The following is a 107,646-nucleotide window of genomic DNA, read 5'->3' as shown; positions in this document are numbered from 1 at the left end:
TGCGCCTTGATATGCGCGCGGGCCTCGGCATCGGTCATCCCGATCAGCGCCTTCAGGATCGGGGCCGCACGCCGCACCGTCCCGTCAGTCTCGAACGCGGCCACGAAGCCGGGGCCGACGACGCGGACTAATTCGAGCCTTTCGGCCATCAGTGCTGTCGTTTGCTCGCCACTTCGAGCGGGCGGTGGCCGAGACGGTAAAAGGTCTGGCTGGCTGGGTCCCATGTATCGGGTTCGAGGATGTTGCTCAGCGCCTGTGCAGCGCCGAACAGCGCGAAGCGATCTTCATCCTTGAGGCGGTTGTCCGCGAGCAGCGCCTCGATCTCGGCCAGCTCGGCGGTTATAGCATCGCGGTCGATCATTGGCTCACCAGTCGCAGTGTTAGTTGACGATCCGGCCCGACATGGCGGTCGATAAAGTCCTCCAGGGCTCGCGGCACCGTGCGACCCTCAAGCCCGAGGCGGCGCAGCAGCTCTTGAGCCACGGCATGGGAGACGTCCTCGGAGCGGTTGGTGTCGGGGTTGAACATGATCACCCGCAGCGGATCAGAGTGCTGCCCGCTCATCAAATCGCTGACGGTACTTTCGTAGTCGGCGCGATAGAGATCGGTCTCGGCGAAGGCTGGACCGTACACGCCGTAGTCGTTCAAAACGATGTAATAATCTTCAGGTGTATTCGGAACAATTGATGGCTCTATACGCATACTCAACTCCCGCATCCCGGTCGAAACCTACACGACGCGGGTCGGTTTTGGACTCGCATTTTTGGCATGGACGCCTATCTGCAACCTATGCGCAGGGACAAGACTATTCGCTCTGCCAGTCAAGGCGGCCACGGTTCAAGAACGGGGTTGTCAGGTGCGCCCCGTTCCCTTGTTCAGCCCTTTGAACGAACTCGCCCGCAGCAAGCCTTCCGACGTGATGTCCCGGTATTCAACATCGGCATAGAACTTTGGTTCTACCCATGTTGCTTTCGGCTTTCTGATAGGTCTGGTTAGCCTTGACTTCGGGCTGACCACTGTATCGAGCTGCTTTCTGATCTGGCTTGAGACGGTACGAGACCAGCCCGTCCCAACCTTGCCCATGTAGACAAGGTCTTTGCCTTCCTGCTTTCCGAGATACAGGGCGGCGACGCCGGTCGGGTCTTTGACAAAGCCGACGACAGGGAATTTGCCCTTCTGCACGGCCTTGATCTTCAACCAGTTCTCATTTCGCTCCGACCGATACGGGGCGTCCGCCCGCTTGGAAATGATGCCCTCCCAATTCAGCTTGGCGGCATGCTCAAACATCTTCTGACCGTCGCCGACTAGATGCTCGGAAATTAACACCGGCAATTCAATATCGTTCTCGCCGAGGAGGTCCAGCAGCAATTGTTTGCGCTCAATTTGCGGCAGCTTGCGTAGGTCGCCATTCCGCCAGAGTAGGTCGAAGGCGTAGTAGACGAGCCAGCCCTGCCTCCCTGCAGCCAGCTCTGCCTGCAGCTCCGAGAAGTTTGTGCGTCCTTCGTGGACAACCACTACCTCCCCATCGATGATGGCTTCGCCTGGAATGGCCAGCGCGCCGGCGATCTCCGTGAACCGCTTGGTCCAGTCCAGCCCGTTGCGGGTAAAGACTTTCTTCCGTCCCCGGTTCAGATGGACCTGAATGCGGTAGCCGTCGTACTTGATCTCATGGAGCCAATGGTCGCTTTGGGGCGCTTTGGTCTTCAGGGTGGCGAGCTGGGGTTTTATGAACCCCGGCATCTCGATACGCTTTGGCACTCGGGAAACTCACAAAAAGCCCGCCGCTTGGGGCAATGGCGAGCATTTTACTTACTTCCCGGACATCTCGAACAATCAGGGGACGTGACCGCTCTCACCACCACCAATGGTTTGCAGATTTTTCCCGATCAGGATTCCGGCCTCGAAACACCGTGATTCTACGGAATCCTCAATCCCGTTGAACGCTATAAACTTGCTCGTGCCAGCGTGGTGTTTTCATCCCGAACAAATTTGGGCTGGCGGAGGGCCGCAGGAATGCGGCCCTTTTGCTATCCTGTAGCTGAGCCATTCGCTCATGCCACAATTCGGCGGGGTTTCGGCAATCGACTACTACCAGCCCTAGTGCATTTGCGTTGCGCTCCGCGACCCGCTTTGATGGGTGATGGGCACCAAGTCACGGGAATCCATCTACGGCGCGTCAGTGCGGGCCGCCGCAGAACAAGCAGCGGAGGCGCGCAGGACCGCCGACCGCTTAGCCTGCGAGGCCTGGAACAAGCGCATGCTCGGCTTTCAGGGACCGGCGCAGCCTTCTCCTGCGCTGGGCGATGCACTGAATGCCGGCTACCTTTATCTCGAAGTAAAATGCTTGGGCTGCAGCACGCATCAAACCGTGCCGCTGAACATAGTCCGCCGACCGAAGGCTACGCCAATCCATGAGCTGGAGCGCTACATGCGGTGCAAGGATTGCTCAGAGCTTCAAGGGCGACCGTATAAGCGCAGCCATCTGATCGCGCTGCGGGCGACGAAGATCTCCGCCAATGATCCGGCGTCCACGTGGTGGCCGGGGGAGCGATGATTTCACGATTAAAGGTGTGCCGCCGAATTGTTTTCTCGACCGCTATGATCGCGACAACGATCGGTTCAAGCAGCGCCCAGAAACTTCAAGTGCCGGGGATCGACATGGATTGCTCGGCGTACCAGCGGCAAGACGACGGAAAGTGGACCGTTCTTTATCGGAACAAGGTTTTGCTTGGTAGCAATGTCAAAAAAGACGTTATGCCGGGAGACGATCCGCAGGCGGTGGATTTGACCCCAGGCTCGTACCTCCACGGCGTCCTCAACGCGACGTGCGGTCGATTAAAGAAATAGCCATGTGCAACCTCTATTCGATCACCACAAATCAAGAAGCGATCCGGGCGCTGTTCCGCGTCTTCAACCGCTATGTCGGCAACCTACCTCCGATGCCAGGTGTGTTTCCAGACTATCCCGCGCCGGTGATCCGCAGTGTCGGCGACGAGCGCGAGCTGACGATGATGCGCTGGGGTATGCCGCCGCCACCGCGCACTGGCGGTCCGCCGGTGACCAATATCCGCAACACCAGCTCCCCGCACTGGCGGATGTGGCTGAAGACGGAGAACCGCTGCTTGGTCCCCGCCAACAGCTTCGCCGAGTACGCTCCGGAGCCGAACCCGGAGACGAAGAAAAAGGACGTGGTCTGGTTCGGGCTCAACGATGATCGCCCGCTATTCGCCTTTGCCGGCATCTGGACGACGTTCAATGGGGATCGCGGCACCAAGTCAAAGCCGGTGCCAGGACCGCATCAGGTCTATGGTTTTCTCACGACATCGCCGAACGCAGTGGTCGAGTCGATTCATCCGAAGGCGATGCCGGTGATCTTGACCACCGACGAGGAGCGGGACATCTGGATGCGCGCGCCATGGGATGAGGCCAAGGCGCTGCAGCGACCGCTGCCGGACGATGCGCTCAGGATCGTCATGCGCGGGGCCGACAAAGAGGATCGTGCGGTGGCAGCATGAATGCCGCGCGCAAGGAGGCATGTCATGACGGTCTGGGTCTATGTCGATAGCTCGCGTGACGTTGGTGATGTCGAGCACCTTCGAGTGTTTGCAACGGCCGAAGCCGCCTATGACTGGTTCAAAGAGAATGATCCGGAGGGCGTCGCATTTGAATACCCGATTATAGCCTTGTGACGACCGGCCCAACGCCGAGCGATGAGCTGTCCGACTTGCGTGCTGGGCGCGGCTTATGACTTCTGTTTCACGCAGTGTTTGGCGAGGGCTTCAGTGAACGATGTTGTATGAACCGTATCACGATCCAGTTTTGCGCCCGCGACTGTATCCATCGCTTCGCAGACGTATGTAAAAATATCTTCAGCTTTCGCTTGATCCCAAAGGTGCTCACATATTTTCTGACAATAAGAATCCATCTTATGCGCGTTGAGCTGCGGCAGCGGATCAGTGTTGGCTAACAGCCGTAGCGCAAACAAGATTTGGAAGCGGGCGATCTTGTACTTTGGATCAATTTTCTGGTTTCGGAACAGGAATTCGAGCGCGTACAAAGCATATGCGGATGTGTAATACGGAAATAGCCTGTGATCTTTGATGAAGATATCTTGCCCGACTCGCTCCGAGAGCGCTTTACCTCTTCTTACTGTGTTGTGCGGTTCACCTAGGAACATCCCCGCGAAAGCTCGCACGGCGTTTGCTTGCACAACAACCCGGGTTTTTTCGATTGGCAAACCGTCGTACTGACGCGACCGGCGTTCGTAGTAAAGCTTTTTCGCGTCCGGGAAGGTCTTGAAGAACTCCTCTAGCTCCCTCGCAAAGTCAGTTAATGCGAAGAATTGCTCGCTTGTTACTTCCGTCTGCTTGTTAGTGGCGTGAATTATGTCTTCGATCACATCCTCTTCCTGCGTCCAAATCAGGCGCAAAGGAACCAAAACGCTGTCATCTAGATCATCCTGACGGTCAAAAAGCACGTGGCTCGTTTGGCAGCCGTTCACAACTTGAAAATCTTCGATCACAAATTTGCTGCTGGTGTGCGTCATGTTCCTTGCGATGATCGTTACGCCGTTGTTCATCAGCACGAAACGGCGCTTCCGATCAGACTTTAGGGTCTCGCTAATCTCCTTGTTTACGTCGTTGTATCCCTGCCAATCGCGAACGTTGTCGTAGAAAATGCTGCGGATTATTTTGCCGCTCTCGCAAATCAGCGGCAGATATTGTTTTGCAGGGATGAAGCCTACGAAGGCTTCTTTGACACCCGGAATTTCGGGGATGTCCTGCCGACTCGAGAACATGAACTCTCTTGAGATTGAATTCTTCGACAGGCTGTAGAGCTTCCGAAGCTCGGACGCGCCAATCAGCGAAACTTCAACGTCGTCGAAGTACTCCAAAGATTCCAATTCAGCCGTCACCTTGTCAATTCGGTTTCCGAGTGACGCGTCACCCTGAACCTTTCCGGTCGTGACGTAATAGAGGCGACAAAGAGGGTTGCCTCGCTTGAACTTGCCGCTGCTGCTGTAGATGCGCTGCATAACATGCACGGCTTCGAGAATGCGCTCGTTGCGCGGTTCTTTCGTATTGGGATTGAAAAATTCGCCAACACCATACCCAAAGCTACCGAGTGCTGCGCCGTCAAAAGAGGAACTTCGTTTAGCCTGCACAAACACAAAAGTTACTTCGAGATAGTCTGGATTGCTGTCGAGCAGCTCGTCCAGTGCGTCTTCGTCGTTGATGAGAACGCCGTTAACGAGGATGCCGATCGCGTCGATCGTCAGGTCCCGCCTGCGCCCGCTACGATATTCCCCGGATCGAAGGTCTCGGAGTAGTGGCGTTTTAGGACGACGAAACCCGCAAAATGTTCGAAACGTTTGTCTTCCGATAGGTTCTCTATCTGAAATTCTTTTGTGAATTCCGCAAGCAGCCCCGCCGTAATCATATCCATGCGCGAATCCTCCCGAAACCTGCGAACATGCACATTTGCGCGTTCCGGCAAGAGCATGGCAACGAGAGGGTGAGGTTTATCCCCGCAAAATCGGAGGTTAGGACGGATTTTGGGTGGGCGGGAATGGCGCGCCGCATTGGGACTATTACCTTAGGCCGGCAATGGGGTGGCGTTCGCAAGAAGACCACTGGCCGGCGCCGTCGGAGGTCGCACCTTTGATGAGATGCCGCACGGCGCGCGGCGCGTAGGCCGGGCAGGTACGGAGTCAGGGCTTAATTAACCAATATCTCGGCGATCTCGATATCGCCTTCGGCGGGCTGCACGATCCAAATCTATCGGAAGCGATTCTTTTATCCCGAGTTCAAGCGCTGCCGCACCTCAAGTTGGCGCTTTTTTAAATGAGAATGTTTTCTAACTTTCCGTCGATAGATGTCCTGTTCGCGCCATTTGGGAATATGAGCAGTCATCAGGGCCTTGAATAATCTGCCGTGATTGGGGACCTTCAGGTGAAGCAATTCGTGAGCGATGACGAAATCCTGAAACGCGTCGGATTCTTCATCTAGGTCAATTGCAAGGGTGACCGTTCCAGCCGTGGAGCAAGACCCCCATTTTCTGGTCATTCGCTGAACTCGAATGACTCCTGGCATCACCCGTAGTTTGACGACCCACACGTCCACACGCCGCCTCAATCGTGCAGCCGGCGTGAGTGATCCGTTAGTTGACCACCTCATTGCGTGACGATCTCGACCACCTGTTCGACCATCTTAGTTCGCTCCTCACGCCCCAACGCTAAGAGCGGCCGATAGAGCGCGGCGCGTAGCTGCCTTTGCTCGTCGGGATTGACCTTCGCATTTGGGAACTTCGCGAGAAGCTTCTCAATTTCCTTTGCCAATTCGAGCGGATCTATCCCGCCGCCTCTCAACGCGGTACTATCGCGCAAGGCCCAAAATGCGGCGAACGCCTTCGGCGTGAGGCCGGTGTCCTTTGCAGCTCTAGTTGCTGCGTCTTTCTCGGCGGCCAGCGATGCGAGAAGGTCCATCGCGGCCAAGCCGGTGGTATTGCGGTTTTCGAGGTCTTTCAGAATCCGCTCCGCACGGTCCTTCAGCGGCTGGAGCACCGGCGCGGCCTCCGCGTTATCGTCGATCTCTTTCTGCAAACCCCGCACTAGGTTGAACACCTTTCCCTCATCGGAGCCCTTGTCCGACCGAAGGGCTTCGAGCGTCTTCACATCGAATGTTACGCTCTTGGTCAGACGGCCGAGTCCGCTCTGCGCAGCGTTCTGTTCGACCAGTTGCCGTGTCTTGTAGGCGAGGTCGGCAACGAACCCGATCTTGTCGGCGTAAGCATTGCGAACCGCGGCATAGAGCTGGGCCAGGCGCTTGTACGTTCCGATGTGATCGACCAACTCTTTCGATGGCGACAGGATTTCCCAAAGGTTTTCGATGTCCTTGTAGGCTTCGAAGAACGCCTTGCGTGGCTCCGGCTCAAGGAAGCGCCCATAGACAAGGCGCTCTAGCCGCTCATCGGCATCACCGCCTTCGCCGGCATCGAGATAGTCCACTTTTGCTTTCGCGATCTTGTCGAGGAAATCGAGCATCAACAAATCAAGATCTTCGATGACGCCGTCAACGTCCGACGAATCGAACTGCAGCGCCTTCTTCAATTCGCGGAGCACGCCGACGAAATCGACGACGAGACCGATCTTCTTCTGGACACCTTCCTTGTCAACATAAGGCCGGTTCACACGCGCCACGGCCTGGAGCAGAACGTGATCCCGCATGGGCTTGTCAAGATAGAGGCAGTAGAGCAGCGGCGCGTCGTAACCGGTCAGCAGCTTGTCGGTGACGACCAAGATTTTCGGGTTCTTATCGGCCTTCTTAAACAGCAGCCGGACGTCCTCCTCACGTTCCTCGCTGAGCTGAAGCGCAGCGACAAGCGGCCGGTCAACCACATCGGCGGAGTTCTCCGTGTAAACGGCTTCCGTCCACTCGGGCGGCAGCAGCTTGTCGAGCGCCTGCTTGTATTTCGCGCACGCCTCGCGATCGACGGCTACCACGAACGCTTTGTAGCCAAGCGGCAGCACGTTTTCCTTGAAATGCTCGGCGACAAACGCCGCCACCTTCGCCACGCGATCATCGGCCTTCAAGAAGGTACGGAGACCTACGGCCCGGTCGAGAACCTTGTTCAGTTCCTCTATGTCGGTCACGCCTTCGGCGGCAGCGAGTTCGAAGAATTCCTTGTCCAACCGATCGACGGGCACGGTCATCTCGCTTGGCGCGAGGACGTGCTTGATCGGCAGGGTGGTTTCGTCGGCGATAGATTCTTTGATCGAATACTTGTCGAGATAGCCGGTCTCGTCCTCAGCGCCGAAAATCTTGAACGTGCCGGTGCCCTGCTCGGTGTTCGCAATCGGGGTGCCGGTGAAACCGATGATCGTCGCGTTCGGCACCGAGGCCATGAGATACGTGCCGAGGTCCTTTGCGACTGACCGGTGTGCCTCATCAATGAAGACGAAGATGTTGTGGCGGGTAGAGGAATCCTTCCGGATCGCCTCGAACTTGTGGATCATCGCAATGATTAGGCCGCGAAAATCCGCGTCCAGAAGCTGCTGAAGCTCGGCCTTTGTGTTTGCCCGCTTGATAGCAATGTCTTGGTTCTGCATTTCGCCGAGCACGCGTTCAACCCAGCCTTTCAACTGCCCTTCAAGCTCAGTGCGATCGACGACAAGAATGACCGTTCCGTTCTGGAAGCGCTCCTTCTGTTCGAGGATCAGCTTCGCGGCTGTCAAAAGCGTGAAGGTCTTGCCTGAGCCCTGCGTGTGCCAGACGAGGCCGCGCGTCTTGGTCGGGTCGGCGCAGCGGGCCACGATCGAATCGATGGCGCGCCGCTGATGCTGACGCAGGATCGATTTGCGCGTTTCGCTATCCTGGACGTAGAACAAAATCCAGTGCTGGAGCGTGCGCAGAAAGTCCGTGCGCTCGAAGAAAGCTTGCACCGCGAAGCGATAAGCCTCGTCTGGCGTTTGCTTCCAGCGCGCCATGTCACGGCGGGTCGCGTTCCAGGTGACGCCATACCAATAGTCGAGCAAATGCGTGACATTGAAGATTTGCGGCGCGCCGATCAGTTCTGGCGTCTCAATCTCATAACGGCGAAGCTGCTTGATACCGCGTTCGATGGCGTCACCATCCTTGGGGTTCTTGTGCTCGACGATACAGACCGGCACGCCATTGACGCAGAACATCACGTCCGCCCGGTTCCCCTTACGTGCGGGCGGCTTTAGCGCCCATTCCCATGAGACGTGGAAGACGTTGGCGTCGGTGGTCTCGAAGTCGACGAGCTGGACGCGGCGATGGCGCTTTTCGCCCTCGTCATACCAGCCGCGTTCGCCGCGCAGCCACATCAGCATCTCGCGGTTGCCGTCAACTGTCGCCGGGATTGCGTCGAGCGTTTCGACGATCGAGCGAACGGCATCAGCAGAAAGCCACGGATTGAATGTGGAAAGCTTTTCCTCGAGCTCGTCGCGCAGCAGCATGCCAGCTTCGCCGCCGCGCTTTTGCTTGGCGACTTCGGGGGCGAGTGGCGTCCAGCCGATTTCGGCCGCGTGTCTCACCATCGGAAACTGGACGGTGCCGGCTTCGCTGATCTTGAGGTCGCTCATGCAGCAACTCCCTCAAGGACGGTTTGGCCGAGGGCGGAAAGATCGAGATCGGCCACACTGATTTCACCGGTCATCAGCTTGTGAAGCAGCGCTTTGAACAAATCTTCGAGTACCGCGCGTTTGCGCTTGTGAAGGTCGATCTTTCGGTCGATTGCGTCGAGAATTTCGACGATTTCGCGCTGTTCGTCGAGGGGTGGAAATGGGATCGGCATGCCACGAAGGAACGCGCAAGTGAGCGCGCCTTTTGTGCTGCCGCCACCCGAACCAACCTGGCGGAGGTAATCGTACTGCGTTTCCAGATACCCCCGGACGAACGAAGGATCGGCCCGCTTAGTGTCTGTTGCGACGTAAGCAATATGCTGATTGATGGTGGCCTGTATTCCCAGCACCGCGCAGTGGCCAAGCGTTTTTCCTTGACCGGTAATGGCGATCAAGATCGCGCCAGGCTCAACGCGTGGTAGGTGGCATTCGCGAAGCGCGACATCCGTTACGAATTGATCCGCGGAAACGATCTCTCGATCATAGACCTTGGCGCTCGTGAGCCACGGATAGGTTCCACCAATCCAGTATTTGGGTAACGTCTTCTTTGGCGTGGAGCCGTTGCCGATGCGACCGAGCGACCCCAGCGGTACAACATCCCAACTGTCTGGAACTTGTCCGATTTCGGTTTCTTTTTGCGGCGCGCCGCGAAGGCCTCGCGTGAAAATGTCCCGCGTGACAGCGCGCTTCAGTTCTTGAGCAATAGCAGTCGCACGATCATGACTCTTCATTGCGGAGCGCACCCAAGCCAACGCCTGTGTGATCGCCCTTTGTTCGCCAATTGGAGGCTGCGGCACCTCTAGGTCAGCGAGGCGGTTTCGCGAAAGATTGGGGATCGTCGTCTTATTCCCTGCGCCTTCGAATATGCCTAGCTGGGTAAATGCACACTGAAGGAAGTAGACAAAGAACCGCGGCTCAACACCATCTGCTTTTGGTCGCAGACGGTGAAGGTGATTCTGAAAGGACATCGTTTCGACTTCGCCATTCCAGATGGCTGCGCGGCCGATGTCGCCCCCTTCACACACCAGCAAGTCGCCCGGACGGACCAATTTTCCAGGGAGTTCATGCGGAGGAATTGCCATCTCATCGACCACGGAGAGATCGATTTCATCCCAAAGAACGTTTGACGTCCGAAGGAATGGCGTCTTGTCTATTCCATCTCGCGCGACGGCGGACATCGTCTTGCCCGCGCCGATATCGAACAGATCGCCCAAAGGACGCCATTCCCAGCGCTCGTTTTTCATAGACGCACCAACATACGTGCAAGAATGCCATCTATCTCTCGTGTTTGATCGTCAAGCCTCAACAGCTCGCTGACGATTTCCTTGATTGGTCGATGGATTGATTCGTCGGCTTGGCCGACCCACCGGCTGGGGCTCAAGTTGTAGTCCGCTTCCTCGGCTTGCAGGCGCGTAATGACTGCGATTTCGCCATCGACCGGCTCGCCTCTGAGATACGCCGCTGCAAGGGGACGAATGGCTTCCTCGGGAATGTAGTTCTTCGGTTTGCCCTTTTTCAGCCGCTTGCTGGCATTCAGAAGGACGATCTTGTCCTTGCGCGTCGCGTGCTTACGATTGTTCAGCACCACGATCACGCCGGCGGCGCTGGTGTTGTAGAACAGGTTTTCGGGCAGCAGAATCACGCCATCGATCAGATCATGATCGACAAACCATTTGCGGATATTGCGTTCCTTATCGTCGTTCTTAGAGCCTGAGCCGCGCGTGACAGCGCCGGTATCGAGGACAACGGCAGCACGGCCATTGTCGTTGAGGCAGGCGAGCGTGTGCTGAAGCCACGCCCAATCGCCCTTGCCGGTAGTGACGCCGCCGGCGGTGCGGAAGCGATCGAACGGGTCATTAGCGAACACGTCCGGCGCAAAGGGCTGATTCCACATCGGATTGGCGGCGACGATATCGAAAGACCGCACCTTGCCTTCGTTGGTGCGAAATTTCGGATTGATCATCGTATCGCCGCGGGCGAGTTCGATTTCCATGTCGTGGATGATGCCGTTCATCTGCGCAACGGCGTAGCTTTCGGCCTGGAGTTCCTGGCCGGTGAGTTTTAGGGGCACCTTAGCCGTGGGATCGAGTTCTCGAGCGACGAGTTGCAGCTTCACCAGCAGACCTGCCGACCCGCAGGCGAAGTCGTGGCATTCCTCACCAGGGCGAGGGCGCATGATATGCGCCATCAAGAGGCCGACCTCGGTCGGGGTAAAGAACTCACCCGCGCTCTGGCCCGAGCCTTCCGCGAACTTGCGCAGGAGATATTCATAAGCGCGGCCGAGGAAATCGGGCTGCACATCGGCAAGCCCCAAGCGATAGCGCGGATCTGAGAACGTCTCGACGACGAGGCGCAGCTTCGCTGGGTTAATATCGCGCTCGCCGTTCCTCTCGGCGGCGAAGTCGACGACATCAATCACGCCGGAAAGCTGGGGGTTCTGTTTGACGACGGCGCGCGCGGCCTTGGTCAAGTGTTCGCCGATGTCCTTCGGCTTGGTGCTTTGCCCCTTTTCGTCCAGTGGCCAATCGATCGTTTCGCGCCCGCTAATTGCTCCCCAACGGGCTTCGGGGGGCAGATAGAAGCGCAGGAGTGAATGGTCACCCTCGGCAATTTCAAGCGCTGTGGCGCGCTCGCCATAGTCTTCGGCAAGCCGAGCGATTTCGTCGTCGAACACATCCGAAAGCCGCTTCAGAAAGAGCAACGGCAACAAGTAATCTTTGAACTTAGGTGCATCCTTTTCGCCACGGATCGAGCAGGCCGCATCCCAGAGCATTTGCTCCATCGGCTTGGTCGAGGGCGACAACGGAGCCGCACCTCGCCTACGACGTGTAACTCCCGCCGCCGGCTCAATTGATGAAACCTCGCCCTCAGCGCTGACACCAGCCTCCGCAGCCAACGCCAGGATGACCTCTTGAGCAGCCTTCTGTGGCTTGGTCCCGCCCTCCCACCGGTTCACCGTTGCGAATGACACACCAAGCCGCTCGGCGACCAGCTCCTGCGTGAGGTTGAGTTTTGCCCGGGTGGCACGAAGGAGAGCCGCAAAGTCGTTATTTTTTGTCATATTTGCGATATATGTTATAAGAACGGCCGATGTCAATCCCAAAGGCGGTCCTGTAGACACTTTGAAGTTCCGAAGGTGCCCAAGAGGGCATACTTTACTTTTAGTGAGGAAATGTGCATCATACTTAAATCGATTGTCAAACTAGAGATTCGGCATGACTGACGCAGAGATTGTGGCGGCGTTCTGGTCCACGATGGTCCGGGACACGAAGCTGACGTTCTGGAAGCGGCTCCAGAACGCCATGGAATGGGCATACGAGGATTCCTATCAGTCCGTTATCAACGATCCGCGCGTTTTGGAGGATCAAAGGGCGGCAAATCTCCTCGATCAGCGCTTCTATGTAGCTGAAACTGCATTGCAGCGGGCCGCGAGCGAAACCGGCCTGGTATCGAATGGTCAAAAGATCAGCATCAACGGCTGGAATTACACGCTCGTCCGCGGCGGCGGCGTTTCGATGGTGCAAGCTTATGTCCAAACGCCGTCAGATTTTGCTCGTCCCGCGAAATTCAGGGAAGCGCATTCTGCGGTCAATACTTTCTTGAGTGCCCCTCAATTCGACTTTGGCGATGTCGATGCCAAGGTATTTTCAGTTGCGTCGATCAACGGAATTATCATTCACGGTCCTGCCGGAAAGAATTTCGATGAGAATGGTCAGCGACTTGGCTTTTTGAACTTTGCCGTTCCAGACGAAACCTACCGAACATGGGGCCTGAACTATTCTGTTTTGGAAATCATTGCTCGTTTTGAACAAGCCGAAATGGGAGTTGAGGCTCCGCAACGCGATATTGCGCGCCCACTCATCAAGCGCCCCGCAAAAAAGAAGGGCGAAACGGAGGAATAAATGACGGTAGGAACCCTTGGATTCGTTGGCGCGCGGCTTACAGAAGCGCGCCAAGCCTTTGGTCTGACCAAAGTCGCCCTGGCAGAAATGGTCAACGTTTCGCCGGTTGCTATCACTCAATACGAGAACGGCCCTCAGTCGCCGCGCGCCGACGTGATGGACCGACTCTGCGATAAACTGGGTTTCCCCAGAACGTTCTTTCTAAACAGTCCCGCTCAAGACGAAGACAGTCCGTTGTTTTGGAGGTCGAACGCAAGCGCGACCAAGATGGCGCGGGAACGATGCTATCCTCGGCTCCGCTGGTTGAAAGAGATTGCAACGTATCAAAAGCAATTCTTGGAATTTCCCAAGTTGGATCTTCCGCGCTTTCATATTCCCGACGACTTTAAGTCGCTGACCTTCTCTCAGATTGACCATCTCGCCCAGGAATGCCGCGAATGGTGGAATTTTGGTGCTGGGCCGATTCCAGACCTTTTGTTGGAAATGGAGAATAGCGGCATCATCACTGCCCGCATCAACGTTGCGGCAGATTCCCTTGATGCATTCTCTCAATGGTCATCGACCTATTCAACGCCGTTTGTCGTTTTGGGGAAGGACAAGGCGAGTGCCGTTAGATCGAGATTTGATGCGGCGCATGAGCTTTTTCATTTGCTGCTTCATAGGAAGGTTGATCGCCGCCGCGTCAAGAATACTTCGGACTGGAAGCTACTTGAAGGACAGGCTCATCGCTTCGCGGCGGCCTTTTTGCTACCAGAAAAGAGCTTTGTGGATGAGCTATGGGCTCCGACTCTAGACGGAATGCTGGCGCGCAAGGAGCGATGGAAAGTGTCCGTTGCCATGATGATCGTTAGATGTGAGCACATAGGAATTGTAAGTCCGGATCAGGTTAAGCGACTATGGATCAATTACAATCGTCGCGGCTGGCGCGGTGAGGAACCGCTAGACAACATTCTGAAATTTGAAGAACCGCGATTGTTGCGTCGCGGCTTTGAAGCACTCCTAGATGAGAAAGTTAGAACGAAGGAACAGGTCATCGACGATCTATGCTTGCCAGCCCGAGAGATTGAACAGCTAAGCGCATTGCCTGCCGGATACCTTTCCGGCAGCAAAGCCGAGGTGAAAGCATTTCCAAAATTAAGGACAGCTGAAACAGAACAAAGGTCCGTATCTGCTGAGGTCGTCTCGCTGTGGGATAGGAAGAAGACTACTTAGCCTTCTTCCAGCGAGCATCGGCGGCCTTTGCGGCAATCTCTTTCCTCCGCTTGGCCGTCATCCCCTCAGCCCGCGCCTTACCGCCCATGCGCCCGAGCGCCACGGCAGCGGCGTTCTTGCCGTCCTCTGTGGTGACGTCCTCGATCTCACCGGCGGCGATCTTGGCGATCATGATGGCGTTGCCGATGGCGTCGGCTGGGCGCTTCTCGCCTTTAGGACCACCTCTAGGCATCGTCAGCCTCATGAAAGCCTAGCGTGCTATCCTGCACCTTCTCATATTGATTTTTTAGGTAGTCCTCGGCATCGCCGCCGACAGCCTGGTTCAGCTCATCTTCATCGATACCCTTTGCCTCGGCGTCGGCGATCAACTGTTCCGCCAACTCAACGACATGATCGCTGTAATCCTCGAGTCCCGGTATGGTGTGGACGTTAGCCGACACCCATTTGGCCACGAATAAATCGCTGCTTTCGCTCATAGGTTTCCTCCCGGCTTTCCGCGAACATCGCCATATGCTAATGCTTAGCGGTAAGCTTCGCAAGCGATGGCAGAAAATGTGGACTATCATTGTTGTGTTTTTGGCGACCCAAACGTCGCTCACGGTTCCGGGATATACGAGCATCGAGAAGTGCAGCGCGGCGCGCAAGGATCTGGTCAATTCACTCAAGATCGCCGTCAACAATCAACCACTTTACTCGGACTGCCTGCATGTTCAGTAGGATATAAATTTCAAACTGAGACACTACCCAATCGAGCATCGAGCGTCATGCCGCCCGCGCGCAGCGACCCGGGGGGCTTTCTTCCAATCGAGACTCAGAGAGTACCGCCAGCGGATAGGCCTCGGCCCACTGCGCAGTGCGCAGCATCGTTTCTTCCAGCTGATCGGCCGGCATAATCCTCGCTCATCGCCTGCACCTCCACGACAGATGCCGCCCGACACGGAAATAGCGGCGGCTTTGCTGCCGCATACGCGATCCGCATGTCGCTTGGCGCGCTGTGGCTTGATCTGGGCAGCAGTGCCGCGCTTCGGCGCGGGCTGGATTACTTCAGCCATGACCGCCTGATGCATAGCTGGCGCTGCGGACTGCCAGCGATCATCAAAGGCCAGTACCGGGCCGATCCGATCGGCCCGAATGATCCGCGAAATGGTCTTTTGCGGCGGCCCAGGCGGCGGCGTAGGTGCGGAATTTTCGCCGCCCCGGCCCAATACAGCCCCGATCGCCAGCGCGCACCACAGGGCCGCGCAAGCGATGGCCAGCCCGAGGGGGAACCTCGGCTGCAGCAATGGAAGCATTTTAGCCGCCTTGGCTGCGCCCCAGCCTTGGCGGGATCGATGGCAACAAAAAAGCCGCCCCGGTTCAAGCGGGGCGGCTAACTTTTTTTCAGGTCAGGCGGCTTGTCGCATTCCCTCCTGCGCTTCCATCGGCGCGCTGATGATGCGCCTGATCTCATCAGCCAGCTTTTGCAGGGCCTCGCGCTTTTCGCCGATGCGCGGGTCCTGATCGTAATGCTTGCCGGTCACCGCCGAGACCGCGCCATGCTCGTCGCTCTTCACGGTATGGTCGAGGCAGAGCGAGATGATCGAGCGCGGCACCTTCAGGCCACCCAGCAGGCTGGCGGCGGTGCGGCGCAGATCATGCGGCGTGAAAGGCTTCATGCCGAGCAGCCGACAGATGCCGATGCTTTCGATCACCACCTTTCCCTTCACCCGCTTGGTCTTGCCGCGGAGCGCGCAGGCCATCGCCTTGCGGTTCAGCGACTCGGTGCCGTAGCGCCCCGCGAACATCCACGGGTAATTGCCCATCGCTTCCTGCGCGATCTCGACAGCCAGATCAGAGAGCGGCTGATGAATCTCGCGGCCCGCCTTGACGCGCTCCTCGGGGATCACGACCAGCGGCAGCTCGCTGCGCAGGCCATTGCGCCCCAGCTCATCGCGATGGATCGGCAGCAGCTCGATCGAGCGCAGCATGGTCACCAGCGTGAACTTGATCGCCAGACATATCTTGCGATCGATAGGCATGTTGGGCTGATCGAGGCCGTGCCAGAGAACCCTGACCTCGTCAGGGCTTAGCTTGCGGGTGCGCGGCGGCTCCTTGTCCAGCGGCGGCAGGTTCACGCAGGGCGAGGTATCGACATAGTCGCGGCCTGCTTCAGCCGCCCAGTTGAACAGACCCGAAACCGCCTTGCGCATGTGGCGGGCGCTGCTGATCGATCCCTTCTTCGTGGTCTTGCCCTCGCTGATGATCAGCGTGCCCGCAAGGATGTCGCGCTGCAGATCGGCGATGTCATGCTTAGTGACTTCGCGGGCAATCTTCTTGCCGAGGCGCGGGCGCACGAACCGCTCCAGATGGCTGGCCATGTTCGCCCAGTCCTTTTTGCGCGGCCCCATCTTCAGCTTGATGCCATCCTTGTCGCGGCCCTTCGGCACCAGCTCGCTGACCCACGCGATCCGCTCGTCAATGATCCGATCGACGGTGACGCCTGCCTGCTTGGCCTGCAGCTGATGCTCGCGCCGCGTGGTCGCCGCGATGTCCTCGCGGTCGCCGATCCTGACCTTCAGCTTATCGGCCTCCCTGCGCCAATAGGTCACGTCGCGCGCCTCGATGCCTGCTTCGGCTTCGCGATAGATGCCCAGCCGATGGGTGCCGCGCTTCTTGGTGATCAGGCAGGTGTACTTCAGGAAGAACGTCGGCGGCGCTGTGGGGCTCAGGCTGACGTAGAGGCCCGAGCATTCGGCATCATAAATTTTGGAGCGCGTTTTGACTTCCTTGCGGCAGCTCCGGTTGGTGATGTTCTGCTTCGCTTTCTTGGACATGGTGATGCTGGTCCTTACTTGATCTTTGTCACGTTGGTGATGCCGGTGATGGTGCTGCTCGATCTTTTGCTGAACGCTGCATCGATCTGGCACTGCGAACCATCTGGGCAGACCGCGATGATGCGGCGGCCCAGCTTCGATGCAGTTTGAAACCTGCAGCCATCTGGCGCGAAGTCGCCGGTCGGGCCTTTGACGGTCGTCCATTCCTTGCCGACTGTCAGAGCGCCCTCGCAGATAGCTGATCCTGCGTGCGCGGCGGTGAGCGAGGCGAGCAGCGCAGCGGCTGCGATCATGGTGGTGCGCATTAGCGTATCTCCTTGGTTGGGTGGTCCGGGTGCGGCTCCAGCTGCATCAGGTCGAGGTTCAGAACGAGGTAGTGGCCATTGTCATGGAGGCCCGAGTACCAGCCGCGCGAAGCCAGCTCGTGCCGCATGTCTTCCTCATTGCAGCGATGCTGCCAGCCGCCGTGTGCATCGAAGTTGGCGACCAGCTGGTTCAGCAGCATGATCGCAGGGCCTTCATTGTCGGCCCGGTATAGCACGCGCACATCGGCGGGCCGCGCCATGGTGAAGGCCAGCTCGCTGATCTTGCGCGCCCTCGGATGGACGAGGCAGTCGCCCTCCATTCTGATCAAGCCGCGCTTCAGCATCACCGCGAACTTCTTGTCATCGACCTGCCACTGCAGGATCGCGCCGTCGGCTTTCTCCAGCTGTGCGAGGCAGCCCGCGATCTCGGCGCGCTCCTCTTCGACGGCCTCAAGGATCACCGCCCAGTCATCGGTGCAGATCGGATCGGTGATGTTGTCCTCGTTATCGGCGGGCTCCAGCACGAAGCGCGAGCCTTCAGCTATCTCGCGCTGGTGCTTGTCGGCGAAGTCAACCCAGATGCGCAGGCCCAGCTCCTCGCTGATGAAGTTGGGGCAGCTGTCGTTGTGCCAAGAATTGTCCTCGAAGCCTTGCGGGATCGCTGGCATGTCGGAGGCGTGGAAGTCGGGAAATTCAGTGCAATATTTCATGGATGATGATCCTGTTTACTTGCTGGTGGATTCTGCGGGGATGAAGAGCAGCGACTCGCGCGGCGACCAGAGGCAATCGGCTACGCCTTGCCAGCGAACGCAGATGCTGCGCTTGCCGTAGGTCTTGATCGCCTTGCCAGTGGCGGCCATTGGGATGGCGATGCAGCTGGCGGCTGCTTTGTCTGCAGCCTCTTCAGTATCGCAGCCGACCGTCGCTACATTGGCGGCGATGGTGTCGCCGTATTGCGCGTCGGGCTTCTTGGGCTGCGATGGCTCGAAAGCGCCGCCATACCAAAGCAGGCCCGCGCCGATGATGGCGGTGATGATGATCCCGTTTCTGATACTCATTGTGGGTTTTCCTTTCGTGGGTCTGAAGCAATGAAGGGCGGCCCGAAGGCCGCCCCGTGATCCGAACCTAATGCTCACACGGCAGGAGAATGACTCGCCCGCCATCGCCTGCCTCGACCCATAGATTGATCTCGTCGAGTGGGAAGTCGGTGAAGTCGATGGGCTTGGAGAAAACGATATTCCCGTTGCCGTCATCGCAAGTCAGCGTCGCGGTCGAGCCGGTGACTTTCAGCTTCCAAGACTGAAACTCCTCGGCCTTGACGTGCGGCTCGCCGATCTGCGCGAAGGCGATCTCATCAATCAGCCAATACGCACCGGCTCGCTCGGCCATGTACTTGACGCCATCGGTATAGGTGACCGTGCGCGCCAGATTGTGCCGATACCAATGGCCGGTGCCGCCCTTGAATTGCTGCAGATCGGCTTGGGTGAGTTTGTCGCTCATCTTCGCTCTCCTGCCGCTTACTTCGGAGCCGAAGCGGAGAGCGTGCCATCGCTGGCCTGCTTCAGCTTCATCTTCTTGCGCTCGCAGATCGCCTTGATGTTGATCGAAGGCCAATCAACCGCTTCGGCGATATCCTTGCGCGTTACAGGCTTCTTGCCGGTCAGCAGCTTGATCACCGCATCAACCTTTGAGCCGCCTTCCTTCTTGGCGGACTTCGCCTTCTTGGCTGGCTTGGCCTTGGCGGGCTTCGCGGCCTTCTCGGGCTTCGCCTTCTTCTCTGGCTTCGCCTTCAGCGCGGCGCGTTCGGCGGCTTCGGCTTTCGCCGCCGCCAGATCGGCCTCGGATGGCGAGGAGGTCTTCGGCGCTTTCGCGAGCGCGGGCTTCGCATCGCGCGCCTTGTCATCGGCCTTCGCCGCTTCGCTGCCTGCATCGGCGGGCGTGCGGCCATGCAATGCCGGAACAAGGATGGCGCGGCCTTCGTCGGTGATGGCGTACACCAGCGCCTTGCGGGCATTGTTCGCGGTGGCGTTCAGTTTCACCGCTTCGATCCGCGCAGCATCGAGCGAGTCGAACTCGGTGGTCTGCGGCTTGTTATTCTTCAGGATGGTCGCGGTGAACTTCTTGCAAGCCGGGATCAGCGCGAGATCGGCGACATCGGCGGGGTGGGTTTTCTTGGTAGTCATGAGTTTATGCTTCCTTTTTCAGAAGGCCGCGCGGAATTGCGAGGCGTTCTGACCGCCTAACCCCGGCACCTTTTGGTGAGCCGGGGCGGCTGGAAGTTTTCGATGGATCAGTTGAGCTGTGTGCCCCCTTCGGTTTCGCGATGCAAACCGGCCATCGCTTTTTCAATTTCCAGATTGCGAAGCGATGCCTGCAGATCAGCGAGCTTTTTCTTCAGCTCGGCGATGCGGGCGCGGATGGTCTCGGCCTCGGTCATTGATGCACCACGATGCCGCGTGAGTAGCAGGTGTCGATGTCGCGCCCGGCAGGCACGTCACCGGGGCGCAGGATGAATAGCGCCGAGCCGCGCGGATCGCCCTGCACGTGGAAGGCGAAGCCCGGATAGGCCTTCATGATCTTCGTCAGTTGCTTCAGCGCGGCGGTCTCGCGATCGGGAATTTGCGTGCGCCCGCGCTTGCCGTTCATGCCGGTGTCGTAGGTGAGATAAGGCAGGTTGGTCTCTTCATCGCGCTCGATCGCTTCGCCGCGCTCGTTGCCGCACTCCAGGTCATGCCAGCGATGCAGCGTCATCGAGATGCGCCGCAGCGCGCGTGCATCCACCGCGCTGATCCCCGCGCTCATCAGCGTGGCGATGCAGTCGGTCTTGGTCTTGCTCGACATTGTCGATAGTCTTTCTGGGCCGCGCCCATTGTGGGTTTTGGGTGCTGCCGCTGGTGGCTGGGCTCTTTCCTCGTCGGCCTGTGGAAGGGTTCGAGGTTGGGGCCTAGCCCCAGTTGCAGCGGTTCGCGGTGATCCGGCTGCGGCCTTGCTGGATAATGATAATTCCGAAAAGGCCTATTTTTGAAGGCCTTAAGATCGGGCCAGATCGGCTAAGTTCAGGTCACCTAAGCCCAGAATAGGGCCGTGTGGTCCTGGCGCCGCGGTGCTGGCGCTAAGCCATTGCGCAGGGAAGGCCGGAATGCTCCCGCTGCCCTGTATGCTCGTGGGCATTTTTGTTTGCGCAAATCGCACGCGAGACCGCGGGTGCAGCAAGCACCCGGTCTTCCCTGCGCCCCCTGAACAAGAGGGCGGGAAGTTCTCTAGCAAACCTCGGGCGCAACATGCCGCGAGATCGCGAAACTGAATCCTCGTCATTGCGAGCGCAGCGAAGCAATCCATCTATCCCCTTGTCGAGGCATGGATTGCTTCGCTGCGCTCGCAATGACGAGTGTGGCCTCAATCCCGCGCGACGATCTCGCGCTCGTCCCGATGAACGGTGTCGGTATTGATCAGGTTGCCGGCGCGGCGGCGCACCAGAAATTTCGGTCGGCGGGCGCGGATCGCGTTGTGGCGGCGGCGTCGGGCGGCCGGTTCGCTGTGGTCATCTTCCGCCAATAGCGGCAGCGCGAGGATGTCGCTCCACATCTGCCACGCGGAGGCGATTTCCTCGTGGTCGGAGCTCACGCACAAAGGAATGTTCAGCGAGGGATCGCGATGCGCCAGCACCAGCATCTGTGCGTCGTCGTCGAGACCGCGCAATGCAACGCCGAGAAAGTCGCTGACGCGGACGTTGATCGCCATCCGCATGCCCTTGACGGCACGGTGCAGCACGACGCGTTCGCGATGGAGTTCTATCCTCCGCACGCCGCCGTCTGCGCGGGTATCGTGCGCATGGAAGCTGAGCGGCAGAGAAAGAGGGTCGAGCCGCATGACACGGCTCGACCCGGCGGGATTGATCCCGCTTGTTGCTGTTTGATGCCTCACGGCTCTCATCTCCCCGCCGGGATTATGTTCCCGGTCGATACGCGAGACCTTAGCCGAGCGATTTCCGTTTCGCCTTAAAAAGCCTGGTTAAGGAGAGGTCACCTGCCATGGATCTGACCGCATGATTGACAAGACCTTGGCACGCATGATTGACGAGACCTTGCGCAAATGCCGAAAATGTTTGGCATTTGATGGCGCAAAATGCTTGAAATCCCTGTGAATCAGGCACATCTGGTGGGTCTGCCGATTTGCGCCCGAGCCCCTTCAATTGTCAGGGATTTTGTTTGTGAACTCTTCACCATCCACCGCTTCGCCGCTTTCGCAGGCTCCCGCAACTTCCCTGTTCGATCAATCGGCGCTCTCGACGCTGGCGCAGCGGCTGGTCGAGGCCGCCAAGCGCGCGGGCGCGGACGCCGCAGACGCGGTTGCGGTGCGCGGCGTCTCGCAGGGCGTCAAAGTGCGTGATGGCCGGGTCGAGGAATCCGAGCGCTCCGAAGGCGACGATGTCGGATTGCGCGTATTGGTCGGGCAACGCCAGGCCGTGGTCTCGACCAACGATGTTTCCGGCGATGGGGTTGCAAAACTCGCCGAGCGGGCGGTCGCGATGGCCCGCGTTGCGCCTGACGACAAATATGTCGGTCTCGCCGATCCCTCGCTGCTGGCGCGCGAGTTCGCCGATCTCGACCTGCTCGACCGCGAAGTTCCCTCGACGTCCGAACTCGAACGCCGCGCCTGCGAAGCGGAAGCCGCGGGCCTTGCGGTCAAGGGCGTGACCAAATCGGGCGGCGCGTCCGCCTCGAGCGGCATCGGCGGCATGGTGCTGGTGACCTCGACGGGCTTCCACGGCTCCTATTTGCGCTCCAGCCAGGGAATCTCGATGACCGCGATCTCCGGCGAGGGCACGGGCATGGAGCGCGACTACGATTTCACCTCGGCCCCGTATGCGTCCGATCTCGCTTCGCCCGAAAGCGTCGGCCGCAAGGCGGGCGAGCGCACCGTGGCGCGGTCCAATCCGCGCAAGGTCGAAACCTGCAAGGTGCCGGTCGTGTACGATCCCCGGGTGTCGGCATCGCTGGTTGGTCATCTCGTCGGCGCCATCAACGGCGCCTCGATCGCGCGCAAGACCAGCTTTTTGAAAGACCGGATGGGCGAGCAGCTGTTCGCGAACAACATCCGCATCATCGACGATCCCTTGCGGGTGCGCGGCCTGCGGTCGCAGACCTTCGACGCCGAGGGTGTAAGAGTGAAGAAGCTCGCGCTCATCGACGAGGGGGTGTTGACCACGTGGCTGCTCGATTGCGCGACCGCGCGCGAACTCGGGTTGGTCACCACCGGACATGCCCATCGCGGCGTCTCGTCCTCGCCGTCGCCGGGATCGTATAATCTGCATCTCGAACCCGGCGAGATGACGCCGAAGCAACTGATCTCCGATATCAAGCAGGGATTTTACGTCACCGACCTGATCGGCTCCGGCGTCAACGGCGTGACCGGCGATTACAGCCGCGGCGCCTCCGGATTCTGGATCGAGAACGGCGAGATCACTTACCCCGTCAGCGAGGTGACGATCGCGGGCCATCTGCTGCCGATGTTCAAATCGCTGGTTCCCGCCAACGATCTGGAATTCCGCTACGGCGTCAACGCGCCGACGCTGCGCATCGAGGGCCTGACGCTTGGCGGACGCTGATACCGCCGACAGGATCTCGGCGCGCGATGCCGCGCTGTTGAGGGACACCGTGGGCGAGGCCGGCGCGCTGGCGTTGTCGCTGTTTCGCACCGAACTGAAGAACTGGACCAAGGGCGCCTCGTCGCCGGTCTCCGAAGCCGACATCGCCGTCAACGACCTCGTCGAACGGCGGTTGCGCGCGGCGACGCCGGATTATGGCTGGCTGTCGGAAGAGAGCGTCGACGACGATTCCCGTCTCGGCAAGGAACTGGTCTGGATCGTCGACCCGATCGACGGCACCCGCGCCTATCTCGCCGGCCGTGAAGACTGGTGCGTGAGCGTGGCGTTGGTTAAGGGCTCGTCGCCGGTGCTGGCGGCGGTGTTCGCTCCCGTCAGCGACGAATTCTTCTTCGCAACCCGTGGCCAGGGCACCACGCGCAACGAAAGGCCTGTGCGTGCGGCGGCCGGCACGGAGCTCGATTTCTCCTGCATGGCCGGCCCGAAGCCGCTGGTGCAGCGGCTGAGTTCGTCACCGGATGAGATCACGCTGCATCCGCGAATCGGATCGCTGGCGCTTCGGCTGTGTCGGGTAGCTGACGGCAGCCTCGATGCCGCTTTTGCAGGCGGCCAAAGCCGCGACTGGGATCTTGCCGCAGCGAATTTGATCGTGCAGGAAGCGAATGGTAGAATGACTGCGCTCTCGGGGGATGCGATTGAGTATAATCGCCGGGAGGTGGTGCACGGGGTGCTGGTGGCGGCGGGACAGGATCGACATGCGCGCATTGTCGAGCATTTCCGAAATCGTCCGCTGCCCTGAATCGGTCGAAATCCGTGCCACAAATCATCCCGTCCACCCCGCGATATCAGCTCTCACTTGTGCTTGCCGGGCATCTCGTTAGGAAAGACCATCATGCCAGATAGTGCCCCGCAGCAATTGCTTCATCTCGTCATCGGCGGCGAGCTGACCGATCTCGAACACATCACGTTCAAGGACCTCGACCAGGTCGATATCGTCGGCGTGTATCCCAATTACGCATCCGCACACGCGGCCTGGAAGGCGAAGGCGCAGCAGACCGTGGACAACGCCCACATGCGCTACTTCGTGGTTCACCTCCACCGGCTGCTCGATCCAGGTCAAGATACGAAGTCCTCCAGTTAAGAAGTCCTGCAGTTGAAACGATTCCTCCGCGATTTGCTGCGCAGCAGCTGGGTTCAGCGCGCGCTGGGTGTGCTCGCGGCCGAATATCTGCGGCTGGTCTGGCTGACCAACCGCTTCAGCTACGATCCGGCCGACATCTATGAGCGGGTCGAGCCGGAGATGCCGGCGATCTTCGCGTTCTGGCACGGCCAGCATTTCATGACGCCGTTCATCAAGACCAAGAAGAGCCACCGCGCCAAGGTGCTGATCTCGCGCCATCGCGACGGCGAATTCAACGCCATCGCCGCCGAGCGGCTCGGCATCGGAACTATCAGAGGTTCCGGCGATCATGGCGGCGCCTTTCACCGCAAGGGCGGCGTCGGCGCGTTCCGGGAGATGCTGCAGGCGCTGGAGGACAAGTGGAACGTCGCAACGACCGCTGATGTGCCGAAGCGCGCGCGGGTGGTGGGGCTTGGCATCATCATGCTGGCGCGGGAGTCCGGCCGGCCGATCATGCCCTTTGCGATGGTGACCTCCAGGTTCATCCGGTTGAAGAACTGGGATTCTTCAACCATTAATTTGCCGTTCGGCCGCGGTGCGGTGGTCGGCATCGAAGCGGTGTACGTTCCGCCGGATGCCGATGCCGAGACTATGGAAAAGCTGCGTCTTCAGGTAGAAGTCTATCTGAACGAAGCGACCCGTCGCGCCTATGCGGCCGTCGGGCGTCCGGAGGCCGCTCTTGGCTAATTCGCTGCCGATGACGCTGCGCGTCTACCGGAAACTGTCGTCCGCGATGGTGCCGCTGTCACCGGCGTTGATCAGCCGGCGGCTGAAGCTCGGCAAGGAAGACCCGGCGCGGGTCGGCGAGCGCCGCGGCCTGAGCGCCGATATCCGGCCCACCGGGCCGCTGGTGTGGATTCACGGCGCCAGCGTCGGCGAAGTGCTGGCGGCGGCGGCGCTGATCGAGCGGTTGCGGGCCTTGAACCTGCGCATCCTCCTGACCTCGGGCACGGTGACCTCGGCTGCGATCGTCGCCAAGCGGTTCCCCTCTGACGTCATCCATCAATATGTGCCCTATGATTCGCCGCGCTATGTCGCGCGGTTTCTCGATCACTGGCGGCCCTCGCTGGCGCTGTTCATCGAATCCGACCTGTGGCCGAACCTGATCCTGTCGAGCGCCGCGCGGCGGCTGCCGATGGTGCTGATCAACGGACGGATGTCGCAGCGCTCGTTTCCGCGCTGGCAGCGGGTCCAAGGGACCATTTCGGCGCTGCTTGGCAAGTTCGACGTCTGCCTGGCGCAATCGCAGACCGATGCCGATCGCTTTGCGACGCTGGGCAGCCGCAATGTCGTGGTCACGGGAAACCTCAAGCTCGACGTTCCCGCGCCACCGGCCGATGCGAACAAGCTGGATATGCTGATGGCAATGACACGCGGCCGCCCTGTCGTGGTCGCGGCCTCCACGCATCCCGGCGAGGAAGAGATCCTGACGGAAACGCACCGGACGCTCGCCGGCTATTTTCCAAAGCTGCTGACCGTGATCGTGCCGCGGCATCCCGATCGCGGCGAGGCCATCGCGAGCATGATCGCAGCTTCCGGCCTCAATCCGACCCTGCGCTCGCGCGAGGACTTGCCCACCGCCACGACCGATATCTATGTCGCCGACACCATGGGCGAACTGGGGTTGTTCTACCGGCTGGCGCCGATCGTGTTCATGGGCGGATCGCTGGTCGAGCATGGCGGGCAGAATCCGATCGAGGCGATCAAGCTCGGCGCGTCGGTCATTCACGGCCCCCACGTCTTCAATTTCACCGACGTCTATGAAGCCCTCGATGCCGCCGGCGGCGCGCGGCGGGCCGATACACAGGAAGCGCTGGTCAAGCAGTTCGGGCAGCTGCTCGCCGATTCCAAGGCGCGCGAAGCCGTGCTGACTGCGTCCGAGCGTGTGGTCGGGCAACTCGGCGGCGCGCTGGAGCGCACGCTCAGCGCGCTCGAGCCGTATTTACTGCAGTTGCGGATCGAGATGGGAGCCGCCAATGCGTGAGCCGGGCTTCTGGCACGGACCGGCCTCGCTCAATTCGCATCTATTGAAACCGCTCGCCGCGCTCTATGGCGCCGTCGCCGCACAACGTCTGCGACACAAGGGATTGAATGCCGGCATTCCGGTGCTCTGCGTCGGCAATTATCACGTCGGCGGCGCCGGCAAGACGCCGACCGTGCTGGCGCTGGCGAAGCTGTTGCGCGAGCTCGGCGAGACGCCGGTCGTGCTCAGCCGCGGCTATGGCGGCGAATTGCGCGGGCCGATCCGGGTCGACCCGGAGCGGCACGCAGCTTCCGATGTCGGCGACGAGCCGCTGATGCTGGCAGGCCATCTGCCCGTCGTGGTGTCGCGCAAACGCGCCGAGGGCGTGCCGCTGGCGCGCTCGCAAGGCGCGACCGTTATCCTGATGGACGACGGCTTCCAGAATCCGTCGATCATCAAGGACGCGTCCCTGATCGTGATCGATAGCGAACGCGGGCTCGGCAACGGGAAGGTATTTCCCGCCGGCCCGCTGCGTGCGCCGCTGCGGCCGCAACTGGCGCGCACCGACGCGCTGATCGTCGTCGGGGACGGCTCGGCTGCTGCGCCGGTGGCCGTAGAGATCGCAGCACAGGGCAAACCGGTGCTATCGGCGCATCTGAAGCCGGATGAGGCCGTGGTGGCGCAGCTTCGCGGCAAGCGCGTGCTGGCATTTGCCGGCATCGGCGATCCCGCGCGATTCTTCAACACGCTGCGCGCCAGCGGCATCGAAGTCGTCGAGCAGCGGGCCTTCGCCGACCATCATCCGTATTCGCTAGTCGAGATCGAAGGCCTGATCACCGAGGGCAAACGCGATGGCCTGACACTGGTGACGACGGAAAAGGATCTGGCGCGCTTAAGGGATTGGTCGCAGCAAATCGTGCCGTTCCCTGTGACGCTCGAATTCGGCGAACCAACGCTGCTGCGGAAATTCATCGCCGATCGGTTGTTCAAAGCGCGAGAGAAACCGTAGGGTGGGCAAAGCGAAGCGTGCCCACCATTCAAGACAATGCTCGACGATAGATGGTGGGCACGGCGCGATGCGCCATTGCCCACCCTACGAAACCGCGATCAGCCCTGCGTCTTCAGCGCGCCGGGAAAATGCCGCTGCAGCACGGCGGTCGGGACCGAATAGGCCTCCTGCAGATCGACGCTCCAGTATTTCAATTCGTCGAGCGGGATCCGCACGTCGGTGATGGCGCAGCGCACATAGGTTCCAGGCGAGATCACGCGGAAATCGCCGTCCAGATATTGCACCTGCGCTTCGCCATGGCCCGAGGGACCGAATTTATTGAGCACCGTCAAACTCTCCGATTGGCCGCGCACGGGCTGGCCTTAAGTATATTTTCCGGATCGATCTATCATAAATAGGTCGTACTGTCCGCCCCGGAAACTGACCTACTTGTGATGATTTTGTGCCGAGGCGCATGATAGCGTGAAATTTATTGTGCCCGCAGCGTCATACCGATCCGACAGAGACCGATGCGCCTGTTGTCAGCAACGCTATTCCTGACGCTCCTTGCGCCGACCTGCACGGCCGGTGCCGCGCCGTTGCCGGCCCCGCGCCAGGTCGATATCCCGGCGAGCGGTCTGACCCTGCATGCCCAGCTCTACAAGCCCGATGGTGACGGCCCGTTTCCCACCGTGATCGCGCTGCATGGCTGCGGCGGATTGGGCGGGCAGTCCGAGCCGGTGCAGTCGCGCTATCGCGACTGGGCGGAGCAGCTGTTGAAGACCGGCCACGCCGTGCTGCTGCCGGACAGTTACGGCTCGCGCGAGCTCGGTCCGCAATGCCGCGTCAAGGAGCGCCGCGTGCTCGCCCGCCGCGAGCGGGTGGCCGACGTCAATGCATCGCGACAATGGCTGTTGCAGCAACCCTGGGCCGCGCGTGACCGGATCAGCCTGATGGGATGGGCGAACGGCGCCAGCGCGGTGTTGTGGGCGGTACGCCCGCAACTGGCGTCGCGCCGAGCTGAACCGGATTTCCGCTCGGCCATCGCGTTCTATCCGGATTGTCGCATCTCCTCCGGCCTCGGCTGGAGCGCACGCGTGCCGACGCTGCTGCTGATCGGCGCGCAGGACGACATCAGTTCGCCCTCAGCCTGCCGCCAGGTGGTGGAGGGTGCCCGCGGCCGCAGCGCGCTGGCGCAGATCGTGGTCTATCCCGGCGCATCCCACGATTTCGACCGCGCCAACCTTCCGCTGCGGGCGATCGCAGGCTCCGACGCCGCGTTGCCCGAACGCGGTCATATCGGCACGGATGCGGACGCGCGCAAGGACGCGCAACGGCGCGTCGCGGAGTGGCTGGCGCGCTAGAACAGGCTTCCCTGATCAACCGGCTTGGCCACGCGCTTCGGCGCCGCCGGCTTCTCCTCGCGCGCCGCCGCTTTCGGCGTACCCGCGGCGGGCGCCGTCGCCACCGGCCGATCGGCATCCGCGGTGGCGCCCACGCGGCCGTCGGCGAATTCGATCGACAGATGTGCACCCGGTCCGACCGCGGCGGCGGCATGGACGGCGTGGCCGTGCTCGTCGCGCACCAGGGCAAAGCCGCGCGCGAGCACACCGCGGTAGGACAGCGCCGACAACAATTGGCCGCTATGGGCGACGCGCGCGTCAAGACGCTGCAGAGCGGTCAGAAGCGCGCGGCGGGCGCGCTCGGCCAGCCGTTGCGTGCGCTCGCGGTCGCGCGCGATCGCGTTGCGCTGCGCCTGGGCGTTGGAGAGTTTTGAGGCCTTCAGCCTGACCTCGAGCCCGGCAAAGCGGTCGCGCCGGTTGCGCAGCAGCGCGCGGGCGGACAGGCGGATGCGTTCGCCCGACACCGTGAGGCGGTGATTGGCTTGGGCAACCTGTCCGCGCAGAACCTTCAGCGTCAGGCCGGCGCTGAGATGCGAAAAGCGGCGGTGATGGGCGTGCGTATTGGCCTTCAATCCGCGGGGAAGAGCAGCGCCGAGATGATCCAGCCGCTGCCTGGGGATCGCCAGCAGTTCGCTTAAACCCGGCAGCGCGCGGGCGGCGGCGCGCAATTCATTGCGGCGGCTCTCCTGGCCGCGCTGCCAGCACACCATCGTGCGCCGCGCCAGGCTCTCGACCTCGACGAACAATTCGCTGCGCACGGGAACGGCCATTTCGGCCGCCGCAGTCGGCGTCGGCGCGCGCTTGTCGGCGACGAAATCGATCAGCGTGATATCGGTCTCGTGGCCGACGGCCGAGATCAGCGGGATCATGCTCTCGGCGGCCGCGCGAACCACGATCTCCTCGTTGAACGACCACAGATCCTCCAGCGAGCCGCCGCCGCGCGCGACGATCAAGAGATCCGGCCGTGGAATCTTTCCCGCTTCGGGCAGCGCATTGAAGCCGCGGATGGCCGCGGCCACCTGTTCGGCCGAGCCTTCGCCCTGCACCTTCACCGGCCACACCAGCACCCGGCGGGGAAAGCGGTCCTGCAGCCGGTGCAGGATGTCTCTGATGACCGCACCGGTCGGCGAAGTGACGACGCCGATCACCTCCGGCAGCCAGGGCAGCAATTGCTTGCGCCCCTCGTCGAACAGGCCCTCGGCGCCGAGCTTCCGCTTGCGCTCCTCCATCAGCGCCATCAGCGCGCCGATCCCGGCGGGCTCCAGCGCCTCGATGACGATCTGGTATTTTGACGAGCCCGGATAGGTCGTGAGCTTGCCGGTGGCGATGACCTCGAGCCCCTCCTGCGGCTTGAAGCGCATCCGGGCGTGGGCGAACTTCCAGATCACCGCCTCGATCTTGGCGCTCTCGTCCTTCAGCGCGAAATAGCAGTGGCCGGAGGAGTGCGGCCCGCGGAAGCCGGAGATTTCACCGCGGACGCGGACATGGCCGTAGGCGTCCTCCACCGTCCGTTTCAGGGCGGAGGACAGCTCGGAAACGGTGAATTCGGGTGCGTTGATCAGGTTTTCGGCAGCAGGCATCGGCAACTGATTCGGGCGTTGGAGGTGTTGGGGCAACGTAGGGATTTTTAACCATCCCCGCCAATCCGGCTCTTGTGGAACTCATATACTCTGTAGTACAGAGTTCTCTGTATTATGTTCCGGCGAGGCAAGGTCAATGCTTAAAGTCATGATCCGCGGCTCCGTGAGCGTCCTGAAATGGGGCCTGTGTGGCGTCGGCGTGCTGGCGCTGGTGGTGCTGGCCCTGCTGGCAACCCCCCTGCAGCCGCTGCCGGAGCTGCAAGCGATCTCGCGGGCGCGAGCCAGTGTCGATCTTTCCAGCCTGCCTGCGATTGAGCGGTTCCAGGCCCGCGACGGCACATGGCTCGGCTTCCGCCATTATGGCGCGGGTGCCGCGCCGACGGGGCGCGTGGCGATCGTGATCCACGGCTCGTCCGGCTCGAGCGGCGGCACCATCCACGCGCTGTCGCAGGCGCTGGCGGCGCACGGCGTGGAAACCCTTGCGGTCGACATGCGCGGCCACGGCACGTCAGGCACGCGCGGCGATATCGGCTATGTCGGCCAACTCGAGGACGATCTCGCCGATTTCGTCGCGGAGTTGCGCAAGACCGTGCCGTCAGCACCGCTGACCTTGATCGGCCATTCGTCCGGCGGCGCTTTTGCGCTGCGCGTGGCCGGCTCGCCGATCCAGAACCTGTTCGAGCGCTTCGTGCTGCTCGCGCCTTATCTCGGCTACGACGCTCCCTCCACCCGGCCAGGTTCCGGCGGCTGGGCCAGGGCCGATATCCCGCGTATCATCGGCTTGCTGGCGCTGCGCAACCTCGGGATCACCTGCTGTGAGGCGCTGCCGGTGCTGGCGCTCGCGGTGCCACCGAACTCCGAGAAGACGCTGGTGTCGACCTATACCGACCGGTTGATGCGCAACTTTGCGGTGCGGGGCGATTTCCGCCACGATCTCGCCGCCGCGACAAAACCGCTCACAATCATCTCCGGCGCCGACGACGAATTGATGTTTACGGACAAATACGCAGAAGCCGTGCGCGGCGCGAAGGTCGCTGTCGACGTCAGGGTGCTCGACGGCATCAACCACATGGGTATCGTCGCCGCGCCGAAGGCGGTATCCATCATCGCCGAAGATGTTGCCACGCGCGCCATGGCAGGGTCATAGCGGCGATATCGCGGGGATGGGCAACATGATCGACAGCCGCGAGGCCACCGAGGCGCTCGCCGAAATCAACGAGATGACGCACCGCGTCCGGCAATCGCGGATCTACAATCTCGCCAGCCTGATGCTGATCATGTGGGGCGCGCTGGTATTTGCCGGCTATCTCGGCTCGTTTCTGCTGCCGCGCCAGGCCGGCTATTTCTGGGTCGCGCTGAACGTCGCGGGCGTCGCGGGATCGTTTGCGATCAGCGCCTTCGGATATCGCAAGACAGGCATTCGCACCTTCGATTTCAGGATGCTGATCGCGTTCGTGCTGTTCTTCGCCTTTGGGTTCCTCTGCACGAGCGTGCTCGGCCACTTCACGCCGCGCCAAATGGGCACGTTCTGGCCAATTTATTTCATGCTGCTCTACATCATCGCCGGACTCTGGTTCGGACAAGCCTTTGTCGTGATCGGTCTTTGCATCAGCGCACTGGCGCTGGTCGGATACTTCCTGGTCGGCGACTGGTTCGACCTGTGGATGGCCTTTGTCGATGGCGGCGGGCTGATGCTCGGCGGCTGGTGGATGCGCCGGAGCTAGCGCCATGGCCGAGATCGACGATATCATCCATCAACCGCTGCGCTTGCGGATCATGGCGGGGCTGAACACGCTGCCCGCGGGCACCGGGCTGGAATTCGCAAAACTGAAGCAACTCACCGGTGCCACCGACGGCAATCTTGGCGCCCATATCGAGACGCTGGCCAAGGCCGGCTATGTCGCGGTGGAAAAGGCCTTTGTCGGCAAGAAGCCGCAGACCACGGTAACCGCGACCCCCGCCGGCCGCGGCGCCTTCGCCCGCCATGTCGCCACGCTGCAGGAGATCATCGCCGCGTCAGGGGGGAAAGTGTAGCGAAACTCTTCTGCACAAACGTGATGCTCCCCTTGCGGGGGGAGGGAGTTTTATGCGACCGACTTGGCCTTGAACTCCCGTATCTGGCCAGATTCATGAACATCCTCCTGCTCGGTTCCGGCGGCCGCGAACACGCTCTCGCATGGAAGATCGCCGCTTCCCCACTGCTGACCAAGCTGTGGTGCGCACCGGGCAATGCCGGAATCGCGCGCGAGGCCGAATGCGTCGCGCTCGACGTTGCCAATCATCCTGCGGTGATCGAGTTCTGCCAACGCAATGCTGTCGATCTGGTCGTGGTCGGCCCGGAGACGCCGCTAGTGGCCGGCATCGTCGACGATCTCGCGAAAGCCGGCATCAAGGCGTTCGGACCGGGCAAACAGGCCGCCCAGCTCGAAGGCTCCAAGGGATTTACCAAGGCGCTCTGCACCGAATTCAACATTCCGACCGGCGCCTATGGCCGCTTCACGACGGCTGACGATGCGCTGGCTTATGTGCGCGCGCAGGGCGCGCCGATCGTGGTCAAGGCGGATGGCCTGGCCGCCGGCAAGGGCGTCGTCGTCGCCGAGACGCTTGATGAAGCCGAGGCGGCCATCGCCATGATGTTCGACGGCGCGTTCGGTTCGGCCGGCACTGAAGTCGTGATCGAGGAATTTCTCGCAGGCCGCGAGATCAGCTTCTTTGCGCTGTGCGACGGCGAAACCGCGATCCCGCTGGCCTCCGCCCAGGACCACAAGCGCGTGTTCGATCACGACGAGGGGCCGAACACCGGCGGCATGGGCGCCTATTCGCCGACACCGTTCGTGACGCCGGAAATTCACGACCAGATCATGGCGCGGATCATCTTGCCGACCGTTGCGGGCATGAAGAAACGCGGCACGCCGTTCCGCGGTGTGCTTTATGCGGGCGTAATGCTGACGGAGCAGGGGCCGAAGCTGTTCGAATACAACGTCCGCTTCGGCGATCCCGAATGCCAGGTGCTGATGCTGCGGATGATGTCCGATATCGTGCCGGCGTTTCTGGCGGCCTGCGATGGTGAACTGAAGCATTTCGACCTGCGTTGGTATCCGGAGCCTGCGCTGACGGTGGTAATGGCGGCGAAGGGTTATCCCGGCGATTACAGGAAAGGCACGCGTATCGACGGCCTCGAGGACGCTGCCGAAATCGAGGGCGTCGAAATCTTCCATGCCGGCACGGTGGCGAAGGATGGCGCCATTCTCGCCAATGGCGGGCGCGTGCTGAACGTGTGTGCGATGGGAAAGACGGTGCTGGAGGCGCAACAGCGTGCCTATCAGGCGGTCGATCGCATCAACTGGCTTGACGGCTTCTGCCGCCGCGACATTGCCTGGCAGGCGGTGGAGCAGGAGAGAGCGAAGGGCTAGATCGGTCGCGTAGGGTGGGCAAAGCGACTTGTCCGCCGTAGCTCGAAGAGCGAAGGTGGAAGCGTGCCCACCACGGCGATCTCCGTCCGCAATGGTGGGCACGGCGCTTCGCGCCTTTGCCCACCCTACGCCGTCGTCAGAGCAAATCGCCACCCACGGCGCTCGCCGTCGTGCCATGCTCGCGGAACGCCTTGATGACGTTCTTGCCGATCTTCCACTTGTGCACTTCGTCCGGACCGTCGACCAGCCGCTGCGCGCGCACCTGGGTGTACCATTTGGCGAGCGGTGTATCCTGGCTGAAGCCGAGCGCGCCGTGGAGCTGGATCGCGGTGTCGATCACCTTGTGCACCATGTGCGCATGGAAGATTTTTGCGATCGAGTTTTCCTGCCTGATATCGAGGCCCTTTTCCGCCTTGTAGGCGATGTGCAGCAGCATCAGGCGGCCGATGTAGAGTTGCTCGGCACAGTCCGCGAGCATGAACTGGACGGCTTGCCGGTCGGAGAGCAACTTGCCGAAGGTCGAGCGCTTGGTGATGTGGCCGACCGCCATGTCGAGCGCGCGCTGCGCCTTGGCGACGTTGTGCATGCCGTGGCGCAGCCGGCCATAGGCGAGGCGGTGCTGGCCCATCGCAAAACCATTGCCTTCGCCGCCGACCAGATTGTCGGCCGGCACTTTCAGATCCCTGATCTCGATCTCGGAGTGGCCGCCGTGGATCACATCGTCATGCGGTCCCTCGATCGCCATGTTGGCGACATTGCGCTTGATCTTGTAGCCGGGGTTCGGCAGCTCGACGAGGAAGGTCGAGTACTGCTTGTGGCGCGGCGCGTTCGGATCGGTCTTGGCCATCACAAGCGCCATGTCGGCGACGCTGGCGGAGGAGGAGAACCACTTCTCGCCGTTGAGGATGTAGTTCTCGTTGCCGTCCTTCACTGCGGTGGTCTGCATGCCGGTGGCGTCGGCGCCGGCCGCTTTTTCCGTCATCGAGAAGCAGATGCGCTTGTCGCCGTTGAGCAGGGGCTTAAGGAACTTCTCTTTCTGATATTCCGTGCCGTGGGCGAGGATCGTCATCATCGAGGCGTCGTCGGGGCCCTGCGTGTTCATCGACAACGCGCCGAGCATGCTCTCGCCGAGCTCCATCTGCACCAGCGCGTTGGCCAGCGGACCGAGGCCCATGCCGCCATATTCCTTCGGCACCCATGGGCACCACAGGCCGCGCGTGCGGGCCTTGGCCCGCAGCGGGCCGAGCACTTCGGCGAGCGGCTTGGTGTCGAGTTCCTTCTCGGCGGGGATGCACTCGTCATGCACCCATTGGCGGACTTTCTCGCGGATCGCCTTGGCTTCGGCCGGGATTTCGAAATCGATCGACATCTGACGGTTTCCTCGGTTCTTGTTCCTGTTGGTCGGGCTTGAGGAATGGCATAAACCTGCGATCTGTCAGCGGCAACGGCAAACAAAGTTTGAAGCAGCAAGGAGCGCCCCATGTCCGATCTTGCCGATCTGTTTCCCGGATACGCCTCCGAATGGATCAACACCTCGTCGGGCCGCATCTTTGCCCGCGTCGGCGGCAAGGGTCCGCCGCTGTTGCTGCTGCACGGATTTTCGTCGACGCACGTGATGTGGCATCCGGTTGCGCCGCAACTGGCTGACAAGTTCACGCTGATCATCGCCGACCTGCCGGGCTATGGCTGGTCGGACATGCCCCGCAGCGACGACAACCACACGCCCTACACCAAGCGCGCGATGGCGAAAGTGATGGTGGAGGCGATGGAGCAGCTTGGCCATGTGCATTTCGCGCTCGCCGGTCACGACCGCGGCGGGCGCGTATCATACCGGCTGGCGCTCGATCACCCCGGCCGGCTGTCGAGGCTCGCGGTGCTCGATATCGCGCCGACCTATGATTACTGGGAGCGGCTGAATCGGTTATCGGCGCTGAAGATTTACCATTGGGCGTTTCTGGCGCAGCCCTATCCGCTGCCGGAGACGCTGATCGACGGCCATGGAGAGTATTTCCTCGAGGAAAAAATGGCGAGCCAGACCAAGAACAAGACGCTCGACGCCATTGATCCACGCGCGCTGGCGCACTATCTGGCGCCATTCCGCGATCCGGCCCGCGTGCACGCGATGTGCGAGGATTATCGCGCCGGCGCCTATGCCGACTACGAGATCGACAAGGCGGATTTCGATGCTGGCAAGAAGATCACGATCCCGATGCTGGCGCTGTGGGGCGATGCCGGGGTTGCGAGTGCCGCAACGACGCCGCTCGATACGTGGAAGAAATGGGCGACGAATGTATCGGGTGCGCCGGTGGATTCCGGGCATTTTCTGACGGAGGAAAACCCGGAGGTGACGGCGAAGTTGTTGCGGGAGTTTTTCACCGCAGCGTGATTTCGTAGCCCGGATGGAGCGAAGCGCAATCCGGGACAGCGTCCACGATACTCCCCGGATTGCGCTACGCTCCATCCGGGCTACAGGACTGCTACCGCCGCACCTTGAAAAACTCCTTGAGCAGCGTCGCCGCTTCGGTCTCCCCGACCGCCGAATAAACCTCCGGCACGTGGTGGCAGGTCGGCTGGGCAAAGAACCGCACGCCGGAATCCACCGCGCCGCCCTTGGGGTCGGCGGCGCCGTAATAGAGCCGCCGGATCCGGGCGAACGAGATCGCGCCGGCGCACATCGTGCAGGGCTCCAGCGTAACGTAGAGGTCGCAGTCGACCAGCCGCTCGGTCCCGATGGCTTCGGCCGCCTGCCGGATCGCGAGAATCTCGGCGTGCGCGGTCGGATCGCGGTCGGTCAGGGTCCGGTTGCCGGCGGTGGCGATGACCTCGTACCCCCTGACGATAACGCACCCGATCGGAACTTCGCCGCCTTTTCCGGCGCTTTCAGCCGTTTTCAGCGCCAAATCCATGAAAGAAGGGGCAGTCATGCCTCGTATCATCGGAAGAAACCTGCTACTAGCTGCGCCTTCAGCAAACGTGGATGCCGGTTTTGCGTGAGAATGCGCCTTGAGCGAAGCGCGCGCGCGTTTCCGCTTTGGCAGCCCATCCACATCCGCCTGATAGCCATTTTACCTGTACCGAGAGACCATTCATGCCCCGCGATAGCGACAAAAACAACGATTCCCGCGGCCGGCGTGACCGGCCTGGCGGTGGCAAGGGGGGTGGCAAGGGCCGCTCGGGGGCGGCGAGGGGGCCTGAGAAGAAGTTCGCCAAGCGCGGGTTTGCCGGAAAGGGTGAAGGCGAAGGCGAGCGGCGTCCCTATGCCGGGAAGTCCGACGGTGCGAAATCGTTCGGCAAGAAGCCTTATTCCGGCGGTGGAAAACCTTACGCCGGCAAGCGGGACAGTGATGATCGTCCGCCGCGCCGGGACTTTGGCGATGCGCCGCGCCCGCGCGGCGACCGGCCATTTGCAGGCCGTCCGTCACGCGGTGACGATGGTGAAAAGCGTTCGTTCAAGCCGCGTGAAGATCGTGGCGGTGGCGACAAGCGCCCGTACACGCCGCGCGGCGACCGTCCGAACTTCAATCGCGACGACCGACCGCCGCGCCGTGATCGCGACGATGCGCGTCCGGCTGGACGTTTCTCCGATCGGAAATTTGGCGACAAGAAGCCCTATGCCCCGCGAGAAGGCGGCGGCGAGAAGCGGCCCTATACGCCACGTGGCGAGGGTTTTCGTAAAGACAGCGACCGTCCGCGTGGCGATCGGCCCTTTAGTGCCCGGCCGTCGCGCGATGGCGATCGCCCCCGTGGCGATCGCCCTGAGAGAAAATTTGGCGGCGATCGAAAGTTCTCCCGAGGCGCGCCCGACCGGGGCCCGCGCAAGGATTTTGGTGACCGCCCCGATCGTGGTCGGGATCGCGGCGATTCAAAGCCGTGGCAGAAGCGTGAGGATCGCGGCGAGCGCGATTCCCGTCCCGCCCGTGATGGCGCGCGCAATTTCGACAAGCCGCGCTTTGATCGCTCGCGCGATGATCGAGGCGGCGATGAGCGTCCCCGGTTTTCGCGTGCGCGCGAGGATCGACCGAAATTTGACCGTCCACGCCAAAGACCGGAAGGCCGCACCGACTGGCAGGAGCATCCGCGCAGCGAAGCGGGTGACGATCGGCCGCGTCGTGAGAACGAGGACGACAGCAAGATCTTTGCGAAACGCCCCGCGTTTGGCGGCCGTGGTGCTTACCGTGAGCGCAAAACCGAATTCGAAAAGCGCGGGCCGCAACCGCCCAAGGTCAAGAAATCCGGCGAACGCATCGCCAAGGTAGTGTCGCGGGCAGGGCTGGCCTCGCGCCGCGACGCCGAGGAATGGATCACGCAGGGCCGCGTCACCGTCAACGGCCGCGTGATCAATTCGCCGGCGCTGGACGTCACTGCCAACGACACCATCGCCGTCGACGGCAAGGTGCTGCCGCCGCGCGAGCGGACGCGGCTGTTCATGTATCACAAGCCGCGCGGGCTGATGACCACGCATGCCGACCCCGAGGGCCGGCCGACGGTGTTCGACAATCTGCCGGAAGGCCTGCCGCGGCTGATCTCGATCGGCCGGCTCGATTTCAACACCGAGGGCCTGCTGCTGCTGACCAACGATGGTGGCCTCGCACGCGCGCTCGAACTGCCCGACACCGGCTGGCTGCGGCGCTATCGCGTCCGCGCCCATGGCGAGGTCACGCAGGCGCAGCTCGACGAACTGAAAAAGGGCGTCGAGGTCGACGGTGTCAAATACGGCTCGATCGATGCTGTGCTGGAGCGCGACCAGGGCGCCAATGTCTGGCTGGTGTTTGCGATCCGCGAAGGCAAGAACCGCGAAGTCCGCAACGTCATGGCCCATCTCGGCCTCGAGGTGAACCGGCTGATCCGTGTTTCCTACGGGCCGTTCCAACTCGGCGAAATCGCCGAGGGCCAGGTCGAGGAGGTCAAGACCCGCGTGCTGCGCGAGCAGCTCGGCGAGAAGATCGCAACGCTCGCCGGCGCCGATTTCAACCGGCCGATGCAAGGTGAAAAATCTGGCGAAAAGTCCGACGACGAAGAGACTGACGCGCCGCGCGGCAAGAAGCCGTTCAAGCCGGCGGGAAAAAGCGCGCTGATCGCCGACCGCAAGGGCCGCCGCGTGCTGGTGCAGCGTACCGGCAGCGAGGAGGCCCGCGCCCGCAACGAGGAAGAGGCCAACGGCTACGGTCCGCCGCGCCGCCCCAAGCGCGGCTATCACGGCAAGCGCGATCTGACGCCGCGGGACGAGTAGTTGGGCTATGCGTGTCGTCGGTGGACGATTGAAGGGCCGTAATTTGGCTTCGCCTTCCTCGCAGGCCATCCGTCCGACGGCGGATCGGTTGCGGGAATCCGTGTTCAATATCCTGATCCACGCCTATGACGATCCGATCGAAGGCGCGCGTGTGCTGGATCTGTTTGCCGGCACCGGCGCGCTCGGCATCGAAGCAGTCTCGCGTGGCGCGGCGTTCACGCTGTTCGTCGACAACGGCGCCGAAGCGCGCGCGCTGTTGCGCAACAATGTTGAGGCGCTGGGCTTGGGCGGCGTGACAAAAGTCTATCGCCGCGATGCGACCAATCTGGGACCTGCGCATCCGGTCGAGCCGTTCTCGCTGGCCTTTCTCGATCCGCCCTACGGCAAGGGATTTGCGGAAAAAGCGTTGGCCTCGCTGCGCGATGGCGGCTGGCTGACGCCGGGCGCGTTGCTGGTGGTTGAGGAGGCGAAGGCGGCGGCGTTCGCAGCGCCCGACGGCTTCGAGGAGTTGGAGCGGCGGGCGTATGACGATACGGAGTTTGTGTTTTTGCGCGGTCCGTAGGGTGGGCAAAGCGAAGCGTGCCCACCATTGAGTGCGGAGTGTTGATGGTGGGCACGGCGCAAGTGCGCCTTTGCCCACCCTACGAATCCGGCGTCACCGTCTCCCGAACAGCTTCTCGATATCGCTCAGCTTCAATTCCACATAGGTCGGCCGGCCGTGGTTGCACTGGCCGGAATTCGGCGTGTCTTCCATCTCGCGCAGCAGCGCGTTCATTTCTTCCGGCTTGAGGCGTCTCCCGGCGCGGACCGAGCCGTGGCAGGCCATGGTGGCGGCGACATGCATCAAACGCCGCTCCAGCGGCAGCGCCTCGTCCCATTCGGCCATGTGCTCGGCGAGATCGCGGAGCAATCCTGCCGCGTTGGCCTTGCCGAGCAGCGACGGCGTTTCGCGCACCGCGACTGCGCCGGGGCCGAAAGAATCGATCGCGAGCCCGAAGGAGCAGAGTTCTTCGGCGCGGTCCAGCAGCTTCTCGACGGTGGCCTCGTCGAGCTCGACGATCTCGGGGATCAGCAGTATCTGCCGCTGCACGCCGTTCTTCGCCAGCGATGCCTTCAGCTTCTCATAGACGATGCGCTCATGCGCGGCGTGCTGGTCCACCACGACCAGCCCGTCGCGGGTCTGCGAGACGATATAGGTCTCGTGGATCTGCGTCCGCGCCGCGCCCAACGGGCGGTCGAGCAGATCGGCAGAGGGCTGCGCCTCGAAGCGCACGTCGGCGGTTGGCGCGCCGACATCGAAGGCGGCCTGTCCCGCTTCGGCGAGCGCAGACGCCGCACCACCAAATGAAGGCGCGCCGCTGACCGGATAGGCCGGCGAACTCCGCCAGTCCCAATTGGTCGGGCGCGGCGTAAAGGATGGGCGAAATGCCGACAGCGCCGCGCCGTCGGTATTGGCGGCGGTGCGCCTGCCTTCGCGGGCGAGACCGTCCTTCAGCGCATGCACGATGAGCGCGCGAACGAGGCCGGCGTTGCGGAAGCGCACCTCGGTCTTGGCCGGATGTACGTTGGCATCCACCTCCTGCGGCTCCGTTGTCACGAACAGCGCCACCACGGGGTGGCGGTCGCGCGGCAGGTAGTCCGAATAGGCCGCGCGCACCGCGCCGAGAATGAGCTTGTCGCGCACCGGACGCCCGTTGACGAACAGATATTGTCCGAGCGCGTTGGCGCGCGTCAGCGAGGGGGCGGCGGCAAAGCCTTCGACCGCGACACCCTCGCGCTCGGCGCGCACTTCGATGGCGCTCGAGCGGAAATCGCTGCCCAGGATATCGCCGAGCCGCGTCAGCCGGCCCGCCGCGCCGGGCAGCGCTGCAGCCCAGGTCACCGGCGCGCGTTCCTCGCCGGCCAAGGTGAAGGCGATATCGGGCCGCGCCATCGCCAGCCGCCGCACCACTTCGCGAATTGCTTCGGCCTCGGTGCGGTCGGTCTTGAGGAATTTCAACCGGGCCGGCGTCGCGTAAAAGAGATCGCTGACCTCGACGCGGGTGCCTTGCGACAGCGCCGCCGGCATGATCGCCGATTTCTCGCCGCCTTCGACCGACAGCGACCAGGCGTGCGGTTCGCCGGCATGCCGCGTGGTGATGCCGAGCTTCGCCACCGCGCCGATCGAGGGCAGGGCCTCGCCGCGAAACCCGAGCGTGCGAATGCGCAGCAAATCCTCGTCGTCGAGCTTGGAGGTGGCGTGGCGGTCGACGGCGAGCGCAAGGTCGCCATGGGTCATGCCGCTGCCGTCGTCGGTGATGCCGATCCGTCGCCGGCCGCCGCCATCGGTGAAAATGTCGACCCGGCTGGCGCCGGCATCGATCGCGTTCTCGACCAGTTCCTTGACCACGCTCGCAGGACGTTCGACCACCTCGCCGGCGGCGATGCGGTTGACGACCTGTTCGGGAAGCTGGCGGACGGGCATGAGGCGGGGGCTTGAGCGTCGATTCGGGGCTGAACCGCGATTGTAGGCGCTCAGGGTGGCAAATGCATGGGAAGAAGCCGAATCAATGCCCGGCTGGGGATGAAAGTAGACTATCGCCTTGAAGATGCTGGGGTTCGTTCGCGGCGGGTCGCAGCGACGTGGGTTGGACTTGAGATTGGGCTTGGGAGGCCGCCTGCGTCGGTATATCGTTTAGAAAAGTTATAAACTGACGGGGAGGAACGCCATGTGCCATCTGTTCGCGCACCAGGCCCAACGCGACTACGAATCGCAGACCCGATCGCTGCGGATGGGCGGCCATTGCACCTCGATCCGGCTGGAAATGTCGTTCTGGGACACGCTGGAGGAGATCGCGGCCAAGGAGGGGATGAGCCTCGCAAAGTTCCTTACCACGCTGCACGACGAGGTCCTCGACCACCACGGCGAGGTCAAGAATTTTGCCTCGCTGCTGCGCTGTTCCTGCCTGATCTATCGCGCCAAGAGCGCAGTCGTCGTGCCGGAATTTCGTGTCAGCGCCCCCGCCATTCTCGACGCGGCCGAATAGTTTTCGTCCGATCGACAAGGAAAAGCGGCTCGGTCCATTCCGGACCGAGCCGCTTCCGTTTGCGGGAACTAGAGCCCGGTTCTGACTAAATCAGAACCGGGCTCCAGCTTTTTTGTTGACGCGTTTTCTACCGCAGATAAGTCTACGCAATCTGCGCAGGCTTGATTGCTTTGCGAACCGGTGCCCACTTCGCTCGAAAACGCTCTAGATCTCCTTTCGCTGCATCGCGCCGGCGATGTGGTCCGCCTGCCGGATCGCGAGCGAGACAATCGTCAGCGTCGGATTGCAGGCTGCGCCGCTGGTGAACTGGCTGCCGTCGGAGATGAACAGGTTCTTGACGTCGTGGGCCTGGCCGAATTTGTTGACGGCGCCATCCCGCGGCTTCTCGCTCATCCTGACGGTGCCGAGATTGTGGGTGCTCGGGTAGGGCGGCGTCGGATAGGTCACGGTGGCCCCGACGGCCTCGTAGACGGCGGCGCCCTGCTTGTAGGCATGATTGCGCATCGCGATGTCGTTCGGATGATCGTCGAAATGCACGCTCGCCACCGGCATGCCGAACTTGTCCTTGGCCTTCGGATCCAGCGTGATGCGGTTGGTTTCCTGCGGCATGTCCTCGCCGACCAGCCACATGCCGGCCATCCGCGGATAGGATTCCATCGCTGACGTGAAGGAGCGTCCCCACGCGCCGGGGTTCAGGAATGCCGCCATGAACGGCACGCCGATCGACAGCGTCTCCATCTCATAGCCGCCGACGAAGCCGCGTTTGGGGTCGTTCTTCGCTTCGTCTTTGATAATGCCGGCCATGGTGGTGCCGCGATACATGTGCACCGACTTCTCGAACGCCGCGTACACGCTGCCGGTCATGTGCCGCATATAGTTGCGGCCGACCTGCCCGGACGAGTTGGCAAGGCCGTCCGGGAACATGGTCGAGGCGCTGTTGAGCAACAGCCGCGGGCTCTCGATCGAGTTGCCTGCGACCGCCACCACCCGCGCCTTCTGGCGCTGCATCGCGCCGCTCTGGTCGGCATAGACCACGCCCGTCACCTTGCCGGATGCATCGTGCTCGATCTTGATCACCATGCTGTTGGGGCGCACTTCGAGATTTCCGGTCGCCTCGCCCCTGGGGATCTCGGTATAGAGCGTCGACCATTTCGCACCCGTCTTGCAGCCCTGGAAGCAGAAGCCGATCTGCTGGCAGGCTCCGCGCCCGTCGCGTGGCGCACTGTTGATCGCCATATTGCCGGTGTGCACGGACTTGTAGCCGAGCTTCTTGGCGCCGGCTTCCATCACCTTGAAATTGTTGTTGCCGGGCAGTCCTGGAATGCCGTTGGTGCGGGTGACGCCCATCTTGTCCTCGGCCTTGGCGTACCACGGCTCCATCTCGGCAAGTGTGATCGGCCAGTCCAGCAGGTTGGCACCGGCGATGTTGCCATAGGTGGTCTTGGCCTTGAACTCGTGCTCGTCGAAGCGCAGCGACGCGCCGGCCCAGTGCGTCGTGGAGCCGCCGACCGCCTTGACGATCCAGGCCGGCAGGTTGGCGAAGTCCTTGGCGACACGCCAGCTTCCGGATGTGGTGCGCATGTCGGACCAGGCGAGCTGGGTAAAGCTCTCCCATTCATCGTTGACGAAATCCTGCATCTCGATGCGCGATCCGGCTTCAAGGATCACGACCTTGACGCCTTTTTGCGCAAGCTCATTGCCGAGCGTTCCGCCGCCTGCGCCGGAGCCGACGATCACGACCACGCCGCTGTCATTCAGATCGAATTTTGCCATGTTGAATTCCTCCCTGATTGTTCGTTGCCGGTGGCCTCAAGCCTTCGGGAGCCAGTCGATGTCGGCGAAGCCGCGCTTGATATAGCCGCCGTGCTCGGCGGAGGAGCCCTCGTAGCCGAACTTCGGCCAGAGTTCTTTCTGGTTGTAGAGGGAGACGACGAGGTCACCGCGAACCTTCTGGAAGAAGGCGGTCTGCTCGATGCGCTGCAACAGCGCCACGCGGTCGGTCTCCCACTGTACCTGCACATAGGGAACCTTGTGGCGATCGTTGGCTTCCTGATCCAGGCGCGCGACGCCGTCATTGATCAGCGACTTTGTGGCCGGATCTTTCGCCGACTTGCCGTCCCACGGCTTGATTGCGGCGATGTAGTAGCTGTCGCCCAGGAAGTCGTGCGGATAGATGTCGCGCGCGACCTTCACCAGCGTCTTGAGCGTCGCCGGCGTCAGCGTGGTGGCGTCGTCGGCCCAGGCGTCGCTGACACTCAGGCCCGCGCTGGTCGCGATCGCGACGGCCGGCACCGCCGTGGCCGCGCCCTTCAGGAAGACGCGACGATCATATTTGCTTCGACGATCGACTTCTCTCATGGGTGTCCTCCATTGAACGTTTGTTGATTGCGATTAACCGAAGCGGCCGCCGCGCTGGATCACTTCGATCTTGTAACCATCGGGGTCGGCGACGAAGAAGAAGCGCGCCAGCGTCATGCCGTCATGCTTGAAGTCGCGCAGCGGCCCGGGCGCGAGATCTTCGCGTGCGAATCTCGCGTGCTCGGCGTCGACATCATCGACGACGACGGCAAGATGGCCGTAGCCGTCGCCCAGCGCGTAGGGCTCCTTGCGATCGAAATTGACGGTCAGTTCGACCTCGAACGGCGAGGACGGATGGCGCAGATAGATCAAGGCGAAATCCGCAAACTTGAGATGGTCGGCGACCTCAAGCCCGAAGGCGCGTGCGTAGAAGTCCAGCGATTTCGCCTCGTCGAACACGCGGATCATCGAATGAACGGGCTTTGCCATTCAGTTCAGCTCCTTCAGATAGGCGATGATGGCGGTGCGGGTCTCCGCCTTGGGCTGGCGGTAGGCCATGTTGGAGCCCGGGACCATCGCCTGCGGATTGGCGAGATAGGCATCAAGCCCGGCGTCGTCCCAGACGAAGTTGGCCTCGGCGAAGCCGGCGGAATAGCGAAAGCCGTCCGTCTTGCCCGCCGGCTTGCCGACGATCCCAAACAGCGACGGCCCCTGGCGGGTCGGGTCGGACAGGTTGGTGGTATGGCAAGTCGCGCATTGCTGCTTGAACAGCGTCGTCCCATCCGGCGGCCTGGCGGCGGGCAGCGGCATCTGTGCGCCGGCCATCGTCACGACAAGCAGCGCGGCGCAAAATCCCGGCCCGATTGCCCGTGTCGTACGCAGCTTCGTCATGTGCTTCACCATTGGCGTGCACAGACTGTAGGTCGCGGAAAATAAGCGGTGGTAGTAGCGGGCTGTTTCACGACAGAACAAAAGCGGCTGGGCTCCAGGCCGGACTCCCAATCTTCAGGCGGCTGCCGCTTCAAATGCATGTGTTCAAAATATTTTTACGGAACTTTCCGGAAGCTGCAGAGGCGCCGAATATGCGGTCTGCGTGTGGCCAAGGATTCGCAAAATGACCCAGAAATCCCTGCACGATCACCACATCGCGCGGCTTGCATGGCGGGCGCGCCGTTCGCGGATAACGACTGATCCGGCGATGAACATGTTCGCGTTGTGAACGGTGCCTGAAGAAGTCGAACTGTTCTTCGTCAACCAAACCTTGGAGAAATGGATGAAGCTAGTGAAAACCTCGGCGATCGCAGTTGCAATCTCGGCTCTGCTTGCCGGTCCGGTACTGGCGCAAGGCGCCTCATCCGGCACGCAGACCCGCGGCGGCGCACAGGGCAAAACCCAGATGCAGGGAGGCGCTTCGGGCAGCATCGACGAGGACACCGATGCGCCGGCGGGCGCCGCCAGCCAGAGGGCCGGTGCGAAGAGCGGCATGAAGGGCACCGTCGGAGCCGGCAGCGGCGCGCCCACCGGAGCGGCCAAGGCCACGGGCGGGGCGGCTACCCCTCCAGCGACCAGCCGATAGGCTCCCCCAGGAAGAAACCCGCCTCCTCCGTCGGGTTGCTCTCCAACAGAACTCCGGTCGCGATGGGCGGCCGGAGTTTTTTTTGTGTTTTGGCCTGAACTCCGCGAACCGAAAAACCGGCTGGATGGCTCTATGGGATGAGAACGCTGAGGTTCTCTCGCGAAATCAAAGGGAGCTGTTATGTTTTATCGCAAGAATTTGCCGGGCTGGGAGCGGGCGATGCGGACGATCGGGGGCGTTGCGATGATCGTCTACGGGCTTTTCGGCATGCCCGGGCTGCTTAGCATGCCCGGCACGACGGCCGGCTATCTGATCGCAGGTGCCGGCGCGATCGCGATTCTGACCGGCTTTTTCGGCTTTTGCCCGATGTGCGCCATGGTCGGCCGGAGGCTTCCTTCGCCATGACCGCGCTGGCCGGGGCAGGGCGCTGCGATCCCTCGCTGGTCGAGGCCGCCCGTCGCGGCGACGCCGATGCGCTGGTATCGCTGATCGCGATAGCCCAGCCGGACATCCGCCGCTATGCCGCGCGCAATTGCCGCGCGGCCGATATCGATGACGCGGTTCAGGAAACGCTGTTGCTGCTGTACCGACGGGTCGGAACGCTGCGCGCGGTGACGTCGTTCTCGGCGTGGCTGTTTGCGGTGGCCCGCCGCGCCTGCCTTCGCCTGCTGCGTCGGGCGACGGGAATGGCGGACGCTTCGGCCGATGATGCGGAAATGCGTCTGGCGCATCTTCCGCCCGAAGACATTCGCATCGATCTTTCCCGCGCGATCCAGTCCTTGCCCGATCATTATCGCGAGGTGATCCTGCTGCGCGATATCGAGGAATTGTCGATCGATGAGATCGCTGAAATTCTCGCCCTGACGCGCGAGAGCGTCAAGGCGCGCATTCACCGCGCGCGATTGATGATCCGGGAATATCTGATCCGGGACTGAGGGAGAGCGTTTTCAAGCGGAGTAGATACCGGTTCGCGTCAAGAAAACGCGTCAATCAAAAGATCGGCGGCAGCCCTCAATCGTCGAAGCGCGCGGTGGTGCGCTTCGCCTTGACGTCGCTGCGGCGCTTCTTGCCTTCCAGCCTTCGCTGCTTCGAGCCGAAGGTCGGCTTGGTGGCGCGCCGTGGTATCGGCCTCACCATGGCTTCGCGCAGCATTTCGAGCAGGCGGTCGATGGCATCGGCGCGGTTGCGCTCCTGGGTGCGGAAGCGCTGGGCGTGGATCACGATCACGCCATCCTTGGTCATGCGCTGGCCGGCAATCCGGTTCAGCCGCAGGGCGGCGTCCTCCGGCAGCGTGATCTTCCGCGTGTCGAAACGCAGTTGCGCTGCCGTGGAGAGCTTGTTGACATTCTGCCCGCCCGGACCGGAGGCGCGGACGAAGCCGATCTCGATGTCGTTCTCGTCAATCGTAAGGTCGCGGGAAACTCGCAGCATGGTGTTTTGTCGGTGCCCAAAGTATCCGAAAATTAACTCGCGGTATCCTGCGCCCCGGATCTGCGCGGGCTCAACAACAAATTGTGCCAGATCACTGGGCCTTCTGCATCGCGATCCACCACTACGGCATGATCCTTTGAACTGAATGCCCAAAGACCAATATTCCGATCGCAAAAGACGGCGGTTGATACTGAAAGCCATGCGAACATTTTCGGGCCGAAAGGAACCACGAGGAGTCGAAAATCGCTTTCCAGAGCGTTCAACAATGCTTCCAGCCGGCCCCTAGTGTGGGTGGGCTTTGAGATTTCATAGTTGAACTCTGTTACGTCGAATATGTCGTCGATGTGCTCATTCGCCTGACGCATTGCTTCGTCGTAAGCTGGATCGTTTCCTTGAGGAGCAAAAGTCCAAGCCTTATTGGGCTCCAAGTATTGAAGCGCCCCTAGCGCGAGTCCAGGCTCGCATCCTAGACCGAAGATAATTCCGAGCGGTCGCTCTGCACGAGAACTCCACCCGGCTAACGCTGGAACGATGGGATTTGCAACCCTTATGGGTGCCGCTTGATAGGGGCCGACAAACTTGGATGGTGCATATGCGGTTGCGAGACGAATCGTGCGAAACTTCGCGGCCAACTGCATTCCGAGCGCTACATTTGCTATCATCTCCCGAGACATCGAAGATATGTCGACAAAGATGCGGCACTCTTCGTCAGCAGGCGTTTCCAAAACGGCATTTGAAATAGCGGTCGTTGCGCTCGCGTCCACACCAGAGAGGAGCGTGTATGATTTGTTCAGAAAGAACGTCTTGTTATCCTGATATGAGCCAGCTTTCAAAAATCCGAACTCCAGGCCAAGCCCACGCGAGGCGGAAATCGCGTGCTGTTCCACGACCCACCGACATCGACGTTCGTAGCCAACGGCAACGATTGCTAAGGCGAACGTTTCTCCCGTTGGAGGGCGATCGTTCTCAGCTATCACCATTTTGACCACCCGTGTCGAAGAGAGTTTGTTGGGCGTTTCGAATGTCTACGCCTCGCATCTCCAACAACAGTCTTGATAGGCTGACTCGATCCCCAAGTGTAAGTAGTAATCGATACCGAGAAGCGAGCGCATAAGAAAGCCGAAAGCGTTGGCCCCTTAGTCCGCGGAGCAATGTATCAGGGCCGCTCTCTGGATGAGGGACATGAATTATCGCCCCCGCGTTCAAGGCTTTCCCGACTGCACTGATCACGTCATTGGTGACGTTACTATCGAGAACGAATGTGCCGACATAGTCCGTCGAGAAGGGGCCCTTCAGCAATCGGTCCTCGAACGATCTCCCGATCTGGTCTACAAAGTCCAGCAATCCTTTGCCGGGCTCGAAGCCCCCAAGGTCTAACGGAATCACTTGCAGAAGGGAAGTCAAGAGGAGCTCAACGCGACGAATCGCTTGGGTTTGCATTCCAAGCGATATTGAGCCGCCGCCATCCGATCGTTGATCCAGGAATTGACGTGCCATCGGCCCAACGCACGTAAGGATTGCTCTTGGATTCCCCTCTGTTATTTCCACGATCGCCGGATAACCAGCATACAAAGAATGTGACTTTCTGGAACGTTCAGCAACTACCCGTCCAGCTTCGAAACGACGCAAGAAGAAGTTCCGCGCAATAACTATAGGCAGCACCTTTCTCACATCCTGCGCAATGTTATTCTCGTTGAACACGTATGTGGGGGACAGCAAACCGCGATCACTTACGTATTTTGCAAAGGAGTCATCCTTAGCTGCAAGCTCGTTGAATTCTTCGGGAATTCCACGACGCGTCTGGAGTTTGTTCGGAGCTCGTCCAAAGCTGCGGCCGAAATTTGGAGATTCGAACATTCGAGGTAGCGAACGGACTTGAATGCCGACCCGCTCAAACGTTGTTCGAAACAGCTCTGCGCTGAACTGGGTTGCGTCATCCTTGTTTGGATAAGTTAGTTGGACGGTCTGATAATCGTGGAGTGGTTGCGGTGAGGTTGGGGTTCGATGCAATCCGGCATCGTCCATGAAAGGTGCCAAAGCTAATTTCACGATTATTCTCTCGTCAAAACTCCGAATGCCGGACAAGAGGAACGACTTAATTCTAGTGGGGGCGATTTCCATCTCATCAAACAGTAGAGCCCACCTGCGGTCATCTCTCCTCGACATGCCGTTAAAGGCCGATACGAGCATGCTGATTTTGCTGGGAAATGAATCAACGCTGAACGAATGATCAGCAGTGTTTCCTACATTTATGGCATCAAGGCGAGACTCGAGCGCCAGTTCTAGCCCCAAGAGCGTTTCAAGCTTCGGCTTAACTTCCAAATCATCCGCTACTAGCTTAACAAGCTGGCGTTCTTGATCGGCGTCAATCTCAATTGCCAAATGCCTTGCGTGTTCGGAAACCTTCGAACGACCTAATTCTACTGCCTCGCGCATTGCGAAAACGAGACTACGGAGCGTATGCAGAACAAACGCAGCCTCCTTTCTTTCTGTCTTGTGGGTGAGCCGATCGAAAGCCTCAATCTGACGTCCCCATGCGATATCTGCCGGGATGAACGCGGCGTTGAATGTGACTTCTCTTGCGAAGGTCCTGGCCTGAGGATGTTCCCAATTGTCTAGTGCTCGGGCTGTGAGCATCTTGAGTAGTGTCGTCTTGCCACTGCCTCTTGGGCCAAGAAGTAACGTATGGTTTCTTGCCAACAATCGCGCGAAATGCGGTTCTGGGGGGATAAAGGAGCGGGCGATATCGACCGCCGGAATTGATCTAGCATTGTATTCTAATTCCAGTCTCATGGGCGTCGCCCTAATTGTGCGTAACTTCCGTCCCGATCCGTGAGGATCACAAAGCCCCGTTGCTCGAGTTCTCGTTCAAGTGCCCGGAAGTCGGACGGAACTAGTCTCATGAGCGATGGAAATGTCGCGATTGCCGTAGTCCAAGCCAACGAATTGACGCTCTGAGTTGTGTAGTAGGCATCGATCTGATCAACAAGGGAAGCTGCGCTGGCTCGATGTCCGAAGCCGCACACGTGTCGTAAGCCGTGCGGCCCGAATGATTTCTTCCAACCCACACCCGGCTGCCATGTCCAACTAAGAATAGTCCCGGCGGAGTTCCAACCGCTTTGGCGCGCTCCACTTGGGTCAGATGTCAGCAAGTGAACTTGATTGGGATTCTTGTTTTGTGCGTCAAAGTTAATTTGCGCACTGAAGCTTGCGCAACTCACTATCACCGGAGAATTTGCGCCACCGTGACCATAAAAGAGGTCTGGAACGTGTTTGTGTCCGTGAATGAGAATCCACGATGTCGGTGCGTCGTTTAGCACGCGTATCAGTTCAGATCCTCCCCGAGTAAGTCCGGCCAAATTCTCATCTGATTGTTCCGGTTGAAGTGGATGATGATGGCACAGTAGTATATTGGTTGATGCGCTAGGGAGCGTGCTCAACTTGGTCTTTATGGCTTCGATCGTTCTCGGGCTAATTCGGCCATGTTCTATTTCCGCAGCCGTGTCGCGTCCGGCGCCGTGATAAGCTGCCGTGTTGAGAGCAAGGATATTGCAATCATCAAGTGAAATCGATGTGAAATCCTCAGCCCAGAATTCAAGGTAATTCTGCCGATCGCCAAAAGGTATCGGGGGCACTATTGCTTTTGCAAAGTCTCTTGGGTCGAACGTGCTGGTCTTGTAACGAGAGTCGACGTCGTGGTTACCTACAGTGGATACGAGAGGTATGCCGAGTTCGTTGGCTAGATCGTGCAGTCGTGGCCATACGTAATTGAAAGCGTTGGAGTTGGCTTTGTTCGTGATGTCACCCGGGCACAGTATGCAATCAAGTTGCAACTGCTCTTCGTCAATCAGCCGACGCAAGTCTGAAAGGGGGTCCACCGTAGGCCGAGTGCCTCCACCAAAGCTACTCACGTAAGAGGGTGAAAGCGACGACGAGGGATCATCTTCGCACGCATGCACGTCACTGATCAGCAGGAATCGCTTCAAGTAGCCTCGACCAATATGGGAGAGTTCGAATAGAGGACTTCGACTTGCTTCTTGCGCGACCCGCTGAACCCCCCAACGTTTCGCGTTACCTCGAATCGAGTGCGATGCCAGCTTTTAGGGATGCCTTTGATGGGCATGCTTTCATTGTAAGTTAGCGCAACGGTGGCCCCCCGGCGCACGGCTTCTCGTAGGGCAAAAATTAAGTCATCCAAATCTTGCGGACCAAAAGACTTCTTGCCGTATTCTATGAACGTACGATCGATAGAAGAAAAGTACGGTGGATCCGCGTAGATGAATGAATGGCGCCCAGCTTCAGCTATCGTCTTTCGAAAATCTTGGTGGCGAAGTCTCACACGTTTAAGAGCAACCGAACAATCTTGGAGCAACGATAGGGGTGGATTTCCTCCCATCTCATGGCCACCAAAGGGAACATTGAACAGGCCTTTGCTGTTCGTCCTCCATAATCCATTGAAGCAATTGCGGTTCAAATAGACAAAAAAGACTGCGGCCTCCAAGCCATTCGGTCGCATCGTATTAAAGGTGTCTCTTACTTCGTAATAAACTTTTGGGCTTCGCTTCAGGGCCACCAACTGTTTGTGCAATTCCCTCGGGCGATCGCGAACATGTCGCATCGCGTTTACGAGATGTCCGTTCAGGTCGCCAAGAAGGCCGCTATCCGGCTGGAGAGAGAAAAAAAGCGCGGCTGAGCCAGCAAACGGCTCGACATATTGTCGACTGGGGTCTGAAAAAGCGGACGACAATACACCTAGCGATTTTCGTTTACTTCCAGCCCAGCGCAAAAAGCTCGGGCCATGATTGCTGGAGCGTGTTGCGCTCGGCACGTCAACCTCATCTTTTCGCCAGAATGCGAAGTAGCTCTCGATTGCAATCTAAAATCGAAGAACATTTTAGCTCAACATTTGGCGGCCTAAATGGAAAAACAGCCCCAAAACCTAGGGATACACACTATTCGCACAACTTCCCTCCAATCAGCGAGGCAGATATGCGATATAACCTATTGAATACACGAAATATTTTGAATTTTTAAAAAAATGGCTGCTCTACCCCGTGGCTAGGGGTAAAGCACAGCGTTCCGCGTTGCGAAGGCCTAATCGAACCTCGGAAGTGGCTAGTAGAGCAGGATGAGATTAGGTTGGGCGGCGACGACGGACCATCTCGTGCCCCGGACGCAAGCGGCCTAAGTGCTGCGGGCCGGGGCCCATTCTACTTTGCATGGGGTTGTTTTCGCCATTTTGTGTCCGGGCCCTGCGGTGTACCGATGAAGAGTATCTGCACTGCGTCGGGGACACGAGATCGTGCTTCGCACTAACGGCGAATCGATTCGACTCCAACCCATTCCGATCTAGTTCGCCTTTGGCGGCGCCACCACCGGCTGGGCGGCGGCTTGCGGGGCGCGGCCGACGATGACGGTCAGCAGGCCCTGGCCCCACAGCTTCTGCGCGGCCTTCTTGGCGTCGTCGAGCGTGACGGCGTCGACGAGCGCGTTGCGCTTTTCGATGTAGTCGATCGGCAGCTTGTCGAGCTGGTATTGCAGCAGCGCCTGCGCGAGCTTGGAGGAGGTATCCAGCGCCAGCATCTGCGAGCCCTTGAGGTAGGACTTGGCCTCGTCCAGCTCCCTCTGGGTCGGGCCTTCCTCGGCTATGCGACGGATTTCCCTCTCGATCGCGTCGACGGTCTCGCCGGCGCGGTCGGCGCGGGTGCCGGTATTGCCGATGAACAGCGCGGATCGATCCATCCAGAGCAGCGATTCATAGACCGAATAGGCGAGGCCGCGTTTTTCGCGCACCTCCTTGTAGAGCCGCGACGACGATCCCCCGCCGAGGATGTGGTTCACGACATAGGCGGCCATGAAATTCGGATCGTGCCGGCGAATGCCGGGACCGCCGAACGTCACCACCGTCTGCGGCACGTCGAGCGGCACGAACGCGCGCTGCGGCGGCTTGGTGGCCTCGACCTCGGCGACAGGCGTCAAGCTGGCCTTGGCCGGCAGTCCACCGAACGTCTTGTCCAGCAGCTTGCCGAGCGTGTCGGCATCGACATCGCCGACCACGGCAATGCGCAAGCTATCCTTGGCGACGACGCGGCGGACGTAATCCTTCATGTCGGCGACGTCGATCTTCGGCACGCTGTCGAGCGTGCCGTTGCCATTCCTGCCATAGGGATGATCGCCGAAGGCCACTTCGAGGAATTTGCGGCTCGCCAGCGAGGTCGGGTTGGTGGTGTCGCGACGCAGCCCGGAGAGCACCTGTGCGCGAATGCGCTCGACGTCGGTGGTGTCGAAATGCGGCGAGGTCAGCGCCAGATGCAGAAGGCCGAAGGCCTCGTCCTTGTTGTCCTTGAGCATGCGGAGCGAGCCGCGGAAATAATCCCGGGTCGAAGAGAAGCTCAGCTCGATGGCGCGGCGCTCGAGGCGCTCGTGAAAGGTCTTGGAATCGAGATCGCCGGAGCCCTCGTCGAGCAGGCCGGCGACCAAATTGCCGACGCCCGATTTGCCTGACGGGTCCTGGGCGGCGCCGCCGCTGAAGGCATACTCCATCGCAATCAGGGGCACGGTGGCGTCCTGCACGAACCAGGCCTCGATGCCGCCAGGCGAGACCAGCCGCTGGATCTTTGCCGCGGCATGCGACGGCGTTGCCGCCAGCAACACCAGCACGGTGCAGGCGATCAGGCTGGATGCGAGGCGCTGCGCGCCAATCGAAAAACGGATCACGAGCGCTTCTCCTCGCGTTTCGGCGCGGCATCCTTGATCAGATAGCCGGTCACCGAGCGGTTCTTCTCGAGCCATTTCTGGGCGGCGTCGCGGACCTGCTCGGCAGTGACGGCGCGAATCCGCTCCGGCCAGCTCCTGATGTCGTCGATGGAAAGCCCCGTCGTCAGCGCACCGCCATACCAGCGCGCCAGCGTGGCCTGATTGTCCTGGGCGTAGATCGCCTCCGCAATCAACTGGGTCTTGACCCGCTCGAGATCCTCGGCGCGGGCGGGATTCTGGATCACCTCCGCAATCACGCCGTCGATCGCCTGCTCGATCTGCGAGAACTCCACGCCCGGCTTTGGCGAAACCGAGATCGAGAACTGCGACGGATCCAGCGAAGTGCCCTGGTATCCGGCGCCGGCGCTGATCGCGAGCGGAAGGTCGATCACCAGCGCGCGGTAGAGATAGGAGTTGGAGCCGCCGCCCATCAGTTGCGCGAGCACGTCGAGCGCGGGGCCTTCGCCGGCCGCAGCCGTCGCGGAGGAGGGGACGAGATAATAGCGCCGCAGGCTGGTCTGTTCGACGCGCGGATCGGACAGCGTCACCGTGCGCGGCGCGGCGGGCACCGGCTCCTGCGGACGGATGCGATGCGCTGATATCGCCGGCTGCGCCGGGATGCCGCCATAGGCTTTTTCCACCATCGGGCGGACTTCCTTGGCATCGACGTCGCCCGCGATCACCAGGATCGCGTTGTTCGGCGCGTAGAAACGCTTGTAGAACGCCAATGCATCCTCGCGGTCGAGCTTCTCGATCTCCTGGCGCCAACCGATGATCGGCCGGCCATAGGGATGGTTGAGATACAGCGCCGCCATGATCTGCTCGGTCAGCCGCGCGTCCGGATTGTTGGCGACGCGCATGTTGAACTCTTCCAGCACGACGTCGCGCTCGGGCAGCACGTTCTCATCCTTGAGGATGAGGCCGGTCATGCGGTCGGCCTCGAACTCCATCATTTTCGCCAGCTGCTCGCGCGGCACGCGCTGGAAATAGCCGGTGTAGTCGAGCGAGGTGAAGGCGTTTTCGTTGCCGCCGATCCGCAGCACGGTCTGGGAGAATTCACCGGCGGGATGTTTGGCCGTCCCCTTGAACATCAGATGTTCGAGGAAGTGCGCCAGTCCCGATTTGCCCGGCGTCTCGTCGGCGGAGCCGACCTTGTACCAGATCATCTGCGTGACGACGGGCGTGCGGTGATCCGGGATCACGACCACTTGCAGGCCGTTGTCGAGGGTGAAGCTGGCGGGACGTTCCGACGTGACCGTGGTCTGGGCGAATGTGCTGCCGGCGGAAAATGCAAACGTCGAGATGAGGGCTGCTACGAGAGAGGCGGCAAAACGGTGTGAATACATCATGACCTATCTGGCGCTTGTTCCGCAAAACGGGTTACCGGTCCTGCGGCGGGTATTCGCGCAAATGTTAGAAGTAACCCGATAAAGCCGTTCGGGATCAAGCCGCGGCATCGTACACCGCGCTGGCACCGGCAATCGTCACGAAGGCGAGAGATCAGCTTAACTAATCGCCATACTTAACTATTCGCCATACTTGCCCTTGGCCGGGTTGTATTCCTTGTTGAGCGATTCCTTCGGCCCGGTGCCGTAGGCATAATTCGGCGACGGCGTCTGGTAGCCGGGCGGAGGCTGGGTCAGCGAATCCCGCGTCGGCTCGGCCTTGAACGGGGCCGTCTCGGTCTTGCTGCCGCCGAACAGGCCGCTGAAGCCACCGCTATAGCCGAGCTGCGACGGGCTCAGGATCGGGTTGTTGTTCGAGGTGCCGGGCTGAACCGGATCGTTGTCTTTGCGCGAAGGCGCCGCGGTCTTGCCCACCGCGAGTTCGGCCGGCGTCAGGATGCGGGCCGCTTCGCGCGGGTCCTTGTTCTCTTTCTTGCGCGCCGCGATGGCTGCCTTGCGGCGCTGGTCGTCGGGATCTTTTGGCCAGTTCGGGGCCTTCACCTCGGCCGCGGTCGCGGCCGGCGGCGGCAAATCGAGCTTGGGGGGGACCACCAGCGGGGAGCGCTCGCGGTACTCGATGCCGCGGTTTTCCATGTTGGTGCCGCCGATGCCGCGCATGATGCCTTCGATGATCTTTTCTTCGAAGGTCTTGTCGTCTTCGTCCTCGTCGTCAGCCGCGCGCAACGGTCCGGCGGCCATTACGAGGCCTATGCCGAGGGCAATGGCGGCGAACCGCAGGGCCCGGCTCAGCGAGCTGGTCTGCAGCATCCAGAAGCGGGCTTCGGTCTCGCGCATCGCGCTGTTCCCATTCATAATTTCTGCAACACGCGGGGGCTGGCTTGAGGCGCGTAATGGCTCCATACCGCAAGGGTTCGTATCGGCCGGGATCAGGGCGCTTTTGCGGCGGGTACCCCCAGGAACGAGTCATACAATAGGCCCGCTACCCCGGCAACAATGGCCACATCCGCGAGGTTAAACACGTACCAATTGAAGGTTTTTCCCCCGATCTCGATGTGGAACAGGGCGAAATCGACCACCGCGCCATACAGGAAGCGGTCGATGACGTTGCCGGCCGCGCCGCCGATGATGAGGCCGAGAGCCAGCGTCGCCAGCAGCGTGCTGGAGCGCGCCATCCAGATCCCCAGCACGATCACGGCAATCGCCTTGACCGCCATCAGCGCGACCTGGGCAAGCTGGTTGTCGCTCTGGAACCAGCCAAAGCTGATCCCGACGTTCCAGGCCAGCACCAGGTCAAAGAACGGCGTGACCCGGACCGCGCCGCGATGGGCGAGGTCGAACACGTAGAGCAGCCAGAGCTTCGAGGCCTGATCGATCACCAGCGCGGCGATCGCGGCAATGACGCCGGCGCGGAGGTGAGGGGTTCGCGGGCGTTCGAGGCCAGACACTTACTTGGCCTTCTTTTTCTTCTTTGCCTTGGCCGCTGGCGGCTTCCTTCCCGGCTTCTTGGTGGTCTTTTTCTTGTTTGCCTTCCTGGCCGCCGTCTTTGCAGCCGCCTTCTTGGTCCCCTTCGTTGCCGAAGAAGCTTTCTTGGATTTCGCAGCCTTCTTGGCCTTTGCCTTCCCGGCTACGGCTTTCTTGGCCTTGGCTTTCGTAGCCTTGGTGTTCTTGGCTTTGGCCTTCTTGGTCTTGGCCGTCTTGGGTTTGCCCTTTTTGGCCTTGGCCTTTTTGGCATTGGGCTTCTTGGCTTCGGCTTCAATGGCCTTCTCGGCTTCGACAGCCTTCTTGGCCGCTGCGACCTTGTTGACCTTGACCGGTCTCTCGGCTTCCTCAGCCTCCGTGCCTGCCAAAGTCTTCCTGGCCCTGACTTTCTTGTCGGGCTTGGCAGCCGTCACGTTTCCCGAACCGGCTTGCTCGGGCGTTTCCTTTAGTTGCTGCTCTTGCTCGACGTGTTGCGTCTCGATCAAGGCGACAGGCTCGGCGGGCGCTTCGACGGCTTCAACCGGCTTCTCGCCTTCGGCAAGCGCCTTCCACTCGCGCAAGGCCTGCGCATCGCGCGGGGAGACATCGGGATACTCGGCGTCTTCACCCACGGTCGGCAGGATCTTCCACGACCGGGCGCATTTGGTGCCCACTGCCTTCTCGACCACGACGGCGACGCCGGGAACGTCGGGGAGGGTGAACGCACCGGCCGGCGCGTCGTCGTTGGTCACCATCGCGTTCGAAGTGATGCAGACTTCGGCCATGTCGACATCGAACAGCGTGTTGAAGATGTTCTTGTCCGACACATAGATCAGAGGCGATGCCTCCAGCGACGAGCCGATGTTCTTGGCCGCGCGTTCGAGTTCGAGTGCGCCGGTGACGACACGGCGGACGTTGCGGATGATCTCCCATTTGGAATTCAGCTCACCATCTCCGTATTCATCGATACCGTCAGGAAACAGCGTCAGATGCACTGAAGGTTCGGCGTTCGGCTTGTACATCCGCCACGCTTCTTCGGTTGTGAAGCTGAGGACCGGCGCTAGCCAGCGCAGGATTGCATCGCAGATGATGTCGATAGCGGTTAGGGCCGCCTTGCGTCGCTGCGATGACGGCGGATCACAATACAGGGTGTCTTTGCGAATGTCGAAATAGAACGCGGATAGCTCGGCATTCAGGAAGTTAGAAAGGGTGGCGACCACAATCTTATAATCGAAGTTCTTGTACGCAAACTGCACGGCAACATTCTGGACAGCCAATTGATGGAGCATCAATCGTTCCAACTCTGGCATTTCTGCAACCGGAACCGAATCGGCAGGATCGAAATGATGCAGCGTGCCGAGCATCCAGCGGATCGAGTTGCGTAGCTTGCGATAGGTCTCGATGGTGTTCTTGAGGATCTCCGGCCCGATGCGCTGGTCGTCGGCATAGTCGGTGGCGCAGACCCAGAGGCGGAGGATATCCGCGCCCGAATCCTTCATCACCTTCTGCGGCTCGACGGTGTTGCCGAGCGATTTCGACATCTTGCGGCCGTTCTCGTCCAGCGTGAAGCCGTGGGTCAGCACCACGTCATACGGCGCGCGGCCGCGGGTGCCGGCGCTTTCCAGCAGCGAGGAATGAAACCAGCCGCGATGCTGGTCCGACCCTTCCAGATACATCACGGTATCGTCGCCGCCGTCGATCTTGCGGACGATGTTGCCGAGATTGGGGAAATTCTGGCGGTCCTCCAGCACGAAGGCGTGGGTCGAGCCCGAATCGAACCAGACGTCGCAGATATCGTCGACCTTCTTCCATTCCTCGGCCGCGCGCTCCCCAAGAAATCGCTCGCGCGCGCCGTCCATGTACCAGGCGTCGGCGCCTTCCTCCATGAAGGCTTCGACGATGCGCTGATTGACGATTTCGTCCTGCAGGATCTCGGCGGAGCCATCACCCTTCTCGCGCACGAAGACGGCGATCGGCACGCCCCAGGCGCGCTGGCGCGAGATCACCCAGTCCGGGCGTCCGGCGATCATGCCGTTGATGCGGTTTTGTCCTGCGGGCGGCACCCATTGCGTCACCGAGATCGCATGCAGCGCGCGGGCGCGCAGCGTGTCGCCGGGCTTGGTCTTGCCGTCGACGGCAATGTCCTTGTCCATCGCAATGAACCATTGCGGCGTGTTGCGGAAGATCACCGGCTTCTTCGAGCGCCAGGAATGCGGGTATTGATGCTTGAGCCGGCCGCGCGCGAGCAGCTTGCCGGCCTCGACCAGCGCCTTGATGACGGCCTCGTTGGCGTCGCCTTTCTCGCCCTTGTCGTTGATCACGCGCTTGCCGGTGAAGCCGGGCGCATGGTCGGTGTAGGCGCCGTTCTCGTCGACAGTGTAGGGGATCACGGGGTGGATGCCGCGGGCCTCCAGCTCGCGCACGTTCGCGATCCAAGCATCGAAGTCCTCGCGGCCGTGGCCCGGTGCGGTATGGACGAAGCCGGTGCCGGTGTCGTCGGTGACGTGGTCGCCGGGCAACAGCGGCACGGTGAACTCATATCCGCCGCTGAAACCTTTCAATGGATGGGCACATTCCACTGCGTCGAGCGTATCGCCCGGCAGGTCGCGCACCCTCTCATAGGCGGTGACGCGTGCCTGCTTGAATACCTCTGCAGCGAGCGCATCGGCGAGGATCAGGAGATCGCCGGTCTTTGCCCAGTTGTCAGCGGGCGCATCGGTGACCTTGTAAAGACCGTAGGCGATTTTCGGCGAGAACGAGATGGCGCGGTTGCCCGGCAGCGTCCACGGCGTGGTGGTCCAGATCACCACGGATGCTTCCGCCAGCACGCCATGCGCGGGCGAGGTGACCGGAAACTTCACCCACACCATGTCGGAGGTGTAATCCTCGTACTCGACCTCAGCCTCGGCCAGCGCGGTCTTCTCGACCACGCTCCACATTACGGGCTTGGAGCCGCGATAGAGTGTGCCGTTGGCGGCGAACTTCATCAGTTCGCGCGCGATCTGGGCTTCGGCCGGATAGCTCATGGTGGCGTAGGGATGATCCCAGTCGCCGATGATGCCGAGCCGCTTGAACTCCTCGCGCTGCACGTTGAGCCAGTGCGTCGCATAGGCGCGGCATTCTTTCCGGAACGCCACCATCGCGGTGGAGTCGCGGAAGTCCGGCTTCGGCTTGCCCTTGGAGCGGTAGTTCTCTTCCTCGATCTTCCATTCGATCGGCAGGCCGTGACAGTCCCAGCCCGGTACATAATTGGAATCGAAGCCGAGCATCTGCTGGCTCTTGGTGACGACGTCCTTGAGGATCTTGTTGAGGGCGTGGCCGATATGGATGTTGCCGTTGGCGTAGGGCGGTCCGTCATGCAGCACGAATTTGGCGCGGCCGGCCGCGTCCTCGCGCAGCTTTCCGTAGAGGTCGATCTCGTTCCAGTAGTTGAGGATTTCCGGCTCGCGCTGCGGCAGGCCGGCGCGCATCGGGAATTCCGTCTGCGGCAGGAACAGTGTCTTGGAATAGTCGGCAGCTTCGGACTTTTGCGGATTTTGGGACATGAATGCTCTGGTTTGGGCTCGTAAACGGCGCTGAAACGCGGGGAATAGCGGGTGAAGCACGAAAATCCCGGTCTTGCGCCGAGCTGAACGCTCAGGCGGAAGCCGGGCCGCTAATGCTGATGGTGCGCCGCGCAAACATGGGGGATTTCCATAGCAGCCAACCGGGAAATCGCAAAGCCCCGGCGCGGCCGTCCCGTCAGGCCCGACGCGGTCGGGCCGGGTTTCCGGCAACTATCTGATTGGCGGCAACATCCCGCGTGACGACGCTGCCGGCGCCGATCACGGCGCCATCGCCGATCGTGATCCCTGGCAGGATGATGGCGCCGCCGCCGACCCAGACATCGCTGCCGATCCGCACCGGGCGGCCGAATTCAAGGCCGGTCCGCCGCGTCTCCGCGTCGCGCGGGTGGTCGGCAGCATAGATTTGCGTCGCGGGTCCGATCTGGGTGCGGTCGCCGATGACAACTTCGACCACGTCGAGGATGACGCAGTTGAAATTGAGAAACACCTCGTCGCCGAGCCGGATGTTGTAGCCGTAATCGCAGAAGAACGGCGGGCGGATCACGGCGCCGGTGCCGACGTGTCCGAAATGGGCCGACAGCAGCGCGTGCCGCTCGGCCACGGGTGCCGCGAGCACCGCATTGTAGCGCGCGAGCCAGGCCTTGTTCGCGGAGGCATCCGCCTGCAGTTCGGGATCGCCGGGGCGATAGAGTTCGCCAGCCAGCATTTTTTGTTTTTCGGTCTTGCTCAGCCGATGACTCCAAGCTTCGGAAATGCGTCGGGCGCGGCGGCCAGGGCCGCGCGGGCTCGGGCGCTGTCGTCGTCCATTTGCCTGATCAACGCGTCGATTGAGTCGAACTTAAGTTCGTCGCGGATGAAACGAATGAAAGCGACGTCGAGCACAGCGCCGTAGAGGTCGCTCTTGAAATCGAACAGGAACACTTCGAGCAGCGGCGCGCCATTGTCGAAGGTCGGGCGGCGGCCGAAGCTTGCCACCGCGTCAAAGCGCTCGGCTCCGCGGCCGACCCGCACCGCATAGATGCCGTGCTTGAGGCTGCAATTCTTGTCGAGGCGGATATTGGCGGTGGGGTAGCCGAGATCGCGGCCGCGCTTCTCGCCATGGATCACCTCGCCGCTGACGAACCACGGTCCGCCCAGCATGGCGGTGGCTTCGTCGATCTGGCCCTCCGCCAGCGCCATGCGGATCGCGCTGGAGGACACCGGCCGCTCCTCGATATCGACATGGGCCTGGACGTCGACCTCGATGCCGAGCCGCGGCCCCTCGCTGACCAGCAGGCTCGGCGAGCCGGAGCGGCCCTTGCCGAAATGAAAGTCGTAGCCGACCGCAATGCCGCTGACGCCGAGGCGCTGGATCAGGTCATGGTGAATGAAATCTTGCGCCGAGGTTCCGGCGCGGGTCTTGTCGAACGTCATCACCACGGCTCCGTCCAGTCCCGTCCCGGCCAGCAGCCGCAGCTTGCCGGCCTCGTCGGAGAGGCGGAATTGCGGGCTGTTCGGGCTGAAAAAGGTGCGGGGATGCGGCTCGAAGGTGAGGGCGAAAGCCGGCTTGCCGTGGGCGCGGCCCATCCGCAGGGCCGCGTCGATCACGGCCCGGTGCCCCAGATGAACGCCGTCGAAATTGCCCATGGCGACCACGGCCCCGCGGGGGATCTCGGCGGCAGGGGTGGTGTCTCGGATAACGGTAAAACCAGTTGTCATTTCGGGGATTCTTCAGGGATTCTTCAAAGATTCTTTGGGTCAGGGAACGCGGCCGGACCGTGACGCGGTGCCCCCGTCGAAGTCAAGCGGGGCGGGTCGGACCAAAACGGCTGCAATCCAGCGCCGCCCGGTTAACTGGCTGTTTAACGCCTGATGCTAGAGCTGGGGGGAGGACTGCGGGTCGCGCAGGCCTGCCGATAGTTTGTGGCGTAAGCATTGAGTGGGGGAAAGATGGCGGTTGATTTGTCCATGCCGGTTCTGGTGGTTGATGACTACAGCACCATGATCCGCATCATCCGAAATCTTCTGAAGCAGCTCGGCTTCGACAACATCGACGATGCCAGCGACGGTTCGGCGGCGCTGAACAAGATGCGCGGCAAGAAATACGGGCTCGTGATCTCCGACTGGAACATGGAGCCGATGACCGGCTACGACCTGCTCAAGGAAGTCCGTGCCGACCCCAATCTGGCCACCACGCCCTTCATCATGATCACGGCGGAATCCAAGACCGAGAACGTGATCGCCGCCAAGAAGGCCGGCGTGAACAACTACATCGTCAAGCCGTTCAACGCGGCGACGCTGAAGACCAAGATCGAGGCGGTCTTCCCGGATATGGCGACGGCGTAAGGCGCCTGGTCTCCAGCTGGCTCCAACTCTCGTGATGTCCGGCCCAATCCCGGGCATGCTGGGCTCTCATGAGTCCACGCCCTACCAGGTCTTGCGTTTTCGGATGATGTTGTGGGGACACTTTGAAAACGACTCGGTTAAGTGCTTGAGTTTGCTGATTCCTGCATTTTGAAAACGACTCGATCTTGACCTTAAGAACGACTCGATCAGCGGTGCTTTCGTTTTGAAAACGACTCGATCCTGCAAGTCGTTCGAGACGCTGCGGAATTCGCCCCGTTTTTGTGTCGGCGGGCGCTCGGTCCGGCAGCTTCGGCTCAGTCGCTGATAGTCCTGGTTCAGGACGAAGTTGAAAGCCGTATTCGCACGATGTTGCCGGCGATCGCTCGATCGAATTCGCTCCGGCTCGCCAGGGTCAACCGAAGGCGCGTCAGGGCTACTCGTAGATGCTGGCCGCATGCAGCAGTCGAGCAAGGACGGCGTAAGGCATGCTTTCCCGCTCATGCCCGTCCAGGAGGCGGCTTTGGCCAAGGGGGCTCGGCCCTTGATGGTCTCGCAGCACAGCTGCGAAAGCTTCGAGATATTGGTCCAGCGTAACCTGCTCCCATTCCTCCGGATGCGCCAGCAAGTGCTCGCGGAGACTCTCCACATAAGCGGAGAGCTCGGACGCATTCGAGGGAGCGGCATCGATAAGCCGGTGACTCATGTCAGCACCCATCTCTTCTGCGTACCTGACCGATTGGCCAACTAACTAACTCTCTACTCTCCGAGACCGAGACCGCCGGCGAATACGCCCTCATCGGGTCCCGCTGACCGACCAAAGACGCCCCCCTCCACCGAGCGGGGCGTCTTCCCTGCTAATCCCTGTCAGCTTGCCGGATTGCGCGCCATGACGATCCACGTCGCGCCGTCGATCATCACCGACCGCTCGCCGGGGCGGCCCGCGAAGGCGGCACGAACCGCGGCCGAGGCGCGGGCGCGGATGTCGTCGGGCTGATCAGCGAGCGCGCCCGCCTCCACCAGCGATAAGGCGCCAGACCTGCGTGTGATCGTCTCATGCGATGGATCGTGCGAGCAGTTCGCGGAAGCGCGGGAGTACCGGACCGGGCCGCGCCACGATCCGCTGCGCCTCGAGCTCCACCTCACCCATCAGCGAGTGCGCCACCGCCTGACGGATCGCCTTCTTCGATTCGAAGAATCGATAGACATTCGCGGGGCTCATCCGCAGTCCTTTGGCGATGTCGCCGACCGTGGTCTTCTGGTAGCCGATCTGGCGGAACAGCCGGGCGCGGCGGCTTCGATCGCGGCCTGGCCGAACACCGCCAGCCTGGCGTCGAGCCGGGCCTGGTGGGCGACCCAGCGCTCCCCGCTTTGGCCATTCCAGTCGGCGACCTGATCGGCATTGTGCTGTGCCATGACATGTTATCCTTGTTCTGATCCGTTCTTAACTAAGCTTCCTTCTAGACCTGCGTGTCAGAGTCCGCCCGCGCCGCCCATCCCGGAGGTCTCGCCGCGAGGGTCGAGTGATCCGCTACTCGGCCCATGCCGCGATCCTTTCCGCGATCGCCTCGGGGGCCTCGATGTGCAAGAAGTGACCGACGTCGGGGACGACTTCCAGCGCGTGCGGGGCGGCGAACCGATGTCGGTCGTCGACCCGCGGGGGGAAGATGCAGCCATCGTCGGCACCGTGGAGCTGCAGCAGGGGCGTCGCGATCGGCGGAGATAGGCGGCGCATCGCCCCAACCATGCCGGGTCGCAGCAAGCCCCGGTAGTGCGCGTGAAAGGTGCCGTGTGGCAGGTCGAAGGTGACGTGTTCGAACTCCATGTGTGTCAGGCTTCTCCAAGAGCGGTCAGACGAGCGATGCTGATGCTGGCTTCGTTGTCTCTGGTTTTGGACATGTGCGTCTCCTCAGGCGCTGGGTGTACTGCGGGGTCAGCCGGCCAGTCGGTTTTCCGTGACACCGGCCCGCAACCTTCAGAATATGATAGCTCGCAGCAAGGAAGCCGGTGCTGGTTTATCAGAAGGCCCCGCAGGCGGCAGCGGCGGAATAGTCAGAGCCAGCGGCGAACCTCGGCCTTGTAGCGGCGGTAGTCGTCGCCGAACTTCGCTTCGAGATAGCGCTCCTCGCGGGCGATCACTTGCGTCTGGATCGCGATCAGCACCAACGGGAGCAAGGCGAAGGCGATCGGCCCGTCGAAGCCGATCGCAAGGCCGGCATAGATAAGCGCCATTCCTAGATACATGGGATTGCGGGTCCACCGATAGGGACCGGTCGTTGCGATGAGGGTCGTTGGCTGCGACGGCGGAACGTTGGTGCCGAGCCGCCGGAACAGCCCCGCCGCCGCAAGCATCATCGCCGCGCCGGCAACGAACAGCAGCGAGCCCGTCGCGACCAGCAACCACCAGTCGATGCCGAAAGAGCGCAGGGTGACGAACCGCTTCGCCGCCAGCCCCAACAGCAGCGCTCCCAGATAGAGGAAGGGCGGAGGGAAGCGCACACCCGCGCTGTCCGGTTCGACGGCCATGCTCATCCTCCAATCTGTGCTCTCAAACCAGCATCGACTGCTGGGCGAAGATACCCGCCGTCGCGCCCTGCGATGATGCCGTGGTGACCGAGGGCATTCCGGGGGTGGCGAGGTCGCCGGCGGCGTAGATGCCGGGCATGCTGGTTTCGCGGCGCTCGTCGACCTTGAGGGCGATGCCGCCGGGCGTATCGACCGTGGCGAGGCCCAGTGATTCATGCAGGCTTGCGGACGGCTTGTTGCGCGGATGCGCGAACAGGATGTCGACCGCGACATTGGGGCCGGTATCGAGCTTGACGGTGGCGTTATGGCCCCTGTGATGGGCGATCCCGGTGATCCGGCCATCGACGACAGGTATGTTGCGGCGCGCCAGATCGGCCCGGATATCGGGCGGAATGTCGTGACCATCGGCGAAGAGCGTCAACCTGTCGGTCCAATCGTGGTACAGCCTGACATAATTGTGCGACTGCCGGCCGGACCAGACGAGGCCCCAATGCTGGCCGGCGACTTCAAAGCCATCGCAATAGGGGCAGGGCACGATGGAGGTGCCCCAGCCTTCGGCAAAGCCCGCAACATCAGGCATCTGGTCGGCGACGCCATAGCTCAGGATCAGGCGACGCGCCCCAAGGCTTTCGCCATCGCCAGTAAGGACAGAGAAATTGTCGATGGCGCCGGAGACGCTGTCGGCCCGCGCACTGACCAGCCTGATCGTGTGATAGCGCGCTAGCTGCTGCCGCGCCTCGGCCAGGATGTCCAGCGGTGGCTTGTGATCGTGGCCGAGCAGCCCATGCGAATGGCCGGCGAAGCGGTTGCGCGGCAGGCCGGTATCTAGAACGGTGACCTTGCGGCGGGCACGGCCGAGCTGCAGGGCGCCGGCGAGACCGGCAAAGCTGCCGCCAATGATGATGACGTCATCCATGGTGATGGGCTCCGTTTGGAGGACAGGTGAAACCTACCCATTGGCTTGCACATTTCAGACACTACATGGTATCGTAATTCAAGAATTAGAATACTGTCAAGTACCGGAATTGTCGTGACCGAAAACAGCCAGGGCCGGCGCGGCCGGCCCGCCAACCAGGCGCTTGGCCAAACGATAGTCGACGCCGCGAGCGAACTCTTTGTGGAATTGGGTTTTCAAGCGACGACATTGGACAAGGTCGCCCAGCGGGCGAAGATATCCAAGCTCAGCATCTATCGGCACTTCGAGAACAAGGAGGCGCTGTTCAGCGCGGCCATCGCGGCCGGCTGCCATCAGTTGTTTGCACCACAGGCCCTTCTTGAAGGCGTCGACGGTTCGGTCGAAGATCAGCTCATGGCGGTGGGATCATCCCTGCTTCGCACGCTGTTGAGATCAGACGTCCGCAGTGTCGAAGCCATGGTCATGGCCGACAGGACGAATCAAAACTCGTTAAGCAAGCTCCATTACGAAGCCGGCCCCGCCCATGTCATCGCCCAAATCGAGGCCCTGTTGCGTCAGTTGCACGCGAAGGCGCTTCTGAACGTGCCCGATCCTCTCCGGTCCGCCCGCTTGTTTGCCGCGCTTTTCAAAGGATCCGATCTCCTGATTATCGCACGGTTCGATGAGGCGAGAGCAGAGGACGACAACGAAATCGAATCCTATTGCCGGTCGGCCGTCGCCATGTTCATCGCCGCGCACGGTGGCAACGACCACGCGGGCGGATATTTGCCTGCCTCAAGGTCAAAAAACAAAATTTGAATCGTGCGTGACCGATGTTGTCAAAATAACCGAGACCGGTTTGAAAATCATGGAGGCTGAAGAGCTTTCGATTGGCGACAAGATCGCGGAAAAATACGCTTGTTGAACTATCGGTTGCGATACCAGTCCGCACGATGATTCCCGCGCGCCCACCCGGTTACGGTGACAGTGCGCAAAACTCCTCACACGTGTTACGGTGGCATAGAATTCAATTCGCTGTTGGGCACGATGCGATTTTGCTACTGGCTTTCCAATTGAGTGCACCGTCACCGTAAACCCCGGCAAGTTAAGTGCACTGTCACCGTAACTCCTGATTTCGAATTGAGTGCACTGTCACCGTAATTAATGGTTCTATGATGCGATCTCCATTGTTTATCGCTTTGCAACTTCCTGATACTATCAACGTGCGCGCGATGCTCCGGGGGTACGACCCAGAGACGGAAGATATAAGATCGATCCTTTCGGATCTGTGCCGAACTGTTGCAAAGCAGGGCCAATTTGTCGTTTCCGGATTTGGTCAAGATCGTTGGCCTGTCGATGTGGGTGCCGATCTTGCAATTTTCCTTGAGCAGCTCCCGAATGTGTTGCGGGCAGTAAAGGTTGGTGCGGCAACCGAGATCGACTTCTATGAGCAAGGTATCGAGCGCAAAATAGAATTCTCTCCTGCAGGAGACGTATACCAAGCGACGTGTATATCTCAGACAGAGTGGCAGCCGGACCCGGCAGTTGAACAAGTAGGTCGCGCAGTTCTGGAGGGAATGTTAGTGGGCGTGCAAGAGCGGGTGGTGAAGCTCATAAAAGAAGTCGCTCCCGATCTTGCTGAGCATGACTGGGTGCGGAGGTGGCACAATACGGCGATTGAGCAGTGAGCTTCAGACCTGCACCTCCCTGCGTTTGCCAGGGGGAGCCGGGCATTACGGTGACAGTGCACAAAACATCCCATCAAGCGGAAGCGGCGAACCCTCGGCAGCGCATTTCCCCGAATCCAGTCCGCCTTCGCCCTGCGGGCTTCGGCTTGACAGCCTTCGTTCGCTTCGCTGGGAGTTCGTGGCACGGGCTTGCCCAGCCCGAGCTCGCGAAGCGACGCTAGGATCGAAAAAGACCCCCTCGGCTCTTTCGCGCTCAGAATCGGTACGGAAAAAATCCGGGCGGATTTGGCGAATCAAATCAGCGGATTACGAAGTCGAGTCACTCTTAAAGGCGGCAATCGAGTCAGTCTTATAGAGGAATCGAGTCACTCTTTCGGTGTCCGCACAAAGCGATGTAAGGCCCATTCCTACTTTGCATGGGGTTGTTTTCGCAATTTTGAGTCCGGTGCAGCGATGTACCTACCACCGCAGCTCGCGCATCAGCGCGCGGGGCGGATGGCCGAACAGCTCCTTGACCGAAGCCGGATCGAGCTGGTCGATGCCCTCGAATTCCTCGGAATGGATGCCGCGGGTCAGGAAAAGACAGTCGATTCCGAAACCGAGCGCGCCGGTGAGATCGGTCCGCACTGAATCCCCGATCGCCAGCACGCGGTCGAGCGAGGTCGGCCGGCCGCGGCGTTCGGCGGCCAGCGCCATCGCGCGTTCATAGATCGGCCGGTGCGGCTTGCCGTAGAAGATCGCCTCGCCCCCGAGTTCGCGATAGAGCTCGGCGATGGCGCCCGCGCAGTAGATCAACCGGTCGCCGCGCTCGACGACGATGTCGGGGTTGGCGCAAATCAGCGGCAGCTTGTGCTCGCGCGCCTGCAGCATCATCGCGCGATAGTCTTCCGCCGATTCGGTCTCGTCGTCGAACAGGCCGGTGCAGATGATGTAGTCGGCCTGTTCCAGCGGCGCCATCACGGCGTCGAGCCCGCGATGGATCGACGAATCCCGCTCCGGACCAATCCAGAAAATCTTCTTGCCGGGATGGTCGGCGACGAAACTCCGGGTCAGGTCGCCGGAGCTGACGATGGCGTCGTAGGTTTCGTCGGCGACACCGAGCTTGCGCAACTGGCGCTGCACGGAATCGGCCGGCCGCGGCGCGTTGGTGATCAGGATGACGGTGCCGCCGCGCTGGCGATAGGTGTGCAGCGCCGCGCAGGCTTCGGGAAACGACTCCAGCCCGTTATGCACCACGCCCCAGATGTCGGAGAGGATGACCTCCACGCCGTCCACAAGGTCGCTCAGCCTCTCCACGAAACGCAATGAGGTCATGAGTGCGGAAGCCTGTTAGCCCGGTCCCGCGGCACGGCGCGCCAGCGCGGCATTGCCGGTCGCCCGCATCGGGGATTCTGCAGCCGGGCTGGCGATGGGAACGGTGCTGCTGGAGCCATTGGGAGTGCCGGATTCCTTGTTCGCTGTCGTCCCGCCGGTAGCAGATGCCCCCTCGGGCCGCAACGGCCGCGGCGGTGCAAACAGAAAACCCTGGCCAAACCGCACGTCATAGTCGAGCAGGTCCACCACCGCCCGCTCGCCCTCGATCTTTTCGGCGATCAGGTCGATGCCGAAGCGGCCGAGCAGGTCGGAAAGGTCGGAAGGGTGGATGTCCGAGGTCGAGCTCTGCTTGGGATCGAGCAACAATGCCGCCGGCACCTTGATGAAACGGACGCCGCGGTCGGCGAGGTCGCGCGGCTCGATCCGCAAGTCGGTGACGTGATCGATCGAGAAGCGGTAACCGCGCTGCGACAATGCGGCAAGATTCTCGATTTCGGTCGGGCCGAGGTGGCGGAACGCCGCCTGCTTGAATTCGAGCACGAAGGACGGCGCCAGCGCCCGATTGGCCTCGAGGAAGTCGAGGCATTGGGCGAAATTGGCGGGATTGCCGAGCGTCGCCGCCGAGACGTTACAGAACACGCCAACGTCCTTGTTGCGCACCATCAGGCGGCGCAACACCTGGATACAGCGCAGCATCACCATGTGATCGATCTTGCCGATCAGCCCGCCGGCTTCGGCGGTGGCGATGAAATCGTCGGCGGCGAGTATCTGATCCTTGTCGTCGCGCAGCCGCGTCACCGCCTCGTAGAAGCGCACCTTGCGCTGCGGCAGCGTCACCATCGGCTGCAGGTAGATGTCGAGCCGGCTTTCCTCGACGGCGTTCTTCACCGCGGCAAGCAGTTGCGGCTGGCTGCGCGAGGGCGAAGCGGCTTCTGCGGCAACCGCTGAAGGTGCCGGCCTTGCCGCTGCAACCGGCGCGGGCCTGACGATGGGGGCCGCTTGCTCCGGGACGATCGCCGGTTGTTCCGGCGGTTCGGAATGCGGTCCGTCCGACGGCGCGGGGGGCGTGGCCGCCGCGCCCGAGGCCAGCAGATCCTCATGGCTCGCCACCGAGATGGCCAGTTGCTTGACCAGCCCGCCGAGCTCGTTGATCTCGCCGAGGACGGCCTGGATGCGGTCGGAGCTTGCCGAGTTCGCCGACACCACCCGGCCCTCGACCGCGGCGAGCCGGCGGCCGAATTCGGCGACCTGGCGGGCGAGGTCGGCGGTGCCGCGGGAAAGATCGGCGATCTGGCCGCCGACGTCGGAACGGTCGCGCAGCCGCATCGACACGGCGTTGTAGAGGATCAGGAAGGTCAGCGCGGTGAGCGCCACGATCGCGGATTCGGTGCCGCTGAAGCCGGCCACCGCATGCAGGACGAGGCCGAGGGAGGCTGCAACCAGCACCATGCAGATGGCGATGAAAATCGTCGAAATGCGAATCATGTCGCGCGCTACGCCCTCAGGTCCGAACTGTATTCACCCGGGAAAATACGGAAGTTTCAGCCATGGTCCGCCTTGCGCTCCCCGAGCGGTGCAACCTTAGCATCAATGTTGATTCGCAGAGCTAGTGTTCTTTGGGCACGGCCGGAACTGACTGGCCGTGCCGGCGATCACGCGCGGCTGCTGTCCGCCGGTCTGGCGCCCTGGGCGGCGGCGGTCGCATGGCGCTCGATCTCCGAGTTCAGTTCCGCCCCGAACAGCACGATCGTTGCCGATATCCACATCCACATCATCAGGCCGATCGCGGCACCAAGCGAGCCGTAGGTCGCGTTGTAGTTGCCGAAATTCGAGAGGTACCAGGACAGCGCGGCCGAGCCGGCGATCCAGAGCAGCGCCGCAGCGAGCGTGCCTGCGCCCAGCCACTCCCACCGCGCCGCACGCCGGCTGGGTCCAAATCGGTAGAGCAGGCTTAGCGCCACCAGCAGAACTACCAACAGCAACGGCCAACGCGCCAGGCCGAGGATGAAGCCGCTTCCCGGCGGCAGGCCGAGATGATTGAACATTAGCGGAAACGCCACGACCGCGCCGACCATCAGCAGCAGGGCCACGATCCCGCCGGTCGTGAAGGCGAGCGAAAGCAGGTTTAGTTTCAGGAAGTTGCGCGTTTCCCGCACCTCGTAGACGACATTGAGTGCGTCGATGATCGCCTTGACACCGGCGTTGGCGCTCCAGAGCGCAAGGACGAGGCCAAACAGAAACGTCCCGCCGAGCGCGGCGTTGCCCTTTTCGAGCACGCGGGCAATCTGGTCCTCCACGATCTGGAACGAACCTTCGGGCAGCATCACCGCCAGCGTTTGCAGATTGGCGCCGACGGTTCTGGGGTCGGCGAACAGTCCGTAGGACGAGACCAGCGCTGTCACCGCCGGAAATATCGCGAGCAGTCCGAAGAACACCACGCCAGCGGCGGTGGCGAGCAAGCGGTCATCATTGGTGCGTTCGTAGATACGCCACAGGATGTGTTTCCAGGCCGCCCAGGGAATTGCGATCCAATTGATCATACCCGCTCGGGCGACGGGTTCCTGAGCCCGTTCGCGCGTGGGCGAGCCGGGTTGCGCGATCAATTTTCCGGAAGAACCAGCTTTTGCTCTGGGTTGAAAAAAATGCTGCGCGGTCAGGACGAGAATGGCGGTCGCCGCGATCAAGCGCAGATTGTTGTCGGGGCCGGATCGCGCGCGGGGCATCAGACGTCCATTTGTCGCGCTTGCCACCGCCGTCGCGTTGCCGCCCAGCCCAACAAGGTCGCCATCAGGATCAGGCCGGCCTTCATATTTCTGTTGTCGCGTCTCGTCCGGGATCGCCGCCTGCGACGGGCGCCGGCCGAAGGCGCCAACAAGACCGACGCGGCGGTGTCCCGTGCGGCTTCGATCTGGTCCGGCTGGAGCGGATTGGCCTTGATCGCCACGCGAAGGCGGCTGGTGAGCGAGGGAAAATGCGGCGATGGTTTTCTGAGTTTGGCCGCGGCCAGCCCGGCGCAGATCGCGGCGATCGCGAGTAGCAACGCGCCGATTGCGCCGAACGCCCAGAACTGTCCGTAATGGATTTCGATCCAGCGAAACAGCGCCGTGGCGCCGACGAGGCAGGCGGCGATAAGGAAAATGCCGGCTACGACGAACAGGCCTGCCGCGACGGCATAGGACGTGATGGTTCCGCTCGCTTGGTTCGTTCTGTCGCGCAGATACGAGCGCGTCGCCAGCTTGATCTGGTTGAGCTTCAGTCCGATCCCGGCGCGCAGCAGGTCGCTCGAAGGCGCGAGCATCTCTGCAATACCTCCACCGGCGGTGACACGATCGTCTCCGCCGGTGAATGAACGCGGGGTCGTTTCGAATGTTCCTACCGCGGCTCAAGCCGTCGCGCGGATCACCTTGGCGACTTTTTCGATGATCTCGCCGATCTGGTCTTCGGTGATGATCAACGGCGGGGTCAGCACCAGCGTATCGCCGGCAACCCGCACCATCAGGTCGTTGTCGTGGAAGGCGCTGTTGAGCCCGGCGAAGCCGCGCTTGCCCGGCGCGTCGGCGACCGGTGCGAGATCGATGCCCGCGGTCAGGCCGACGGTGCGGATATCCACGACATCAGGCTGGTTCCGCAGCGACATCACAGCGTCGGCGAATTTCGGCTCGATCTTGTTGGCGCGCTCGAACAGCTTTTCGTCGCGGTAGATGTCGAGCGTGGCGAGACCCGCCGCGCAGGCCAGCGGATGGGCCGAGTAGGTGTAGCCATGGGCCAGTTCGACCGCATGTTCCGGGCCGCTCATGAAGGCGTCATGGATGGTGTCGCGCACCAGCACGCCGCCCATCGGGGCGGCGCCATTGGTGATGCCCTTGGCGAAGGTCAGCATGTCGGGCGTCACGCCATAGCGTTCGGCGGCAAAGGCGAAGCCGAGCCGGCCAAAGCCGGTGATGACCTCGTCGAAGATCAGGAGGATGCCGTGCTTCTGGGTGATCTCGCGCAGCCGCTTGAGATAGCCCTTCGGCGCCGGCAGCACGCCGGTCGATCCCGCCATCGGCTCGACGATCACGGCCGCGACGGTGTTGGCGCCGTGCAAATTGACGATGCGTTCGAGCTCGTCGGCGAAATGCGCGCCATATTCGGGCTCGCCGATGCTGAAGGCTTGCTTCTCGCGGTCATAGGTCGCCGGCAGATGATCGACGCCGGTCAAGAGCGAGCCGAACATCTTGCGATTGCCGACGATGCCGCCGACCGAGGTGCCGCCAAAACCGACGCCGTGATAGCCGCGCTCACGGCCGATCAGGCGGATGCGGCCGCCCTGGCCGTTGATCTGGTGATAGGCCAGCGCGATCTTGAGCGCGGTGTCGGCCGCTTCCGAGCCGGAATTGCAGAAGAACACGTGGTCGAGGCCTGCGGGCGCCAGTTCCGCGATGCGGCTGGCGAGCTCGAAGGCCTGCGGGATGCCGAACTGGAACGGCGGCGCATAGTCCAGCGCCTCGGCCTGCTTGGCGATCGCCGATGAAATCTGGGTGCGGCCATGGCCGGCATTGGTGCACCACATGCCCGAGGCGCCGTCGATGATCTTGCGGCCGTCGACGGTGAAGTAATGCATGTCCTTGGCGCCGGCGAGCAGCCGCGGGTTCTTCTTGAACGCCCGGTTCGCGGTGAACGGCATCCAGTGCGCGGCGAGGTCGTTCGGAACCGCGACGGGGGTGGGATGGGGGCTCTTGTCCAGCATGGGCGGCCTCTTTTCTGTTTGGGGCAGTGGGCTGCCGCCAAACTATCAGTTTCGCCGCGGAACGGGAACGCCAGCACGTCGTGATATTTCCGCGCAAATATGCCGGATCAAAGATCTGCCGCAGCGATCCAGAACACTTCGCCCTCGGAATCCGCGGTATCGAGCCAGAGCAGCGGCAGTTGCGGATAGGCGGCTTCCAGTTGCGGGCGGCAGCGGCCGATCTCGCATAACAGCCCGCCCTGCGGCGTCAGGTGCGCTTCTGCTTCGTCCAGGATGCGGCGGACGATGTCGATCCCGTCCGGGCCGCCGTCGAAGGCGAGTTTCGGCTCGGCGCGGCACTCGCGCGGCAGGCCGGCCATGCCTTCCGCATCGACATAGGGCGGATTGGAAATGATGAGGTCGTAGCGCTTGCCGTTCAGCGGCTTGAACAGATCGCCGCGGTACAGCGTGAGCCTGTTCTCCAGCCCGTAATCCCGGACATTGCGCGCGGCGACTTCCAGTGCGTCCTTTGAAATATCCACCGCGTCGATTTCGGCATTCGGAAAATTCCGGCTGGCCAGAATGGCAAGGCAGCCCGAGCCGGTGCAGAGGTCGAGCACGCTTTCGACCACGCCCGGGTCCGAGATCAGCGAGCCGGCCTCCTCATCGCCGTCGCCGCCGAAATGCTGCTCCAGCAATTCGCCGATGAACGAGCGCGGCACAATGGTGCGCTCGTCGACATAGAATGGCAGGCCGCGCATGTAGATCTTGTTGACGAGATAGGCTGTGGGTTTTCGCGTCGTGACGCGCCGTCCGATCAGATCGAGGATCTTCTTGCCTTCGGCGGCGGTTACGCGCGCGGTGGCGAACGCCTCGAACTGGTCAGGGTGCAGATGCAGCGCCTCGCAGACCAGGAAGGCGGCCTCGGCAACCGGATCGGTGGTGCCATGGGCAAAGACCAGCCCGGCCTCGGTGAAGCGGCTGACGGCGTAGCGGACGAAATCGAGCAGGGTCAGCAATTCGCCTGCACTGACCTTGGGGAGTTTCGACGGGCTGGCGCCGCGCTTCGCTGCCGGTTTTGCGCGTTTGGCCATCAGGGCTTGGTCCAGCGCGCGGCGGCGGCATCATCATGGTCGCGCGCCTCGACCCAACTGGTGCCTTTTCCGCTTTCTTCGCGCTTCCAGAACGGCGCGTTGGTCTTCAGATAGTCCATCAGGAATTCCGCCGCTTCGAAGGCTGCCTGGCGATGCGGCGACGCCGTCACCACCAGCACGATGTTCTCGCCCGGCGCGATGCGGCCGAACCGGTGAATGATGGTGAGCCCCTGCAACGGCCAGCGCGACAACGCCCCCTCGGCGTGGCGGGCGATCTCGGCCTCGGCCATGCCGGGATAATGCTCGAGCGTCAGCGCGGCGATCGGCTCGCCGTTCTCGCTGCCGCGGCAGATGCCGCTGAACGAGACGACGGCGCCCACATCGGTGCGGCCCTTGGTGAGTGCCGCGATCTCCTGCGCGACGTCGAAATCCGCTTCCTGGATGCGAATGGTCGCCGTGACAGACATGGATGAGCTCAACCGCCGGTCATCGGCGGGAAGAATGCAATCTCGCGCGCGCCTGATATCACGGCGTCCGGCTTGACGTGGGCGTGGTCGATCGCGGCGCGGATCACCTTCGGCTTTTCGAAGGCGTAGGCATAAGCCTCGCCCCGGCTCGACAGCCAGCCGATCAGGTCGTTCACCGTACGCACGTCGGCCGGCGGCTCGACGGTTTCCTCCGCCATGCCGACCCGCTCGCGTACCCAGGCGAAATATTTGACCTTCATCCCTCATCCTCCTTGATGAGGTGATGGATGCCGGCGCGGAAATAGTCCCAGCCGGTGTAGATGGTGAAGATCGCCGACACCCACAGCAGGGCGATGCCGATCAGGGTGGTCTGGGGCAGAATCTGCTCGCCGGCCTCGCCTGCGATCAGGAAGCCGATCGCGACGAGCTGGATCGTAGTCTTCCATTTTGCGAGCTTGGTCACGGGCACGCTGACCCGCAACGCCGCCAGATATTCCCTCAAGCCGGAGACCAGGATTTCGCGGCACAGGATCACGATGGCAGCCCACAGCGTCCAGCCATGGATGCTGCTATCGGCTGCCAGCATCAGGAGGCAGGACGCCACCAGCAGCTTGTCGGCGATCGGGTCCAGCATCCGGCCAAAAGCGGATTGCTGATCCCACATTCGCGCATAGTAGCCATCGAGGTAGTCGGTCACCGCGGCAGCGATAAAGACGGCCAGCGCCACCCAGCGCAGCCACAGCGGGCCGTCCAGGATGGATTGGGCGAAAACGCAGCCGACCACCACCGGAATGGCGGCAATGCGGGCGTAGGTCAGGATATTCGGCAGGGACAGGGTTTTGGCCTGTCCCCTGGTTGTTGCGATGTTCATCCGTCTTACCAATACCGCTGGAACGTGAAGGTCAACCGTGTGGAACTAGATCATCTGTCGCAGGCGACGCCCAAATGACATCCCTGTCGACTAGAAGTCCCCTTAACTCGGTTGCGCATGGAAAAACTCGAAAATCTTGCGAGCGCTTTCTGCGCTAACGCCTGGAACCTTACCGAGGTCCGCGATCGAGGCCCGTTCGATCTCCTTCAGCGTTCCGAAGTGATGCAGCAAGGCACGTTTGCGTGACGGGCCGATGCCCGGGATTTCCTGCAGGCCGGCTTCCCTGATGTCCTTTTTCCGTAGTTTGCGGTGCGAGCCGATCACGAAGCGATGCGCCTCGTCGCGCAGCCGCTGGATGAAATACAACACCGGATCGCGCGGCTCGAGCTTGATCGCTTCGCGGTCCGGCATGAACAGGGTCTCCCGCCCGGCATCGCGGTCCGGGCCTTTTGCCACGGCCATCAGGGAGACCTGGGTCAATCCCAGACCCTCGAAAATCTCCCGGACGGCATTGAGTTGGCCGCGGCCGCCGTCGATGATGACGAGGTCGGGCCATTGCGGAAACGAATCATCGTCGGCCTTCGCCTTGACGGCGTCGCCCTCCGGCGGCTTCAACAGCCGCTTGAAGCGCCGTTCCAGCACCTCGCGCATCATCGCGTAGTCGTCGCCGGGCGTCAGTCCCTCGGACTTGATGTTGAACTTGCGGTACTGGTTTTTGATAAAGCCATCCGGCCCCGCCACGATCATCGCGCCGACCGCGTTGGTGCCCTGGATGTGGCTGTTGTCGTAGACCTCGATGCGCTTCGGCACCTGCGGCAGTGCGAGCGTGGCCGCCATGCCCTGCAGCAGGCGGCTCTGGGTTGCGGTGTCGCTCAGCTTGCGGCCGAGCGCCTCGCGCGCATTGGTCAGCGCGTGCGCGATCAGCTCTTTCTTTTCGCCGCGCTTCGGCGTCGAGACTTCCACCTTGAAGCCGGCCTTGACCGAGAGCGCATCGGCCAGCAGCGCGCTTTCCTCAATCTCATGCGACAGCAGGATGAGTCTCGGCGGCGGCTTGTCGTCGTAGAACTGCGCGAGGAACGAGGCCAGCACTTCCTCCGGCGTGAACGACTTCTCCGCGCGCGGGAAATAAGCGCGGTTGCCCCAGTTCTGGCCGGTGCGGAAGAAGAACACTTCGACGCAGGAATAGCCGCCCTCCTGATGGATGGCGAACACGTCGGCTTCTTCCACGGTACGCGGATTGATGCCCTGCTGCGACTGGATCGCCGACAGCGCGGCGAGGCGATCACGATACAGCGCCGCGGTCTCGAATTCGAGTTCAGTGGACGCCTTCTCCATCTCGGTGGCGAGGAGTTTCTTCACGGCGTGGCTGCGGCCGGACAGGAAATCGGTCGCCTCGCGCACCAGTTCGCTATAGCCGGAGAAGTCGACCTCGCGCGTGCAAGGGCCCGAGCAGCGGCGGATCTGATAGAGCAGGCAGGGCCGGGTGCGGCTTTCGAAAAAGCCGTCAGTGCAGGAGCGGATCAGGAACGCGCGCTGCAGCGCTGTGATGGTGCGGTTGACAGCGCCGGCGGATGCGAACGGCCCGAAATACCGGCCGGGCCTGGATTGCGCGCCGCGATGTTTGAGGATCTGTGGCGCCCAATGGTCGCCTGATATCAGGATGTAGGGAAATGATTTGTCGTCGCGCAGTTGCACGTTGAAGCGCGGCCGCAGCTGCTTGATCAGGTTGGCTTCCAGCAGCAGCGCTTCGGTCTCGGTCGTGGTGGAGACGATCTCGACCGTCACGGTCGCGGCGATCATGCGCAGGATGCGCGCCGGCATCGGGGCGTTGACGCGGGCGTAGGAGGAGAGCCGCTTGCGGACGTTTTTCGCCTTGCCGACATACAGCACGTCGCTTCCGGCATTGAGCATGCGGTAGACGCCGGGAGAGGTCGGCGCCAGCCGCACCGCGTTTTCGATGGCCGTGTGGCCGACCGCCAGCGGGCCCTCGGCAATCGCCTCGGCAGGTTCCTCGGGGGCTTCCGGCAGGCGAGCCTCGTCGTCCTCCTCGGCGGCGGATGTCGCGGGATCGACGTCGGCGGCGATCAGGTCCTGCGGCGGCATATCCGGCTGGGAACTCCGCCGCGCCTTGCGCGGGGGCTCCGGGTGGTCGGTAGAATCGTGATCCATGGGCCTAAATTAAGCGCTGCAGGGCTGCATCGCCAGCACTCACGGCGCGCCTTGCCGGGGAAAGGCGCCGGTAACGCATCCTTAAGAATGATGAGCGGGCGGTAACCCGGCTTAACAACCCTTTAACTTAAAACTCTCGATAAATCTTACTGGAAAAAAGTGGAGTTCCGTAACCAGGCCGGCCTCTCGCCCGGCGTGGTCGCGGCAGTTGCGTGGAGTTGTGTGATGGGCAGGTTTGTGTGGGGCGCGCTGGCGCTGATCGCTGCAGGCTGGGCCACGTCCGCGCGGGCGGCCGACCTCTACGGCGCCCCCAATACTATCAAGCAGTCGCTGCTCCGTCCCGATAGCTGGGCCGGTCCCTATCTCGGCGTCAACCTCGGCTATGCCTGGGGTTCGGTCGCAAACAATCCGACCAAGCCGTCCGGTTTCGTGGGTGGTGTCCAGGCCGGCTACAATTGGCAGAACGGCGCCTGGGTGTTCGGTGTCGAAGGCGACATCCAGGCGACTGGCGCCGAAGAAACCTTCGCACCGTGGAAATTTTCCAACCCCTGGTTCGGCACGGTTCGCGGCCGCGCCGGTTTCGCGCTCAACAATGTCCTGTTCTTCGGCACGGGCGGTCTCGCTTTCGGCGAGCTGCGCGCCACAACCTTCGGCCTGTCGGAATCCCATACCAATGCGGGCTGGACGCTTGGCGCCGGCGCCGAAATGGCCTTCGCCCCGAACTGGAGCGCCAAGGTCGAATATCTCTATGTCGATCTGGCCAACAGCAACTTCGTCATTACAGGCGCGTCGAACGGCTACCGGTTCGGCCTGATCCGGGCCGGCTTGAACTATCGCTTCTAAGAACAAAGAGACTATCGGCTATCACCTCCCGGCGGCAGTAAGTCGCCGGGATTTTTTTGCCTTCGGGCCAAGGTTACGCGCGTGGGTGCCGCGCGCTTAAACGCTCTGGGCGGCGATGCCGTGCCCAGCGCAAAATCCTCACAGCCAAAAATTCAGTCCGCGTCAACGCGAGCGTCAGCTTACGATGAAATCACCAGGTTGACTGCCTTGGGGCCCTTGCCCTTCTTGTCCGGTTCGACCTCGAACGTAATGCGCTGTCCTTCTGTCAAATCCTTCAATCCGGCCCGCTCGACGGCGGTGATGTGCACGAACACATCGCGGCCGCCATCATCGGGCTTGATGAAGCCGTAGCCGCGTTCTCCGTTGAAGAACTTGACTATTCCAGTCATGGCCATCGGGAAACTCCTCCCCCGTATTGCTCCGCCGCTACGCGCACCTCGCGCATCGGCTGACCGGACATTCGCTGCCGGAAGCTTGGCCACCTGAGCCGATCGGATTCAAGCCGCCGACCAACCTGGATTTTATTCGGCCTTGATCACTCCGCCGCAACCATTCGCGGAAGCGGAACGTAAAGCCAGTCCCAATGGCCTGAGCATAGTACGGTTTCGCGTAAATTGCCTACGGTCCAATCGCACTTTTCAGAGGTAGTACCCCTTCAGGGCTTAGGCGTCTCGAGCCTGAAACGGCCGGCTCCGCCCTGACCGAGCGGCTTTTCGAGTTCGGGGAGAATTGTCTTCAATTCGCCCGCCAGCGTCCACGGCGGATTGACGATCAGGAGGCCGGTGGAGGCGAGGGGGCCGGCCGCCGCCTGCGGCGCAACGGAAAATTCGAGCCGCAGACATTTCCCGGCCGGCTTGCTGGCGGCGGCAGCGGCCGCGACAAGGCGTGCCAGGGTGTCGGTGGCGCGCCGGCTCTTCACCGGATACCAGATCAGATAGCTGCCGGTCGGCCATTTCGCGTAGGCCTCGGCCAGTCCGTCGGCCAGCCGCTCGAATTCGTCCTTTTGCTCGAACGAGGGATCGATCAGCACCAGACCGCGCCGCTCGTTGGGCGGCACAAAGGCCGGCAGCGCTGTCCAGCCGTCGAGATCGACTACCCGCGCCTGGCTGTCGCGGCGCAGCGCATCGATCAGTTGCCTGCGCGCGCCAGACTCGATTTCGCAGGCCGTGAGACGGTCCTGCGGCCGCAGCAGCGCGCGGGCGATCAGGGGCGATCCGGGATAGGCCTCAAGCTTGCCCGGCGCGTTGAATGCCCTGACGATATCGAGATAGGGGGTCACCAGCGGCAGCGCGTTTTCCGAAAAGCGCGCCTGCATCACCCGCGCAATGCCGGTCAGCCATTCGCCGCTGCGGCGCGCCTCCTCGCCCGTGAGATCGTAGCGCCCGGCGCCGGCATGGGTGTCGATGACGCGAAACGGGGCCTGCTTTTCCTGCAGATAGGTCAGCACGCGCACCAGCACGATGTGCTTGATGACATCGGCAAAGCCGCCGGCGTGAAAGGCGTGTCGGTAGTTCATGGAGGAGGGGTTACGACATCGGGGCGCGGAAAGTAACCCATATCGTCGACGACGCGAGCGTCGGATGACGTCTCGCGTTGGCGGGGCGTCCGTTTCATCGCGAGGTGATTTAGCCGGCTATCCATGGAAACGGCCAAAACCATCGCATAGCAGATTGCTGCAAATGCAGCCCATCCGCTAACTTTCTATTTAAGGATGTATGTGTATTCCAATACTCCTGGAAAGAAGGAAGTGCCTCATGAGTGTGATTGCCGCTGCCTATTCATCGTACACTACTTGGTCGATTTCGCAGGCCGGTACTGCGGATGCAGGCACCAAGGACGGCACGGCAAGTACGCTAGGCGGGACTTCGTCCTCGGCGGCCGGTGCATCGGCCACAACGGTCAGCATCTCGTACCGCGCCAAGCTGTTGCTGGCGCGGGCGTCGGCAGAACAATCCGTCGTCGATCAGCTTCAGGCACAGGTCAATGCCTTTCGCACCAGTGGTACCAACGACGGGTTGTCGGGCGGCATCGATCTGTTCCAGATTATTAGCGGAGCCGGTAACGACAGCATCAAGGTTCAGGCCAACAACGCCACGATCGATGCCGGCGCGGGCAACGATGTGATCGATACCTATGCCCACGCCAATATCGTCGCTGGCGAGGGTGACGATGTCGTCAGCACCTATCGTCATTCGACCGTGGATGGCGGCGCCGGCAATGATCGGATCAGTACGTACGCGCATGCAACGGTCACAGGCGGTGACGGCGATGATCATATCAGCACCTACGATTATTCCAGCGTTTCAGGTGGAGATGGAAACGACAGGATCGAGACCGACGCCAATTCCACCCTTGATGGCGGCGCCGGCGACGACGTTCTCAGCGCCAATGCCAACTCAAGCCTCAGTGGCGGTGCGGGCAACGACATGCTCAACGCCGGCGACAATTCCACCCTTGACGGCGGCGCTGGCGACGACGTTCTCAGCGCCTATGCCTATTCAAGCCTCGATGGCGGTGCGGGCAACGACAAGCTTAGCGCCTACCACAACGCCACGCTTGATGGAGGCTCGGGTGACGACATTCTCAGCGCCGGTCATCAGTCTACCTTGCGCGGCGGTGACGGCAATGACAGCCTCAACGCCTACGATCAGGCCAACCTGAGCGGCGGCGCGGGTAATGATCGGATCGACGCCTATGACAATGCGGTTGTCGACGCCGGTACTGGCAACGACACCGTCACCACCTACTCACATGCAACCGTGTCGGCCGGCGACGGCGATGACTATGTGCGGACCAATGATTATTCCGTCGTCGATGGTGGCGCTGGCAATGATACGATCCAGGTCGGCGAATCGTCGACGGTGACGGGCGGCGCCGGTAACGATCACATCTGGGTAACGGGAGATAATTCCACGATCAATTTTGCCAAGGGTGATGGCCACGATGTCGTTCGGGTCGACAACGGCAGCGACAGCGTCGATCTCTCGATCAGCGGTTATTCGCTGAATGATGTTATCGTCACCCAGCAGTACGGCAGGACCACTGTAAACTTCAAGGGCTCGAACGATTCCCTTGTTTTCAATGGATCGGCACGACTGAGCTTCGCCGATCACACCAGCGTGGATATTCGTGCCTGATGCAGCTCTTGCGTGGGGGGATCCCGGCCATCCACGTGCCGTGCAGACGACAATAAGGCCGTGGATGACCGGGAACACAGACAACCCTGGGCTGTCTGCGCAGGACGGGCCGCCATGCCTTGGTGTATTTCCTTGGCATGGCGGAAGAGGATCTTCAGCCGCCCCGCACCGGGGGCATCACCACTTCGTCGCGGCGGCAGGCGCGGCGGTCGATTTCTTCGCAGGCGCGGAATTGCATGTCCTTGCTCAGGCAGACCCGCACCTCGCTGAGTCGCCGGCTCGAGCAGGTCACCGAAATCGCCGAACTGCTCAGGCCCGGATTGATCTTGATGAAGGCCGCCTCGAGATCGCCTGGAGCAATGGTTTTCTGCTCCGACAATTGCAGGAATTCCTCGGGGATCTTCACCGCCGCGCGCGCCTTGCGGACGCTCTCGAAATAGGCCCGCGCGCCAAGGCCCGAACAGGTGCCGTGCTTGTCCCACTCATTGAAGATCAGGCCGGGCGCCGGCATCAGGTCCAACATCGAGGTCATGATGTTGCGATCAAGCCGCGGCGAGGGCCGCTGGCAATATTCGGGAAAGCCGCGCTCATATTGCGGCCACAGGCCGTGAACCACGAACGAATAGGGCCGTTCGCACTGGACCTGTGAGCGCCCGCTATTGCCGCGCTCGGCCGCCGCCTCGCAGAACGAGGGCGACCACGAAAGGGCCAGGACATAAAAATCGAACTCGCCCGGGGCGTTCTGCCGGCGGTCCTGCGCGAACGCCATCCGGGCGGAGACGACAACAAGCGCCAGCGAAATCAGAAGCCGCGAAATAACGGTGGATCGGTGCATCGAACGCCCCTCTACTCGACTACCGGGAGCCTAGCAGGGAACCGGAACATTTCAAGAACAAAATTAGGTAGTCGCGAACGGCAGCCGCGGGGGCTGTCCTATCGCCACGGATCAAGGAATCAGGGCCGGGCGGCCCGGCAGCCGGGGCTATACGCCCAGTTGCGGTCAAGGCCGGTCACGCACCATTCGACGCCCTGTCCGAAGCCGGCAAAGCCGCCATCCTCGATGATCGAGTAGTGCACGGTGCGCATCTTGCCGTCGCTCAGCATCACGTCTCCGCTGCAGTAGCGGCGCGGAATGTTGTCGGACTGCCAAGGCCGAAACGCGGTTTCGTGGATCCGGCCGTAAGAAGTGATCGTCAGCGACGAATTCCAGAACTTGCTCTCTTTCGCCTGGAATTGCGACGTGATCGTCGTCAGCGCCCGCTCGCATTCGGCGACGCGGCCGTCATAGCGGGGACCGAACAGCCCGAAATTCAGCTCCAGCGGGTTGGCGGCCTGGGCGGCATGGCTGGAGACCAGCAGGGCGACCGCCGCCGTGATGGGGCCGAGTGCTCTCAAGGATGTGAACAGGTTGCGCATGGGGAATCCGCCGGTAAACCAACGCCCGAGACGGTGCCGCGAAGCCATGACGAGGTCAAGTGCAGCGCGGCAACACCTGACGGCCAAGTCCGCCTCGTGCTGCAACCATTCTTTTCACGGCCATCGGCGCACACTATGGTGGGCTTCGAGCGAAATGGAGTCTGCGATGCGAAGAATTCTGGCCGCGTGCCTGGTTGCCTTGTGCCTGGTAGTCATGGGCGGAATGCTGGCGGGCGCGCCGGCGCAGGCGGACTGGGTGCCATCGTTCAAGGGCAACGACACCGGCGGCATCATTGCCTATCCGCTGGCGACGCAGACCGATGCCCGCCAGCTCGCCGTCGATCACTGCGCCCGCTACGGCAAGGTGGTGAAATTCCTCGGCGTGCAGCCCTATTACGGCGGCTACGTTTCCTTTGCCTGCCGCTGGGTGCCCTATGGCGCCGCCGAGCGGCCGCTGCGCACGCTCTACTGAACTGAGCGCCCGCGCTACCTGCTTTTCCGGCCGGACATGTTTTTGCCACGCGAAGCGTTCACTTCGCGTGCGCACAATATCGTGGAAGGATTGAGGGGGAGCACACGCATGAGACGACTGCTTCTTGTGTCTTGTTCGGCCGTTGGACTGCTTGTCCTGTTGCCGGTGAGTGGCGCGATCGCCGTGGAGTTGCCGGTGCGCAAGGCCGGACTATGGGAGATGAAGGTGCTGAGCGGCGGGACAGTGCCCGAGATGACCATGCAGCAATGCACGGACGAGACCACGGACAAGGACATGGCCACCGCAATGTCCCCCGTGGCCAAGGAGATCTGCTCCAAGCAGGACATTCAGAAGACGGCGACCGGCTATGTCACCGATTCCGTTTGCGGCATCGCCGGCATGTCGATCAAATCAAAGGCCGAGATCACCGGCGACTTCAACTCCGCCTACACCGTGAAAACGACCTCGCGCAGCGAGGGGGGCCCGGCCGGTGGGGCGGCGCGCGATAGCAACAGCACGATAGAGGCCAAATGGGTCGGCGCCTGCAAGGCCGATCAGAAGCCCGGCGACATCATGATGCCCGGCGGCATGAAGATGAACATCAAGGACATGGAAAAGCTGAAGTCCATGATCCCGAAGCAGCCGGGGAAGTAGCGAGGCCGCAGAATCTGCAGCGGTGAATTGTCGTCCCTGCGAACGCAGGGACCCATACGCCGTGCCGTAAATTTTGAGAGCCGCTGTTCGATGGCTTTTGTTTAACAACCAAGCCCTGTGGTTATGGGTCCCTGCGAACGCAGGGACGACAGTTCGTAGCTCGGATGGAGCGAAGCGAAACCCGGGATTCTTTGTGCGCGGGCGAGCTGTCCCGGATTGCGCTTCGCTCCATCCGGGCTACGCAGCTTCGTGGACCTACACCGGCACCCTTACTGCCGCCCTCAATCCGCCCATCGGGCTGTCGCCGAGCGTGATGTCGCCGCCATGCGAGCGGGCGATGTCGCGGGCGATGGCGAGGCCTAAGCCCGTGCCGCCTTCGTCCTGGTTGCGGGCATCGTCGAGCCGCAGGAACGGCTTGAACACTTCCTCGCGCATATTGGCGGGAATGCCCGGGCCGTCGTCGTCGACCGTCACCGTCAGATAGCGGTGATCGCGATGGCCGGTGATGGCGACCGTCTTGGCGTGGCGGGCCGCGTTGGAGACGAGGTTGGCGATGCAGCGCTTGAACGAGGCTGGCTTCACCGTCACCACGGGCAGGCCGTGGAACGTCACCGTCGCGATATGGCCGTTGCGCTCGGCGTCGCTGCGCAACTCTTCCAGCGCCTTCGCCATGTCGGTCGGCTGCGCGATCTCGCCGCTGTCGCCGCGCGCAAAGGAGAGATAGGCCTCCAGCATGCCGGCCATTTCGTCGACATCCTTGCGCATGCCGTCGACTTCGGGGCTGTCGCCGATCAATGCGAGTTCGAGCTTGAAGCGAGTCAGGATGGTGCGCAGATCGTGGCTGACGCCGGCCAGCATCGCGGTGCGCTGCTCGATCGAGCGCTCGACGCGCGCCTTCATTTCCAGGAACGCCTGCGCCGCCTGCCGCACTTCCCGTGCGCCGCGGGGACGGAAGTCTGGCGCCTCGCGCCCTTTGCCGAAGCTTTCGGCGGCCTCGGCCAGCCGCAGGATCGGCCTGATCTGGTTGCGCAGGAACAATACCGCGACGATCAGAAGGATCGAGGAGGTGCCCAGCATCCAGAAGATGAAGATCTCCGAATTCGAGGCGTAGGCCGCGCTTCGCTCCGCGAACACGCGCATCACGGCGTCATCGAGCTGGATGCGTATTTCAACCAGATTGGACCTGCCGACGGTATCGATCCAGAACGGGCGGCGGATCTGGCGGCCGATCTGCGACGACAGGGTCTGGTCGAGCAGCGAGAAGAACGGCTTCGGCCCCGGCTGCGGCATGTCGCCGACCGGGAGAAAATCGACCACGAGCTGCAGCCGCTGCCCGACGAGGCGCAATTGCGCGCGCTCCTTGTCCTGCGGATAGAACTTGTAGACGTCGATCAGGCTGGCAATGTCCCGCACCACGGATGCCGACAGGCGCCGCGTCACCGTATTCCAGTGCCGCTCCATGAACACGAACGCCACGACCGTCTGCAGGATCACCATCGGCACGATCATGATCAGGAGCGCGCGGGCATAGAGGCCGGTCGGCATCCAGCTCTTGAACGCGTTCCCCATCCAGCCATTGGCCCTGGAGACGCGTTGCGACGCGTTGCGGATGAACGTCAGGCCGGTGTCGAGCGTACTCATGAATATCGGCTCAGGGCGACGCGACCAGGCGATAGCCGATGCCGCGCACCGCCTGCAGGAACAGCGGATTGGCGGGATCGCGCTCGATCTTGCGCCGCAGGCGGTTGATCTGCACGTCGACCGCGCGCTCGTTCACCGTGCCGCCACCGGTCAGCGCCGCGCGCGGCACGGTTTCGCCGGGGCTGGCGGCCAGAATGCGCAGCATTTCGCGCTCGCGGTCGGTCAGGTGGATGATCTCCTCGCCCTGGCGCAGTTCGCCGCGGTCGAGATGATAGACGTAAGGGCCGAACGCGATCTGCTCCAGCGCTTCCACCGGCGGCGGCGCGGAGCGCTTGAGGATATTGCCGATCCGCAAGACCAGTTCGCGCGGCTCGAACGGCTTGGCGACGTAATCGTCGGCGCCGATCTGGAGGCCCTCGATCCGCGCCTCCGCCTCATGGCGCGCCGTCAGCATGATAATCGGCACCGAGGACGAGGCGCGAATGAACCGCGCCAGATCGAAGCCGGTTTCGCCGGGCATCATGACGTCGAGGATCAACAGATCGAAATGCAGGCCGAGCAGTTTGGCGCGGGCGTCGTTCGCGCTCGACGCGGTCGTGACGCGATAACCCTCGCCGGACAGAAACCGCGACAAAAGATCGCGGATACGGCGGTCGTCGTCGACCAGCAGCAGATGCGGGGCGTCGTCGGCCATTTGCTGCGTTGCACGCGCGGTGGCTGTAGCGATGGTTGCTCCTTGCGCCACGATCACTCCCTTGGCTTCTTGCTGCCGGTCCCGAAGATCGCCTCTAACACCTTGTCGGGGTCGTCGCGATCGATCATCGCGCGCAGGAACTGGCTGATAACAGCGACGCCTTCGGGATTGATGTCCCGGAGCGCGCGGGTGATGCGGTCGGTCTGCAGCCCCGCAAGCTTTGCCACCAAGGCTTCGCCCTTGGGGGTGGCGTAAAGAAGGCGCTGCCGGCGGTCGTTATTGCCGGTCTTCTGAACGATGTAGCCCTCGTCCAGCAATTGCTTGAGCACCCGGCCAAGCGACTGCTTGGTGATCCGCAATACGTCCAGCAGGTCGGCGACCTTGAGGCCGGGATAGCGGTAGACGAAATGCATCACCCGGTGGTGGGCGCGGCCGAACCCGAAAGCCTCGAGTTCATGGTCGGCGTCGCCCACGAAGTCGCGGTAGGCGAAGAACAACAGTTCGATGATGTCCCAGCGCATTTCACCGGCCCGCGGAGCAGGGGACGTGCCGGCGGCTCCCTGCGAATCGGGGTCGGCCGGGCCCCTTGAGAAATTTATGTCAGTCATGTTGACATATCTTGGGTTCAATGTTACAAAACTGCCAGCCACGACGAAACTTTAAGTCGTTTCGAACCTGGTGACGTGTCAGGCAGCCGGAAAAAGCCAGCAATGGCGGCAACGGCCGCAAATGAACTACCGTGCGATTGTCGAGCGGCATTTCGGCAAACATACTGGACTTCGGCATTCCGCAAAAGCATGTCCTCAACCGACATGACGGCGATGGAGACCGGCTGCAAGGCTGGTGGTGGTGAAGTCCGGACCTAATAAGCCAGCAGGCCGGAAGCGGCCGGCCGGCGCCAGAGATCGCGCCGATACCGACAGCGGGAAGCAAGGGCAGGAAGCAAGGGAATGAGTTTGAAATTCGAAATCCAGCATGCGGCGAATCCGACTCCCGAGAACGAGCGCACGGCAAAGCTCGCCGACCCGGGCTTCGGCCGGATTTTCACCGATCACATGGCGATCGTTCGCTACAATCAGGCGCAGGGCTGGCATGGCGCGCGGGTCGAATCCCGCGCGAATTTCCCGCTCGATCCGGCTGCCGCCGTGCTGCATTACGCGCAGGAGATTTTCGAAGGCCTCAAGGCATACAAGCGCGACAACGGCGTGAACCTGTTCCGCCCCGACGCTAACGCCCGGCGCTTCAGGAACTCGGCGGAGCGTATGGCCATGGCGCCGCTGCCCGAGGACGTGTTCATCGAGGCGGTCGAGCAGCTCGTGCGCATCGACAGCGCCTGGATCCCGGGCGGCGAGGGCAGTCTCTACTTGCGCCCCTTCATGATCGCGAGCGAGGTCTTCCTCGGCGTGAAGCCGTCAGCGGAATACATCTTCGCCGTCATCGCTTCGCCGGTCGGCTCCTATTTCAAGGGCGGACCTGCGCCGGTGTCGATCTGGGTGTCGGAGAACTACACGCGCGCCGCGATCGGCGGCACCGGCGCCGTCAAGTGCGGCGGCAATTATGCGGCGAGCCTGCGCGCGCAGGCCGAGGCCATCGAGCACGGCTGCGATCAGGTGGTTTTCCTCGATGCGGTCGAGCGCCGCTACATCGAGGAACTCGGCGGCATGAACGTCTTCTTCGTGTTCGACGACGGTTCGCTGCTGACGCCGCCGCTCGGCACGATCCTGCCGGGCATCACCCGCGATTCGATCATCGCGCTCGCAAAGGATTCCGGCACCCGCGTGCGCGAGGAGGCCTACACGATCGATCAGTGGCGCGCGGATGCCGCCAGCGGAAAGCTGAAAGAGGCCTTTGCCTGCGGCACGGCGGCCGTCATCTCGCCGATCGGCAAGGTGTGCTCCGCGGGCGGCGAGTTTCTGATCTCTGGCGGCGCGGCCGGCCCGGTCGCCATGGGCCTGCGCAACAAGCTGGTCGACATCCAGTACGGTCGCGCTGAAGACCCGCACGACTGGATCAGAAAGGTCCTGTGACCGGCGGCGGAATTATCCCGCCGCCTCCGTAGACAGATCACTTGAGCGCTGGGTGCGCGCGTCTCGTTGAGCCGCGCGAGGGCTGATGCGCGGCCAATCGAAGCAGTGTCTATCCGGGAGAGAGACCATGGGAGTTTCGTTCGACAAGATCGACGGCGTCATCTGGTACGATGGGAAGCTGGTGCCGTGGGCCGACGCCAACGTGCACATTCTCACCCATGGCCTGCATTATGCGAGCTGCGTGTTCGAGGGCGAGCGCGCCTATGGCGGCAGGGTCTTCAAGAGCACCGCGCATTCCGAGCGGCTGAAGAACTCGGCCAACATCCTCGATTTCGAGATTCCGTATTCGGTGGCCGAGATCGACGCCGCAAAACAACTCGTGATCGACAAGAACAGCCTGCCGGATGCCTATCTCCGCCCGATCGCCTGGCGCGGCTCGGAGATGATGGGCGTGTCGGCGCCGACCAACACCATCCATCTCGCCATCGCCGCCTGGGACTGGCCGAGCTATTTCGATCCCGCCGAGAAGCTGAAGGGCATCCGGATCGGCATGGCCGAATACCGCCGGCCCGATCCGGCAACGATTCCGGCGATGGCCAAGGCGTCCGGTCTCTACATGATCTGCACCATCAGCAAGCACAAGGCGGAGCGCGCAGGCTATGCCGACGCCATGATGCTGGACTGGCAGGGCCGCGTCGCCGAATGCACCGGCGCCAACATCTTCTTCATCCAGGACGGCAAGATCCACACGCCGACCGCCGACTGCTTCCTCGCCGGCATCACCCGCGCCACCGCTATCGACCTCGCCAGGCGCCGCGGCATCGAGGTGATCGAGCGCCGCATCATGCCGGAGGAACTCGATGGCTTCACCGAGTGCTTCATCACCGGCACCGCGGCGGAAGTAACCCCGGTGTCGGAGATTGCGGATTGGAAGTTCACGCCCGGCAAGATCTCCGAGCAGTTGATGGCGGACTACACCGCCGAAGTGCAGCCCAAGGATAAGGCCGCGGCGGCCTGAGGCCCGGCTTGTTCCCTCGACGGATCTCTCTTTCCTCTCCCCTTGTTGTGGGATCGAGACGAGCGAAGCTCGCTGTTAGGGTGGCGCCTCACGCAGTGAGGCGACGGGTGAGGGGTCTGTCTCCGCGGATCGGGTTCGGCTCCGGCCGCACGGTTCAACCCCGCCGATCACGGTGAGGCGCGGGGTCAGGGCTTCGTCGTCGGTCAGGGTTGTTGAACTGGATAGAGGAACTCGGCTGGTCGGAGCCGCGTTGGTGATGCCGAAGATTGACGAAGCATTCCCGGCCGGCAGCAGCATCCGCGACGCCAGGCTGCACAACCTGATCGGGAGCGAGCTGGTTTTCAGGCGAAATGCGAAGCCATCATGGCCACGATCTTGGAGCGCTCAGGAAACGAGGCGGACAAGAGCAACACGGAGGGCACATGAGAAACATCGTGAACGAGGACGGCGAGATCATCGCCAAGGCAACGAAGGACGGTACACTGGTCGGCGGCCACCACCGCCTCATAGTGGCGGGCAGCCTCAGTCAAAAACTGTTCTGGCAAGATACCGGCGAACCTGTGAAGCTTGACGCCTTAATGCATCTAAATTCTCATCGACGTATAGCTTGATGCGCTCGCCGCGTTAGCGAACGGCTTACTTCTTCTCGTCCTTCGGGGCCGGTGCCCCGTCCTTGTCCCTTTTGATATTGCCCTTGGTTGCGCTCATGCCGGTGGTGTCCATCGAACCATCTGGCTTGGCGCCGTTCGTCGTTCCGGGCTTCTCCATGCCGGTCTGCGGAGCGGGGCCGGTGTTCTGGGCAAATGCCGAGCCGCACAGGAGCGTAAGAGCGGTGAGGGTGATAAGCTTCTTCATAGATCTCTCCTTTGGAGACCTACAAATAATTCGGCGCGCAAAGTGTGGTTCCTGGATCGTGAACTCTTCTGCGGCTTTGTGCGACCAACTCCCGGATTGCGGATAGAATTCGGTGCGTGAAATGGTGACAATGACCTCAGCTCTCTCAATATGCTCCAAATGCGTCGTGGCGGCTGCCGTTGCGGCGGCCCTCGCGGCTTTCGGCTCCCCGACAGGCGCCGTCATGGCCCAGGACCGTTCCCCGGTGATCGACCTCAGTTCCGGCAACGCGGAGATGAATGCCGCGATCGCAAAGGGGCGGGCCACGCTGCCGACGTTCTGGGCCTCCTACGACGCGCCTAAACCGTCGGAGACCGGTCACTCCCTGAAGGCGCGTTTTCCGAATCCGAGGAACAATGGCGAGCACATCTGGATCGCCGAGGTGAAGAAGATCGCGGACGGCCGCTATTCGGGAAGGTTCGCCAACGCACCGCGCGATCTGCCCGGCAAGAAGGCAGGCGACGTGGTCGAGTTCAAGGAGGCCGACATCTCGGACTGGATGTTCATGCGGAACGGCAAGATCGTCGGTGGCGAGACCATCAAGCCGCTGCTGAAAGCAATGCCGAAGGCCGACGCCGACGCGCTTCGCGCGCGGATGGAATCCCCTTAAGGCAGGCCCAAGGCCAAACAGGACGTTCTGGTCAAAGCCCGCCCGGTGGGTTAAGTGCGTGGGATCCCCCTGGTTTTGCCGGTGGCGGTGCCAAAAGCGGCTTTCCCCGTCAGGCACATGCTGGTACCAACGCCGCCCATGGCTGAAAAACCCAAAAAACCCCAGAAGCTCCGCGCCCGCCTGCCGCGCGGACTGGAAGATCGTGGCCCGGCGGCGATTGCCGCCACGCGCCAGATGGTCGAGAAAATCCGCGAAGTCTACGAGCGTTATGGATTCGAGCCGGTCGAAACCCCGGCGATGGAGTTCACCGACGCGCTCGGCAAGTTCCTGCCCGACCAGGACCGGCCGAACGAGGGCGTGTTCTCGTTCCAGGACGACGACGAGCAGTGGATCTCGCTGCGCTACGACCTGACCGCGCCGCTGGCGCGTTACGTCGCGGAAAATTTCGACGCGCTGCCAAAACCGTATCGCAGTTACCGTGCCGGCTACGTCTACCGCAACGAGAAGCCCGGCCCCGGCCGTTTCCGCCAGTTCATGCAGTTCGACGCCGACACAGTGGGCTCGGCTTCGCCTGCGGCCGACGCCGAGATGTGCATGATGGCGGCGGACACGATGGAAGCGCTCGGCATTCCCCGCGGCAGTTATCTGGTGAAGGTAAATAACCGCAAGGTGCTCGATGGGGTGATGGAGAGCATCGGGCTGGGTGGTGAGGAGCATGCAGGCATACGGCTGACCGTCCTAAGAGCGATTGATAAGCTCGATAAGTTTCCAGTCGAGGAAATCGAAAAGTTACTTGGTCCAGGCAGATGGGATGGCGGAGAAGAAGGAAAAGGCGACTTCACCAAAGGGGCAGGATTGAGTGACCGCGCAATATCGCGCGTGATCAATTTCACAGGTTACAAGGGCCAGTCCGGATCGAAAAGCGATGTGGGTTCGAACGCGGTGACGATTGCGAATTTCGAAACCGTCGTTGAAGACAACGCTTTAGGGAAAGAGGGTGTTGCCGAACTTACAATGATTAAAGAGCTTGTTGCGGCGGCAGGGTATGACGAGAGCCGAATCGTCATCGATCCTTCCGTCGTCCGCGGCCTCGAATATTACACCGGCCCCGTCTACGAGGTCGAACTCACGCTCGAAACCAAGGACGAGAAAGGCCGCCCCGTACGCTTCGGCTCCGTCGGCGGCGGCGGTCGCTATGACGGCCTCGTCTCGCGCTTCCGCGGCGAGCCGGTGCCGGCAACGGGATTTTCGATCGGCGTGTCGCGCCTGCAGGCCGCGCTGACCATGCTCGGAAAGGTCGACACGAAGCCGGCATTTGGCCCGGTAGTCGTCACGGTGTTCGGAGGAGAAATCGCTGACTATCAAAAGATGGTCGCTGCTCTTCGCAACGCGAATATCCGCGCCGAGCTGTATCTCGGAAATCCAAAACACAGCATTGGTCAGCAAATGAAATATGCCGACAGGCGAAACGCGCCCTGCGCGATCGTCCAGGGGTCGGACGAAAGGGCGAACGGCAAGATCCAGATCAAGGATCTCATCCTTGGTGCGGGCCTTACCGAGATCAAGGACCGCGAAGAGTATTTGAAGAAACAGGCCGAGGCCCAATACGAGGTCGACCAAGGCAAGCTCGTCGATGCCGTGCGCGAAGTGCTGGCGCGCCATGACGTGAAGTGGGGATAGCTATTCATTCCAGGCGTCGTGCCCGGCCTTGTGCCGGGCATCCACGTCTTGTTTGATGGGGAGGATCGCGGACGGTCGGGAAGGGCTCGGCTATCGCGAGAAGAAAAGCAACGAGGAGACGAGAATGCCTGAGATTACCGTGAGCATGGCCGCCGGCCGCACCGACGAACAGAAGGCCGGCATGATGCGCGACATCACGCAGGCGCTGGTGAAGAACCTCGGCGTCGATGCCGATGCGGTGGTGATCCAGATCAACGAAGCGCCGCTGGCCCACAAGATGAAGGGCGGCAAGACGTTTGTGGAGCGGGCGGCTGCGGCGAAGAAGTAGCCTCCATCGTCGTCCCTGCCTAGTGCGCAATTGCGCACGGGCGCAGGGACCCATAACCACCGATGTTAGTTGTTACGCTGGGCTGGAGCTCCAGCTAGCTGCAACAATGGCGATTTGTGGTTATGGGTCCCGGCTCAAGGCCGGGACGACACTGCATTTGTGGAAGGATCCATGGACGCACGCGAATTCATCAAGATCGGCATGAGTGCGGAGCGGACGCTGGTCGTGCCGGCCGAGCGCACGGTCGGGCACTTTGTACCTGACATGCCGATGGTCTATGCGACGCCGATGATGATCCTGGAAATGGAGATGGCATCCAGCGATGCCATCAGGGGCCATCTTCAGCCCGCCTGGATCACCGTTGGCACCGAGGTTGATATCCGCCATCTCGGCGCGTCGCTGGTTGGCGCAACGGTGCGGACCACGGCTAAAGTCGTCGCGGTGGAGCGCCGCGTGATCCGCTTCGAGGTCGAAGCCTTTGAGGGCGAGCGCAAGATCGGCGACGGCCGCCACGCCCGCGGCCTCGTCAATGTCGAGATGTTTACCAAGCGGTTTGCGGGGAAGTAGCGGCAAACTCAGTGCGTAGGGTGGGCAGAGCGAAGCGTGCCCACCATTTAGCACCGTGCTCGCGATGGTGGGCACGCTTGCGCTTTGCCCACCCTACGCACCTTCTACTTCGCCAGTTCCTTCGATCGCTTCGTCGCCGCGGCAATCGCGCGGATCATCAGCGGCTGCATTCCGTCCTTGCCCATCAGCACCTCCAGCGCGGCCGCCGTGGTGCCGCCGGGCGACGTGACGTTCTGGCGCAGCGTGGCGGAATCCTGTTCGGAGCGGTGCAGCAGTTCGCCGGAGCCCGCGACGGTTTCGCGCGCGAGCTTGGTGGCAAGTTCTGCCGGCAGGCCGGCCTCGACGCCGGCGCGCGCCAGTTCTTCGGCGAGCAGGAACACATAGGCCGGGCCGGAGCCGGACACGGCGGTCACCGCATCCATCAGGCTTTCATCGTCGACCCATTCGACCGAGCCGGTGGCGCGCAGCAGCGCATCGGCGGTGGCGCGCTGCGCGGCGCTGACATTCTTCGCCGCGACCGCAACCGTGATGCCGCGGCCAATCGCGGCCGGCGTGTTCGGCATGGCGCGAACCACCATGCCGCCGCAGAGCTGTTCCAGCGCAGCTATGGGCGTGCCCGCCATGATCGAGACGACCAGCGTATTCGGTCCGACGAGCTGCTTCAGCGCCGGACCCGCTTCGTGGAACATCTGCGGCTTCACGGCGACCACCAGCGTATCGGCTGTGCCGGGATCTTTCGGATTGAGACAGACGCCCTTGGCGACCAGCGCCTTGATTTCGTCGGACGGGAACGGCTCGATCACCACGACGCGCTTGGCGTCGAGGCCGCCAGCCAGCCATCCGGTCAGCATCGCGCCGCCCATCTTGCCGGCGCCGGCGAGCGCGATGGTGCCGTGGACATTAGTGAGGGGACTAGCTGCGGTGATCGACGACGACATGCGACATACTCCCTCGTCGTCCCTGCGAACGCCGGGACCCATAACCACAGGCGGTTCTAGTAAAGGGAGAGAGAGGCCACAAGCAGTTTGCTTGAGCCGCTGAGGTCACGGAGTATGGGTCCCTGCGTTCGCAGGGACGACATGGAATGCGCGGAGACGGCGGAAACCCCTACGCCTCGCCCTCGGTATCGAACATCGCCGCGCTCATCGCCTCCTCGGCGGTCTTCCCGGCCCAGACCACGAACTGGAACGCCGGGTAATAGCGCTCGCAGGCGTGGATGGCGCCGGCCAGCATGACCTCGCACTGCGCGGCCGAGGCGGTCAGCCCGCCCGGCAGCATCAGCGCCTGCCGGTACATGATCATGCCGGTGTGGGTCCAGATGTCGAAATGGCCGACCCATAATTGCTCGTTGATCGCCGCGATCAGCCGCTGCACTTCGGCGCGGCGCGCCGGCGGAATCTTCATGTCGAAGGCGGAGGCCAGGTGCAGCGCCTCGATCTCCGGCATCCAGGTGAAGGAGAGCTGATAGTCGGTCCAGTTGCCCTTGGAGACGATGGTGACTTCGTCTTCGCCGGATCGCTCGAACGCCCAATTGTTCTCGGCGGCAATGTCCTCGACCGCCGCGAGCGGGTTGTTCCGGGAATCGATAATGCCTTCGAGGAGGGACATGCCGTCTCGACCTTGTTTTTGAATTCTTCTGATACGCACGCGGAGCACGGCGCGCGTTGAACTGATGCGCCGGCGCCGGCTGCAATCCCCCGATCGCTGATCATCCCGGGGCCTGCCGACGCTCAAGTGATGTGATTTGCGGAATCCGCGCAACTGACCCCAGAGTCCGTCCACAGGCCAAAGCGGCGTCGTCCACAGCAGATCGCAGCCACAGTTATTAATTTGAGAACAAACCGGAATCGGATTCGAGCGCCGCGGAGTCCGGGGGCCGGAGAAATCGGGCCGGTTTGCCACAATGGTTAATAGATCGCTAAATGGTTAATAGATCGCTAATTTCCTTTGGATGGTCTTGTTTCGCCACCCCCGCCGCCGATACTCACATGCTGAGGGCAGAGGCCGGTTCCCGCCCGAAGTGCGCGCCAAGCCGGGCAGAGGCGCGCGAGACGCATGCTGCAACGCTCGGCTTGAAGATCGCCCTTCATCGATCAGGCGGCTTGACGGACCGGCGGATACGCTCCGGGCTACTTCTCGCGCGCAACCAGTGGACACGCCTCGATGGCTGTCCCTAGCCACGCGCCTTCGATTTCGACGCACGCTCGGGAAGCATCGACGCGCAAGCCATATCGCTCCAGCAATGGTTCGCGGATCGGCTTGCCGCGCGTGTGCAATTCCCATGCACCGCCCGGCAGCGGATTTTTCAACGCGGTGCGGATGCGGCGGTCGAACTCACCGTCGGGCATGATGGGCAGGGCGATGTCGGCGATCTGATAGAACCGCGACTGCGGCGGCAGCAGCGGGGCCACATAGGCCAGCGGCTTGTCGAGAAGAAGATAGACCGCGGGCTGCTCGAGGGATTTTGAGATACTCGGATTGTACGGATTGGACCAGGGGCGGCGGAACCAATCCCCCGGTTGCGTCCACAGCGCGATGGCCAGCGCTACGGCAAGCATCACCGCACTCACGCGCACCGAAGATGAACGGAGCGAGGCAGAGCCGGGCGTGGCGGCGATGCTGCGATGGATCAGCAGGACGATCAGGGGCGCGCACAACAACTCCAGCACGATCGCATAGCGATGGATCGAGAACAGGGTGAGCCATGTCGCGTAGGAGACGGCGAAAAACACCAGGAACTGGATGTCGCGGCGCGTGAGGATCGCGGCGCGCGCGATGAAGCTTCGGCCGATGCCGAACAGAATCAGCACCGTTGCGACCGCAAATCGCGCATCGCGAAACGGATATTCCGAGCTCCTGTTGTCGCCGACCAGCCAGTAGAAGGGATAGGCCAGCGCGTCCAGCATGCCGCGCGGCAGGAATTGCCAGTCCATGATGTTCATCGGGACCAATTCCGGGGACTGGAACACGGCGTTGAAGAGCGGGAAAATCGGATTGCCCATCTCGCGCCAGAGCATCAGCCCCCACGCGCCGCCCGTCGCCAGCGCGCCGACCGCGCCGCCAAATCCGAGGCAGAGCGTTGCCAGCAGCGGCCGGACGGCAACAAGGACGGCCGCGGCGGCGCCGAGCGCATAGACGACATTGGTCAATTTCAGCCCGACGGCGGCGCCGATCAAAAGCCCGGCGAGAATGTAACGTCCATGCCGCGATTCATCCGCCGACAGGATCAGGATGCAGCCTGCAAGGATCGGAAGCGCGGTGAGGATGTCGGAGAAGCTCGTGCCCACTTCCGAAAGCGTCATCGGCCCGACCGCGGCAATCAGGATCGATGCCCCGATCGCGCTCGCCGTCGCCGCTTCCCGCAGCAGGACGCGGATCAGAAAATAGATCAGCAGCAGATTGAGGCCGTGCACCGCGCCGAGGATCATCAGGCCGTAGGGCAGCGGCAGCAGATGGCGCAGGTAGTAGACCGGGAAATAGACGGTCGGATTGAAATAGGTCTGGAAGCCGGCGGGAAGGGCATCGAGGCCGTAGCGGCCGGTGATGACGGCCCAGACATTGTACTCGTGGTAGTTCTGCCAGTCCCAGTTGACGTCCTCGCCGGCAAACCAGGTGTAGATCGCACCGGCCAGCAACGAGCCGAGCGCGATGGCCATCGGCACCAAGGTCCTGGTTTGAAGAACGGACCACTGCCAGGGCCGGTGAGCGGGCCTTCCGGCATCCGTGCGGGAAACGTCGGTGGCGAGTGTCACGCTTGCCTCGTTTGTGTCGCTGGGCCAGGAGTTGAAAGACACATCTAGGACCCGTCATTTTAAGGATTCATGAATGTATCGCCCCGCATCTGATCTCGCAGAGCCCTTCGCAAATTGTGCGTTAACGCCGGTCCGCTAGCGTCGTGCCGCTTGCTCGCAGGATAGGCCCATGACCTCTGAATTCTCCGCCATTTCGCGCCGTTCGCCGTCGGGGTTGGCGGGATGGGCAGGGCTGGCGCCGATGCCGCTGTTCCCGACCGGCCTCGTCTTCCTTGTCGCGATCGTGCTTCGGCAGGTGGTTCCCCTCAATACGGATGTGAGCTGGCTGCTGGTGGTGTGCGAACGCATGCTGGATGGCCAGCATCTTTATCGCGACATCATCGAGATCAATCCGCCGATGGCGGCCTTTGCCTATCTGCCGGGCGTGGCGCTGGCGCGTGTTCTCGGCGTCGATCCGCGGCACGTGATCGATGCGCAGCTCCTGTTGTTGGCGGCGGCCTCTCTGTTTGCGGTGTCGCGTATCCTGCGCCTGTCGCCGGCGCTAGCCGGATTGAATGGGGGCCCGTTCGTCATCTGGGCCGCAGCCGTCGTTACGATCCTGCCGATGCATGTCTTCGCTCAACGCGAACATATGGCCCTGCTGACCTTTCTTCCGGCGCTCGCTGTTTATGCGCTGCGCAGCAACCGCGAGCCGTTGCCGCTATGGGCGATCCTGCTTGCCGGCGTGGGCGCCGGGATCACGCTGGCCTTCAAGCCGTTCTTCACGGTGCCGGCGGCCTTGTGCATCCTGTTCGCAGCGATCCGCTCGCGCTCCTGGCTCACGCTGCTTGCGCCGGAGAACATCATCACGGCCGTGCTGGTGATAACGGTCAGTGTCAGCACGTACATCTTCTATCCCGAGTACTTCACGGTCACCTATCCGCTGGTCCGCGACACCTATTTGTCGTGGTCGATGCCGCTTTCGGTCATCTTCCTCAACGACGCCACGCTGATATTCTCGATTGCGATGGTGTCAGTGCTGCTGGCGCGGCAGAAGCACGCGCCTGACTCCCTGTTGCTGGTGATGGCTCTCGCATCGATCGGATTTGCCGTCTCGTTCTTCCTGCAGCGGCGCGGCTGGGCCTATCACTCCTATCCGATGGTCGCGGTGGCCTTGCTTGCGATGGGCTATGCGCTGACGGGAGCGGCGGACAGGGGGGCGCGCTCGCGTCGTCTTGAAGTTGTTTCGGCATTCATGCTGGCCGTGACCTTTGTTGTCGGCGTGCTCTGGTTCAACGTCACCGTCTATGTCGGCCCGGTCAGGCAAGCGGTAGAAGGTCTCATGCCGCATCCGCGGATACTGGTGCTGAGCGGCGAGGCCGCCATTGGTCACCCGCTGGTGCGGGATATCAAGGGCGTCTGGGTTTCCCGCCAGGAGAATCTCTGGGTTCGCGCGTTCGTGCGGTTGACGCGCGAAAGGACCTTTGTCGATGCGGCGACCGATGCGAAGCTGAACGATTATCTGGCGCTGGAACGCCAATGGCTGATCGAGGATTTCAAGAAGCTGCCGCCTGATATCGTGCTGGTCGACAATCTTCGCAATGAGTGGGGCGCCTGGGCGCGCGCCGACGCCGAAGTGTCGCAGCTCCTCAAGTCCTACACTTTCGTGCGTTCGGTCGAAGGGATCGACATCCTGCGCCGGAACCAATAGCCGCTTCGCGGCAGCTATTTCTGCGAGACGCCGATGATGAACGTGTAGGGCACACGCGAATAGTCGTCGCGAATGGCGAGGTTCACTTTTCCGAACGCGCGCCGAAGCACCTGATCGTAGCCGTCCCGGTCGCGGACGAATTCGCCACGGTCGTTGTCGAGCAGCCATTTGGCGATGCGCGACTGGCCCTCGCGATAGCAGCCGTCGAGCGTGAACAGAACGCCGTCACCCTTGAGGACGTCGCGGATATCGGCAAGCGTAGCCTGCAGGCCGTCATCGGCGATGTGATGCAGCACGCCGTTCATCATGACGACGTCTGCGCCGGCGAATTCGCGGGCGGCCGCTGCATCGAAATGGCGGCAATGAAAGGTGCCGAGATGGCCGAATGCGCGCCGCGCGTAAGCGATATAGGCCTCGTCGATGTCGAAGCCGATATATTCGATATCATCCGGCAGATGGCGCAGGATATGGCCGGGCCCGCATCCGATATCGATTACCCGCATTCCCGGCCGCAGCGTCAGGTAATCGGCGATCGCCTTGATGCGGGCGCCGAAGAATCCGCCGGCGTTCTGGTAGGCCTGGTAAAGCGCCGGATGGCTCAGGATCGCCTTCATCAGGATGCCTCGTCGTAGGCGTGGCTGCGTGCTTTCGGTCCCGATTGGGCCAGCAGGGTTTTGAACGAATCTCTCTCGATGTCGCCCTCACCGTCGGCCACATTGTGCGGCAGCCGCCCGCGGCGGTGGATGTGCGAGATCACGAACAGCGGACGGTTCTTCGACTGGATGTAGATGCGGCCGACATATTCCCCGATCAGGCCGAGCACCAGAAGCTGAACCGAGGAGATCATCACGACCAATAGCGTCAGACTGGTCCAGCCGGGTACGGTGCCCGAAAGGATCCAGCCAATCACGGCGCCGATGCCGACAAAGGTGAGAACGGTCGTCAGGAGCGCGCCGACATAGGTCGCGATCCGCAGCGGCACCATCGAGAAGCTGATCAGCGCGTCCGCGGCAAAGCCGATCATCTTCGCCAGCGGGTATTTGGTTGAGCCGGCGAAGCGGGGATTACGGTCGTATTCATAGGCGACCTGCTTGTAGCCGAGCCATGCCACCATCCCGCGGATGAAGCGGTCATGCTCCGGCATCTGCACGAGCTGGTCGGAAATACGCCGGCTCATCAGCCGGAAATCGCCGGTATCCACCGGGATATGGACCCGCGTGATCCGGGCGAGCAGGCGATAGAAGGCTTCGGCCGATTTCTTCTTGAAGCGGGTTTCGCCGGCGCGGCTGCGGCGCAGGCCATAGACGACGTCGGCGCTTTCGCGAACCATCATCTCGTACATCGGCGTCAGCAGGTCCGGCGGGTCCTGCAGGTCGGCGTCGATGACAAGCACGAGGTCACCGCGCACGGTGGAGAGCCCTGCCGTCAGCGCCAGTTGATGTCCGTGGTTGCGGGACAGCCGTACCGCAACGACGTTGCGGTCTTCCGCCGAGAGTTCGTTGATCAGCTTCCAGGTGTTGTCGGTCGAGCCGTCATCGACCAGGATCAGCTCGAACCGCTGGCCGAATAGCGCGCGGGCGGCGGCCGTCATCTGATGGTGGAATTCGCGCAAGCCTTCCTCTTCGTTGTAGCAGGGCACAACGATGGACAGAAGCATCTTGCCGGGGCGCGGCATCCCGTCCTGAATTTCCATGGGTTTGGCAGCCTGTCCGGCAATGAAATTGGTTCGACTCGCTGCCCGCGATAATCGATGAAGCCCGGTTAATTGTTCATCAATTTTTAGACCGGCCGGGATACGATTCGTTGAGGCCGACCCCGGCTAAATTAATCAAATGTTTAGGCGCTATCTAAACGTTGCATCACGATGCAATACCGGCCCTCTCGCGCAGCCGCTCGGTGAGCCGGCGTCATTTATGGAACCTGGATCTCTGACATGGACAAGGCCGAGTTCGACCGCTTCGCCGACGCCTATTACGACCAGCATCGTGAGAATGTTGCGGTGACCGGCGAGAGCCCGGAATATTTCGCCGAATACAAGATCAGGCAGCTTCGGCAGATCGTCGAGCGCGAGCAGGTCGAGGTGTCGCGGATTTGCGACTTTGGCTCGGGCATCGGCAATTCCATTCCGTTCTTTCGAAAGTACTTTCCGGATGCGGCGCTGACGTCGTCCGACGTGTCGGAACGCAGCCTCACGCTGGGTAAACAGCGTTACCCCGGCGACGGCAACAGCGTTCTGATCGAGGACAGCCGCATCCCCTGCGAAGCCGGCGCGTTCGATATCGCGTTCTCGGCCTGCGTGTTCCATCATATTCCCCACGAAGAGCACGTGACGTGGCTGAAGGAGTTGCTCCGGATCACGCGTACGGGCGGCTTGATCGCGATCTTCGAGCACAATCCGCTGAACCCGCTCACGGTTCATGCCGTGAATACGTGTCCGTTCGACGAGAACGCCAAGCTGATTTTTGCGCGCAGTCTGGCGAGGCGATTGAGTGCCGCGGGATGGACGTCGCCACGCATTCAATACAATCTGTTTTTTCCGCGCGGCCTCGCCCGGTTGCGCCCGTTCGAGGCTGGGCTCGGCTGGCTTCCGCTCGGTGCGCAATACGTGGCCTTCGCGCGCAAGGCGTAGCTCAACGCCGCGCCTTTTACTCCGGCTTGAGCCCGCCGGTGCGAACCACCTTGCCCCATTTCTCGGTTTCGTCCGCGATCAGTCTGCCGAAATCGGCCGGTGAGCCCGGCATCGGGGCACCGCCGATGGCGGCGAGCTTTGCCTTCATGCCGCCATCGGCGATCGCCGCATTGATTTCCTTGTTGAGCTTTTCAACGATTTCGGCCGGGGTGTTTTTCGGCGCGGCGAAACCGTACCACTGGCTGGCTTCATAGCCCGGCACGGAATCCGCCACCGTCGGAACCTCCGGCAGATCCGGCATGCGCGCAGCTGTCGTTACCGCGAGCGCGCGCAGCTTGCCGGTCTTGATGTGATCGGCGGTGCCGGGCGCTGCCGCAAACAGGATCTGCACCTGGCCGCCGAGCAGATCCGTCAGCGCCGGCCCCTGGCCGCGATAGGGGACGTGGACCATGTCGACGCCGGTCATCATCTTGAACAGCTCGCCCGCCATGTGCGGCGCGCTGCCGCTGCCGGCCGAGGCCATGTTGACCTTTCCTGGATTGGCTTTGGCGTAAGCGATGAATTCGGCCAGCGTCTGCGCTGATACCGAGGGGTGGACCAGCACCACCATCGGCACGCGGATGACGCCCGCGACCGGCGCGATGTCGCGGACGAAATTGAAGTTCAGTTTTTCGTAGAGCGAGGCGTTGACCGCGTTCGGGACCGTTGCCAGCAGCAGCGTGTAACCGTCGGGCGCGGCGTTCACGACCGCCTCGGTGCCGATATTGCCGCCGGCGCCGGTGCGGTTCTCGACCACGAACGGCTGCCCGAGATGGTCGGCCAGCCACTGGCCGATCAGGCGCGCCGTGATGTCGACGCCGCCACCGGCGGCGAAGCCTGCGACGATTTTCGTCGGCCGCGTCGGATAATCGAGCGCCAATGCCAGTCGCGGCAAGGCTGGTGCAGCGATGAGCGCGCCGGCGAGTTTGAGGAAATTCCGGCGAAGAAGAAATTTCATGCTGAGCGCCCCCCTGTTGGTAGCAAGCCTATCCCAATTGCCGCGGCCCGAGTAAAGCCGTCCGCGGATTACGCGTGCGCGCCCTGTTCCGGCGGCATGGGGACATGCCGATTCCCCATGCCAAAGGTGCTTGCCCCTGTCGCGGCGTTTCGTCATATTTCCCGGCAGGTCGTCCATTCCGGGCGGCCGATGTTCTCAGGGCGGGGTGAAAATCCCCACCGGCGGTAAGGGTGACGTAGCCCAAGCCCGCGAGCGCCTTCTTCCTCCCAGAAGTTTTCTTTGGGGAAGAAGGGTCAGCAGATTCGGTGCGATTCCGAAGCCGACGGTTACAGTCCGGATGAAAGAGAACGGTTTGCGGCGGCCTTCGCACGTTTGTGCGTGGGCTGACGTCGTTCCGTATGCCCTGATTCTGGTCCTGAAAGAGGAAAGCCATGAATCAGATGTTGCAAGAGCCTGAAGTCCAATCCCATCCCCAAACGGTCGAAGCGAGCCACGTCCCTGACGTGCCCGAGCGTCCGCCGGCGCCGGTGCACCCGCGCTTCGTCAAGCCGCAGCGGGTCGCCTTCGTGCAGTCGTCCTGGCACCGCGACGTCGTGGAGGAATGCCGTATCGCCTTCCTCGAAGAGATCGAGGCGCGCCATATCACGCGCGCGCAGGTCGATCTGTTCGAGGTGCCGGGTTCGTTCGAAATTCCGCTGCATGCGCAACTGCTGGCCAAGACGCGGCGCTATACCGCGATCGTGGCCGCCGGCCTCGTGGTCGATGGCGGCATCTACCGCCACGAATTCGTCGCCGACACCGTGATCAAGGCGCTGATGGACGTGCAGCTCAAGACCGAGGTACCGGTATTCTCCGCGGTGCTGACGCCGCAGCAGTTCCACGAGAGCGCGGTGCACCACGATTTCTTCCGCAAGCATTTCGTCATCAAGGGCATCGAAGTCGCGGAGGCCTGCGCCAGCACGCTGCACAGCCTGGAGCGGCTGCGCGGGCAAGTGGCCGCGGGGATCGTCGGGTAAATTCTCCGTCATTGCGAGCGAAGCAATCCGGCCATGCAGGATTGCTTCGTACGCACGGAAGAATTGCGCTCGGTCGTACGATGACTCTCGGCTACGCTGCCGGTGTCGTTCGCAGCACCGGAGCAAGAAGCCATGGCTGGAAAAGAACCTTCCGATTGGCTCGGCCTGTCTGGCCGCGTCTGCGTGGTGACGGGCGGCGGTGGCGGGATCGGCCGCACCACGGCTCTGAGTTTCGCCAAGGCCGGCGCCCGTGTCGCCGCCATCGATCTCGATGAGCGCGGCCTCGAGGTGACGGGCGCCGAACTCGGCAAGCTCGGCACCGACCATGTCACGGCTCGTTGCGATACCTCGAGCGTCGAGAGCGTCACCGCTGCGTCCGCGACGATCGAAAAATCGCTGGGACCGTGCGACGTGCTGGTCAACACCGCGGCCGTGCTGCGGCCCGGTGCGCTCGATACGTTGTCCCTTGCCGAATGGAACGCGGTTCTCTCCGTCAACCTGACGGGCTATTTCGTTTGCGCGCAGGTTTTCGGCCGGCAGATGCGCGCGCTGGGCCATGGCAGCCTGGTTCACGTGGCGTCGATCGCCGGCAGCAACGCGCAAGGGCAGAGTGGCGCCTACAGCGTCAGCAAGGCCGGCGTGATCATGCTGTCGCAGCAACTCGCCAACGAATGGGGACCGCACGGCATCCGCAGCAACGTCGTCAGTCCCGGCATGGTGATCACGCCGATGAGCCAGTCATTTTACGATACGCCGGGGGTGACCGAGCGGCGGTCCGCGGTGGTGCCGATGCGACGGGTCGGCGTGCCGCAGGACATGGCCGACGCGATCCTGTTCCTGGCCAGCGACCGCGCGTCCTATGTCAACGGCGACGAGATCACCGTTGATGGCGGCTACGCCAATATGCTGATGAATTTGGTGCCGCGGCCGGGATTTGAGTGAGGCGGCCGTAGGGTGGGCAAAGGCGCACTTGCGCCGTGCCCACCATCTATCCCGAAGCGTTATCGTGAATGGTGGGCACGCCGCGCTTTGCCCACCCTACGAAGCCAACTCAGTCGAACAGGCTCGACACCGATTCTTCCGACGCGGTGCGGCTGATCGCTTCCGCGATCAGCGGCGCGATCGACAGCGTGCGGATGTTGCCGGCCTTGCTGACCGCGTCTGTCGGCAGGATCGAGTCGGTGATGACGAGCTCTTTCAGCTTGGAGCCTGCGATGCGGGCCGCAGCGCCGCCCGACAGCACGCCATGGGAGATGTAGGCGTAGACATCCTTGGCGCCGTTGGCGATCAGCGCGTCGGCCGCGTTCACCAGCGTGCCGCCTGAATCCACGATGTCGTCGATCAGGATGCAGGTGTAGCCGGCGCAGTCGCCGATCACATTCATGACTTCGGACTCACCGGCGCGCTCGCGGCGCTTGTCGATGATGGCGAGCGGGGTATTGAGGCGCTTGGCGAGGCCACGCGCGCGGACCACGCCGCCGACATCGGGCGATACCACCATGAGATTGGCGAGGTCGAAGCGCTCCTTGATGTCGCGCACCATCACCGGCGAGGCGTAGAGATTGTCGGTCGGGATGTCGAAGAAGCCCTGGATCTGAGCGGCGTGCAGGTCGAGCGTCATGACGCGGTCGACGCCGGCGTGGGTGATCAGGTTCGCCACCAGCTTGGCGGAAATCGGCGCGCGCGAGCCAACCTTGCGGTCCTGCCGGGCGTAGCCGAAGTAGGGGATCACAGCGGTGATGCGGCGGGCGGACGAACGGCGCAGCGCATCGGTGATGATCAGCAGTTCCATCAGATGGTCGTTGGCCGGAAACGACGTCGACTGGATGATGAAGGCATCCGAGCCGCGCACGTTCTCGAGGATTTCGACGAAAATCTCGTTGTCGGCAAAGCGGCGGACGCTGGCCCTGGCCAGCGGCAGGTTCAGCCAACTGGCGATTTCCTGGGCCAGCGCGGGATTGGAATTGCCGGCAACCAGCTTGATCGAGCCGTTCTTGGCCGCCATCAACGCTTCTCCTCGCGCCTTGCTGGATACGACGTTCAGCATATCGAGAAATCCTCGGAACCGGCGCTTTCGATGGGCGAGGAGATATCAGGCGGGTGGCTCGGCTGGCAACCCGTAGACGTCGTTTTCCCGGTCAAAAATCGGCCAATACGGGACTTTACGGGGCCGATTATTGGGCGCTGAAACCGAGCGCCGTGACGCTGGCCGCACCTTGGGCGGGTGCTGTCTCTTCCACACTCGCGACCGCGGGACCGCGGCGCTCGGGGACCGGGGCCGGGGCTGCATCCGGAGTTCCGTTAATCATACCCGACAGGCCGCTGAGGCCGGCCTGCGCAATCTTTCGCAATACGAGGTCGTCGGCCGCCGCCCAGGCGTCGCGTCCGGCCTTGCCGGCCGCTTCTTCGCCGGAAAGCCGCAGCGCGCGCTGCTGGTTGTTGTCGTAGACGTCCCAGACCCAGGCGATCACGGTCTTGCCACGAACCACCTGCGCCGACAGATAGCTGCGCACGCGGTAGGAAGCCCCGCCCTCGCGGGAGACGATCGACAGGTTGCGCAGCTTCGACTCGCTGTCGAGCACGCTGACCATGCGGTCGAACACCTGCGGCGGCGGACCGTCGATCGATTCGAATGCCACGGTGGCGCCGCCACCGGCGCTCGGCGCCATCGCGTACGAGCCGCTGCCCGTTGCGCCGCCGCCAGCGCAGCCGCCGAGCGCGCAGGAAACGACAAGCAGTGCCGCGGCGATCGTCGCGCGCGGGGCTTTCAGGCACGAAGCTATCAAGGCGTCCCTCATTGCTCCCTGCGATATCGTTAAAATGTATTAAGGTCTAGGGCAGCGGGTGCACCGGTCCGCCAAAAAGATTGCGTCGAGCTCCTCCCCGTTCACCTTGTTGTTGCCAGAATTCCTCAACCCGGCAGGATGATCCATGCGGGCCTTTATTCTCGGCGGCTATGGCGCGATCGCCGACCATGTCCGCCTGGCGGAAATCGCCGATCCGGTATGGATCAGGATCCGCTGCCCGGACTTCGCACCGGCACGCTGACCTATCTCGAAGCAGGGCGCGCGCGAGGCAAGGTAGTCTTGCGCGTGAAGTAACTACTCGCCCGTCAGCGCGATCGCGTGGACGTGGCGGCCGTAGTCCGGCTCTTTCCGGTGCACCGAGCGGCGGTAGCTGTAGAAGCGCTCGTCGGAATAGGTGTCGACGCCGATGTCGTCGATCATCAGCACGCCGGCATTTTCCAGCCGCATGCGGATGAAGCCGGCGAGAT

Annotated in this window: 115 protein-coding genes, 4 pseudogenes and 1 riboswitch (2 of these 120 cut by a window edge); of the genes and pseudogenes, 43 read left to right on the top strand and 76 right to left on the bottom strand. The window is 62.0% G+C overall.

The window, feature by feature from the left end; genetic code table 11:
• The 4 genes from IVB05_RS37090 to ligD all read right to left on the bottom strand — a co-directional run.
• Window positions 1-149, bottom strand: partial view of a hypothetical protein gene (locus tag IVB05_RS37090; protein ID WP_247781047.1) — the 5' portion only. The gene continues 235 nt to the left of window position 1, outside the view; the window shows 149 of its 384 coding nt (coding positions 1-149); it begins with the start codon at window positions 147-149; its stop codon lies beyond the left edge, outside the window.
• Window positions 149-361 carry a hypothetical protein gene (locus IVB05_RS37085; RefSeq protein ID WP_247781046.1) on the bottom strand — a complete coding sequence of 71 codons (213 nt, stop codon included), beginning with the start codon at window positions 359-361 and terminating at the stop codon, window positions 149-151. Before IVB05_RS37085 ends, IVB05_RS37090 begins: the two co-directional genes overlap by 1 nt.
• On the bottom strand, window positions 358-702 hold the full coding sequence (locus IVB05_RS37080) for a hypothetical protein (RefSeq protein WP_247781045.1): 345 nt from the start codon (window positions 700-702) through the stop codon (window positions 358-360). The genes IVB05_RS37085 and IVB05_RS37080 overlap by 4 nt, the downstream gene beginning before the upstream one ends.
• Before the next feature lie 150 nt (window positions 703-852).
• On the bottom strand, window positions 853-1,758 hold the full coding sequence (gene ligD / locus IVB05_RS37075) for a non-homologous end-joining DNA ligase (protein WP_346771804.1): 906 nt from the start codon (window positions 1,756-1,758) through the stop codon (window positions 853-855).
• A 382-nt stretch (window positions 1,759-2,140) separates the two neighbouring features.
• Between ligD and IVB05_RS37070 the strand changes: the two genes are divergently transcribed.
• The 4 genes from IVB05_RS37070 to IVB05_RS37055 are packed head-to-tail and all read left to right on the top strand — an operon-like array spanning window position 2,141 to window position 3,689.
• Complete coding sequence (locus IVB05_RS37070) at window positions 2,141-2,554, top strand: hypothetical protein (RefSeq protein WP_247781044.1); 414 nt, start codon at window positions 2,141-2,143, stop codon at window positions 2,552-2,554.
• Complete coding sequence (locus IVB05_RS37065; protein WP_247781043.1) at window positions 2,551-2,847, top strand: hypothetical protein; 297 nt, start codon at window positions 2,551-2,553, stop codon at window positions 2,845-2,847. The genes IVB05_RS37070 and IVB05_RS37065 overlap by 4 nt, the downstream gene beginning before the upstream one ends.
• A 2-nt stretch (window positions 2,848-2,849) precedes the next feature.
• Window positions 2,850-3,515: an SOS response-associated peptidase family protein gene (locus IVB05_RS37060; RefSeq protein ID WP_247781042.1), complete on the top strand. Its 666-nt coding sequence runs from the start codon at window positions 2,850-2,852 to the stop codon at window positions 3,513-3,515.
• A 24-nt stretch (window positions 3,516-3,539) separates the two neighbouring features.
• Window positions 3,540-3,689 (top strand): hypothetical protein, encoded by a 150-nt coding sequence (locus tag IVB05_RS37055; RefSeq protein WP_247781041.1) that lies wholly within the window; start codon window positions 3,540-3,542, stop codon window positions 3,687-3,689.
• Window positions 3,690-3,742: 53 nt separating this feature from the next.
• Here the strand turns inward: IVB05_RS37055 and IVB05_RS37050 are convergent, their stop codons facing one another.
• The 6 genes from IVB05_RS37050 to IVB05_RS37025 form a co-directional block, all read right to left on the bottom strand.
• On the bottom strand, window positions 3,743-5,170 hold the full coding sequence (locus IVB05_RS37050; protein WP_247781040.1) for an AIPR family protein: 1,428 nt from the start codon (window positions 5,168-5,170) through the stop codon (window positions 3,743-3,745).
• A 104-nt stretch (window positions 5,171-5,274) separates the two neighbouring features.
• Entirely contained in the window at window positions 5,275-5,445 is a 171-nt protein-coding gene (locus IVB05_RS37045) for a hypothetical protein (protein WP_247781039.1), read from the bottom strand.
• A gap of 350 nt (window positions 5,446-5,795) precedes the next feature.
• On the bottom strand, window positions 5,796-6,176 hold the full coding sequence (locus IVB05_RS37040; RefSeq protein WP_256472825.1) for a M48 family metallopeptidase: 381 nt from the start codon (window positions 6,174-6,176) through the stop codon (window positions 5,796-5,798).
• Window positions 6,173-9,103 carry an HsdR family type I site-specific deoxyribonuclease gene (locus tag IVB05_RS37035; RefSeq protein WP_247781038.1) on the bottom strand — a complete coding sequence of 977 codons (2,931 nt, stop codon included), beginning with the start codon at window positions 9,101-9,103 and terminating at the stop codon, window positions 6,173-6,175. The genes IVB05_RS37040 and IVB05_RS37035 overlap by 4 nt, the downstream gene beginning before the upstream one ends.
• Window positions 9,100-10,386 carry a restriction endonuclease subunit S gene (locus tag IVB05_RS37030; protein WP_247781037.1) on the bottom strand — a complete coding sequence of 429 codons (1,287 nt, stop codon included), beginning with the start codon at window positions 10,384-10,386 and terminating at the stop codon, window positions 9,100-9,102. Before IVB05_RS37030 ends, IVB05_RS37035 begins: the two co-directional genes overlap by 4 nt.
• Entirely contained in the window at window positions 10,383-12,203 is a 1,821-nt protein-coding gene (locus IVB05_RS37025; RefSeq protein ID WP_247781036.1) for an N-6 DNA methylase, read from the bottom strand. Before IVB05_RS37025 ends, IVB05_RS37030 begins: the two co-directional genes overlap by 4 nt.
• A gap of 154 nt (window positions 12,204-12,357) precedes the next feature.
• On the opposite strand from IVB05_RS37025, the gene IVB05_RS37020 reads away from it, so the two are divergent.
• Window positions 12,358-13,044, top strand: a complete 687-nt coding sequence (locus tag IVB05_RS37020) for a hypothetical protein (protein WP_247781035.1) — start codon at window positions 12,358-12,360, stop codon at window positions 13,042-13,044.
• A complete protein-coding gene (locus tag IVB05_RS37015; protein WP_247781034.1) occupies window positions 13,045-14,256 on the top strand; it encodes an XRE family transcriptional regulator in 1,212 nt (403 codons plus the stop codon). It begins immediately after the preceding gene.
• On the opposite strand, the gene IVB05_RS37010 is transcribed toward IVB05_RS37015, so the two are convergent.
• Together IVB05_RS37010 and IVB05_RS37005 are read right to left on the bottom strand one after the other, a co-directional pair.
• A complete protein-coding gene (locus tag IVB05_RS37010) occupies window positions 14,249-14,488 on the bottom strand; it encodes an RNA-binding protein (RefSeq protein WP_247781033.1) in 240 nt (79 codons plus the stop codon). The genes IVB05_RS37015 and IVB05_RS37010 overlap by 8 nt on opposite strands.
• Entirely contained in the window at window positions 14,481-14,732 is a 252-nt protein-coding gene (locus tag IVB05_RS37005) for a hypothetical protein (RefSeq protein WP_247781032.1), read from the bottom strand. Before IVB05_RS37005 ends, IVB05_RS37010 begins: the two co-directional genes overlap by 8 nt.
• A gap of 501 nt (window positions 14,733-15,233) precedes the next feature.
• On the opposite strand from IVB05_RS37005, the gene IVB05_RS37000 reads away from it, so the two are divergent.
• Window positions 15,234-15,629 (top strand): hypothetical protein, encoded by a 396-nt coding sequence (locus IVB05_RS37000; RefSeq protein WP_247781031.1) that lies wholly within the window; start codon window positions 15,234-15,236, stop codon window positions 15,627-15,629.
• Between the two features lie 12 nt (window positions 15,630-15,641).
• On the opposite strand, the gene IVB05_RS36995 is transcribed toward IVB05_RS37000, so the two are convergent.
• The 9 genes from IVB05_RS36995 to IVB05_RS36955 all read right to left on the bottom strand — a co-directional run bounded on the left by IVB05_RS36995 (window position 15,642) and on the right by IVB05_RS36955 (window position 21,298).
• Entirely contained in the window at window positions 15,642-17,069 is a 1,428-nt protein-coding gene (locus tag IVB05_RS36995) for a tyrosine-type recombinase/integrase (RefSeq protein ID WP_247781030.1), read from the bottom strand.
• Window positions 17,070-17,083: 14 nt separating this feature from the next.
• Window positions 17,084-17,374, bottom strand: coding sequence for a hypothetical protein (locus IVB05_RS36990; RefSeq protein ID WP_247781029.1), 291 nt, complete (start codon window positions 17,372-17,374; stop codon window positions 17,084-17,086).
• On the bottom strand, window positions 17,374-18,042 hold the full coding sequence (locus IVB05_RS36985; protein WP_247781028.1) for a hypothetical protein: 669 nt from the start codon (window positions 18,040-18,042) through the stop codon (window positions 17,374-17,376). Before IVB05_RS36985 ends, IVB05_RS36990 begins: the two co-directional genes overlap by 1 nt.
• Window positions 18,043-18,099: 57 nt before the next feature.
• Window positions 18,100-18,432, bottom strand: coding sequence for a hypothetical protein (locus IVB05_RS36980; RefSeq protein ID WP_247781027.1), 333 nt, complete (start codon window positions 18,430-18,432; stop codon window positions 18,100-18,102).
• Between the two features lie 67 nt (window positions 18,433-18,499).
• The gene (locus IVB05_RS36975) at window positions 18,500-18,874 is read right to left on the bottom strand and encodes a DUF6876 family protein (protein ID WP_247781026.1); all 375 of its coding nucleotides are present in this window, start codon (window positions 18,872-18,874) and stop codon (window positions 18,500-18,502) included.
• A 17-nt stretch (window positions 18,875-18,891) separates the two neighbouring features.
• Window positions 18,892-19,557, bottom strand: coding sequence for a hypothetical protein (locus IVB05_RS36970; RefSeq protein ID WP_247781025.1), 666 nt, complete (start codon window positions 19,555-19,557; stop codon window positions 18,892-18,894).
• A 107-nt stretch (window positions 19,558-19,664) separates the two neighbouring features.
• Entirely contained in the window at window positions 19,665-19,811 is a 147-nt protein-coding gene (locus tag IVB05_RS36965; protein WP_247781024.1) for a hypothetical protein, read from the bottom strand.
• Window positions 19,808-20,215 (bottom strand): hypothetical protein, encoded by a 408-nt coding sequence (locus IVB05_RS36960; protein WP_247781023.1) that lies wholly within the window; start codon window positions 20,213-20,215, stop codon window positions 19,808-19,810. The genes IVB05_RS36965 and IVB05_RS36960 overlap by 4 nt, the downstream gene beginning before the upstream one ends.
• A gap of 555 nt (window positions 20,216-20,770) precedes the next feature.
• Complete coding sequence (locus IVB05_RS36955; protein WP_247781022.1) at window positions 20,771-21,298, bottom strand: DUF6101 family protein; 528 nt, start codon at window positions 21,296-21,298, stop codon at window positions 20,771-20,773.
• 286 nt (window positions 21,299-21,584) lie between these two features.
• On the opposite strand from IVB05_RS36955, the gene IVB05_RS36950 reads away from it, so the two are divergent.
• The 6 genes from IVB05_RS36950 (at window position 21,585) to lpxK (ending at window position 27,131) form a co-directional block, all read left to right on the top strand.
• Window positions 21,585-22,982, top strand: a complete 1,398-nt coding sequence (locus IVB05_RS36950; RefSeq protein ID WP_247781021.1) for a TldD/PmbA family protein — start codon at window positions 21,585-21,587, stop codon at window positions 22,980-22,982.
• Entirely contained in the window at window positions 22,969-23,778 is an 810-nt protein-coding gene (locus IVB05_RS36945; RefSeq protein WP_247781020.1) for a 3'(2'),5'-bisphosphate nucleotidase CysQ, read from the top strand. Before IVB05_RS36950 ends, IVB05_RS36945 begins: the two co-directional genes overlap by 14 nt.
• Before the next feature lie 93 nt (window positions 23,779-23,871).
• Complete coding sequence (locus tag IVB05_RS36940) at window positions 23,872-24,120, top strand: DUF4170 domain-containing protein (RefSeq protein ID WP_214487863.1); 249 nt, start codon at window positions 23,872-23,874, stop codon at window positions 24,118-24,120.
• Between the two features lie 12 nt (window positions 24,121-24,132).
• The gene (locus tag IVB05_RS36935; RefSeq protein WP_247781019.1) at window positions 24,133-24,846 is read left to right on the top strand and encodes a lysophospholipid acyltransferase family protein; all 714 of its coding nucleotides are present in this window, start codon (window positions 24,133-24,135) and stop codon (window positions 24,844-24,846) included.
• A complete protein-coding gene (locus tag IVB05_RS36930; protein WP_247781018.1) occupies window positions 24,809-26,143 on the top strand; it encodes a 3-deoxy-D-manno-octulosonic acid transferase in 1,335 nt (444 codons plus the stop codon). Before IVB05_RS36935 ends, IVB05_RS36930 begins: the two co-directional genes overlap by 38 nt.
• Complete coding sequence (lpxK, locus tag IVB05_RS36925) at window positions 26,136-27,131, top strand: tetraacyldisaccharide 4'-kinase (protein ID WP_247781017.1); 996 nt, start codon at window positions 26,136-26,138, stop codon at window positions 27,129-27,131. The genes IVB05_RS36930 and lpxK overlap by 8 nt, the downstream gene beginning before the upstream one ends.
• A gap of 98 nt (window positions 27,132-27,229) precedes the next feature.
• On the opposite strand, the gene IVB05_RS36920 is transcribed toward lpxK, so the two are convergent.
• Window positions 27,230-27,457 (bottom strand): DUF2093 domain-containing protein, encoded by a 228-nt coding sequence (locus IVB05_RS36920; protein WP_108520004.1) that lies wholly within the window; start codon window positions 27,455-27,457, stop codon window positions 27,230-27,232.
• A 183-nt stretch (window positions 27,458-27,640) separates the two neighbouring features.
• On the opposite strand from IVB05_RS36920, the gene IVB05_RS36915 reads away from it, so the two are divergent.
• Window positions 27,641-28,474: a dienelactone hydrolase family protein gene (locus IVB05_RS36915; protein WP_247781016.1), complete on the top strand. Its 834-nt coding sequence runs from the start codon at window positions 27,641-27,643 to the stop codon at window positions 28,472-28,474.
• Here IVB05_RS36915 and xseA read toward each other — a convergent pair.
• Window positions 28,471-30,093, bottom strand: coding sequence for an exodeoxyribonuclease VII large subunit (gene xseA, locus IVB05_RS36910; RefSeq protein WP_247781015.1), 1,623 nt, complete (start codon window positions 30,091-30,093; stop codon window positions 28,471-28,473). The genes IVB05_RS36915 and xseA overlap by 4 nt on opposite strands.
• A gap of 136 nt (window positions 30,094-30,229) precedes the next feature.
• Between xseA and IVB05_RS36905 the strand changes: the two genes are divergently transcribed.
• The 4 genes from IVB05_RS36905 to purD all read left to right on the top strand — a co-directional run bounded on the left by IVB05_RS36905 (window position 30,230) and on the right by purD (window position 33,506).
• Window positions 30,230-31,240 carry an alpha/beta fold hydrolase gene (locus IVB05_RS36905; protein WP_247781014.1) on the top strand — a complete coding sequence of 337 codons (1,011 nt, stop codon included), beginning with the start codon at window positions 30,230-30,232 and terminating at the stop codon, window positions 31,238-31,240.
• 25 nt (window positions 31,241-31,265) lie between these two features.
• Window positions 31,266-31,817: a hypothetical protein gene (locus IVB05_RS36900; RefSeq protein WP_247781013.1), complete on the top strand. Its 552-nt coding sequence runs from the start codon at window positions 31,266-31,268 to the stop codon at window positions 31,815-31,817.
• Window positions 31,818-31,821: 4 nt separating this feature from the next.
• Window positions 31,822-32,127, top strand: coding sequence for a transcriptional regulator (locus tag IVB05_RS36895; RefSeq protein WP_247781012.1), 306 nt, complete (start codon window positions 31,822-31,824; stop codon window positions 32,125-32,127).
• A 95-nt stretch (window positions 32,128-32,222) separates the two neighbouring features.
• Window positions 32,223-33,506: a phosphoribosylamine--glycine ligase gene (gene purD / locus IVB05_RS36890; RefSeq protein WP_247781011.1), complete on the top strand. Its 1,284-nt coding sequence runs from the start codon at window positions 32,223-32,225 to the stop codon at window positions 33,504-33,506.
• Between the two features lie 136 nt (window positions 33,507-33,642).
• On the opposite strand, the gene IVB05_RS36885 is transcribed toward purD, so the two are convergent.
• Window positions 33,643-34,875, bottom strand: coding sequence for an acyl-CoA dehydrogenase family protein (locus IVB05_RS36885; RefSeq protein WP_247781010.1), 1,233 nt, complete (start codon window positions 34,873-34,875; stop codon window positions 33,643-33,645).
• Between the two features lie 111 nt (window positions 34,876-34,986).
• Between IVB05_RS36885 and IVB05_RS36880 the strand changes: the two genes are divergently transcribed.
• Window positions 34,987-35,892: an alpha/beta hydrolase gene (locus tag IVB05_RS36880; RefSeq protein ID WP_247781009.1), complete on the top strand. Its 906-nt coding sequence runs from the start codon at window positions 34,987-34,989 to the stop codon at window positions 35,890-35,892.
• A 91-nt stretch (window positions 35,893-35,983) separates the two neighbouring features.
• On the opposite strand, the gene IVB05_RS36875 is transcribed toward IVB05_RS36880, so the two are convergent.
• Window positions 35,984-36,442: a nucleoside deaminase gene (locus IVB05_RS36875; protein ID WP_247781008.1), complete on the bottom strand. Its 459-nt coding sequence runs from the start codon at window positions 36,440-36,442 to the stop codon at window positions 35,984-35,986.
• A 152-nt stretch (window positions 36,443-36,594) separates the two neighbouring features.
• Between IVB05_RS36875 and IVB05_RS36870 the strand changes: the two genes are divergently transcribed.
• Both IVB05_RS36870 and rsmD read left to right on the top strand, forming a co-directional pair.
• A complete protein-coding gene (locus IVB05_RS36870) occupies window positions 36,595-38,736 on the top strand; it encodes a pseudouridine synthase (protein ID WP_247781007.1) in 2,142 nt (713 codons plus the stop codon).
• Between the two features lie 7 nt (window positions 38,737-38,743).
• Window positions 38,744-39,298, top strand: coding sequence for a 16S rRNA (guanine(966)-N(2))-methyltransferase RsmD (gene rsmD, locus IVB05_RS36865; RefSeq protein WP_247781006.1), 555 nt, complete (start codon window positions 38,744-38,746; stop codon window positions 39,296-39,298).
• 93 nt (window positions 39,299-39,391) lie between these two features.
• Here the strand turns inward: rsmD and mutL are convergent, their stop codons facing one another.
• Window positions 39,392-41,200 carry a DNA mismatch repair endonuclease MutL gene (gene mutL / locus IVB05_RS36860; RefSeq protein ID WP_247781005.1) on the bottom strand — a complete coding sequence of 603 codons (1,809 nt, stop codon included), beginning with the start codon at window positions 41,198-41,200 and terminating at the stop codon, window positions 39,392-39,394.
• Window positions 41,201-41,444: 244 nt separating this feature from the next.
• On the opposite strand from mutL, the gene IVB05_RS36855 reads away from it, so the two are divergent.
• Complete coding sequence (locus IVB05_RS36855) at window positions 41,445-41,762, top strand: ribbon-helix-helix domain-containing protein (RefSeq protein ID WP_247781004.1); 318 nt, start codon at window positions 41,445-41,447, stop codon at window positions 41,760-41,762.
• A gap of 204 nt (window positions 41,763-41,966) precedes the next feature.
• Here the strand turns inward: IVB05_RS36855 and IVB05_RS36850 are convergent, their stop codons facing one another.
• From IVB05_RS36850 to IVB05_RS36835, 4 genes are read right to left on the bottom strand one after another with little or no spacing between them, the layout of a single operon-like run.
• Window positions 41,967-43,535: a GMC family oxidoreductase gene (locus IVB05_RS36850; protein ID WP_247781003.1), complete on the bottom strand. Its 1,569-nt coding sequence runs from the start codon at window positions 43,533-43,535 to the stop codon at window positions 41,967-41,969.
• 36 nt (window positions 43,536-43,571) lie between these two features.
• On the bottom strand, window positions 43,572-44,120 hold the full coding sequence (locus IVB05_RS36845; RefSeq protein WP_247781002.1) for a gluconate 2-dehydrogenase subunit 3 family protein: 549 nt from the start codon (window positions 44,118-44,120) through the stop codon (window positions 43,572-43,574).
• 33 nt (window positions 44,121-44,153) lie between these two features.
• Window positions 44,154-44,549 carry a VOC family protein gene (locus tag IVB05_RS36840; protein ID WP_247781001.1) on the bottom strand — a complete coding sequence of 132 codons (396 nt, stop codon included), beginning with the start codon at window positions 44,547-44,549 and terminating at the stop codon, window positions 44,154-44,156.
• The gene (locus IVB05_RS36835) at window positions 44,550-44,951 is read right to left on the bottom strand and encodes a c-type cytochrome (protein ID WP_247781000.1); all 402 of its coding nucleotides are present in this window, start codon (window positions 44,949-44,951) and stop codon (window positions 44,550-44,552) included.
• Window positions 44,952-45,333: 382 nt separating this feature from the next.
• On the opposite strand from IVB05_RS36835, the gene IVB05_RS36830 reads away from it, so the two are divergent.
• The 3 genes from IVB05_RS36830 to IVB05_RS36820 all read left to right on the top strand — a co-directional run bounded on the left by IVB05_RS36830 (window position 45,334) and on the right by IVB05_RS36820 (window position 46,571).
• A complete protein-coding gene (locus IVB05_RS36830) occupies window positions 45,334-45,636 on the top strand; it encodes a hypothetical protein (RefSeq protein WP_247780999.1) in 303 nt (100 codons plus the stop codon).
• A gap of 180 nt (window positions 45,637-45,816) precedes the next feature.
• A complete protein-coding gene (locus tag IVB05_RS36825) occupies window positions 45,817-46,041 on the top strand; it encodes a DUF2892 domain-containing protein (protein WP_247780998.1) in 225 nt (74 codons plus the stop codon).
• Window positions 46,038-46,571: an RNA polymerase sigma factor gene (locus IVB05_RS36820; RefSeq protein ID WP_247780997.1), complete on the top strand. Its 534-nt coding sequence runs from the start codon at window positions 46,038-46,040 to the stop codon at window positions 46,569-46,571. Before IVB05_RS36825 ends, IVB05_RS36820 begins: the two co-directional genes overlap by 4 nt.
• A 76-nt stretch (window positions 46,572-46,647) precedes the next feature.
• On the opposite strand, the gene arfB is transcribed toward IVB05_RS36820, so the two are convergent.
• The 12 genes and pseudogenes from arfB to IVB05_RS36760 form a co-directional block, all read right to left on the bottom strand.
• Window positions 46,648-47,067, bottom strand: coding sequence for an alternative ribosome rescue aminoacyl-tRNA hydrolase ArfB (arfB, locus tag IVB05_RS36815; protein ID WP_247780996.1), 420 nt, complete (start codon window positions 47,065-47,067; stop codon window positions 46,648-46,650).
• 32 nt (window positions 47,068-47,099) lie between these two features.
• Window positions 47,100-48,047: a hypothetical protein gene (locus IVB05_RS36810; RefSeq protein WP_247780995.1), complete on the bottom strand. Its 948-nt coding sequence runs from the start codon at window positions 48,045-48,047 to the stop codon at window positions 47,100-47,102.
• Window positions 48,034-49,860, bottom strand: coding sequence for a hypothetical protein (locus tag IVB05_RS36805; RefSeq protein ID WP_247780994.1), 1,827 nt, complete (start codon window positions 49,858-49,860; stop codon window positions 48,034-48,036). Before IVB05_RS36805 ends, IVB05_RS36810 begins: the two co-directional genes overlap by 14 nt.
• Complete coding sequence (locus tag IVB05_RS36800) at window positions 49,857-51,053, bottom strand: metallophosphoesterase (RefSeq protein WP_247780993.1); 1,197 nt, start codon at window positions 51,051-51,053, stop codon at window positions 49,857-49,859. The genes IVB05_RS36805 and IVB05_RS36800 overlap by 4 nt, the downstream gene beginning before the upstream one ends.
• Window positions 51,050-51,895, bottom strand: coding sequence for a Dam family site-specific DNA-(adenine-N6)-methyltransferase (locus IVB05_RS36795; RefSeq protein WP_247780992.1), 846 nt, complete (start codon window positions 51,893-51,895; stop codon window positions 51,050-51,052). The genes IVB05_RS36800 and IVB05_RS36795 overlap by 4 nt, the downstream gene beginning before the upstream one ends.
• 521 nt (window positions 51,896-52,416) lie before the next feature.
• Window positions 52,417-53,859 (bottom strand): pitrilysin family protein, encoded by a 1,443-nt coding sequence (locus tag IVB05_RS36790; protein WP_247780991.1) that lies wholly within the window; start codon window positions 53,857-53,859, stop codon window positions 52,417-52,419.
• Window positions 53,781-55,169 carry a pitrilysin family protein gene (locus tag IVB05_RS36785; protein WP_247787273.1) on the bottom strand — a complete coding sequence of 463 codons (1,389 nt, stop codon included), beginning with the start codon at window positions 55,167-55,169 and terminating at the stop codon, window positions 53,781-53,783. Before IVB05_RS36785 ends, IVB05_RS36790 begins: the two co-directional genes overlap by 79 nt.
• Window positions 55,170-55,349: 180 nt before the next feature.
• The gene (locus IVB05_RS36780) at window positions 55,350-56,063 is read right to left on the bottom strand and encodes a hypothetical protein (RefSeq protein WP_247780990.1); all 714 of its coding nucleotides are present in this window, start codon (window positions 56,061-56,063) and stop codon (window positions 55,350-55,352) included.
• A 92-nt stretch (window positions 56,064-56,155) separates the two neighbouring features.
• Window positions 56,156-56,674 carry a signal peptidase II gene (gene lspA / locus IVB05_RS36775; RefSeq protein WP_247780989.1) on the bottom strand — a complete coding sequence of 173 codons (519 nt, stop codon included), beginning with the start codon at window positions 56,672-56,674 and terminating at the stop codon, window positions 56,156-56,158.
• 573 nt (window positions 56,675-57,247) lie between these two features.
• Window positions 57,248-60,232 (bottom strand): annotated as a pseudogene (gene ileS / locus IVB05_RS36770) (isoleucine--tRNA ligase); the annotation flags it as partial.
• 196 nt (window positions 60,233-60,428) lie between these two features.
• Entirely contained in the window at window positions 60,429-60,983 is a 555-nt protein-coding gene (locus tag IVB05_RS36765) for a sugar O-acetyltransferase (RefSeq protein ID WP_247787272.1), read from the bottom strand.
• Entirely contained in the window at window positions 60,980-61,951 is a 972-nt protein-coding gene (locus IVB05_RS36760; protein ID WP_247780988.1) for a bifunctional riboflavin kinase/FAD synthetase, read from the bottom strand. Before IVB05_RS36760 ends, IVB05_RS36765 begins: the two co-directional genes overlap by 4 nt.
• Window positions 61,952-62,182: 231 nt before the next feature.
• Here IVB05_RS36760 and IVB05_RS36755 point away from each other — a divergent pair, with 231 nt between their 5' ends.
• On the top strand, window positions 62,183-62,578 hold the full coding sequence (locus IVB05_RS36755) for a response regulator (RefSeq protein ID WP_057835874.1): 396 nt from the start codon (window positions 62,183-62,185) through the stop codon (window positions 62,576-62,578).
• A gap of 433 nt (window positions 62,579-63,011) precedes the next feature.
• Here the strand turns inward: IVB05_RS36755 and IVB05_RS36750 are convergent, their stop codons facing one another.
• The 7 genes and pseudogenes from IVB05_RS36750 to IVB05_RS36720 all read right to left on the bottom strand — a co-directional run bounded on the left by IVB05_RS36750 (window position 63,012) and on the right by IVB05_RS36720 (window position 66,017).
• Window positions 63,012-63,281, bottom strand: coding sequence for a hypothetical protein (locus tag IVB05_RS36750; RefSeq protein WP_247383583.1), 270 nt, complete (start codon window positions 63,279-63,281; stop codon window positions 63,012-63,014).
• A 161-nt stretch (window positions 63,282-63,442) separates the two neighbouring features.
• Window positions 63,443-63,583: pseudogene (locus IVB05_RS36745) on the bottom strand (SAM-dependent methyltransferase); the annotation flags it as partial.
• Between the two features lie 47 nt (window positions 63,584-63,630).
• Window positions 63,631-63,860 (bottom strand): annotated as a pseudogene (locus IVB05_RS36740) (helix-turn-helix domain-containing protein); the annotation flags it as partial.
• Window positions 63,860-63,991, bottom strand: a pseudogene (locus IVB05_RS36735) (SAM-dependent methyltransferase); the annotation flags it as partial. The pseudogenes IVB05_RS36735 and IVB05_RS36740, both read right to left, overlap by 1 nt.
• 115 nt (window positions 63,992-64,106) lie before the next feature.
• On the bottom strand, window positions 64,107-64,400 hold the full coding sequence (locus IVB05_RS36730) for an alpha/beta hydrolase (RefSeq protein ID WP_247780987.1): 294 nt from the start codon (window positions 64,398-64,400) through the stop codon (window positions 64,107-64,109).
• Between the two features lie 227 nt (window positions 64,401-64,627).
• Entirely contained in the window at window positions 64,628-65,101 is a 474-nt protein-coding gene (locus IVB05_RS36725) for an isoprenylcysteine carboxylmethyltransferase family protein (RefSeq protein WP_247780986.1), read from the bottom strand.
• Between the two features lie 22 nt (window positions 65,102-65,123).
• Window positions 65,124-66,017 carry an NAD(P)/FAD-dependent oxidoreductase gene (locus tag IVB05_RS36720; protein ID WP_247780985.1) on the bottom strand — a complete coding sequence of 298 codons (894 nt, stop codon included), beginning with the start codon at window positions 66,015-66,017 and terminating at the stop codon, window positions 65,124-65,126.
• 114 nt (window positions 66,018-66,131) lie between these two features.
• Here IVB05_RS36720 and IVB05_RS36715 point away from each other — a divergent pair, with 114 nt between their 5' ends.
• Window positions 66,132-66,815 carry a TetR/AcrR family transcriptional regulator gene (locus tag IVB05_RS36715; RefSeq protein WP_247780984.1) on the top strand — a complete coding sequence of 228 codons (684 nt, stop codon included), beginning with the start codon at window positions 66,132-66,134 and terminating at the stop codon, window positions 66,813-66,815.
• 368 nt (window positions 66,816-67,183) lie between these two features.
• Window positions 67,184-67,684 (top strand): hypothetical protein, encoded by a 501-nt coding sequence (locus IVB05_RS36710; RefSeq protein WP_247780983.1) that lies wholly within the window; start codon window positions 67,184-67,186, stop codon window positions 67,682-67,684.
• A 459-nt stretch (window positions 67,685-68,143) separates the two neighbouring features.
• Here the strand turns inward: IVB05_RS36710 and IVB05_RS36705 are convergent, their stop codons facing one another.
• The 10 genes from IVB05_RS36705 to uvrC form a co-directional block, all read right to left on the bottom strand.
• Window positions 68,144-68,998, bottom strand: coding sequence for a TIGR01459 family HAD-type hydrolase (locus IVB05_RS36705; RefSeq protein WP_247780982.1), 855 nt, complete (start codon window positions 68,996-68,998; stop codon window positions 68,144-68,146).
• 15 nt (window positions 68,999-69,013) lie between these two features.
• Window positions 69,014-70,483 carry an EAL domain-containing protein gene (locus IVB05_RS36700; RefSeq protein ID WP_247780981.1) on the bottom strand — a complete coding sequence of 490 codons (1,470 nt, stop codon included), beginning with the start codon at window positions 70,481-70,483 and terminating at the stop codon, window positions 69,014-69,016.
• A gap of 167 nt (window positions 70,484-70,650) precedes the next feature.
• Window positions 70,651-71,721, bottom strand: coding sequence for a YihY/virulence factor BrkB family protein (locus tag IVB05_RS36695; RefSeq protein WP_247780980.1), 1,071 nt, complete (start codon window positions 71,719-71,721; stop codon window positions 70,651-70,653).
• Window positions 71,721-72,296: a phage holin family protein gene (locus IVB05_RS36690; protein WP_247780979.1), complete on the bottom strand. Its 576-nt coding sequence runs from the start codon at window positions 72,294-72,296 to the stop codon at window positions 71,721-71,723. The genes IVB05_RS36695 and IVB05_RS36690 overlap by 1 nt, the downstream gene beginning before the upstream one ends.
• A gap of 84 nt (window positions 72,297-72,380) precedes the next feature.
• Window positions 72,381-73,727: an aspartate aminotransferase family protein gene (locus IVB05_RS36685; protein ID WP_247780978.1), complete on the bottom strand. Its 1,347-nt coding sequence runs from the start codon at window positions 73,725-73,727 to the stop codon at window positions 72,381-72,383.
• Window positions 73,728-73,834: 107 nt separating this feature from the next.
• A complete protein-coding gene (gene prmB / locus IVB05_RS36680; protein ID WP_247780977.1) occupies window positions 73,835-74,800 on the bottom strand; it encodes a 50S ribosomal protein L3 N(5)-glutamine methyltransferase in 966 nt (321 codons plus the stop codon).
• Window positions 74,800-75,267, bottom strand: coding sequence for a molybdenum cofactor biosynthesis protein MoaE (locus IVB05_RS36675; RefSeq protein WP_247780976.1), 468 nt, complete (start codon window positions 75,265-75,267; stop codon window positions 74,800-74,802). The genes prmB and IVB05_RS36675 overlap by 1 nt, the downstream gene beginning before the upstream one ends.
• Before the next feature lie 8 nt (window positions 75,268-75,275).
• Window positions 75,276-75,527: a molybdopterin converting factor subunit 1 gene (moaD, locus tag IVB05_RS36670; protein ID WP_247780975.1), complete on the bottom strand. Its 252-nt coding sequence runs from the start codon at window positions 75,525-75,527 to the stop codon at window positions 75,276-75,278.
• Window positions 75,524-76,138 (bottom strand): CDP-diacylglycerol--glycerol-3-phosphate 3-phosphatidyltransferase, encoded by a 615-nt coding sequence (pgsA, locus tag IVB05_RS36665; RefSeq protein ID WP_247780974.1) that lies wholly within the window; start codon window positions 76,136-76,138, stop codon window positions 75,524-75,526. The genes moaD and pgsA overlap by 4 nt, the downstream gene beginning before the upstream one ends.
• A gap of 102 nt (window positions 76,139-76,240) precedes the next feature.
• Entirely contained in the window at window positions 76,241-78,307 is a 2,067-nt protein-coding gene (gene uvrC, locus IVB05_RS36660; RefSeq protein ID WP_247780973.1) for an excinuclease ABC subunit UvrC, read from the bottom strand.
• A gap of 225 nt (window positions 78,308-78,532) precedes the next feature.
• On the opposite strand from uvrC, the gene IVB05_RS36655 reads away from it, so the two are divergent.
• Window positions 78,533-79,150: an outer membrane protein gene (locus tag IVB05_RS36655; protein ID WP_247787270.1), complete on the top strand. Its 618-nt coding sequence runs from the start codon at window positions 78,533-78,535 to the stop codon at window positions 79,148-79,150.
• A 179-nt stretch (window positions 79,151-79,329) separates the two neighbouring features.
• Here the strand turns inward: IVB05_RS36655 and IVB05_RS36650 are convergent, their stop codons facing one another.
• Together IVB05_RS36650 and rlmJ are read right to left on the bottom strand one after the other, a co-directional pair.
• Complete coding sequence (locus IVB05_RS36650; protein ID WP_108522052.1) at window positions 79,330-79,545, bottom strand: cold-shock protein; 216 nt, start codon at window positions 79,543-79,545, stop codon at window positions 79,330-79,332.
• Between the two features lie 260 nt (window positions 79,546-79,805).
• On the bottom strand, window positions 79,806-80,666 hold the full coding sequence (gene rlmJ / locus IVB05_RS36645) for a 23S rRNA (adenine(2030)-N(6))-methyltransferase RlmJ (protein ID WP_247780972.1): 861 nt from the start codon (window positions 80,664-80,666) through the stop codon (window positions 79,806-79,808).
• A 238-nt stretch (window positions 80,667-80,904) separates the two neighbouring features.
• On the opposite strand from rlmJ, the gene IVB05_RS36640 reads away from it, so the two are divergent.
• The gene (locus tag IVB05_RS36640) at window positions 80,905-82,287 is read left to right on the top strand and encodes a calcium-binding protein (protein WP_247780971.1); all 1,383 of its coding nucleotides are present in this window, start codon (window positions 80,905-80,907) and stop codon (window positions 82,285-82,287) included.
• 154 nt (window positions 82,288-82,441) lie between these two features.
• Here IVB05_RS36640 and IVB05_RS36635 read toward each other — a convergent pair whose 3' ends face one another.
• On the bottom strand, window positions 82,442-83,122 hold the full coding sequence (locus IVB05_RS36635) for a ribonuclease T2 (RefSeq protein WP_247780970.1): 681 nt from the start codon (window positions 83,120-83,122) through the stop codon (window positions 82,442-82,444).
• Window positions 83,123-83,241: 119 nt separating this feature from the next.
• Complete coding sequence (locus IVB05_RS36630) at window positions 83,242-83,703, bottom strand: hypothetical protein (protein ID WP_247780969.1); 462 nt, start codon at window positions 83,701-83,703, stop codon at window positions 83,242-83,244.
• A gap of 166 nt (window positions 83,704-83,869) precedes the next feature.
• On the opposite strand from IVB05_RS36630, the gene IVB05_RS36625 reads away from it, so the two are divergent.
• Both IVB05_RS36625 and IVB05_RS36620 read left to right on the top strand, forming a co-directional pair.
• Window positions 83,870-84,175: a hypothetical protein gene (locus IVB05_RS36625; protein ID WP_247780968.1), complete on the top strand. Its 306-nt coding sequence runs from the start codon at window positions 83,870-83,872 to the stop codon at window positions 84,173-84,175.
• 108 nt (window positions 84,176-84,283) lie between these two features.
• Window positions 84,284-84,829, top strand: coding sequence for a DUF3617 family protein (locus IVB05_RS36620; RefSeq protein ID WP_247780967.1), 546 nt, complete (start codon window positions 84,284-84,286; stop codon window positions 84,827-84,829).
• A gap of 255 nt (window positions 84,830-85,084) precedes the next feature.
• Here IVB05_RS36620 and IVB05_RS36615 read toward each other — a convergent pair whose 3' ends face one another.
• Genes IVB05_RS36615 through IVB05_RS36605 form a run of 3 tightly spaced genes read right to left on the bottom strand, consistent with a single transcriptional unit; the run spans window position 85,085 to window position 87,772 of the window.
• Window positions 85,085-86,470 carry an ATP-binding protein gene (locus IVB05_RS36615; protein ID WP_247780966.1) on the bottom strand — a complete coding sequence of 462 codons (1,386 nt, stop codon included), beginning with the start codon at window positions 86,468-86,470 and terminating at the stop codon, window positions 85,085-85,087.
• A gap of 10 nt (window positions 86,471-86,480) precedes the next feature.
• Window positions 86,481-87,164 carry a response regulator transcription factor gene (locus IVB05_RS36610; protein ID WP_247787268.1) on the bottom strand — a complete coding sequence of 228 codons (684 nt, stop codon included), beginning with the start codon at window positions 87,162-87,164 and terminating at the stop codon, window positions 86,481-86,483.
• 53 nt (window positions 87,165-87,217) lie between these two features.
• Window positions 87,218-87,772, bottom strand: a complete 555-nt coding sequence (locus IVB05_RS36605) for a MarR family transcriptional regulator (protein WP_247780965.1) — start codon at window positions 87,770-87,772, stop codon at window positions 87,218-87,220.
• 342 nt (window positions 87,773-88,114) lie between these two features.
• Here IVB05_RS36605 and IVB05_RS36600 point away from each other — a divergent pair, with 342 nt between their 5' ends.
• The 3 genes from IVB05_RS36600 to IVB05_RS36590 all read left to right on the top strand — a co-directional run bounded on the left by IVB05_RS36600 (window position 88,115) and on the right by IVB05_RS36590 (window position 90,820).
• Window positions 88,115-89,191: a branched-chain amino acid aminotransferase gene (locus tag IVB05_RS36600; RefSeq protein WP_247780964.1), complete on the top strand. Its 1,077-nt coding sequence runs from the start codon at window positions 88,115-88,117 to the stop codon at window positions 89,189-89,191.
• Between the two features lie 127 nt (window positions 89,192-89,318).
• Window positions 89,319-90,209: a branched-chain amino acid aminotransferase gene (locus IVB05_RS36595; protein ID WP_247780963.1), complete on the top strand. Its 891-nt coding sequence runs from the start codon at window positions 89,319-89,321 to the stop codon at window positions 90,207-90,209.
• 422 nt (window positions 90,210-90,631) lie between these two features.
• On the top strand, window positions 90,632-90,820 hold the full coding sequence (locus IVB05_RS36590; protein ID WP_247780962.1) for a hypothetical protein: 189 nt from the start codon (window positions 90,632-90,634) through the stop codon (window positions 90,818-90,820).
• 25 nt (window positions 90,821-90,845) lie between these two features.
• Here the strand turns inward: IVB05_RS36590 and IVB05_RS36585 are convergent, their stop codons facing one another.
• Window positions 90,846-91,064 carry a hypothetical protein gene (locus tag IVB05_RS36585; protein ID WP_247780961.1) on the bottom strand — a complete coding sequence of 73 codons (219 nt, stop codon included), beginning with the start codon at window positions 91,062-91,064 and terminating at the stop codon, window positions 90,846-90,848.
• A 130-nt stretch (window positions 91,065-91,194) separates the two neighbouring features.
• Between IVB05_RS36585 and IVB05_RS36580 the strand changes: the two genes are divergently transcribed.
• The 4 genes from IVB05_RS36580 (at window position 91,195) to IVB05_RS36565 (ending at window position 94,288) form a co-directional block, all read left to right on the top strand.
• Window positions 91,195-91,713 (top strand): DUF2314 domain-containing protein, encoded by a 519-nt coding sequence (locus IVB05_RS36580; RefSeq protein ID WP_247780960.1) that lies wholly within the window; start codon window positions 91,195-91,197, stop codon window positions 91,711-91,713.
• Window positions 91,714-91,851: 138 nt separating this feature from the next.
• Window positions 91,852-93,393 (top strand): histidine--tRNA ligase, encoded by a 1,542-nt coding sequence (hisS, locus tag IVB05_RS36575; RefSeq protein WP_247780959.1) that lies wholly within the window; start codon window positions 91,852-91,854, stop codon window positions 93,391-93,393.
• 124 nt (window positions 93,394-93,517) lie between these two features.
• A complete protein-coding gene (locus IVB05_RS36570) occupies window positions 93,518-93,721 on the top strand; it encodes a tautomerase family protein (protein ID WP_025590867.1) in 204 nt (67 codons plus the stop codon).
• A 171-nt stretch (window positions 93,722-93,892) separates the two neighbouring features.
• Window positions 93,893-94,288, top strand: a complete 396-nt coding sequence (locus tag IVB05_RS36565; RefSeq protein ID WP_247780958.1) for a hotdog domain-containing protein — start codon at window positions 93,893-93,895, stop codon at window positions 94,286-94,288.
• A gap of 104 nt (window positions 94,289-94,392) precedes the next feature.
• Here the strand turns inward: IVB05_RS36565 and proC are convergent, their stop codons facing one another.
• The 3 genes from proC to IVB05_RS36550 all read right to left on the bottom strand — a co-directional run bounded on the left by proC (window position 94,393) and on the right by IVB05_RS36550 (window position 98,040).
• Window positions 94,393-95,226 (bottom strand): pyrroline-5-carboxylate reductase, encoded by an 834-nt coding sequence (gene proC, locus IVB05_RS36560; protein WP_247780957.1) that lies wholly within the window; start codon window positions 95,224-95,226, stop codon window positions 94,393-94,395.
• 169 nt (window positions 95,227-95,395) lie between these two features.
• Window positions 95,396-95,896: a YbjN domain-containing protein gene (locus IVB05_RS36555; protein WP_247780956.1), complete on the bottom strand. Its 501-nt coding sequence runs from the start codon at window positions 95,894-95,896 to the stop codon at window positions 95,396-95,398.
• A gap of 521 nt (window positions 95,897-96,417) precedes the next feature.
• Window positions 96,418-98,040: a glycosyltransferase family 87 protein gene (locus tag IVB05_RS36550; protein WP_247780955.1), complete on the bottom strand. Its 1,623-nt coding sequence runs from the start codon at window positions 98,038-98,040 to the stop codon at window positions 96,418-96,420.
• Window positions 98,041-98,209: 169 nt separating this feature from the next.
• Here IVB05_RS36550 and IVB05_RS36545 point away from each other — a divergent pair, with 169 nt between their 5' ends.
• Window positions 98,210-99,730, top strand: coding sequence for a hypothetical protein (locus IVB05_RS36545; protein ID WP_247780954.1), 1,521 nt, complete (start codon window positions 98,210-98,212; stop codon window positions 99,728-99,730).
• A 14-nt stretch (window positions 99,731-99,744) separates the two neighbouring features.
• On the opposite strand, the gene IVB05_RS36540 is transcribed toward IVB05_RS36545, so the two are convergent.
• Together IVB05_RS36540 and IVB05_RS36535 are read right to left on the bottom strand one after the other, a co-directional pair.
• Window positions 99,745-100,344, bottom strand: coding sequence for a class I SAM-dependent methyltransferase (locus tag IVB05_RS36540; RefSeq protein ID WP_247780953.1), 600 nt, complete (start codon window positions 100,342-100,344; stop codon window positions 99,745-99,747).
• Window positions 100,344-101,423, bottom strand: a complete 1,080-nt coding sequence (locus IVB05_RS36535; RefSeq protein ID WP_247780952.1) for a glycosyltransferase family 2 protein — start codon at window positions 101,421-101,423, stop codon at window positions 100,344-100,346. Before IVB05_RS36535 ends, IVB05_RS36540 begins: the two co-directional genes overlap by 1 nt.
• Window positions 101,424-101,663: 240 nt before the next feature.
• Between IVB05_RS36535 and IVB05_RS36530 the strand changes: the two genes are divergently transcribed.
• Window positions 101,664-102,359, top strand: a complete 696-nt coding sequence (locus tag IVB05_RS36530; protein ID WP_247780951.1) for a class I SAM-dependent methyltransferase — start codon at window positions 101,664-101,666, stop codon at window positions 102,357-102,359.
• A 16-nt stretch (window positions 102,360-102,375) separates the two neighbouring features.
• On the opposite strand, the gene IVB05_RS36525 is transcribed toward IVB05_RS36530, so the two are convergent.
• Window positions 102,376-103,356 (bottom strand): tripartite tricarboxylate transporter substrate binding protein, encoded by a 981-nt coding sequence (locus tag IVB05_RS36525; protein ID WP_247780950.1) that lies wholly within the window; start codon window positions 103,354-103,356, stop codon window positions 102,376-102,378.
• Between the two features lie 187 nt (window positions 103,357-103,543).
• Window positions 103,544-103,709: riboswitch (FMN riboswitch) on the top strand.
• 78 nt (window positions 103,710-103,787) lie between these two features.
• Between IVB05_RS36525 and IVB05_RS36520 the strand changes: the two genes are divergently transcribed.
• Both IVB05_RS36520 and IVB05_RS36515 read left to right on the top strand, forming a co-directional pair.
• Window positions 103,788-104,372 (top strand): 6,7-dimethyl-8-ribityllumazine synthase, encoded by a 585-nt coding sequence (locus tag IVB05_RS36520; RefSeq protein WP_247780949.1) that lies wholly within the window; start codon window positions 103,788-103,790, stop codon window positions 104,370-104,372.
• Between the two features lie 132 nt (window positions 104,373-104,504).
• Window positions 104,505-105,314: an SDR family oxidoreductase gene (locus tag IVB05_RS36515; protein WP_247780948.1), complete on the top strand. Its 810-nt coding sequence runs from the start codon at window positions 104,505-104,507 to the stop codon at window positions 105,312-105,314.
• 109 nt (window positions 105,315-105,423) lie between these two features.
• Here IVB05_RS36515 and IVB05_RS36510 read toward each other — a convergent pair whose 3' ends face one another.
• From IVB05_RS36510 to pgeF, 3 genes are all read right to left on the bottom strand, one after another.
• Window positions 105,424-106,377 carry a ribose-phosphate pyrophosphokinase gene (locus IVB05_RS36510; RefSeq protein ID WP_247787266.1) on the bottom strand — a complete coding sequence of 318 codons (954 nt, stop codon included), beginning with the start codon at window positions 106,375-106,377 and terminating at the stop codon, window positions 105,424-105,426.
• Window positions 106,378-106,546: 169 nt separating this feature from the next.
• On the bottom strand, window positions 106,547-107,170 hold the full coding sequence (locus IVB05_RS36505) for a hypothetical protein (RefSeq protein WP_247780947.1): 624 nt from the start codon (window positions 107,168-107,170) through the stop codon (window positions 106,547-106,549).
• Window positions 107,171-107,473: 303 nt separating this feature from the next.
• A protein-coding gene (pgeF, locus tag IVB05_RS36500) for a peptidoglycan editing factor PgeF (protein WP_247780946.1) crosses the window boundary here: on the bottom strand, window positions 107,474-107,646 show its end. It continues 595 nt past the right edge of the window; the window shows 173 of its 768 coding nt (coding positions 596-768); the start codon falls outside the window, past its right edge — the gene reads right to left on this strand; its stop codon occupies window positions 107,474-107,476.

Source organism: Bradyrhizobium sp. 170 (assembly GCF_023101085.1).
In the GTDB taxonomy this organism is placed as follows: Bacteria; Pseudomonadota; Alphaproteobacteria; order Rhizobiales; family Xanthobacteraceae; genus Bradyrhizobium.
Note: the sequence above shows the minus strand (reverse complement) of the source record. Positions and strands in the feature narration are given on the sequence as shown.

Excerpts from the sequence above, each read along its gene's own strand:
- IVB05_RS37085 (WP_247781046.1), bottom strand. The coding sequence starts at position 361 with ATGATCGACCGCGATGCTATAACCGCCGAGCTGGCCGAGATCGAGGCG.
- IVB05_RS37080 (WP_247781045.1), bottom strand. The coding sequence starts at position 702 with ATGCGTATAGAGCCATCAATTGTTCCGAATACACCTGAAGATTATTAC.
- IVB05_RS37070 (WP_247781044.1), top strand. The coding sequence starts at position 2,141 with ATGGGCACCAAGTCACGGGAATCCATCTACGGCGCGTCAGTGCGGGCC.
- IVB05_RS37065 (WP_247781043.1), top strand. The coding sequence starts at position 2,551 with ATGATTTCACGATTAAAGGTGTGCCGCCGAATTGTTTTCTCGACCGCT.
- IVB05_RS37060 (WP_247781042.1), top strand. The coding sequence starts at position 2,850 with ATGTGCAACCTCTATTCGATCACCACAAATCAAGAAGCGATCCGGGCG.
- IVB05_RS37055 (WP_247781041.1), top strand. The coding sequence starts at position 3,540 with ATGACGGTCTGGGTCTATGTCGATAGCTCGCGTGACGTTGGTGATGTC.
- IVB05_RS37045 (WP_247781039.1), bottom strand. The coding sequence starts at position 5,445 with ATGGATATGATTACGGCGGGGCTGCTTGCGGAATTCACAAAAGAATTT.
- IVB05_RS37040 (WP_256472825.1), bottom strand. The coding sequence starts at position 6,176 with ATGAGGTGGTCAACTAACGGATCACTCACGCCGGCTGCACGATTGAGG.
- IVB05_RS37035 (WP_247781038.1), bottom strand. The coding sequence starts at position 9,103 with ATGAGCGACCTCAAGATCAGCGAAGCCGGCACCGTCCAGTTTCCGATG.
- IVB05_RS37030 (WP_247781037.1), bottom strand. The coding sequence starts at position 10,386 with ATGAAAAACGAGCGCTGGGAATGGCGTCCTTTGGGCGATCTGTTCGAT.
- IVB05_RS37025 (WP_247781036.1), bottom strand. The coding sequence starts at position 12,203 with ATGACAAAAAATAACGACTTTGCGGCTCTCCTTCGTGCCACCCGGGCA.
- IVB05_RS37020 (WP_247781035.1), top strand. The coding sequence starts at position 12,358 with ATGACTGACGCAGAGATTGTGGCGGCGTTCTGGTCCACGATGGTCCGG.
- IVB05_RS37015 (WP_247781034.1), top strand. The coding sequence starts at position 13,045 with ATGACGGTAGGAACCCTTGGATTCGTTGGCGCGCGGCTTACAGAAGCG.
- IVB05_RS37010 (WP_247781033.1), bottom strand. The coding sequence starts at position 14,488 with ATGCCTAGAGGTGGTCCTAAAGGCGAGAAGCGCCCAGCCGACGCCATC.
- IVB05_RS37005 (WP_247781032.1), bottom strand. The coding sequence starts at position 14,732 with ATGAGCGAAAGCAGCGATTTATTCGTGGCCAAATGGGTGTCGGCTAAC.
- IVB05_RS37000 (WP_247781031.1), top strand. The coding sequence starts at position 15,234 with ATGTCGCTTGGCGCGCTGTGGCTTGATCTGGGCAGCAGTGCCGCGCTT.
- IVB05_RS36995 (WP_247781030.1), bottom strand. The coding sequence starts at position 17,069 with ATGTCCAAGAAAGCGAAGCAGAACATCACCAACCGGAGCTGCCGCAAG.
- IVB05_RS36990 (WP_247781029.1), bottom strand. The coding sequence starts at position 17,374 with ATGCGCACCACCATGATCGCAGCCGCTGCGCTGCTCGCCTCGCTCACC.
- IVB05_RS36985 (WP_247781028.1), bottom strand. The coding sequence starts at position 18,042 with ATGCCAGCGATCCCGCAAGGCTTCGAGGACAATTCTTGGCACAACGAC.
- IVB05_RS36980 (WP_247781027.1), bottom strand. The coding sequence starts at position 18,432 with ATGAGTATCAGAAACGGGATCATCATCACCGCCATCATCGGCGCGGGC.
- IVB05_RS36975 (WP_247781026.1), bottom strand. The coding sequence starts at position 18,874 with ATGAGCGACAAACTCACCCAAGCCGATCTGCAGCAATTCAAGGGCGGC.
- IVB05_RS36970 (WP_247781025.1), bottom strand. The coding sequence starts at position 19,557 with ATGACTACCAAGAAAACCCACCCCGCCGATGTCGCCGATCTCGCGCTG.
- IVB05_RS36965 (WP_247781024.1), bottom strand. The coding sequence starts at position 19,811 with ATGACCGAGGCCGAGACCATCCGCGCCCGCATCGCCGAGCTGAAGAAA.
- IVB05_RS36960 (WP_247781023.1), bottom strand. The coding sequence starts at position 20,215 with ATGTCGAGCAAGACCAAGACCGACTGCATCGCCACGCTGATGAGCGCG.
- IVB05_RS36940 (WP_214487863.1), top strand. The coding sequence starts at position 23,872 with ATGCCAGATAGTGCCCCGCAGCAATTGCTTCATCTCGTCATCGGCGGC.
- IVB05_RS36930 (WP_247781018.1), top strand. The coding sequence starts at position 24,809 with ATGCGGCCGTCGGGCGTCCGGAGGCCGCTCTTGGCTAATTCGCTGCCG.
- lpxK (WP_247781017.1), top strand. The coding sequence starts at position 26,136 with ATGCGTGAGCCGGGCTTCTGGCACGGACCGGCCTCGCTCAATTCGCAT.
- IVB05_RS36915 (WP_247781016.1), top strand. The coding sequence starts at position 27,641 with ATGCGCCTGTTGTCAGCAACGCTATTCCTGACGCTCCTTGCGCCGACC.
- xseA (WP_247781015.1), bottom strand. The coding sequence starts at position 30,093 with ATGCCTGCTGCCGAAAACCTGATCAACGCACCCGAATTCACCGTTTCC.
- IVB05_RS36905 (WP_247781014.1), top strand. The coding sequence starts at position 30,230 with ATGCTTAAAGTCATGATCCGCGGCTCCGTGAGCGTCCTGAAATGGGGC.
- IVB05_RS36900 (WP_247781013.1), top strand. The coding sequence starts at position 31,266 with ATGATCGACAGCCGCGAGGCCACCGAGGCGCTCGCCGAAATCAACGAG.
- IVB05_RS36895 (WP_247781012.1), top strand. The coding sequence starts at position 31,822 with ATGGCCGAGATCGACGATATCATCCATCAACCGCTGCGCTTGCGGATC.
- purD (WP_247781011.1), top strand. The coding sequence starts at position 32,223 with ATGAACATCCTCCTGCTCGGTTCCGGCGGCCGCGAACACGCTCTCGCA.
- IVB05_RS36885 (WP_247781010.1), bottom strand. The coding sequence starts at position 34,875 with ATGTCGATCGATTTCGAAATCCCGGCCGAAGCCAAGGCGATCCGCGAG.
- IVB05_RS36880 (WP_247781009.1), top strand. The coding sequence starts at position 34,987 with ATGTCCGATCTTGCCGATCTGTTTCCCGGATACGCCTCCGAATGGATC.
- IVB05_RS36875 (WP_247781008.1), bottom strand. The coding sequence starts at position 36,442 with ATGATACGAGGCATGACTGCCCCTTCTTTCATGGATTTGGCGCTGAAA.
- IVB05_RS36870 (WP_247781007.1), top strand. The coding sequence starts at position 36,595 with ATGCCCCGCGATAGCGACAAAAACAACGATTCCCGCGGCCGGCGTGAC.
- rsmD (WP_247781006.1), top strand. The coding sequence starts at position 38,744 with ATGCGTGTCGTCGGTGGACGATTGAAGGGCCGTAATTTGGCTTCGCCT.
- mutL (WP_247781005.1), bottom strand. The coding sequence starts at position 41,200 with ATGCCCGTCCGCCAGCTTCCCGAACAGGTCGTCAACCGCATCGCCGCC.
- IVB05_RS36855 (WP_247781004.1), top strand. The coding sequence starts at position 41,445 with ATGTGCCATCTGTTCGCGCACCAGGCCCAACGCGACTACGAATCGCAG.
- IVB05_RS36850 (WP_247781003.1), bottom strand. The coding sequence starts at position 43,535 with ATGGCAAAATTCGATCTGAATGACAGCGGCGTGGTCGTGATCGTCGGC.
- IVB05_RS36845 (WP_247781002.1), bottom strand. The coding sequence starts at position 44,120 with ATGAGAGAAGTCGATCGTCGAAGCAAATATGATCGTCGCGTCTTCCTG.
- IVB05_RS36840 (WP_247781001.1), bottom strand. The coding sequence starts at position 44,549 with ATGGCAAAGCCCGTTCATTCGATGATCCGCGTGTTCGACGAGGCGAAA.
- IVB05_RS36835 (WP_247781000.1), bottom strand. The coding sequence starts at position 44,951 with ATGACGAAGCTGCGTACGACACGGGCAATCGGGCCGGGATTTTGCGCC.
- IVB05_RS36830 (WP_247780999.1), top strand. The coding sequence starts at position 45,334 with ATGAAGCTAGTGAAAACCTCGGCGATCGCAGTTGCAATCTCGGCTCTG.
- IVB05_RS36825 (WP_247780998.1), top strand. The coding sequence starts at position 45,817 with ATGTTTTATCGCAAGAATTTGCCGGGCTGGGAGCGGGCGATGCGGACG.
- IVB05_RS36820 (WP_247780997.1), top strand. The coding sequence starts at position 46,038 with ATGACCGCGCTGGCCGGGGCAGGGCGCTGCGATCCCTCGCTGGTCGAG.
- arfB (WP_247780996.1), bottom strand. The coding sequence starts at position 47,067 with ATGCTGCGAGTTTCCCGCGACCTTACGATTGACGAGAACGACATCGAG.
- IVB05_RS36810 (WP_247780995.1), bottom strand. The coding sequence starts at position 48,047 with ATGGTGATAGCTGAGAACGATCGCCCTCCAACGGGAGAAACGTTCGCC.
- IVB05_RS36805 (WP_247780994.1), bottom strand. The coding sequence starts at position 49,860 with ATGAGACTGGAATTAGAATACAATGCTAGATCAATTCCGGCGGTCGAT.
- IVB05_RS36790 (WP_247780991.1), bottom strand. The coding sequence starts at position 53,859 with ATGGCTCGAGAAGAACCGCTCGGTGACCGGCTATCTGATCAAGGATGC.
- IVB05_RS36785 (WP_247787273.1), bottom strand. The coding sequence starts at position 55,169 with ATGTATTCACACCGTTTTGCCGCCTCTCTCGTAGCAGCCCTCATCTCG.
- IVB05_RS36780 (WP_247780990.1), bottom strand. The coding sequence starts at position 56,063 with ATGCGCGAGACCGAAGCCCGCTTCTGGATGCTGCAGACCAGCTCGCTG.
- IVB05_RS36760 (WP_247780988.1), bottom strand. The coding sequence starts at position 61,951 with ATGACAACTGGTTTTACCGTTATCCGAGACACCACCCCTGCCGCCGAG.
- IVB05_RS36755 (WP_057835874.1), top strand. The coding sequence starts at position 62,183 with ATGGCGGTTGATTTGTCCATGCCGGTTCTGGTGGTTGATGACTACAGC.
- IVB05_RS36750 (WP_247383583.1), bottom strand. The coding sequence starts at position 63,281 with ATGAGTCACCGGCTTATCGATGCCGCTCCCTCGAATGCGTCCGAGCTC.
- IVB05_RS36730 (WP_247780987.1), bottom strand. The coding sequence starts at position 64,400 with ATGGAGTTCGAACACGTCACCTTCGACCTGCCACACGGCACCTTTCAC.
- IVB05_RS36725 (WP_247780986.1), bottom strand. The coding sequence starts at position 65,101 with ATGGCCGTCGAACCGGACAGCGCGGGTGTGCGCTTCCCTCCGCCCTTC.
- IVB05_RS36720 (WP_247780985.1), bottom strand. The coding sequence starts at position 66,017 with ATGGATGACGTCATCATCATTGGCGGCAGCTTTGCCGGTCTCGCCGGC.
- IVB05_RS36705 (WP_247780982.1), bottom strand. The coding sequence starts at position 68,998 with ATGACCTCATTGCGTTTCGTGGAGAGGCTGAGCGACCTTGTGGACGGC.
- IVB05_RS36700 (WP_247780981.1), bottom strand. The coding sequence starts at position 70,483 with ATGATTCGCATTTCGACGATTTTCATCGCCATCTGCATGGTGCTGGTT.
- IVB05_RS36695 (WP_247780980.1), bottom strand. The coding sequence starts at position 71,721 with ATGCCCCGCGCGCGATCCGGCCCCGACAACAATCTGCGCTTGATCGCG.
- IVB05_RS36690 (WP_247780979.1), bottom strand. The coding sequence starts at position 72,296 with ATGCTCGCGCCTTCGAGCGACCTGCTGCGCGCCGGGATCGGACTGAAG.
- IVB05_RS36685 (WP_247780978.1), bottom strand. The coding sequence starts at position 73,727 with ATGCTGGACAAGAGCCCCCATCCCACCCCCGTCGCGGTTCCGAACGAC.
- prmB (WP_247780977.1), bottom strand. The coding sequence starts at position 74,800 with ATGGCCAAACGCGCAAAACCGGCAGCGAAGCGCGGCGCCAGCCCGTCG.
- IVB05_RS36675 (WP_247780976.1), bottom strand. The coding sequence starts at position 75,267 with ATGTCTGTCACGGCGACCATTCGCATCCAGGAAGCGGATTTCGACGTC.
- moaD (WP_247780975.1), bottom strand. The coding sequence starts at position 75,527 with ATGAAGGTCAAATATTTCGCCTGGGTACGCGAGCGGGTCGGCATGGCG.
- pgsA (WP_247780974.1), bottom strand. The coding sequence starts at position 76,138 with ATGAACATCGCAACAACCAGGGGACAGGCCAAAACCCTGTCCCTGCCG.
- uvrC (WP_247780973.1), bottom strand. The coding sequence starts at position 78,307 with ATGGATCACGATTCTACCGACCACCCGGAGCCCCCGCGCAAGGCGCGG.
- IVB05_RS36655 (WP_247787270.1), top strand. The coding sequence starts at position 78,533 with ATGGGCAGGTTTGTGTGGGGCGCGCTGGCGCTGATCGCTGCAGGCTGG.
- IVB05_RS36650 (WP_108522052.1), bottom strand. The coding sequence starts at position 79,545 with ATGGCCATGACTGGAATAGTCAAGTTCTTCAACGGAGAACGCGGCTAC.
- rlmJ (WP_247780972.1), bottom strand. The coding sequence starts at position 80,666 with ATGAACTACCGACACGCCTTTCACGCCGGCGGCTTTGCCGATGTCATC.
- IVB05_RS36640 (WP_247780971.1), top strand. The coding sequence starts at position 80,905 with ATGAGTGTGATTGCCGCTGCCTATTCATCGTACACTACTTGGTCGATT.
- IVB05_RS36635 (WP_247780970.1), bottom strand. The coding sequence starts at position 83,122 with ATGCACCGATCCACCGTTATTTCGCGGCTTCTGATTTCGCTGGCGCTT.
- IVB05_RS36630 (WP_247780969.1), bottom strand. The coding sequence starts at position 83,703 with ATGCGCAACCTGTTCACATCCTTGAGAGCACTCGGCCCCATCACGGCG.
- IVB05_RS36625 (WP_247780968.1), top strand. The coding sequence starts at position 83,870 with ATGCGAAGAATTCTGGCCGCGTGCCTGGTTGCCTTGTGCCTGGTAGTC.
- IVB05_RS36620 (WP_247780967.1), top strand. The coding sequence starts at position 84,284 with ATGAGACGACTGCTTCTTGTGTCTTGTTCGGCCGTTGGACTGCTTGTC.
- IVB05_RS36615 (WP_247780966.1), bottom strand. The coding sequence starts at position 86,470 with ATGAGTACGCTCGACACCGGCCTGACGTTCATCCGCAACGCGTCGCAA.
- IVB05_RS36610 (WP_247787268.1), bottom strand. The coding sequence starts at position 87,164 with ATGGCCGACGACGCCCCGCATCTGCTGCTGGTCGACGACGACCGCCGT.
- IVB05_RS36605 (WP_247780965.1), bottom strand. The coding sequence starts at position 87,772 with ATGACTGACATAAATTTCTCAAGGGGCCCGGCCGACCCCGATTCGCAG.
- IVB05_RS36600 (WP_247780964.1), top strand. The coding sequence starts at position 88,115 with ATGAGTTTGAAATTCGAAATCCAGCATGCGGCGAATCCGACTCCCGAG.
- IVB05_RS36595 (WP_247780963.1), top strand. The coding sequence starts at position 89,319 with ATGGGAGTTTCGTTCGACAAGATCGACGGCGTCATCTGGTACGATGGG.
- IVB05_RS36590 (WP_247780962.1), top strand. The coding sequence starts at position 90,632 with ATGAGAAACATCGTGAACGAGGACGGCGAGATCATCGCCAAGGCAACG.
- IVB05_RS36585 (WP_247780961.1), bottom strand. The coding sequence starts at position 91,064 with ATGAAGAAGCTTATCACCCTCACCGCTCTTACGCTCCTGTGCGGCTCG.
- IVB05_RS36580 (WP_247780960.1), top strand. The coding sequence starts at position 91,195 with ATGACCTCAGCTCTCTCAATATGCTCCAAATGCGTCGTGGCGGCTGCC.
- hisS (WP_247780959.1), top strand. The coding sequence starts at position 91,852 with ATGGCTGAAAAACCCAAAAAACCCCAGAAGCTCCGCGCCCGCCTGCCG.
- IVB05_RS36570 (WP_025590867.1), top strand. The coding sequence starts at position 93,518 with ATGCCTGAGATTACCGTGAGCATGGCCGCCGGCCGCACCGACGAACAG.
- IVB05_RS36565 (WP_247780958.1), top strand. The coding sequence starts at position 93,893 with ATGGACGCACGCGAATTCATCAAGATCGGCATGAGTGCGGAGCGGACG.
- proC (WP_247780957.1), bottom strand. The coding sequence starts at position 95,226 with ATGTCGTCGTCGATCACCGCAGCTAGTCCCCTCACTAATGTCCACGGC.
- IVB05_RS36555 (WP_247780956.1), bottom strand. The coding sequence starts at position 95,896 with ATGTCCCTCCTCGAAGGCATTATCGATTCCCGGAACAACCCGCTCGCG.
- IVB05_RS36545 (WP_247780954.1), top strand. The coding sequence starts at position 98,210 with ATGACCTCTGAATTCTCCGCCATTTCGCGCCGTTCGCCGTCGGGGTTG.
- IVB05_RS36540 (WP_247780953.1), bottom strand. The coding sequence starts at position 100,344 with ATGAAGGCGATCCTGAGCCATCCGGCGCTTTACCAGGCCTACCAGAAC.
- IVB05_RS36535 (WP_247780952.1), bottom strand. The coding sequence starts at position 101,423 with ATGGAAATTCAGGACGGGATGCCGCGCCCCGGCAAGATGCTTCTGTCC.
- IVB05_RS36530 (WP_247780951.1), top strand. The coding sequence starts at position 101,664 with ATGGACAAGGCCGAGTTCGACCGCTTCGCCGACGCCTATTACGACCAG.
- IVB05_RS36525 (WP_247780950.1), bottom strand. The coding sequence starts at position 103,356 with ATGAAATTTCTTCTTCGCCGGAATTTCCTCAAACTCGCCGGCGCGCTC.
- IVB05_RS36520 (WP_247780949.1), top strand. The coding sequence starts at position 103,788 with ATGAATCAGATGTTGCAAGAGCCTGAAGTCCAATCCCATCCCCAAACG.
- IVB05_RS36515 (WP_247780948.1), top strand. The coding sequence starts at position 104,505 with ATGGCTGGAAAAGAACCTTCCGATTGGCTCGGCCTGTCTGGCCGCGTC.
- IVB05_RS36510 (WP_247787266.1), bottom strand. The coding sequence starts at position 106,377 with ATGGCGGCCAAGAACGGCTCGATCAAGCTGGTTGCCGGCAATTCCAAT.
- IVB05_RS36505 (WP_247780947.1), bottom strand. The coding sequence starts at position 107,170 with ATGAGGGACGCCTTGATAGCTTCGTGCCTGAAAGCCCCGCGCGCGACG.